The 110912-nt window shown below is 63.2% G+C and carries 107 protein-coding genes, 1 tRNA gene and 1 riboswitch (2 of these 109 running past the window's edge); of the genes, 61 read left to right on the top strand and 47 right to left on the bottom strand.

Features of this window, described 5'->3' with window-relative positions:
* Nucleotides 1-1076 carry the 5' portion of an efflux RND transporter periplasmic adaptor subunit gene (locus ACZ5WT_RS02995; RefSeq protein ID WP_464285910.1) on the bottom strand. Its footprint begins 127 nt before the window's first position, so 1076 of the gene's 1203 nt are visible here — the first part of the coding sequence; it begins with the start codon at nt 1074-1076; its stop codon lies beyond the left edge, outside the window.
* Nucleotides 1066-1578, bottom strand: coding sequence for a GbsR/MarR family transcriptional regulator (locus ACZ5WT_RS02990; protein WP_464285909.1), 513 nt, complete (start codon nt 1576-1578; stop codon nt 1066-1068). Before ACZ5WT_RS02990 ends, ACZ5WT_RS02995 begins: the two co-directional genes overlap by 11 nt.
* A gap of 219 nt (nt 1579-1797) precedes the next feature.
* On the opposite strand from ACZ5WT_RS02990, the gene ACZ5WT_RS02985 reads away from it, so the two are divergent.
* Nucleotides 1798-2973 carry an aminotransferase class V-fold PLP-dependent enzyme gene (locus ACZ5WT_RS02985; RefSeq protein WP_464285908.1) on the top strand — a complete coding sequence of 392 codons (1176 nt, stop codon included), beginning with the start codon at nt 1798-1800 and terminating at the stop codon, nt 2971-2973.
* A gap of 103 nt (nt 2974-3076) precedes the next feature.
* Here ACZ5WT_RS02985 and ACZ5WT_RS02980 read toward each other — a convergent pair whose 3' ends face one another.
* Nucleotides 3077-4027, bottom strand: a complete 951-nt coding sequence (locus tag ACZ5WT_RS02980) for a nucleoside hydrolase (RefSeq protein WP_464285907.1) — start codon at nt 4025-4027, stop codon at nt 3077-3079.
* A 310-nt stretch (nt 4028-4337) separates the two neighbouring features.
* Here ACZ5WT_RS02980 and ACZ5WT_RS02975 point away from each other — a divergent pair, with 310 nt between their 5' ends.
* Nucleotides 4338-5195 (top strand): division plane positioning ATPase MipZ, encoded by an 858-nt coding sequence (locus tag ACZ5WT_RS02975; RefSeq protein WP_464285906.1) that lies wholly within the window; start codon nt 4338-4340, stop codon nt 5193-5195.
* Nucleotides 5196-5198: 3 nt separating this feature from the next.
* On the opposite strand, the gene ACZ5WT_RS02970 is transcribed toward ACZ5WT_RS02975, so the two are convergent.
* The 4 genes from ACZ5WT_RS02970 to ACZ5WT_RS02955 are packed head-to-tail and all read right to left on the bottom strand — an operon-like array spanning nt 5199 to nt 9170.
* Nucleotides 5199-5972 carry an ABC transporter ATP-binding protein gene (locus ACZ5WT_RS02970; protein ID WP_464285905.1) on the bottom strand — a complete coding sequence of 258 codons (774 nt, stop codon included), beginning with the start codon at nt 5970-5972 and terminating at the stop codon, nt 5199-5201.
* Nucleotides 5969-7138, bottom strand: coding sequence for a FecCD family ABC transporter permease (locus tag ACZ5WT_RS02965; protein WP_464285904.1), 1170 nt, complete (start codon nt 7136-7138; stop codon nt 5969-5971). Before ACZ5WT_RS02965 ends, ACZ5WT_RS02970 begins: the two co-directional genes overlap by 4 nt.
* A gap of 11 nt (nt 7139-7149) precedes the next feature.
* The gene (locus ACZ5WT_RS02960; RefSeq protein ID WP_464285903.1) at nt 7150-8145 is read right to left on the bottom strand and encodes an ABC transporter substrate-binding protein; all 996 of its coding nucleotides are present in this window, start codon (nt 8143-8145) and stop codon (nt 7150-7152) included.
* Nucleotides 8142-9170, bottom strand: a complete 1029-nt coding sequence (locus ACZ5WT_RS02955; protein WP_464285902.1) for an LLM class flavin-dependent oxidoreductase — start codon at nt 9168-9170, stop codon at nt 8142-8144. The genes ACZ5WT_RS02960 and ACZ5WT_RS02955 overlap by 4 nt, the downstream gene beginning before the upstream one ends.
* Before the next feature lie 157 nt (nt 9171-9327).
* Nucleotides 9328-9538, bottom strand: a riboswitch (cobalamin riboswitch).
* A gap of 76 nt (nt 9539-9614) precedes the next feature.
* Between ACZ5WT_RS02955 and ACZ5WT_RS02950 the strand changes: the two genes are divergently transcribed.
* From ACZ5WT_RS02950 to ACZ5WT_RS02905, 10 genes are all read left to right on the top strand, one after another.
* Nucleotides 9615-10424: a metalloregulator ArsR/SmtB family transcription factor gene (locus ACZ5WT_RS02950; protein ID WP_464285901.1), complete on the top strand. Its 810-nt coding sequence runs from the start codon at nt 9615-9617 to the stop codon at nt 10422-10424.
* A complete protein-coding gene (locus tag ACZ5WT_RS02945; protein WP_464285900.1) occupies nt 10421-11020 on the top strand; it encodes a dihydrofolate reductase family protein in 600 nt (199 codons plus the stop codon). Before ACZ5WT_RS02950 ends, ACZ5WT_RS02945 begins: the two co-directional genes overlap by 4 nt.
* Nucleotides 11021-11143: 123 nt before the next feature.
* Nucleotides 11144-11944 carry a PhzF family phenazine biosynthesis protein gene (locus tag ACZ5WT_RS02940; RefSeq protein ID WP_464285899.1) on the top strand — a complete coding sequence of 267 codons (801 nt, stop codon included), beginning with the start codon at nt 11144-11146 and terminating at the stop codon, nt 11942-11944.
* Between the two features lie 277 nt (nt 11945-12221).
* Nucleotides 12222-13655: a caspase family protein gene (locus ACZ5WT_RS02935; protein WP_464285898.1), complete on the top strand. Its 1434-nt coding sequence runs from the start codon at nt 12222-12224 to the stop codon at nt 13653-13655.
* A 405-nt stretch (nt 13656-14060) separates the two neighbouring features.
* Nucleotides 14061-14432: a hypothetical protein gene (locus ACZ5WT_RS02930; RefSeq protein ID WP_464285897.1), complete on the top strand. Its 372-nt coding sequence runs from the start codon at nt 14061-14063 to the stop codon at nt 14430-14432.
* Nucleotides 14429-14620 carry a hypothetical protein gene (locus ACZ5WT_RS02925; protein ID WP_464285896.1) on the top strand — a complete coding sequence of 64 codons (192 nt, stop codon included), beginning with the start codon at nt 14429-14431 and terminating at the stop codon, nt 14618-14620. The genes ACZ5WT_RS02930 and ACZ5WT_RS02925 overlap by 4 nt, the downstream gene beginning before the upstream one ends.
* Entirely contained in the window at nt 14617-14808 is a 192-nt protein-coding gene (locus tag ACZ5WT_RS02920; protein WP_464285895.1) for a hypothetical protein, read from the top strand. The genes ACZ5WT_RS02925 and ACZ5WT_RS02920 overlap by 4 nt, the downstream gene beginning before the upstream one ends.
* Nucleotides 14809-15200: 392 nt before the next feature.
* A complete protein-coding gene (locus tag ACZ5WT_RS02915) occupies nt 15201-15800 on the top strand; it encodes a transcription termination/antitermination NusG family protein (protein ID WP_464285894.1) in 600 nt (199 codons plus the stop codon).
* Nucleotides 15801-15992: 192 nt separating this feature from the next.
* Nucleotides 15993-16304, top strand: a complete 312-nt coding sequence (locus tag ACZ5WT_RS02910) for a hypothetical protein (RefSeq protein WP_464285893.1) — start codon at nt 15993-15995, stop codon at nt 16302-16304.
* Nucleotides 16305-16735: 431 nt separating this feature from the next.
* The gene (locus tag ACZ5WT_RS02905; protein WP_464285892.1) at nt 16736-17389 is read left to right on the top strand and encodes an NYN domain-containing protein; all 654 of its coding nucleotides are present in this window, start codon (nt 16736-16738) and stop codon (nt 17387-17389) included.
* 469 nt (nt 17390-17858) lie between these two features.
* On the opposite strand, the gene ACZ5WT_RS02900 is transcribed toward ACZ5WT_RS02905, so the two are convergent.
* A complete protein-coding gene (locus ACZ5WT_RS02900; RefSeq protein ID WP_464285891.1) occupies nt 17859-18119 on the bottom strand; it encodes a hypothetical protein in 261 nt (86 codons plus the stop codon).
* Between the two features lie 243 nt (nt 18120-18362).
* Between ACZ5WT_RS02900 and ACZ5WT_RS02895 the strand changes: the two genes are divergently transcribed.
* The 15 genes from ACZ5WT_RS02895 to ACZ5WT_RS02825 all read left to right on the top strand — a co-directional run bounded on the left by ACZ5WT_RS02895 (nt 18363) and on the right by ACZ5WT_RS02825 (nt 34258).
* Nucleotides 18363-18782, top strand: a complete 420-nt coding sequence (locus ACZ5WT_RS02895) for a hypothetical protein (RefSeq protein WP_464285890.1) — start codon at nt 18363-18365, stop codon at nt 18780-18782.
* The gene (locus tag ACZ5WT_RS02890) at nt 18757-20337 is read left to right on the top strand and encodes a hypothetical protein (RefSeq protein WP_464285889.1); all 1581 of its coding nucleotides are present in this window, start codon (nt 18757-18759) and stop codon (nt 20335-20337) included. The genes ACZ5WT_RS02895 and ACZ5WT_RS02890 overlap by 26 nt, the downstream gene beginning before the upstream one ends.
* On the top strand, nt 20334-22325 hold the full coding sequence (locus tag ACZ5WT_RS02885) for a portal protein (protein WP_464285888.1): 1992 nt from the start codon (nt 20334-20336) through the stop codon (nt 22323-22325). The genes ACZ5WT_RS02890 and ACZ5WT_RS02885 overlap by 4 nt, the downstream gene beginning before the upstream one ends.
* Before the next feature lie 75 nt (nt 22326-22400).
* Complete coding sequence (locus tag ACZ5WT_RS02880) at nt 22401-23210, top strand: hypothetical protein (RefSeq protein ID WP_464285887.1); 810 nt, start codon at nt 22401-22403, stop codon at nt 23208-23210.
* 12 nt (nt 23211-23222) lie between these two features.
* Entirely contained in the window at nt 23223-24455 is a 1233-nt protein-coding gene (locus tag ACZ5WT_RS02875; protein ID WP_464285886.1) for a P22 phage major capsid protein family protein, read from the top strand.
* Nucleotides 24456-24525: 70 nt separating this feature from the next.
* Complete coding sequence (locus ACZ5WT_RS02870; RefSeq protein ID WP_464285885.1) at nt 24526-24954, top strand: hypothetical protein; 429 nt, start codon at nt 24526-24528, stop codon at nt 24952-24954.
* Nucleotides 24948-26321 carry a hypothetical protein gene (locus tag ACZ5WT_RS02865; protein ID WP_464285884.1) on the top strand — a complete coding sequence of 458 codons (1374 nt, stop codon included), beginning with the start codon at nt 24948-24950 and terminating at the stop codon, nt 26319-26321. Before ACZ5WT_RS02870 ends, ACZ5WT_RS02865 begins: the two co-directional genes overlap by 7 nt.
* Complete coding sequence (locus ACZ5WT_RS02860) at nt 26314-26961, top strand: hypothetical protein (RefSeq protein WP_464285883.1); 648 nt, start codon at nt 26314-26316, stop codon at nt 26959-26961. The genes ACZ5WT_RS02865 and ACZ5WT_RS02860 overlap by 8 nt, the downstream gene beginning before the upstream one ends.
* Before the next feature lie 400 nt (nt 26962-27361).
* The gene (locus ACZ5WT_RS02855) at nt 27362-27787 is read left to right on the top strand and encodes a GNAT family N-acetyltransferase (RefSeq protein ID WP_464285882.1); all 426 of its coding nucleotides are present in this window, start codon (nt 27362-27364) and stop codon (nt 27785-27787) included.
* The gene (locus ACZ5WT_RS02850; protein WP_464285881.1) at nt 27787-28464 is read left to right on the top strand and encodes a hypothetical protein; all 678 of its coding nucleotides are present in this window, start codon (nt 27787-27789) and stop codon (nt 28462-28464) included. The genes ACZ5WT_RS02855 and ACZ5WT_RS02850 overlap by 1 nt, the downstream gene beginning before the upstream one ends.
* On the top strand, nt 28464-29573 hold the full coding sequence (locus ACZ5WT_RS02845; RefSeq protein ID WP_464285880.1) for a hypothetical protein: 1110 nt from the start codon (nt 28464-28466) through the stop codon (nt 29571-29573). The genes ACZ5WT_RS02850 and ACZ5WT_RS02845 overlap by 1 nt, the downstream gene beginning before the upstream one ends.
* Nucleotides 29570-31411 (top strand): hypothetical protein, encoded by a 1842-nt coding sequence (locus ACZ5WT_RS02840; RefSeq protein ID WP_464285879.1) that lies wholly within the window; start codon nt 29570-29572, stop codon nt 31409-31411. The genes ACZ5WT_RS02845 and ACZ5WT_RS02840 overlap by 4 nt, the downstream gene beginning before the upstream one ends.
* Nucleotides 31412-31422: 11 nt before the next feature.
* Complete coding sequence (locus tag ACZ5WT_RS02835; RefSeq protein WP_464285878.1) at nt 31423-31617, top strand: hypothetical protein; 195 nt, start codon at nt 31423-31425, stop codon at nt 31615-31617.
* Between the two features lie 68 nt (nt 31618-31685).
* Entirely contained in the window at nt 31686-32285 is a 600-nt protein-coding gene (locus ACZ5WT_RS02830; protein WP_464285877.1) for a hypothetical protein, read from the top strand.
* 176 nt (nt 32286-32461) lie between these two features.
* Nucleotides 32462-34258, top strand: coding sequence for a hypothetical protein (locus tag ACZ5WT_RS02825; protein ID WP_464285876.1), 1797 nt, complete (start codon nt 32462-32464; stop codon nt 34256-34258).
* Between the two features lie 9 nt (nt 34259-34267).
* Here ACZ5WT_RS02825 and ACZ5WT_RS02820 read toward each other — a convergent pair whose 3' ends face one another.
* Nucleotides 34268-34945, bottom strand: coding sequence for an acetyltransferase (locus ACZ5WT_RS02820; protein WP_464285875.1), 678 nt, complete (start codon nt 34943-34945; stop codon nt 34268-34270).
* 46 nt (nt 34946-34991) lie between these two features.
* Here ACZ5WT_RS02820 and ACZ5WT_RS02815 point away from each other — a divergent pair, with 46 nt between their 5' ends.
* Nucleotides 34992-35435 carry a MaoC family dehydratase gene (locus ACZ5WT_RS02815; RefSeq protein WP_464285874.1) on the top strand — a complete coding sequence of 148 codons (444 nt, stop codon included), beginning with the start codon at nt 34992-34994 and terminating at the stop codon, nt 35433-35435.
* Nucleotides 35436-35535: 100 nt separating this feature from the next.
* Nucleotides 35536-36789 carry a hypothetical protein gene (locus ACZ5WT_RS02810; RefSeq protein WP_464285873.1) on the top strand — a complete coding sequence of 418 codons (1254 nt, stop codon included), beginning with the start codon at nt 35536-35538 and terminating at the stop codon, nt 36787-36789.
* A 229-nt stretch (nt 36790-37018) separates the two neighbouring features.
* On the opposite strand, the gene ACZ5WT_RS02805 is transcribed toward ACZ5WT_RS02810, so the two are convergent.
* Complete coding sequence (locus ACZ5WT_RS02805; RefSeq protein WP_464285872.1) at nt 37019-37282, bottom strand: hypothetical protein; 264 nt, start codon at nt 37280-37282, stop codon at nt 37019-37021.
* 40 nt (nt 37283-37322) lie between these two features.
* Nucleotides 37323-37502, bottom strand: a complete 180-nt coding sequence (locus tag ACZ5WT_RS02800) for a hypothetical protein (protein WP_464285871.1) — start codon at nt 37500-37502, stop codon at nt 37323-37325.
* A gap of 56 nt (nt 37503-37558) precedes the next feature.
* On the opposite strand from ACZ5WT_RS02800, the gene ACZ5WT_RS02795 reads away from it, so the two are divergent.
* From ACZ5WT_RS02795 to ACZ5WT_RS02785, 3 genes are read left to right on the top strand one after another with little or no spacing between them, the layout of a single operon-like run.
* Nucleotides 37559-38227 carry a lysozyme gene (locus tag ACZ5WT_RS02795; RefSeq protein ID WP_464287142.1) on the top strand — a complete coding sequence of 223 codons (669 nt, stop codon included), beginning with the start codon at nt 37559-37561 and terminating at the stop codon, nt 38225-38227.
* Complete coding sequence (locus ACZ5WT_RS02790) at nt 38224-38508, top strand: hypothetical protein (protein ID WP_464285870.1); 285 nt, start codon at nt 38224-38226, stop codon at nt 38506-38508. Before ACZ5WT_RS02795 ends, ACZ5WT_RS02790 begins: the two co-directional genes overlap by 4 nt.
* A gap of 4 nt (nt 38509-38512) precedes the next feature.
* Complete coding sequence (locus tag ACZ5WT_RS02785) at nt 38513-38902, top strand: hypothetical protein (RefSeq protein ID WP_464285869.1); 390 nt, start codon at nt 38513-38515, stop codon at nt 38900-38902.
* A 424-nt stretch (nt 38903-39326) separates the two neighbouring features.
* Here ACZ5WT_RS02785 and ACZ5WT_RS02780 read toward each other — a convergent pair whose 3' ends face one another.
* The 3 genes from ACZ5WT_RS02780 to ACZ5WT_RS02770 are packed head-to-tail and all read right to left on the bottom strand — an operon-like array spanning nt 39327 to nt 40112.
* Nucleotides 39327-39542 (bottom strand): hypothetical protein, encoded by a 216-nt coding sequence (locus tag ACZ5WT_RS02780; protein WP_464285868.1) that lies wholly within the window; start codon nt 39540-39542, stop codon nt 39327-39329.
* 2 nt (nt 39543-39544) lie between these two features.
* Nucleotides 39545-39829, bottom strand: coding sequence for a hypothetical protein (locus ACZ5WT_RS02775; RefSeq protein ID WP_464285867.1), 285 nt, complete (start codon nt 39827-39829; stop codon nt 39545-39547).
* Nucleotides 39830-39839: 10 nt separating this feature from the next.
* On the bottom strand, nt 39840-40112 hold the full coding sequence (locus tag ACZ5WT_RS02770; protein WP_464285866.1) for a hypothetical protein: 273 nt from the start codon (nt 40110-40112) through the stop codon (nt 39840-39842).
* Nucleotides 40113-40334: 222 nt separating this feature from the next.
* Between ACZ5WT_RS02770 and ACZ5WT_RS02765 the strand changes: the two genes are divergently transcribed.
* From ACZ5WT_RS02765 to ACZ5WT_RS02755, 3 genes are all read left to right on the top strand, one after another.
* Nucleotides 40335-41516, top strand: coding sequence for a phosphoserine transaminase (locus ACZ5WT_RS02765; RefSeq protein ID WP_464285865.1), 1182 nt, complete (start codon nt 40335-40337; stop codon nt 41514-41516).
* Between the two features lie 123 nt (nt 41517-41639).
* On the top strand, nt 41640-43223 hold the full coding sequence (gene serA / locus ACZ5WT_RS02760; RefSeq protein ID WP_464285864.1) for a phosphoglycerate dehydrogenase: 1584 nt from the start codon (nt 41640-41642) through the stop codon (nt 43221-43223).
* Nucleotides 43224-43332: 109 nt separating this feature from the next.
* Nucleotides 43333-44514, top strand: a complete 1182-nt coding sequence (locus ACZ5WT_RS02755; protein ID WP_464285863.1) for a chloride channel protein — start codon at nt 43333-43335, stop codon at nt 44512-44514.
* 8 nt (nt 44515-44522) lie between these two features.
* On the opposite strand, the gene ACZ5WT_RS02750 is transcribed toward ACZ5WT_RS02755, so the two are convergent.
* Nucleotides 44523-45485 (bottom strand): DMT family transporter, encoded by a 963-nt coding sequence (locus tag ACZ5WT_RS02750; RefSeq protein WP_464285862.1) that lies wholly within the window; start codon nt 45483-45485, stop codon nt 44523-44525.
* Nucleotides 45486-45642: 157 nt separating this feature from the next.
* On the opposite strand from ACZ5WT_RS02750, the gene ACZ5WT_RS02745 reads away from it, so the two are divergent.
* Nucleotides 45643-46932: an adenylosuccinate synthase gene (locus tag ACZ5WT_RS02745; protein ID WP_464285861.1), complete on the top strand. Its 1290-nt coding sequence runs from the start codon at nt 45643-45645 to the stop codon at nt 46930-46932.
* 48 nt (nt 46933-46980) lie between these two features.
* Nucleotides 46981-49032 (top strand): DNA polymerase III subunit gamma/tau domain-containing protein, encoded by a 2052-nt coding sequence (locus ACZ5WT_RS02740; protein ID WP_464285860.1) that lies wholly within the window; start codon nt 46981-46983, stop codon nt 49030-49032.
* A gap of 1 nt (nt 49033) precedes the next feature.
* Here the strand turns inward: ACZ5WT_RS02740 and ACZ5WT_RS02735 are convergent, their stop codons facing one another.
* The 6 genes from ACZ5WT_RS02735 to ACZ5WT_RS02710 form a co-directional block, all read right to left on the bottom strand.
* Entirely contained in the window at nt 49034-49672 is a 639-nt protein-coding gene (locus ACZ5WT_RS02735; RefSeq protein WP_464285859.1) for an ATP-binding cassette domain-containing protein, read from the bottom strand.
* Entirely contained in the window at nt 49659-51251 is a 1593-nt protein-coding gene (locus ACZ5WT_RS02730; protein ID WP_464285858.1) for an ABC transporter permease family protein, read from the bottom strand. Before ACZ5WT_RS02730 ends, ACZ5WT_RS02735 begins: the two co-directional genes overlap by 14 nt.
* 169 nt (nt 51252-51420) lie before the next feature.
* The gene (locus tag ACZ5WT_RS02725; RefSeq protein WP_464285857.1) at nt 51421-52428 is read right to left on the bottom strand and encodes a thiamine ABC transporter substrate-binding protein; all 1008 of its coding nucleotides are present in this window, start codon (nt 52426-52428) and stop codon (nt 51421-51423) included.
* A gap of 229 nt (nt 52429-52657) precedes the next feature.
* Nucleotides 52658-53509, bottom strand: coding sequence for an ABC transporter ATP-binding protein (locus ACZ5WT_RS02720; protein WP_464285856.1), 852 nt, complete (start codon nt 53507-53509; stop codon nt 52658-52660).
* Nucleotides 53506-54522, bottom strand: a complete 1017-nt coding sequence (locus ACZ5WT_RS02715) for an ABC transporter substrate-binding protein (protein ID WP_464285855.1) — start codon at nt 54520-54522, stop codon at nt 53506-53508. Before ACZ5WT_RS02715 ends, ACZ5WT_RS02720 begins: the two co-directional genes overlap by 4 nt.
* A gap of 35 nt (nt 54523-54557) precedes the next feature.
* Nucleotides 54558-55298 carry an ABC transporter permease gene (locus tag ACZ5WT_RS02710; protein WP_464285854.1) on the bottom strand — a complete coding sequence of 247 codons (741 nt, stop codon included), beginning with the start codon at nt 55296-55298 and terminating at the stop codon, nt 54558-54560.
* 817 nt (nt 55299-56115) lie between these two features.
* Here ACZ5WT_RS02710 and ACZ5WT_RS02705 point away from each other — a divergent pair.
* The 3 genes from ACZ5WT_RS02705 to ACZ5WT_RS02695 are packed head-to-tail and all read left to right on the top strand — an operon-like array spanning nt 56116 to nt 59282.
* Nucleotides 56116-57918 carry an outer membrane protein assembly factor BamB family protein gene (locus ACZ5WT_RS02705; protein WP_464285853.1) on the top strand — a complete coding sequence of 601 codons (1803 nt, stop codon included), beginning with the start codon at nt 56116-56118 and terminating at the stop codon, nt 57916-57918.
* A 57-nt stretch (nt 57919-57975) separates the two neighbouring features.
* A complete protein-coding gene (locus tag ACZ5WT_RS02700; RefSeq protein ID WP_464285852.1) occupies nt 57976-58824 on the top strand; it encodes a hypothetical protein in 849 nt (282 codons plus the stop codon).
* 35 nt (nt 58825-58859) lie between these two features.
* Nucleotides 58860-59282 carry a c-type cytochrome gene (locus tag ACZ5WT_RS02695; RefSeq protein WP_464285851.1) on the top strand — a complete coding sequence of 141 codons (423 nt, stop codon included), beginning with the start codon at nt 58860-58862 and terminating at the stop codon, nt 59280-59282.
* A gap of 16 nt (nt 59283-59298) precedes the next feature.
* Here the strand turns inward: ACZ5WT_RS02695 and ACZ5WT_RS02690 are convergent, their stop codons facing one another.
* The gene (locus ACZ5WT_RS02690; protein WP_464285850.1) at nt 59299-59916 is read right to left on the bottom strand and encodes a zinc metalloprotease; all 618 of its coding nucleotides are present in this window, start codon (nt 59914-59916) and stop codon (nt 59299-59301) included.
* Nucleotides 59917-60218: 302 nt separating this feature from the next.
* On the opposite strand from ACZ5WT_RS02690, the gene ACZ5WT_RS02685 reads away from it, so the two are divergent.
* The 8 genes from ACZ5WT_RS02685 to ACZ5WT_RS02650 all read left to right on the top strand — a co-directional run bounded on the left by ACZ5WT_RS02685 (nt 60219) and on the right by ACZ5WT_RS02650 (nt 71259).
* Nucleotides 60219-61607 (top strand): hypothetical protein, encoded by a 1389-nt coding sequence (locus ACZ5WT_RS02685; RefSeq protein ID WP_464285849.1) that lies wholly within the window; start codon nt 60219-60221, stop codon nt 61605-61607.
* A complete protein-coding gene (locus ACZ5WT_RS02680) occupies nt 61604-65878 on the top strand; it encodes a VWA domain-containing protein (protein WP_464285848.1) in 4275 nt (1424 codons plus the stop codon). Before ACZ5WT_RS02685 ends, ACZ5WT_RS02680 begins: the two co-directional genes overlap by 4 nt.
* Before the next feature lie 14 nt (nt 65879-65892).
* Nucleotides 65893-66903, top strand: a complete 1011-nt coding sequence (locus tag ACZ5WT_RS02675) for an ABC transporter ATP-binding protein (protein WP_464285847.1) — start codon at nt 65893-65895, stop codon at nt 66901-66903.
* 8 nt (nt 66904-66911) lie between these two features.
* Nucleotides 66912-67724, top strand: a complete 813-nt coding sequence (locus ACZ5WT_RS02670; protein WP_464285846.1) for an ABC transporter permease — start codon at nt 66912-66914, stop codon at nt 67722-67724.
* Entirely contained in the window at nt 67717-68598 is an 882-nt protein-coding gene (locus tag ACZ5WT_RS02665; RefSeq protein ID WP_464285845.1) for a substrate-binding periplasmic protein, read from the top strand. The genes ACZ5WT_RS02670 and ACZ5WT_RS02665 overlap by 8 nt, the downstream gene beginning before the upstream one ends.
* A gap of 36 nt (nt 68599-68634) precedes the next feature.
* On the top strand, nt 68635-69630 hold the full coding sequence (locus tag ACZ5WT_RS02660) for an AAA family ATPase (protein WP_464285844.1): 996 nt from the start codon (nt 68635-68637) through the stop codon (nt 69628-69630).
* Nucleotides 69627-70508 (top strand): DUF58 domain-containing protein, encoded by an 882-nt coding sequence (locus ACZ5WT_RS02655; RefSeq protein WP_464285843.1) that lies wholly within the window; start codon nt 69627-69629, stop codon nt 70506-70508. Before ACZ5WT_RS02660 ends, ACZ5WT_RS02655 begins: the two co-directional genes overlap by 4 nt.
* Before the next feature lie 61 nt (nt 70509-70569).
* Entirely contained in the window at nt 70570-71259 is a 690-nt protein-coding gene (locus tag ACZ5WT_RS02650; protein WP_464285842.1) for a thiamine diphosphokinase, read from the top strand.
* A 61-nt stretch (nt 71260-71320) separates the two neighbouring features.
* Here ACZ5WT_RS02650 and rpoH read toward each other — a convergent pair whose 3' ends face one another.
* Complete coding sequence (gene rpoH, locus ACZ5WT_RS02645) at nt 71321-72193, bottom strand: RNA polymerase sigma factor RpoH (RefSeq protein WP_464285841.1); 873 nt, start codon at nt 72191-72193, stop codon at nt 71321-71323.
* Nucleotides 72194-72426: 233 nt separating this feature from the next.
* Nucleotides 72427-73455: an RluA family pseudouridine synthase gene (locus tag ACZ5WT_RS02640; RefSeq protein WP_464285840.1), complete on the bottom strand. Its 1029-nt coding sequence runs from the start codon at nt 73453-73455 to the stop codon at nt 72427-72429.
* Between ACZ5WT_RS02640 and ACZ5WT_RS02635 the strand changes: the two genes are divergently transcribed.
* A complete protein-coding gene (locus ACZ5WT_RS02635) occupies nt 73454-73807 on the top strand; it encodes a DUF6476 family protein (RefSeq protein WP_464285839.1) in 354 nt (117 codons plus the stop codon). The two genes, ACZ5WT_RS02640 and ACZ5WT_RS02635, sit on opposite strands and share 2 nt — an antisense overlap.
* 179 nt (nt 73808-73986) lie before the next feature.
* Here the strand turns inward: ACZ5WT_RS02635 and ACZ5WT_RS02630 are convergent, their stop codons facing one another.
* Both ACZ5WT_RS02630 and ACZ5WT_RS02625 read right to left on the bottom strand, forming a co-directional pair.
* Nucleotides 73987-75147, bottom strand: coding sequence for a hypothetical protein (locus ACZ5WT_RS02630; protein ID WP_464285838.1), 1161 nt, complete (start codon nt 75145-75147; stop codon nt 73987-73989).
* Between the two features lie 269 nt (nt 75148-75416).
* Nucleotides 75417-75986 (bottom strand): DUF1134 domain-containing protein, encoded by a 570-nt coding sequence (locus ACZ5WT_RS02625; RefSeq protein WP_464285837.1) that lies wholly within the window; start codon nt 75984-75986, stop codon nt 75417-75419.
* Nucleotides 75987-76111: 125 nt separating this feature from the next.
* Here ACZ5WT_RS02625 and ACZ5WT_RS02620 point away from each other — a divergent pair, with 125 nt between their 5' ends.
* The 3 genes from ACZ5WT_RS02620 (at nt 76112) to ACZ5WT_RS02610 (ending at nt 77788) form a co-directional block, all read left to right on the top strand.
* Nucleotides 76112-76567 (top strand): YHS domain-containing (seleno)protein, encoded by a 456-nt coding sequence (locus ACZ5WT_RS02620; protein WP_464285836.1) that lies wholly within the window; start codon nt 76112-76114, stop codon nt 76565-76567.
* Nucleotides 76568-76661: 94 nt separating this feature from the next.
* The gene (locus tag ACZ5WT_RS02615; protein WP_464285835.1) at nt 76662-77345 is read left to right on the top strand and encodes a histidine phosphotransferase family protein; all 684 of its coding nucleotides are present in this window, start codon (nt 76662-76664) and stop codon (nt 77343-77345) included.
* Nucleotides 77346-77419: 74 nt separating this feature from the next.
* A complete protein-coding gene (locus ACZ5WT_RS02610) occupies nt 77420-77788 on the top strand; it encodes a response regulator (RefSeq protein WP_464285834.1) in 369 nt (122 codons plus the stop codon).
* A 28-nt stretch (nt 77789-77816) separates the two neighbouring features.
* Here the strand turns inward: ACZ5WT_RS02610 and ACZ5WT_RS02605 are convergent, their stop codons facing one another.
* The 3 genes from ACZ5WT_RS02605 to ctrA form a co-directional block, all read right to left on the bottom strand.
* A complete protein-coding gene (locus ACZ5WT_RS02605; protein ID WP_464287141.1) occupies nt 77817-79079 on the bottom strand; it encodes an RNA polymerase sigma factor in 1263 nt (420 codons plus the stop codon).
* Between the two features lie 154 nt (nt 79080-79233).
* Nucleotides 79234-80091: an alpha/beta fold hydrolase gene (locus ACZ5WT_RS02600; RefSeq protein ID WP_464285833.1), complete on the bottom strand. Its 858-nt coding sequence runs from the start codon at nt 80089-80091 to the stop codon at nt 79234-79236.
* A 246-nt stretch (nt 80092-80337) separates the two neighbouring features.
* A complete protein-coding gene (ctrA, locus tag ACZ5WT_RS02595) occupies nt 80338-81045 on the bottom strand; it encodes a response regulator transcription factor CtrA (protein WP_464285832.1) in 708 nt (235 codons plus the stop codon).
* A 438-nt stretch (nt 81046-81483) separates the two neighbouring features.
* Between ctrA and fliI the strand changes: the two genes are divergently transcribed.
* Together fliI and fliJ are read left to right on the top strand one after the other, a co-directional pair.
* Nucleotides 81484-82812 (top strand): flagellar protein export ATPase FliI, encoded by a 1329-nt coding sequence (fliI, locus tag ACZ5WT_RS02590; protein ID WP_464285831.1) that lies wholly within the window; start codon nt 81484-81486, stop codon nt 82810-82812.
* A gap of 52 nt (nt 82813-82864) precedes the next feature.
* Nucleotides 82865-83278 (top strand): flagellar export protein FliJ, encoded by a 414-nt coding sequence (gene fliJ / locus ACZ5WT_RS02585; RefSeq protein ID WP_464285830.1) that lies wholly within the window; start codon nt 82865-82867, stop codon nt 83276-83278.
* A 65-nt stretch (nt 83279-83343) separates the two neighbouring features.
* Here fliJ and ACZ5WT_RS02580 read toward each other — a convergent pair whose 3' ends face one another.
* The 4 genes from ACZ5WT_RS02580 to ACZ5WT_RS02565 form a co-directional block, all read right to left on the bottom strand.
* On the bottom strand, nt 83344-84261 hold the full coding sequence (locus tag ACZ5WT_RS02580; RefSeq protein ID WP_464285829.1) for a PRC-barrel domain-containing protein: 918 nt from the start codon (nt 84259-84261) through the stop codon (nt 83344-83346).
* Nucleotides 84262-84335: 74 nt separating this feature from the next.
* The gene (locus tag ACZ5WT_RS02575; protein ID WP_464285828.1) at nt 84336-85013 is read right to left on the bottom strand and encodes a PRC-barrel domain-containing protein; all 678 of its coding nucleotides are present in this window, start codon (nt 85011-85013) and stop codon (nt 84336-84338) included.
* Nucleotides 85014-85324: 311 nt separating this feature from the next.
* Nucleotides 85325-85780: a GNAT family N-acetyltransferase gene (locus ACZ5WT_RS02570; RefSeq protein WP_464285827.1), complete on the bottom strand. Its 456-nt coding sequence runs from the start codon at nt 85778-85780 to the stop codon at nt 85325-85327.
* Between the two features lie 37 nt (nt 85781-85817).
* Nucleotides 85818-86099, bottom strand: coding sequence for a zinc-ribbon domain-containing protein (locus tag ACZ5WT_RS02565; protein ID WP_464285826.1), 282 nt, complete (start codon nt 86097-86099; stop codon nt 85818-85820).
* A gap of 178 nt (nt 86100-86277) precedes the next feature.
* Between ACZ5WT_RS02565 and ACZ5WT_RS02560 the strand changes: the two genes are divergently transcribed.
* The gene (locus ACZ5WT_RS02560) at nt 86278-86889 is read left to right on the top strand and encodes a LysE family translocator (RefSeq protein ID WP_464285825.1); all 612 of its coding nucleotides are present in this window, start codon (nt 86278-86280) and stop codon (nt 86887-86889) included.
* Here the strand turns inward: ACZ5WT_RS02560 and ACZ5WT_RS02555 are convergent.
* From ACZ5WT_RS02555 to fliF, 7 genes are all read right to left on the bottom strand, one after another.
* Complete coding sequence (locus ACZ5WT_RS02555) at nt 86886-87167, bottom strand: putative quinol monooxygenase (RefSeq protein ID WP_464285824.1); 282 nt, start codon at nt 87165-87167, stop codon at nt 86886-86888. The two genes, ACZ5WT_RS02560 and ACZ5WT_RS02555, sit on opposite strands and share 4 nt — an antisense overlap.
* Nucleotides 87168-87169: 2 nt before the next feature.
* Complete coding sequence (gene flhA / locus ACZ5WT_RS02550; protein WP_464285823.1) at nt 87170-89308, bottom strand: flagellar biosynthesis protein FlhA; 2139 nt, start codon at nt 89306-89308, stop codon at nt 87170-87172.
* A 90-nt stretch (nt 89309-89398) separates the two neighbouring features.
* Complete coding sequence (gene flbD / locus ACZ5WT_RS02545; RefSeq protein WP_464285822.1) at nt 89399-90766, bottom strand: sigma-54-dependent transcriptional regulator FlbD; 1368 nt, start codon at nt 90764-90766, stop codon at nt 89399-89401.
* Nucleotides 90767-90777: 11 nt separating this feature from the next.
* Nucleotides 90778-91068 (bottom strand): flagellar motor switch protein FliN, encoded by a 291-nt coding sequence (fliN, locus tag ACZ5WT_RS02540; RefSeq protein ID WP_464287140.1) that lies wholly within the window; start codon nt 91066-91068, stop codon nt 90778-90780.
* 56 nt (nt 91069-91124) lie between these two features.
* On the bottom strand, nt 91125-91790 hold the full coding sequence (locus ACZ5WT_RS02535) for a FliH/SctL family protein (protein WP_464285821.1): 666 nt from the start codon (nt 91788-91790) through the stop codon (nt 91125-91127).
* A 3-nt stretch (nt 91791-91793) separates the two neighbouring features.
* Nucleotides 91794-92870, bottom strand: a complete 1077-nt coding sequence (fliG, locus tag ACZ5WT_RS02530) for a flagellar motor switch protein FliG (protein ID WP_464285820.1) — start codon at nt 92868-92870, stop codon at nt 91794-91796.
* A gap of 4 nt (nt 92871-92874) precedes the next feature.
* A complete protein-coding gene (gene fliF, locus ACZ5WT_RS02525) occupies nt 92875-94509 on the bottom strand; it encodes a flagellar basal-body MS-ring/collar protein FliF (protein WP_464285819.1) in 1635 nt (544 codons plus the stop codon).
* Between the two features lie 158 nt (nt 94510-94667).
* Between fliF and ACZ5WT_RS02520 the strand changes: the two genes are divergently transcribed.
* On the top strand, nt 94668-95291 hold the full coding sequence (locus ACZ5WT_RS02520; protein ID WP_464285818.1) for a glutathione S-transferase family protein: 624 nt from the start codon (nt 94668-94670) through the stop codon (nt 95289-95291).
* A 75-nt stretch (nt 95292-95366) separates the two neighbouring features.
* Here ACZ5WT_RS02520 and sciP read toward each other — a convergent pair whose 3' ends face one another.
* The 3 genes from sciP to ACZ5WT_RS02505 form a co-directional block, all read right to left on the bottom strand.
* On the bottom strand, nt 95367-95645 hold the full coding sequence (sciP, locus tag ACZ5WT_RS02515) for a CtrA inhibitor SciP (protein ID WP_035102845.1): 279 nt from the start codon (nt 95643-95645) through the stop codon (nt 95367-95369).
* 203 nt (nt 95646-95848) lie between these two features.
* The gene (locus ACZ5WT_RS02510) at nt 95849-96574 is read right to left on the bottom strand and encodes a flagellar hook assembly protein FlgD (protein ID WP_464285817.1); all 726 of its coding nucleotides are present in this window, start codon (nt 96572-96574) and stop codon (nt 95849-95851) included.
* Nucleotides 96575-96586: 12 nt separating this feature from the next.
* A complete protein-coding gene (locus ACZ5WT_RS02505; protein ID WP_464285816.1) occupies nt 96587-98029 on the bottom strand; it encodes a flagellar hook-length control protein FliK in 1443 nt (480 codons plus the stop codon).
* 320 nt (nt 98030-98349) lie between these two features.
* Here ACZ5WT_RS02505 and mnmA point away from each other — a divergent pair, with 320 nt between their 5' ends.
* Complete coding sequence (gene mnmA, locus ACZ5WT_RS02500; RefSeq protein ID WP_464285815.1) at nt 98350-99501, top strand: tRNA 2-thiouridine(34) synthase MnmA; 1152 nt, start codon at nt 98350-98352, stop codon at nt 99499-99501.
* A 12-nt stretch (nt 99502-99513) separates the two neighbouring features.
* Here mnmA and ACZ5WT_RS02495 read toward each other — a convergent pair whose 3' ends face one another.
* The gene (locus ACZ5WT_RS02495) at nt 99514-99717 is read right to left on the bottom strand and encodes a hypothetical protein (RefSeq protein WP_464285814.1); all 204 of its coding nucleotides are present in this window, start codon (nt 99715-99717) and stop codon (nt 99514-99516) included.
* Between the two features lie 155 nt (nt 99718-99872).
* On the opposite strand from ACZ5WT_RS02495, the gene ACZ5WT_RS02490 reads away from it, so the two are divergent.
* Nucleotides 99873-100433, top strand: coding sequence for an RNA polymerase sigma factor (locus ACZ5WT_RS02490; RefSeq protein WP_464285813.1), 561 nt, complete (start codon nt 99873-99875; stop codon nt 100431-100433).
* A complete protein-coding gene (locus ACZ5WT_RS02485) occupies nt 100430-102442 on the top strand; it encodes a vWA domain-containing protein (protein WP_464285812.1) in 2013 nt (670 codons plus the stop codon). The genes ACZ5WT_RS02490 and ACZ5WT_RS02485 overlap by 4 nt, the downstream gene beginning before the upstream one ends.
* Before the next feature lie 39 nt (nt 102443-102481).
* On the opposite strand, the gene ACZ5WT_RS02480 is transcribed toward ACZ5WT_RS02485, so the two are convergent.
* Together ACZ5WT_RS02480 and ACZ5WT_RS02475 are read right to left on the bottom strand one after the other, a co-directional pair.
* A complete protein-coding gene (locus ACZ5WT_RS02480; protein WP_464285811.1) occupies nt 102482-103414 on the bottom strand; it encodes a diguanylate cyclase domain-containing protein in 933 nt (310 codons plus the stop codon).
* Between the two features lie 258 nt (nt 103415-103672).
* Nucleotides 103673-104623, bottom strand: a complete 951-nt coding sequence (locus ACZ5WT_RS02475; protein ID WP_464285810.1) for a ring-cleaving dioxygenase — start codon at nt 104621-104623, stop codon at nt 103673-103675.
* A gap of 249 nt (nt 104624-104872) precedes the next feature.
* On the opposite strand from ACZ5WT_RS02475, the gene ACZ5WT_RS02470 reads away from it, so the two are divergent.
* Nucleotides 104873-104949, top strand: a tRNA-Met gene (locus tag ACZ5WT_RS02470).
* Nucleotides 104950-105080: 131 nt separating this feature from the next.
* Here the strand turns inward: ACZ5WT_RS02470 and ACZ5WT_RS02465 are convergent.
* Nucleotides 105081-105794: a LuxR C-terminal-related transcriptional regulator gene (locus tag ACZ5WT_RS02465; protein ID WP_464285809.1), complete on the bottom strand. Its 714-nt coding sequence runs from the start codon at nt 105792-105794 to the stop codon at nt 105081-105083.
* Nucleotides 105795-106230: 436 nt separating this feature from the next.
* Here ACZ5WT_RS02465 and ACZ5WT_RS02460 point away from each other — a divergent pair, with 436 nt between their 5' ends.
* Nucleotides 106231-110912 carry the 5' portion of a DUF7507 domain-containing protein gene (locus ACZ5WT_RS02460; protein WP_464285808.1) on the top strand. 3445 nt of this gene lie beyond the right edge of the window, so the window shows 4682 of its 8127 coding nt (coding positions 1-4682); the start codon lies at nt 106231-106233; its stop codon lies beyond the right edge, outside the window.

The raw sequence follows: 110912 nt of genomic DNA, 5'->3' as shown, positions 1-110912 counted from the left end.
TGCTCGATGGCCTGGCGTTCCACTTTGCCGTCGACCAGCTTGAGCACGAAGAAGCCTTCGGCATCCTCATGCAGCGCCGTCTTGGGCACGGCCAAGGCATTGGGACGCTCGGCCACGACGATCTGGCCGGTGGCGAACATGCCGCCGCGCAGCAGGTTGTCGGTATTCTGCAGCGCGACATAGACCGGAATGCTGCGCGTGCCGCTCAGCGCGATCGGGTTGATGCGGTCGACCACGCCCTTGAAGGCCTGGTCGGGCAGGCCTTCGACCGTCACGGCCACTTCCTGGCCCTTGGCGAACAGTGCGCTCGAGGCGACGGGAGCTGAAGCGTTGAGTTCGACTTCGCTGAGGTCGACGATGGTGAACAGAACGGCGCCCTGCTGCACGGTCTGGCCCGGGCTGACATTGCGTTCGGAGATGATGCCGTCCATCGGCGCCTTGAGGGTGGCGTTCTGCAGCGCAATGGTTGCCGCTTCGACCTGCCCCTCGAGGGCTGCCAGGTTGGCGCGCAGGGCCTCGGCGCTGGACTGCGCCTGCTCGATGCCCGAGGAGGCGGCCAGGCCGCGCTCGATCAGGTCGGTGGTGCGGTTCAGCTGGCTTTCGGCCAGCTGAAGCTGGGCGCGGGTGGCGTTGGCGGTATTGGTCTGCTGGTTGAGTTGGATGCGCAGGCTTTCGGTGTCGAGCTGCAGCAGCACATCGCCTTCGCGAACCGCATCACCGGGGCGCACCATGACGGCCACGACCTTGCCGGACACCTGAGAGGCGAGCTGCGTCTGCTGCTTGGGCGCGAGCGATCCCGTCACCTTGACCGTGCGCTGCAGGGTCTGCGCCGCGATGGTCGAAATCTCAGACGGGTTGATCTGCATGACGGGCGCGGCCACCGGCTCTTCCACGGCCGGAACCTCAGCCTGCTGGTTGCTGGCGTAAATGGCGGCAGCGCCGCCTACCACCACCAGGCCCAGCACAAGCCAGGGCCAGCGGCGGCGCTTCGGCTTGAGGCCTGCGGCGATGCGCTCGACGTTTTCCTTGTCCCGCTTCGATTGGGCCCATTCGGGTTTGGGGTTTTCAGTTGTCATTGTGTTCTACCGTGCTGGGCCCGGCCTCTGCGGATGCCGGAGGAAGGGGAAAGTTCTGTTTGGTCCATTCCGCCAGAAATTCGGCGGATTGGGTATAGAATTGGGCGAGTTCGTGGACCCGGCTGCGCGGTCCATCGTCATCGCCAGCGGCAGGGAAACGTGATTCGGCTTCTCTCACCATTGCGGCGACCGCGCTCATTCGCGCCGTGACGGCCTCCATCATGCGCGGATAGGGATTATCACCGACTTCATAATAATCCTGACGGTCACCGGCGCGGCTGGTCTGGTGGATGGTGCCGATCTTGGCCAAGAGGCGCGCATTGGTGCTGGCACTGGCCTTGCTGATCTTGAGCCGCTCGGCCATTTCGGCCAGCGAGAAGGGGCGCCCTTCTACGATCAGCAGGCCCATGATGCGGCCGGCAATGCGCGGCCCGCCATCGGCCTGAGTGATCAGGCCCATCTGCTCGATGAAATATTCCGTTGCGGACAGGGTTTGCGTCATGCCTCTCGCTAATGCACCGGGTATCGTTCAGTCAATACTGAACGAATTTAACACTTTGTTGTCATGCAGCGCTGAGGCCATGCCCAAAGGGCCGGTTAGAGATAGGTGCCGTTGTCCGAATTTCAATTTCTGCACTTGGCAGATGGCGCGGTTCCCGCCAGCTTTACCGGGCATCGCCGTTCCGCGGTGTTTCCGACTCACCGCAGGAAGCGCGTAGAAATGACTGGAAATCTGGCCTCCCAGTTCCTCATCCGCGAGGATGTGACTTTCCTTAACCATGGTTCGTACGGAGCCTGCCCGCGTCCGGTCTTCGCGGATTATCAGCAGATCCAGTTGGAGCTGGAGAGCCAGCCGGTGGCCTTTCTGGGGCGCGAACGGGCCGCGCGCATGACCGTGGCCCGCGAGGCGCTCAGCGCCGAACTGGGCACTGCCTCGACCAATATCGCGGCGGTGATCAATGCGACCTCCGGCCTCAATGTGGTGGCGCAGTCGCTTGACCTGCGCGAGGGCGACGAAATCCTGACCTGCGACCACGAATATGCGGCGCTCGACAAGACCTGGGCCTATGTGGCGCGGCGCAGCGGCGCCAAGGTAGTCTTCGTAACGATCCCGCTCCCGCTGGTCGACGAGGGGGCGTTCTATGACGCCATGGTCGCCGGGATGACGTCGCGTACGCGGGTGCTGTTTCTCAGCCATATCACTTCGCCGACGGCGTTGCTGTTTCCCATCGAGCGGCTAGTGGCCGAGGCGCGGCGGCGCGGCATCATCACCATCATCGATGGAGCGCATGCGCCGGGTCATGTCCCGCTCGATCTCGATGCGCTTGGCGCCGACTTCTATTCGGGCAATTGCCACAAGTGGCTGATGGCGCCCAAGGGGTCGGCGTTTCTCTATGCGCGCCCAGAAATGCAGAGCCTGCTCAATCCCTTAGTCATCAGTCATGGCTGGACGCTTGACGCCAAGGAGCCGGGCGTTTCCGGCCCGCTCGGCAGCACGCCTTTCATCGACGGGGTGGAATTCTATGGCACGCGAGACCCTTCGGCCTGGCTGGCGGTGCCGTCGGCGCTGGCGTTCCGCCGCCAGCATGACTGGACCAGCGTGATGGCCGATTGTGCCGATCTGGCCTGGGAAACCGCGACCCGTATGGCCAGGCTGACCGGCCTGCCGCCGCTGTCGAGCCGGGAATTCACGGCGCCGCAGATGGTGGCGATGCCGGTGCCGCCGATTGCAGATACCGTCGCATTTCATGATGAATTGCTTGAACGCTACGGGATCGAAATTCCCGTGCTGCACTGGGGTGGCCGGTCCATCGTTCGGGTGTCGATCCAGGGCTATAACACCAGCGCACAGGCCGATTTGCTGGTGCGCGCCTTGAGCGAACAGTTCGGGCTGTGAGTGCCGAGGCATGCCAGCACAGACGTGCAGCATGCTGACGGATTTCTTGCAGATTTCTTCGAGGGAAAGGCGATCCGGCCGGTGGTGGCCGGATCGCGAGAGGTCAGGCCGCGACGGTACGGCGGTAGTGGTCGAGCGCCGCGACGCTGTCGACCGTGGTGCAGACGACATGGGAGGGCCGGCCAGCCCAGTGCGGGTGACCACCGGTGCGGGTGTCGGGCATCTGGATGGTCTGGCCGACGGCGATGCCATCGCGGACCACGCAGATCGGACCGCTGCGGGTTTCGAACCATTCGGGCTTGAGCACATAGGTCACGGCCAGCAGGTCATGACCGACGACGCCCTCGATGCCCATCACGGCATTGTAGAACAGGGCATAGTGATCCGACATCTGGCGGAGCAATTCGCCATTCTCGCCGACTTCGGCGGCGAGGGTTGCGAGGTAGTCGGTGTCGAGGACCACGTCATGGGTGACGTCCAGCCCGACGACGACGACTTTCCAGTCGGCGGCGAAGATTTCGTCGGCGGCAACCGGGTCGCCATGGATGTTGGCTTCGGCAGCCGGGGTGATGTTGCCGCTGCGGCCCTGATAGCCGAAAGCGCCGCCCATGATCACGACCTGCTTGGCCAGGCTGGCCACTTCAGGGTCCTGCCGCAGGGCCAGCGCCAGGTTGGTCATGCGGCCGACGGCGATAATGGTCACCTCGCCCGGATGGGCGCGCAGCGTATCGATGATGAACTGGCTGGCTTCGCCTTCCAGCAGACCGGTCTCGTCGACATGGGGAATGTCGATATCGCCAAGGCCATTGTGGCCGTGTACGGCAACGGGTTCGTCCTTGGCGACGCCATCGAGCGTGACGCCGGCGCCACGAATGACGGGCGCGGTCAGGCCGAACTGCTGGCGCAGGAACAGGGCGTTGCGGGTGGTGGTTTCAATATTGGCATTGCCCACGACGGTGGTGATGCCAAGCAGATCGATCTCCGGCAGCTTGCTCAGGTAAAGCAGCGCCATGGCATCGTCGATGCCCGGATCGGTGTCAAAGATGACCTTCATCGGATTTCTTTCAATTCGCGGCGCGGCATGTGCTGTCTCCTTCACGGAAGCACGGCACAGGTGCCTTTAGAGGGGTCTATGATGGGAAGTTCGCGCCTTGGCGCGGTGGCAGGCAGCAACCACAGATGAGCGCGGCCCGTCAAGCCACGGCGCGGGGCCGGGCGGGCACAAGAGCGTGTGGCGGAGTGGGCCTGGCGCTGTGCCGCAAGGCGGGGGATAGGGCGGGCGCGTTGGCCGGTCTTAGGGCTTTGTTAACCATGTCGTCACTTGATGGATCTTAGGGATCGAACCCTGATTTGGAGAGACGGACATGGTGCAAACCGGCGCGCACATCATTGCTGTGGGCAATGAAAAGGGTGGCTCGGGCAAGTCGACCACGGCCCTGCACCTTGCCGTCTACCTGCTGCATCAGGGCTACCGGGTGGCGACGGTGGACGTCGATAGCCGCCAGCAGACGTTGACGCGCTATGTCCGCAACCGCCGCAGCACGGTGGACACCACCGGGCGGCAGGTGCCGATGCCTAAGCATGTCCACCTGCCGACGGCCTGGGGGGACTCGATCAGCGAGAACCAGCGCGCCGAACTCGATATCTTCACCAAGGCCATGCGCGAGCTGCGCGACGAGGTGGACTATATCGTCATCGATACGCCCGGCTTTGACGGCAACCTGGCGCGGCTGGCCCATTCGGTCGCCGATACGCTGGTGACCCCGATCAATGACAGCATGATCGATCTGGACGTGCTGGCGCGGGTCGATCCGGTGAGCGGGGAGCCGATCGCCACCAGCCCCTATTCGCGCAATGTGCAGCGCGCGCGGGCTGACCGGCAGGCGAGCACCGGGCAGGGCATCGACTGGGTGCTGGTGCGCAACCGTATTTCCAATCTCGGCTCGCGCAATGCCAGCCAGGTGCAAAGCACGATCGAGCGGGTAGCCGCGCGGCTAGGCTGCCGGGTGGCCGATGGCATTGCGGAGCGCGTGATCTTCCGCTCGCTGTTCCCGGTGGGGATGACGGTGTTCGACCCGCTGGAAGCCGATCTACTTGGCGGGGCGCCCTCGATGTCGCACATCAATGCGCGGCAGGAATATCGAAGCCTGGTCGCCGCGCTGGCGCTGCCGCCGCGCAGCGCGCCGGGCGATGCGGCCGAGCCGATGCTGGCTTCGGCCTAGCCGTCAGGCGGGCATGACCCAGATCGTATCGGTGGCCGGGTTGCGCGTCAGCGTGGCGGTGATGCGGAAGATGCTGGCGAGGTTGTGCTCGGTCAGCACCTGCTCGGGCGTTCCCAGCGCCGCCATCTCGCCCTGATCGAGCAGGCAGAGCCGGTCGCAGAACATGGCTGCGAGGTTGAGATCGTGCAGGGCCGCGATCACGGTGATGCCGAGGCCCCGCACGAAGCGCAGCAGCTGCAGCTGATGGTGGATATCGAGGTGGTTGGTCGGCTCGTCGAGCACCAGCACGGCCGGCTGCTGTACGAGTGCCCGCGCCACCAGCACGCGCTGGCGCTCGCCGCCCGACAGGGTGCGGAACAGGCGGTCGCGGAACGGGACCAGCTGCAGCAGCTCGATTGCCGCTTCGATCAGGGCCCGGTCGTGGGCGGTGTCGGGCTCGAGCAGGCGCTTGTGTGCCGCGCGGCCCATGGCGACGACGTCCTGCACCGTCAGCGGAAAATCGGCCGGCATGTCCTGCAGGACCGCGCCGACATGACGGGCCGCCCAGTTGGCCGATTGCTGCCAGACATCCTTGCCATTGACCAGCACCTGCCCGGACGAGGGGCGGTTGGTGCGATAGATGGTGCGCAGCAGCGATGACTTGCCGGCGCCATTGGGGCCGAGCAGGCCGACCATCTCGCCGGGCTTCACGTCGAGGGAAATGTCGCGAACCAGCGTCCGGCCGCCGGCGGCAAAGCTGACATTGTTGAGGCTGAGACTGCCCGGTTCGATGCTCATGAGCGGCGCTCCCCGGTTTTGGCATCGCGGCGCAGCAGCCAGATGAAGAAGGGGCCGCCCACCAGCGCAGTGATGATGCCAACCGGCAGCTCGAGCGGGGAAATGACGCTGCGCGCCACAAGGTCCGCACCGATGGTGAAGCTGGCGCCCACCAGCGCCACGGCGGGCAGGGCGCGGCGGTGGTCGGCGCCGATCAGGAAGCGCACGATATGGGGCACGATGAGCCCGACAAAGCCGATTACGCCCGAGACCGCGACCATGACCCCAGTCAGCGCGGCGGTGAGCACGAACATGGCCTGCCGGAAGCGGTGGATGTTGAGCCCGAGGGCGGCGGCGCTTTCGTCGCCCGCCATCAGCAGGTTGAGCCGGCGGGCCTGCACCAGCATGATGCCCAGCCCGATCACCAGCGCGGCGACAGGCAGAGGCAGCAGCTTCCACTGCGCCGAGCCGAAACCGCCCAGGGTCCAGAACAGCACGCGAGCGGCCAGTTGCGGATCGGGCGAGGTCAGGACCAGAAGGCTGGTGGCGGCACTCAGAACCGAGCTCATGGCGATGCCGGCGAGGACCAGCCGGGTCGGCGTCATCTGGCCGCCGGTTCGGGCCACCCAGAAGACAATGATCAGCGTGACCAGCGCGCCGGCAAAGGCCGAGAAATAGAGCGTGAAGGCCCCAAGGCTGAGCAGGCCCCAGCGCATGACGATGACCGCGCCGGTGGCCGCGCCGGATGAGACGCCCAATATGCTGGGACCGGCGAGGGGATTGCGCACGATGGCCTGGATGGTCATGCCGGTCGCGGCCAGGGTGGCTCCGACAATGCCGGCGAGGATGACCCGCGGCATGCGGGTTTCGAGAATGATCGTGTCATAGACGCCGCGCCAGGTGGCGGGCACGATTTCGGCGCCGGAGAGGCCGTTGACCAGCACCCCGAGCGCGGTGGGCGCGGGCACATGCACCGAGCCGAACATCAGCCCGGCCATTGCCAGAACGAGCAGGATTGCGACCAGCATCACCATCGCCGCGCCATAGGACAGGCGCGAGGCCTGCCGCAATGGCGGCACCGGGCCTGCGGCGGGCTGGGCCGCCGCATGGTCGGCCCTGCTCGACCGCAGCACGGCGAGCAGCCGGCTTTGGTCGATGGGCGGGGTGAGGTCTGATCGCAGGTTCATGGGGTCGGGCTCTATTCGGCGAAGGCTTGCGGGTGGAAGGCGCGGGCCAGGCGCTCGACCGCATCGACGGTGCTGGGGCCGGGCTGGCCCTGCACGGAATCGATGAGGATGAAGCGGTCGTTGAGAATGGCGGGGACGTTGGCGATGGCCGGGGTGGCCTTGAGCGTCGCAATGCGGGCCTGGCCGAGTTCGGTATCGGGATCGGCAACGACCTGGCCGCCGGCGGTGCCGGAATAGAAGACCACGATGAAGTCGGGCTCCCGCTCGGCCACCTGCTCCCAGCTCACTTCGCCATAGCGCTTGGCCACATCGGCAAAGATGTTGTCGCCACCGGCAGCGGCCACGGCCTGCGAGAGCAGGGTATTGCCCAGCACGCCATTGGGTGCGGACTCGCCGCCATTGTAGATGAAGACCGAGAGTGGCTCGGTGCCTTCGAGCGCCGTCTTGACTGCATCGAGGCGGGCGGAAAGGCTCTCGACAACCGTCTCGCCGCGCTCGGCGACGCCGAAGATCGTGGCGACCGAGCGGATTTCGGCGAAGAGTTCATTGAAGCCGAAGCTGCCGAGATTGCAGCCCTCGACATTGAGGCGCGTCTGCATGCCCAGATCGTGCAGCTGGTCGCGGGTGTGGCGGGACTCGCTGAAGCCGTCGGGATAGCCGGCATAGACAAAGTCCGCCTCGGCATCGAGCAGTTCCTCGGTGGTGGCGACCAGCGGGGAGAGGACCGGAATGGTCGCATAGGCATCGGCATAGGCCGGGCTGATCTTGAGATTGGCCATGTAGGAGGTGCCAGCCATCTGCCCTTCGAGGCCCAGCGCCAGCATCAGTTCGGTGGCGTTGTTGGAAAGCGTCACGGCGCGCTGCGGGGCGGCGTCATAAACGGTGGCGACGCCGCAATTGTCGTCGGTGACCGGGAAGGTCTGCGCCGAGGTGGGCGCGGCCAGCAGGAGCGCGCCGAGCGCCAGTGCGCTGCCGAGCCTGATACTGCGTGAGAGAATAGTGGTCATGGCGTGTCCTTTGGTTCGCTTGAGATCGGGGGAAGGGCTTGGAGGGCGGGCAGCACTTCGTGCCCGAACAGGGTCGACATGGCTTCCGCCTCGTCGTCGGCAATTTCGCCGTTGCAGTTGAAGATCAGGCGGATGCTGTCGATGCCGGTCGCGGCGCGCAGGGCGAGGAGCTGCTCCAGGCAATCGCCGGGGCTGCCGGCGATCATCTGCTGGGTGAGGAAAACAGCGGGGTCGATGGGCTTGATGGTGTCGAGCGGCCGGTTCTGGGCAATGGCGTAGCGCCGCCGCCGTTCATAAAGCCGGGGCAGCAGGGCATCGACAGCAGCAAGCGCCACCTGCCGCGTGGGTGCGATGGTGACGTAGCGCGAGATCGAAAAGTCGGCGGGGTAACGGCCGCTCGTATTGCCGGTCAGGTCGTCATAGACGCCAAGCTGGCGCTGCTCGGAGGGTTCAAGGCTGAGCAGCAGGGGCAGCCGGTGGCTGACGCTGAGGCGGATGGTTTCGGGCGTGGATCCGGCCAGGTAGACCGGCACGGTTTCGCCCGGCGCCAGCAGCGGGCCGACGGCATGGCTGGAAGGGGGCCAGACGCTGTTTTCGGGCACAAGGGTTGGCCCGTGCCAGGCCGATTGCATCAGGGCGAAGGATTGCTCGAAGAGGTCTCGCGACTGTGCAGCGTCGATCCCCAGCGCCTGCAACGTGGCAGGGAAGGTGCCCCGGCCAATGCCGAAATCAAACCGTCCGCTGCTCTGCCAATGCAGTTGCGCGACCTGCTCGGCCAGCAGGAACGGATGATAGAGCGGCAGCACCACAATCGAGGTGCCGACCCGCATCCGCTCGGTGCGCGCAAAAATGCTTGCCGCCAAAAGGAGCGTCGAGGGATAGGGATCGGGCGGCTGCTGGAAGTGGAACTCGTTGAACCAGATGCCGTCATAGCCCAGCGCGTCCATGCGGGCGCAATAGGCAAGGACGGCCCGGTGATCGAGCGACTTCGCGCCGCGGGTAAACCCGGCGATATCGACCCTCATGACGAGAGCCCGATCAGATCGTGTGTCGAAAGAGAAAAGTCCTGGGCGTCAAACCGCATCCGGCCGTGCATCCCTGTTCGTGGATGCAGTGACTCGTGTTCGCGCGCAGCATTCTGGCGTGTTCATTGCCTGCCCCCTGCCGGGACACCTCGCCCGACTTCATGGTGTTGCCTGGGCAGGTCTCCTGGCTCGCGGCTCAAACGCCCTTCGCTACCTTCCCGGATCCCGGGGGATCCAGTGGCTTGCTGCGAAAGGCTTGCCGCTTACAGTTGCGAGGGCAGCCACGGTATTGGCCCCTGATGGGTAGTCCGCACCGTGTTCCCTTTTAATCCGCGCGTCATGGCGGAACCAAAGCACTGGTCTCTTCGCATGATGGGGCGGGGAGGGCAAGATGGGTGAATTATATTCATTGACAGGAATATTCTGTTTTGTGAATATATATGAATGAAACAGATAGCGACTGCCTTTGGTGACGACGCACGATGGCGCATTCTCGAGCTGCTGGCCGAGCGGCCGCGCTCGGTTGGAGAAATCGTCGAGATCACAGGACTGCGGCAGCCGCAGGCGACAAAGCACCTGCAGACCCTCGCGCAGGCGGGGCTGGCAACGGTGTTTCCGCTCGGCCAGCGCCGGGTCTATGCCATCGAAACCGGACCCCTGTTGGCAGTGCGCGGCGGGCTGGACGAGCTGCTGGCAACGGCGGAAACGCATCGTGGGGCGCGGGACATCGTCGAACGCTATTGGGCGGCCATCCAGGCCGACGCCACAGAGGCCGACAGGGACCGCTGGGCCGATGGGCGCAGCTTTGTCTTCGAACGCACCATGCCGCACGCGGCTGATCGCGTGTGGCAGCATTGGATCGATCCTGACCTGTTGGCAGGCTGGTGGGCGCCGCCATCGCTCAAGGCTATCCGCTGCCTGATCGAGCCCCGGCCGGAGGGGCGCGTCGTGCTCGACTATGAAGGGGCAGGGGAACACCATCGCTCCGAAGGGCAGGTCGTGCTGGCCGAAGCGCCCAACCGGCTGGTGTTTGACCTCACCGTGCTTGACGCGGCGGGCGGGGCGGCGTTCACGGCGCATTACGACCTGTCGTTGAGCGAAGTCGCCCCCGGCCAAAGTCTGATGCAGCTGGGCATGACCATCACCGAGACGACGGTGGAGGCACTGCCTTTCATCGCCGGCATAGAAACAGGCTGGAACCAGGTCCTTGACCAGTTGCAGGCCGCAGTCGCAGGAACAGGAGCATCGAAATGACCAAGCTGAATGGCCGCCGCGTGACCGCCAATCTGAGCCTCACCCTCGATGGGCGCTATAACGGCCCGGGTGGCGCCACCGACCTCAGCCAGATCGTGCCCTATGCGATCACGGACACGGCGCGGGATCACATGACCCGCATCTGGGAGAATGCCACGACGGCGGTGCTGGGACGGACCAATGCCGAAGGGTTTTTGGGCTTTTGGCCAACCATAGCCGATAATGAACAGGCCGACCCGCGCGATCGCAACTTTGCCAAGTGGCTGGTGGGCGTCGACAAGGTGGTGTTCTCGTCGACGCTGAAAACCAGCCCCTGGGCGCGGACCAGACTGGTCAATGCCCCGGCCGCCGAGGTGATTGCGGACCTCAAGCAGCAGGGCGAGGGCGATATTCTGGTCAATAGCAGCGCCAGCATTATCAAGGCGCTGCTCGCCGCCGATATGATGGACCGGCTCTACCTCATGATCTGCCCCGAAATCGCCGGAAGCGGCGAACGGCTATTCGAAGACGGGCTCCCCGGCGGCAAATGGGCCCTGACGCGCAGCGATGCCGGCAAACAGGGGGAACTCGCCCTGATTTATGATCGGGTCAGGTAAGGCCGGGTCAGGGGTTGGTGTTCGTGCCGAACATAAGCGGTTTCCTCTGCTGGCGGTCCATGGCCGCCGGTCGCTGTTTCTCGCTATAAGGTGTGGAGACGCAGTCCAGGGTGAGGTTTTTCCATGCGCATGTACCAGGTCGATGCCTTTACCGATCAACTTTTTGGGGGCAATCCCGCCGCCGTTCTCGTGCTCGAGAAATGGCTGCCGGACGATCTGATGCTGGCGATTTCGCAGGAGAACAACCTTGCCGAGACTGCCTTTGCCAAACGACGCCCGGACGGAGCGTGGGATTTGCGCTGGTTCGCCCCTGCTCATGAGGTTGATTTCTGCGGTCATGCCACACTGGCAACGGCGCATATACTTTTCACCCAACACAAAGCGGATTCCGATCTTGTCTTTCATACCCGTGTCGGTGAGCTGAGGGTATCAAAAGCAGAGAGGGGCTACCGCCTCGACATTCCCCGGCTGGACCCTGAGCCCATCGAGCGTCTGCCGCCGGAAATAGCGGACATTTTTTCTGAGCCACCCGTCAGTATTTTCCGAAATTTCGAGAACATATTTGCGGACCTCGGCAGTGCAGAGGCCGTCCGCACCTTCGTGCCTGACCTAAACGCAATCGGGAAGCTTGGTTCGGTCGGTCTCGTGGTGACGGGAGTGGAGGCCAGCGGGGAACCGGCAGATTTCGTCTCGCGCTATTTTGCACCCGGAGCCGGTATTCCGGAAGATCAGGTTACAGGGTCCATACATGCAACGCTGGTGCCCTATTGGGGTACGAAGTTGGGCCGTGACAGGCTGATGGCCTTTCAAGCTTCTGCGCGCGGCGGGTGGCTGGACTGCGAGTTGATGAACGAGAGCGTCCAGCTGGCGGGCAATGCCGTGACCTTCATGACAGCGACCATTTCCCTGCCGGACGCCCGCTGACCAGAAGCCGCTTCGTCCGCATTGTGGGCAAGGACCGGGTGAGCAATGAGGCCGCTTCCGACCCCATTGCGGGCGTTTTCCCTAGAGACACCAGCGCCTAAGAGCGGACCTGCTTCATCCACTTGCATATCAGGGCAGATCCGCGACACGTTGTTTCACGCCTCTCAAAGAAGCATTCAGGAGAGTTCGTCGCTTCTGCTCGGCCATACAAGCTTGCGCTCTCGTGTGCCGGCAGGTTGAAGTACTTCTTCGACCTTGTCGGCGTCCGGAGAGTAATTTGACATCGATAGCCATTCTGATTGGAAATGCGGCTTATGAACAAGAGGACGATCTGGCGTGCTGTGCCGAAGACGTGAAGGCCATGACCGCCCTTGTCGAGGCCACTGGGCGTTTCGACAATGTCTACGCGCGGACAGACGTCGATTCAGACGCCATGCGTGACCTACTGCGCACCACTCTTTTGCCTACTGGCGAGTATGAGGAGATATTCTTCTACTTCTCTGGACACGGAGCTCAGATCGGCGGCGACCTCTTCTATTGCGGCACTACTTTTGACGGGGGGAGGCCCAACGAGACTGGAGTGTCACATACCGAGGTGCTGAACTTGCTACGACCTGCCGCGCCCAAGCTGCTCGTGAAGGTGATCGACGCCTGTTATTCTGGTGCGTTGCTTGTTAAGACCCAAAGAACTACGCATCCCGTCGTCAAGGAGGGCTTGCGCAACATTCTGCAATTCTCCTCTTCGAAGGATGATCAGACTTCTTGGGGCGGCGAGCAGTTAAGTGCTTTTACGAGGGCTTTTCTGGAGGCGAGCGTACGAAAGACCGAAGGGACGGTTTACTACTCCGACATTGCCAATACGCTCCGTGACGATTTCCTGGAGAATGACGATCAGACGCCATTTTTCTTCAATCAAGGCACCGGGCGAGAGGCCTTGGTATCGGATGCAGCTATTTTGGCAGGTTTCAAAGAACGCCTTGCGAAGGAATGGGGCAGTTCGACTTCGATAGCTATTGATCACGCATCGCCGGTACCTATCGAACCCCCAGCTACACCGACATTTGAGGAGCTGCTGGAAAGGGCCGAAGAACGGATGACATCGCCAGAGGGCGCAAATGCGTTGGTTGGCCAGATATTTGACGGGGTGCTCGCCACGTTCGATGCGAGCAGCTTCTCCGGACTATTCGAAAAGGATGTTTCCGAGCACAGTTACTACGACGAACCGACTGCGGAGGAGTTCATGATCCGCGTTTTAGCTCGGGAGAGCCGTCCTGATCGACTTGTGACCGCCGAGATTGATCGCGTCAAGAAAAGGGCATCGCCATGGGACTTAGGTTTGTCTGCCCTTACGATGGCGATAAACCCCGAATGGACCGAGGAATACACCCTTTCTTTGAACTGTTCGCTAGACCGTGCACAGCTATGTGTCTCGTTGACGCCTAAGTATCGCTCCCTCCAGCAACTGAAGCTTGTCCTAAGTTGCGCGCCCAGCCTCGATCATTGCTATTTGTTCGAACTTGTTACGCTTCATCCAAGAACGGATTGGGAGAAATTCAGCACATCCGGAACTGAGGCTGTTCGGCGATGGTATAAGCTGGAGTGGAACCAATCCGTGGATCACGTGGTCAAGAAAATCTGCGACGGGTTGACTAAGTCGATCCAAGATCACGTCAACGCGATAGCCAAGCGCCTATCGGACGATAAGGATTAATTGGCAACGGGGGATCCGTCGATCTGAGGCATCGTTTGCTCGGCTGGATGAGCATTTTTGTCGTTGGGCAGCTGGTTGGGTGCACCAAATGACCGAGCACTTTCGTTGTGACTAGGCAAGCACCTCTTATGTCTCCTAGGGCTCCGTTTCATCCAGGAGCGGACAGTCCGCTTCCCACCCCATTTCGGCCATGTCTTACTGCCGCCTCACGGGCTCGCGCAAAAAGACCAGCAAAATCAACAGAAGCCAGAACCGGCCGGTTCTTCCGCTGAAAAACTAACCACTAACCATCAACCAGCAACAGAAGTAGATATCGCTACCGCTCGTCCGAAGCCGCAGAAGAAGCGGCATTCGTACACCGAGGCCTTTGAAAGTTTTTGGGCAGGCTACCCAACCGATAGCCTGATGTCGAAGCTCGACGCGTCAAAAGCGTTCGAAGCGCTGTCTCCCGACGAGCAGGGGCAAGCCACAGCGTCCTTGCCGGCGTTCAAAGCCTACTGCGCCGGGCACCCAGATTATCGACCAGTCCACGCCAACCGCTACATCACCCAGCGCCGGTTTGAGGGCTTCCTGAAGACCCAGACAGCGGTCGATAGCCGCCAGTTCGTCGCCGCGGGTTCGCCCGCCTGGAATGCGATCCTGAGGCTTCGCCGGGTAGACACATTGCCTGCGAGTGATCGCAACGGCTCGCGCGGCTGGTACTTCGACCGCGCAGAGGTGAAGCGGGCCATGGAGCTGGCTGAGCAGCCAGACTGGCGGACGGCGGGTGCAGCATGAGCAAGGACCGCTCCCAGTACCTCGCAGCCGAACGCCACAAGACGAAGGTGGGCAAGCAGCGCAAGGCAGACGCCGAGCTAGCAGCAGTTGCCCGGCGCGTGGTGCGCGAAAGCCTGATCGAGCGCCGCCCATCAGTCCTTCGCTTCCACGACCTTTGCGAAGCCGTCGCAGCAGAGCACACCAAATGAAAGTCCCGCTCTCCCACCAGATCGCCGCCGCCACCCGGCACCGGGACCAGCTCGAGCGGCAGGTTCAAACCGAACCAGAGCTGATGCCAGACCTTCACGCAGCCGAGGCCACCATTCTCACGCTGGCCTTGCTGCAAACCACAGAAACCGAGTTCCGCCAGTTCATGGCGCAGAGGAGATCAGTATGAATTCCAAAGGTGTATTCCGACTTTCGGACATGATCGGGAAGCCGGACACCCAAGCCGGACTGCCCGATGGCTCGTGGGTGCGCGCAGTGCCGGAGCCATACAGTTTCGGGCTGCGCGTCCGACTGCGCTCTGCGTGGGACGTAGTGACGGGCAGGGCTGTCGCCATCGAATGGCCTCGGCACGGTGAACTAGAGCGCGCCCTCCGTTCCCCACTCCCCACCCAAGAAGGATAGGGCAGGACAATGAGCGCAACGATCAAATGGGCGGCCATAGCAGTTGGGATCGGCGCAGCCGCCTTCCTTGCTTATTCGGGCGTGGATGGGTGGGGCTGGTTCCTGCTCGTTGCCGTTCTCGCCATCTGACCACCACCAACTAGACCAAGGGGCAACACAATGGGCAATGACAACTGGTACATCGTGCAGTGCAATCCGAATTGCGAACGCAAGGCGGTTGCCGAGATCCGGCGCGCAGGCTTCCGGGCCCACATGCCGCGCCTCGCCCGGGTGCGCCGCCACCACCGTACAGGCGAGCCGCTGGTGAAACGCCGGCCGCTGCTCGTGGGCTATGTGTTCATGCGCTTCCCGGGTCCGGTGAACTGGTATGCTCTGCGCAAGTGCCAGGGCGTGAAGGGCGTGCTCTACATCGACGGCCACGCCTACAAGATGCCGCGGGAGAATGTCGCCGCGATCATGCGGGCGCAGCGCTCCATGCGGCACGAGGACCAGGACACCAAGGCGGTGCGCCGCGAGATGCGCAAGGGCAGGCTGGACGTGCGGCAGGCGCAGCACCGGGCCAAGATCGGGGGAATGCAGCCGGGCCGCTACATCACCGCGCCCATCAGCGGCGCCGAGCGCATCCTTGCCCGCATTCTATCGGTGACGAAGAAGGGGACCATCAAGGCCGTGGTGCAGATGGAAGACCGCGAAATGCCTGTGGAGTTCACCGACATCGATAACTTGGAATTGGTTGACGCTCCGCGCAAAGCAGCGTAGATTCTGCGTTGGATGATCCGATGTTCTGTAGCGGTTCTCGCCGGTCGGACCCAGCCAACCCACCAGTTCGGCGCTTTCTTTTTTGCGCCCAGAATTCAGAAGCCGCCCAGGAGACTGGAGCGGCTTTTTTTATGCGCGCCGGTACGCATCCACGGAAAAGCCGGCAACCATCAACCCCCTCATGAGGTCCACATGCGTATCCGCTCCTTCATTGGCGCGGCGCTGCTCTGTCTGGCCGCGCTGGCGTTCGCGCCCGTCGCCATGGCTGACCCCGCGCCCGATATCTGTATGCTCGCCCCTGCCCAGACCGCTTCCGTCACCTACGACGTCGCTCCGGCCGCTCCGGCCTGTGCGATCGACGTCCTGGCCGTCCAGTCGCTTGCCGCGCCTAGTCCCGGCGGCGACGAGGGCGAAGCCGCTGGCCCCTGTGCTATCCCCGCGCTGAAAGCGCCCGACTTTGCCAGCTCGCGTCTGCATTTCGACCCGGGCCGCTGTCTGGCCTGACACTGACGGTCGGGCGCATCGGCGCTCGGCCTGTTTCTCCGGTTACGGGAAAACCCCGCAACTCGACAAACAGGCATCCCCCAATTGGGGTATCCAGTTTGAGGCGTCGGAGCAGCTTGCCGGAAGGCCGCGAAGCTCTGAGCTATGGTCCGGATAATGCTCGGCACGCCTCAATCTCTCCCAGCAGGTCGCCCATTCGTGGCTGTCATCGCTGCCCAAACAATGAGCGGGGCAAAAAAATTACCACATTTGAAACCACTAGGGCGCAAGGTGGTTAAGACTCGATAGGGAGGCGCGGCCTTGCGCATCACCGATCAGAATCGTTGACATGCCGGTCTAGTCGTCCTACGAGACACGCACGCTGACAGTGTCAGCAAAGATATAAACGGCGAGCCAGCTCATCCTATAAGTACTGCGATCGTGGTGCTTGGATGGGCTGGTTCCGTTTTTATAGAATGATACAAGCTCGATATGCCATCCTGCTAGACGGTGGGTTTGTCACCAGAAAGCTCCAAGAGAAGCTCGGTCAGCCGCCCACGGCTGATGATATTGTCGCGCTATGTGATGAGATTGCAGCCTTCGATGTCTTTAAGAACTACGAGCTGCTTCGTATTTACTATTACGATGCGCCTCCTTCACTAGAGACCGTGCAACTGCCCGTCTCCGGTGGAGAGTATGCGCTTGCCACAACAGACAGAGCGCGGCATGCTCAAAGCTTGTACGATCAACTCGAATTGAAACATCGCTTCGCGTTGCGGATGGGCGAAACGCGCCTTACGCCATTCCATTGGAAAATAAAGCCTAAAAAGGCGAAACAACTGATGAACGCTCCAAGGGAGCTAACCGACGGCGACTTCGCTCTGGATATCAATCAGAAGGGCGTCGACATTCGTATTGGTTTGGACATGGCGCGCCTGGCGCTCCGGGACACAGTTAGGGCGGTAGCGGTAGTGACTGGCGACAGCGATTTCGTTCCTGCGTTCAAGTTCGTTCGCCGCGAGGGTGTTAAAGTGATGCTGTGCACCATGGGACATCGAGGTGCTCGGCGAGAGCTCAAGGCTCACGCAGACTTCGTGCTTTCGTAGCAACAAAAAATTAAGGATTGATCAGCTAATCAATCCGTGCACTGTAGATTGTGGACGCCCATCATCTAGTTGCTATCCGCTAAGCCGGCCAGGGCATTACGACGGATACGAGCGGCAGTGTTCGCGAACGAACTCCAAGCGCCCCAAGCGGTAGCGCGTGTAACAAGACACGTGCACCGACTTAGGCCAGTGACAAACGACCATAGTCATCTCCTTGAGTAGGGCAGGTTTAAGCCTGCCCGCTCGCGGGTTCGCACCATTACGACCCGCATATAGGATTGTGCGGGTGCGATGATGATAGGCGACAATGGGCGTCCTAAATCCTCCATACACGCTGCGTCGCGATGCCGCAAGGCCCACTCCTCCATCCCGCCAAGCAGGCGTGAATGAAGCAGTTTTTGTTTTTTTGGGCTCGCAGTTCTGGCCTTCAGGCAACCCCATTCCCCAGCCCTTGGCATAACAACCAGGGTTAGAGCGAATGAACGATCGGCATCATTTGAGTGACGTGGCTATCTGGGCCACCCGCCACGTGGAGCCAGCGGGCTTCGACGCCAACGCCGGGTTTAACAGCTACCCCGATCAACTCTAAGTTGTCGCTCACCGAACGCAGCAGCCTTTGGACGAACAAGTGGATGTCCTCCACGGCCATGCTTGCGCAGGGTGCAAGTTTGTCCGGGTCGCTAAGCAGGCGTTTGGCAAGTCTGATGTCAGCCTCGATCTTGTTGATCATGCTAGGGCCCCCCATTTGGCCCGCACTAGAACAAACATATCGCCAAGTGCCAAGCCTCCACCGGCTGGCAGGAATGGATTTGCCAATGACCCGCATTCTTCGCCGCCTCGCAGCGCTGGTGCTGCCAACCGTCACCCATCCAGACGGGCAGACCTTCGTCCGCATCCGTGATCATTGGATGCCCGTGTAATGGCCGAGCTTCCAGTTCCCGGCCCCGGTCGGGATAGCGAGTACGATCCCAGCATGAATGACCAAGCGCGCAAGCTCGCGCTACTGGGCATGACCAATGAGGAAATGGCCGAGTTCTTCGGCGTCCATGTCAGCACGTTTTATCGCTGGCAGGCCGACAACTCCGCTTTTCGCGAGGCAGTGAATGCCGGCAAGGTCGCAGCGGACGCCAACGTTGCTGACAGCTTCTACAAGCGGGCAACCGGCGAACACGTCCAGATCGAAAAGGTGGTGAAGCGCCCCAATGGCGAGCACGAGGTTATCAAGCTGATGACCTTCATCCCCGGCGATGCCAGCGCTGCCCTCAATTGGCTCAAAAACCGTCAGCCGGGTCGCTGGCGCGACATGAAGGCGGTTGAGTTGAGCGGTTCACTCACCCTGTCTCATGAGGATGCGCTCGACGCACTCGATGATGCCCCCGCAGCAACTGAGTGAACGCGAGAAGGCTATTCGGCGCCGGCTGCGCGACGACTATCCGCACTACAGCGGCAAGGCCCTCAAAATTAGATCCAAGAGCGGCGCAATCGAGCCGTTCATGCTTAATCAGGCGCAGCTCTACTTGCACGGCAGGCTGGAGGCGCAGCGCGAGGCGACCGGCAAGGTTCGGGCGCTCGTGCTTAAAGGGCGGCAGCAGGGGATCTCGACTTACATCGGCGGGCGCTTCTATCACCGCACCTCGCACAACAAGGGTCTGCGTTGCTTCATTCTCACACATGAGGCCGAGGCGACTGACAACCTATTCGGGATGGTGGAGCGCTACCACGAGCATTGCCCGGCACTGGTCAAGCCATCGACCGGCGCGGCGAATGCCAAGGAGCTGTTCTTTGACCGCCTCGAAAGCGGATACAAGGTTGGCACGGCAGGCTCAAAGGCAGTAGGGCGCTCCCAAACCGTCCAGCTCTTCCACGGCTCTGAGGTGGCATTCTGGCCGAACGCACCAACGCATTTCGCCGGCGTCGTCCAGGCCATACCGGATTTGCCCGGAACCGAGATCATCCTAGAGAGCACCGCCAACGGTGTAGGGGGCGAGTTCCACGAGCGCTGGCAGCAGGCAGAGGCGGGCATTGGCGACTATATTGCCGTGTTCATCCCCTGGTTCTGGCAGGACGAGTACCGACGCCCGGCCGCTGGCTTCGTAGCTGACGCCGAGGAGGCCGAATACCAAGCCGCCTACGGCCTCGATGATGAACAAATGGCATGGCGCCGCGCCAAACTGGCGGAACTCAAGGACCCGCTACTGTTCAAGCAGGAATACCCTGCGACCGCGGCCGAAGCCTTCCAGATGACCGGCCATGACAGCTTCATCAAGCCAGAGGGCGTCATGGCCGCTCGCAAGGCCGAGCTGGACGCCATCGGGCCGCTGATCATCGGCGCAGACCCGGCGCGCTTCGGCAATGACCGGTTCTCGCTGGCTTGGCGCAAGGGCCGAAAGGTCCAGAAGCTTCAGAGCAAGGGCAAGATCGATGTGGTGGCCGGTGCGAACTGGCTAAAGCAGGTGATCGATAACGACAAACCCGCCCGCGTCTTTATCGACGTTGGCGGCGTCGGCGCTGGTGTCTATGACCTCTTGAAGTCGTGGGGCTATGCTTGGGAGTACGGCGCGACTGACCCTCGCAAGGTGGTGGTGCCCATCGACTTCTCTGGCACCCCGCAGCAGTCCATCATGATCCTGCCGAGCGGCGAGGAACGTCCAGGACCCTTTAACCGCCGGGCAGAAATGTGGATGCGGTCGCGCGACTGGCTCGGTGAGCCGGGCGGCGCAGACATCCCCGACAATGACAGCCTGCAGGCCGACGCCTGCGCACCCGGCTACCACTACAATTCGAACAGCTATCTCCTGATCGAAAGCAAAGAATCCATGCGCAAGCGCGGCATGCGTTCCCCAGACGAGTGGGACGCCGTTGCACTGACCTTTGCGGAGCCGGTGAACGAAAACACCCCAGCTCTCGATCTGAATGCAGGACTAGGCGGAGGCTCAGCTTGGGCATGACCAAACTAGAACACGCCGAAATCCTCGAGCTATTCAACGAGGACTGGAAGGCCGACGAGGCCAACCGAGACGCGAGCTACGACGATCTCCGCTTCCTCGCTGGCGACCAGTGGGACGAGCGCGCCCGCGCCGAACGAGAGGCTGCTCGCCGGCCAATGGTTACGATTAACCGCGTGGGCCAGTTCGTCCGTCAGGTGACCGGCGACATGCGCCTCAACCCCACCTCGATCAACGTGCTGCCGGTCGATGATGAGGGCGACATCGAGAAGGCCGAAATCTTCGAAGGCCTGATCCGCCAGATCGAATACGCCTCCGGCGCCACGCAGGCCTATGCCCACGCGTTTGAGTGCTCGGCTGGCATCGGTATCGGCCATTTCCGCATCAACACCCGCTATGCGCAAGACAGCGTGAGCGACCAGGAGATTGTCGTCGAGCGCATCATCAACCCGCTGGCCGTGGTCTGGGACAGTGCCGCGGTCACGATCGACCGCTCGGATGCCCTGCATTGCTTCGTCACCGAGCTGATGCCGCGCCGCGTGTTCAAGAAGCGCTATCCCAAGGCCAGCGAAACGGACTTCCCGCACTTCGATCAGGGCTCATCGCTGTTCTGGCGCACGGATGACAGTATTCGCGTGGCCGAGTTTTGGCATAAGGAGCCGTACGACCGCACGCTCGCCCTGATGCTGGATGGCTCGACCGTCGATATCACCGATGTTCGCAAGGCTGACCGCAAGTTCCTGCCCATCCAGCAGGAGCGCACCTTCACCGACTACCGGATCAAGCAGTACATCGTATCGGGCTCTGAGATCCTGTCGGGCCCGAACGACTGGGCCGGGAAGCACATTCCCATCGTCCCCGCCATCGGCACCGAAATTCCGTTGGATGAGAGCATCGTTCGCCATGGGCTCATTCGCTGGCTCAAGGATCCGCAGCGGATGTACAACTACTACCGCTCCAGCCAGTCGGAGCTTATCGGGCAGCAGCCGCGCGCTCCATTCTTCGCCACCCCAACGATGGTCAAGGGCTGGGAAAAAGAATGGAACACCATGAACACAAGCCCGCGTCAGTGGGTTCCGTTCAACCCGGATCCGTTGGTCCCAGGTGGCCCGAAACGAGAGCCTCCTCCCCAAGCCAGCACTGCGCTTTGGCAGGAAGCCCAGATCGCCAACGAAGACATGAAGGCCACCACGGGCATTTACGACGCCTCGCTCGGCGCCAAGTCGAACGAAACCAGCGGCCGCGCCATACTTGCTCGCCAGCGTGAAGGCGACGTCGGCTCGTTCCACTACTTCGACAACTTCAAAGCGGCCATCAAGCGGGCAGGGGACATCATGGTCGACCTGATCCCGCGCATTTACGACGCGCCGCGCACCGTGCGCATTATCGGCAAGGAAGAAGCCGAGCCTGAATATGCGCAGGTCAACCAGCCGGCGTTCGATACCGAGCAGTATGTCGAGACAGTCCTCAATGACCTGTCGGTCGGCCGCTTCGATGTCCGTGTCACGGCCGGGCCATCGTTCTCCACCCAGCGCGAAGAAGCCCGCGAGAGCATGATGGCCGCCACTCAGGCGAACCCCGCTCTGTGGCAGGTTGCTGGCGATCTCATCGTCAAGGCAATGGACTGGCCCGGTGCCAAGGAAATCGCGGAACGTCTCAAGCGCACCATCCCGCCGCAGATCACTGGCGACGAGGAAGCGCTCCAAGCGCAGCAGCCGCAGCCCGATCCGATGCAGGAAGCCATGGCCCGCCTGGCAACCGAGGCCGAGGAAGCCAAGATCGAGAAGGACAAGTCGGCCGCCATGCTCAACGTCGCCAAGGCCGAGCAGATTGGCGTCGAAACCCAACTTGCACCAGTCAAGGTCGAGATCGAGGCCGACAACGCGGCCCATGCTCACCAGCACCAGGACAACACCTTGCTTCTGAGCGCGGCCAAGACCGCCACAGACGCCGAGTTTAGAGCCGCGCAGCCACAACAGCCGCAGTTCTAGCCCCCCATCGTCGCAGCATTCCGCTGTTGATGCGCCGCTATCCGCAAGGGTGGCGGCTCTTTGTTGGAGCCTACCATGACCACCGAGCCGAACGCCCTTGCCGCCGCAGCGGTCGAGGATACGACGCCTGTTGCCGTCGAAAATGCAGCAGCTACGCCAGCGCCCGAAGGCGAAATTCCGGGCGATGAAGTCGACCCCGCCGCCCTTGATACGGCGAAAGCCGATGATCAGGGCGAAAAGGACGGCGAAGGCGAGAAGGGCAAGAAGCCCAATCGCAAACCGGCCAGCGAGCGCATCGCTGAGCTGACCCGCGCCCGCAATGATGCGGAACGGCGCGCCCAGGCTGCTGAAAAGCGGCTTGCATCCCTTGAAGCCCCGGCGCCCAAGCGTGCCGACTACAAGGACCCCGACGAATTCGAAGCCGACCGCGCGAAATGGGCAGCGAAAGCAGCCCGTGGAGACGAGGCCAAACACGAGGCAACCACTGCCCGCGCCGAAGCCGAAACGGCCGCCGCCGAGAAGTGGAATGCCTCCCGTGAAGATGCCGAAACCCGCTATCCCGACTTCGGTCAGGTCATCAGCGCAGTTCCGGGCGACGTCTTCACCCCCGCCGTCGCCAATGCCCTGCTCGAATCCGACATGGCGGCAGACGTGGCCTATGTGCTCGCCAAAGACCTCCCGCGCGCTCGTCAGTTCGCGGCAATGACGCCGCACCAGCAGGGACGTGAAATCGGCCGTATCGAGGCCGAACTCGCGCCCAAACCCCGCAAAATCAGTTCAGCACCGCCCCCGGTGGAAACTCTTGGGACGAAGGGCGCAGGCGCGAAGCCTGATCCCTCGAAGATGTCCTACGACGAATACCGGGCCGCGATGGTGGACAAGTAAGGAACAGCCAACATGGCAAACGTCCACGTAACTACCAGTCTGGTGCTGCGAGACACGCTCGCGCACCTTGAGAACGATCTCGTTCTCGGCAACCTCGTCTCGACTGACTATTCGAAGGAATTCGCCAAGGTCGGCGATACGGTCATGGCCCGCAAGCCCGTCCGGTTCCAGGGCCAGTCCGATAACCTCGATGTCACGAACTACAACGAGGACATCATCGAAGGCAAAACCCCCGTCACGCTGAAGAAGACCGAGACCATCAAGTTCTCGATCGATCCGAAGGACCGGGTTCTGTCCGTCGAAAAGATGCGCGAGCGCTATATTGAGCCCGCTGTCATCAAGCTCAAGGATCGCATCGAATCCGCCATCGCGAGCCTCTACTCCGACGTCTACTGGTTCGAAGGGACCCCCGGCACTCTGCCGGCGACCTTCAAGTCTCTCGGCGCGCCGGGTGCGACGATGACCTACGCGGCCATCCCGCAGAGCGGCCGCAAGGCCGTCCACAACCCTGATACCTCGCTTGAGCTGGCTGATGGTCTCAAGAACGTCTACGTCCAGGGCACGGCCAAGACGGCCTTTGAAGAAGCCAAGATCGGCCGTTATGCCGGTTTCGACAACTTCACCAGCGTGCATATTCCCCGCCACACCACTGGCAACTGGGGCGGCACGCCGAAGGTGAACGGCGCGAACCAGAACGTCACGTATCTGTCCGTCAAGGACACCTGGCAGCAGAGCCTGATCACTGACGGCTGGACGGCCAGCACCACTGGCGTTCTCAAGAAGGGCGACATCTTCACGATTGCCGGCGTCTACGCGGTCAACCCGATCTCGAAGGAAAGCACCGGTCGCCTGCAGACGTTCGTCGTGAAGGCCGACGCCAACTCCGGCGCCACCACCGGACCGGCAACGCTCACCATCAGCCCGCCGATCATCGCTGATGGTGCGTACCAGACTGTCACCGCGGTCCCGGCCGACGACGCCGATATCACGGTGAAGAGCGGCACCAAGCAGACCGCTTACCCGCAGTCCCTGCTGTTCCATCCGAGCGCCTTCACTCTGGTGACCCGCCCGCTGGAAATCCCTTCTGGCGAAGGCCTGGCCACCGAGACCATGAGCGGCAACAAGGTGTCTCTGTCGATCTCCAAGTGGGTGGATGGCAATACCCTCAAGGAAAACTGCCGCCTCGATATGCTGTTCGATGTGGTCGCGGTCTACCCGCACATGGCGATGCGCCTCACCGGCTAATCCGCAACCTCAGCGTTACCAGACATGTGCCGGGAGCCTCGCGCCCCCGGCATTTTCATGTGAGGGCAGCATGGCCACAGTCCAAGAGATCATTGTCCAGGCGCGCGAGCGGGCAGGCATCAATGCCGCCGAGGAGCCGCTTGAAGCTGCCGACGCAGGCACCATGCACGGCGCCCTCAAGGCCATGCTCGGCCAGTGGGTGCTTGAGCGCTCGATCCAGAGCTATGCGGCTGACGATCTGGCCCAGCCGCTCACCATCACCATTTTCAGCGGAACGGTGCTTGAGGGCGAAATCGTCTCGGCAGTTTCGGCAAATCTTGCGCTCCGCATGCCGTCTCTGTTCGGCACCGAATTGAGCCCAGACGTGGCGATTGATGCCGCCGCGGGCAAGACAGCCATCGTCAACCTGCACGTCCAGGCGCAGCAGGAGCCCAGCGGCTATGATCTGGCGCTGACCAGGCTTCCCGGTCGCCGTCGCTTCGGAGCTATCGGATGGTAATCCGGCGCGGGCTCGAAATCCCGTTCTCCATGCAGTCCGGCGAAAGCGCGGTACTGCAAAACAGCCGAGAAAACCTGATCAACATGTTCGTTGAGGCGGAGACCTCCGGCCGCCGCCGTGTCATCCGCCGGCAGCGCCGCGCCGTCGACAACTACCGCGACTTTGTCGGCGTAAAGCGCTGCATCGAGAAGAACGGCACCACCTATTACCTGGTCATCGGCAACAAGTTCTACACGATGGTGGGCACCGCTATGACCGAGCGCGGCACGCTGGATACGTCTGTGACCCGCTGCACGATGGTGTTTGACGACAATGGCGAAGTGGCGATCTCGGACGGCACCAAACTCTACCATTGGGACGGCACGACCTTCACCAGGCCGACAACCGAAAGCACGGTTGGGCACCTGACTTTCCTCGGGGGCAGGGCGGTCTATTCCGAGCCCGGCACTGGTCGGTTCTGGTGGTCTGGCCCCAACGATATGCAGTCGTGGGATGGGCTCGATTTCGCGACTGCCGAGGGCAAGCCGGATGTGCTGGTGCGGGTCTATGAGAACCTGAAAGAGCTTTGGCTGTTCGGGTCTGAAACCACCGAGATTTGGGTACTGAGCGGCAGCGTCGATAGCGCGTTCGTGCCCAACACGGTCATGCAGCGCGGGTGCGCCGCCCCTCTCTCTGTGGTGTCCGAGGACAATAGCCTGATCTGGCTGGGCGACGATCTGATCGTCTATCGCGCCGACGGGTATCGCCCCATGCGGATTTCTACCCATAGCGTCGAACGCAAGATTGCGACGTTGCCCCGGGACGCCGTGAAGGCCTGCGAGGCGTTCTCCTACACCGACGAGGGGCACAAGTTCGTTACGCTGCGCTTCCCCGGATATCTGTCGCTGCAATGCAACCTGTCAACCGGCCTGTGGAACGAGGCCCGCACCTTCGGGCTGGACGATTGGGACTTACTCGGTTCGCAGTATTCCACCTGCGACCTCTATCTGACCATCTGGGGCGTGGCACAGCTTGTGCGCGGCCTCAACACCGACAACGGCGATATTCTGGAGCGCGTGGCCATATCTGCGCCGATCACCGAGGGCTCTCGGAAGGTCAACCTGCGCAAGTTCTTCCTCGACTGTGAGGTGGGTCGCGCCGCAGTCGATCAGCCCGATCCAATGGTCATGTTGCGACTGGCGCCGGATGGTGAAACCTTCGGCAATGAGCGCGCCCGGTCGCTAGGAAAGATTGGCGAATTCGGCCGGCGCGCGACGTGGCGCAACCTCGGCTTGGGGCGCAAGCCTGCGGTCATGGTGTCGTGCACCGATGACGTCGACTTCTCGATCCTGGGCGCCGATGTCGACGGGGATCTGGTCAATGGCTGAGGTCAAGAAGAAGAAGTACCACGTCAGCCCCACCATGCGATGGGCGGACGGCGACGGCCGGCTGACTGGCGAAGGCTTCCGGCTCATGAAGGCGATTGCCGAGCTGGTCGAGGCCGTCACAATCGAAGACGGCGAGGTCACTGCAGACAAGATCCAGGTGGACAGCTTGGAGGCCATCTCGGCCGTGCTGGGCAACGTCATCATCGACGGCAATCTTGTGGTGAACGGAACCATCACCACCGGCAAGGTGGCGCTGAATGCCATTTCGGAGATCACTGTTGGCGTTCAGGCTGGCAGCGGGGCGCCCAACGGGGCACCTCTCATAACCATAGCTGTCCCCGTCACGGCGACGAGCACAACCGGCGTCATTCTGACCTTCACGGCGGTCCAGGGGCTTCCTTCGGTCAACGCCGCAAACTTTGGTAGCTACGACCTCCGGCTCACCAGAAACGGCATCGTCATCGCAACTTCTGGCGCCATCTACTACGACGACAATTTCGCATCCAACATGGCCATCCAGTTTGTCGACCCGACGCCTGGGACAAACCCCACTTACGCCATCCTTGCCACGACGCTGGTGGGGCCGGGCGTCTTCTCGATCTATGGCGGGGTTCTCAACGGAGCATTGTTCAAGCGATGATGCACCATTTCGCAATATACGATGCAGCCACGGGGGCAGTGCGGCGCACGGGCAGCAGCACCAACCGCCGACAGCGGGTGCTTGAGCGGCGCGCGTTGCGGCCTGGGGAGGCAATCTACTGCCTCGGGCCAATCGATGCTGAGACGACATATCTTCCGGGCGGCGTTGCCACTCCGAAGCCTGTCGAGATTCCCGTCATCGACCCGCGCGAGGTCAAACAGTGGGCTGGGCGCATCCTGGCCTACACTGATTGGGTCGATATCAGGTCTATCAACGGGGAACCGCCATCTCCCGAGATGGCAGCGTATCGGCAGGCGGTCCGTGACCGTTCCGGGGAGATCGAGGGGATGGACCCGATACCGGCGGATTTCCGCGATCCGAAGTATTGGCCCGTCGAGCCATGACGGTTCGCACAGCTACGGTCGAGGACATCCCCGCTCTGGTTGAGATGGGGGCGAAGTTCCACGCCATGAGTCCGCACAGCTTCATGGGCGAATACGATCCGGCCGGCATCGCCCGGATGCTGCGGTTCATGATCGACAGCCCGCAGGCGGTGCTGCTCACGAATGGCGAAGGGCTGATCGGCGGGACATACGCACCGGTCTACTTCGCGCCGTCCACCTGGATGGTCGAAGAAAACTTCTGGTGGGCAGGGCGCGACGGGTTCGCATTGCTCGATGCCATGCTCGAGCACGCCAAGGGCTTCGGCGCGTCGTTCTGCCTCCTCTCCACCCTCGAAAATGACCGCTCCAAGGCCATCGGCCGCCTGCTCAAGGGCAAGGGCTTCCGCCTCATGGAGAGCCGCTACATCAAGGAGCTCGTATAATGGCAATCGGCACGACAATGGCCATTCTCGGCGCCGCGGCGATCGGTGGCGCAGCCTCGCTTGCCGCCGGGGCGATGGGCGCAAACGCTGCCAACCAGGCGGCCCAGACGCAGGCGCAGGCGGCCGACAAGGCGCTGTCCCTGCAGGAGCAGCAGTACAACCAGTCCCGCCAAGACAGCATGCCATGGATGACGGCCGGCAAGACTGCGCTCGATGCCTACATGGGCGAGCTGGGGCTGTCCGATGCAGCTAAGGCTGGGACCTTCCAATCCGGGTTCAAGGAAACCCCCGGCTACCAGTTCCAGATGGATCAGGGCCGCGAGGGCGTCCAGAACTCGCTGGCCGCGCTCGGCATGAAAAACAGCGGGGCAGGGCTCAAGGCCATCACCAAATACAGCCAGGGCGTGGCTGACCAGACCTACAACAACTATCTCGACCGCCTTTCGGCAGCTTCGACCGGCGGGCAAGCAACCGTCGCCAACCAGAATGCGCTTGGTCAGAACGCCGTCGCGCAGATGGGCCAGACCATTCAGGACAAGGGCGCGGCCACGGCCTCCGGCTATGTTGGCGGGGCCAATGCTTGGGGCAATGCCCTTTCGAACCTCTCAAAGCAGGCCGGTTTCGGCCTTGGCATGGCGTCCAACAATTTCGGTAACGGCTGGAGCTTCGCACGGTAATGGCAATTCAACCGATGGCCCTTGCGGTCCAGAACCCCGAAATCAACGCCGTACAGGCCATGTCCGAGGGCGTGAACGCTCGCCAGCAAATGGAGAGCAACAACCTCACCCTCGCCAAGCAGAGCCTGCAGAATATCGGCTCCATGGCGTTCGGCGTGATGGGCGGCAAGATCGACGGTCAGGCCGACCCGCAGATGTGGGAGCAGTCGCTCGACATGCTGGCCGGGTCGGGCATGAACGTCGATGCATTCCGTGGGCGGCCTGACCTAGCGCCTATCGTAGCTCGGGCCTCAGTGGATACGCTGGGGCAGCTCAACCTTGCGCAGAACGAGCGGGAGCTTGAACAGCGTCTGCAGGAATTCGCGTTCAAGGTCAGCGAGGCGGCCAAGGGGCCGAAAACGTCGCTTAATCTGTCGTACGGGCAAGATGCGCAGGGCAACGTTGTGCCGCTTCAAACCCGCGACGACGGTACCATGGTGCAGAGCCAGTTGCCCGAGGGCGTCACCCTGGCCACGAAGTCGGACAAGATCGACCTCGGCACGCATTGGGGCATCCTCGACCCACTCACACGGCAAGTTGTGGATCGCGTTCCCAAGGAGAATTTCCAGGAGGCGTACGATACCGCTTCTGGCACCGCCAGGGGTAAGGCCGATGTCGAAAACACTATGGGCGCTCCGGCGGCTGTCGCCTCGGCCGAAAATTCCCTGGCGATGATCGACGCCGTGATTAACGATCCCAATCTTGAGCAGGCCATCGGGCTTGGCGGCATTCTGCCGGCCATCCCCGGCACGCCACAGGCGGGCGTTGTGGCTCGCATTGAGCAGCTGCAAGGTTCGGCCTTCCTGCAGGCGTTCGAAAGCCTCAAGGGGGGCGGCCAGATCACCGAGGTGGAAGGCAAGAAGGCCACCGACGCAATTGCGCGCCTCAGCCGCGTTCAGAACAAGGCCGATTTCGTGGCCGCGCTAAACGACCTAAAATCCGTCATCGCACTTGGGCTAGAGCGGGCGCGGTCCCAACAGTCGGCGCCCGCATCAGCGGCGCCTGCGCAGGCCGCCCCTGCATCCCCGACACGACTTGTCTGGAACCCCGACACAGGTGAACTCGAATGATCGAAGTCCAGCTTCCTGATGGTTCGATCGCTGAATTCCCTGACGGCACTGCGCCTGACGTGATGAAGGCGGCAATCCAGAAGCGGTTCCCGGTTCAAGCGCCGGCCGATGCCGCGCCGATGGGGGCCGCCACTGCGCCGGCAGCGCAAGACCCATACCTTGCGGATCTGCCGGTCCCCGGCGGCGGGCCGGGGTATGTCGAGCCCGGCCCGATGGCTGTCCCAACGCCTACGCCATTCAACGAGACCGCATTCGCGCAGGGGACGTCCGGCGTAAATGAGGGCATCGCTTCGGTGCTGGGCCTGCCCGTTGATCTTGCGCAAGGCGCGCTTCGTCTTGGCGCCGCAGGTATTAACGCGGCGACGGGCGGCGACATTCAATTACCTGTAAACGCCATCGGCGGAAGTCAGTCCATCAAGGACCTTATGGCACCCTCGATCCGGCCGACGAGCGAGGACCCGGGAAACCAGGTCATTCGCCGCATTGGGCAAGAGGTGGGGGCCACGCTTGTCCCCGGGGCAAGTATTGTCGCCAAATCGGCCACCCCAATCCGCTCGGCAGTCGGGCAGGCAGCAACCGCGCTCGGCTCGGGTGCGGCGGCTGGCGCCGTGCAGCAGGTCACGGACAACCCATACGCCGAAATCGCTGCCCAGATCTTGGGAGGCCTTTCGGTCGCTGGCGCAGCTCAGGCGGGGAAGAAGGCCATTACGCCAAACCCGATTTCGGCAGAAAAGCAGGCGGTGAATGACGTGCTTGCTCGCGAAGGCGTGGAGTTGTCGCCCGGGCAAATGACGGGTAGTCCAACGCTCCGCAACATGGAGAGCGAGCTGGGCGGCCCCCGCCTATCTGATTTGACCGAAAGGCAGGCGGATCAATTCACCCAGGCCGCCTTGAGCCGTGCAGGCATCAGCGCGCCGCGCGCCACACCCGAAGTCATGGACAATGCCTTCACGTCCATCGGCAAGCAGTTTGATGACTTGGCGGTCCGCAACACGTTGCGCGCCGATCAAACTCTTGGCCAGGAGCTGGGTGGCGTGGTTCGCGACTATTTCTCGATGGTCAACGAGAGTGCTCGGGCGCCTGTTATCGAAAGCACACTGCGCGATATCGCTGCTGCCGTACGGAAGAACGGCGGCACTATCAGCGGTGACGCCTATCAGGCGATGCGCAGCCGTCTGAATGCCCAGGCACGCAAAGCGACCGATGCCTCACTCGGTGACGCCCTGTTTGGCATCCAGCGCTCGCTGGATGACGCTATGGAGCGCTCGATCGCAGCAGCCAACCCAGCCGATCTTGGGGCTTGGCAGCAGGCGCGCAGTGACTACCGCAATTTGCTGGTTTTGGAGCAAGCGGCATCCCGCGCGGGCGAAGCGACAGCAATGGGCGTCATTACCCCCGCGAACCTTCGAAGCGCAGTCTCTCAACAGAACAAGCGCGCCTATGTTCGAGGGCAAGGCGACTTTGCAGAGTTGGCACGCGCTGGCGTGGCTGGGATGTCTCCACTTCCCAACTCTGGGACGGCAGCTCGCCTCGCCGTCCGCGGGATGACATCCGGCCTGCCGGCTACGCTTGGGGCGTTGGCGGGGAACAGCGTGGCCGACACAGCAGGCGCCGTCGCGGGCTTCGCGCTCGGCTCGCAGGCCCCCAATGCGCTCGCGGCTTTGGCGCTGTCTGGCCCAGGTAAGGCCTATCTCACCAATCAGCTGCTGGCGGGGAAAACCAACCTAGCAGAAATGCTGGGTGGCCCAACAGTTGGTGCGGCGTCGAATGCTGTTGCAGCGATGAATAATCGCCCCCCGAATGCTCTTGCTGCATTGCGTGCGAACGCCCTCAACTGATACAAGAGGGTATGGAGAAAAAAGAAGCGAACGCCCTGATCTGGGGTGCATGGGGCGGCATCGTGTGTGCCGTCATCGCCTTTGGCGCGCAAGCGGCAGGGGAGCCGCTGCCGCAGTCGGTATGGGGCGCCGGTATGGGCGGCTTCTTTTGGCTCTGGGTTGTGGCCAATGTGCGCAACTGGTTGGCTAATAGACCGCTCCGCTAAAGACTGAACATCATCGCTGGAAATATCCAAGGCTCGCTTCGGCGGGCCTTTTTCTATGGGAACCCCACATGGCCACAACTATCCCACCCGCCGCGCGGTCGTTTCTTGACGCTCTGGCGGGCCCTGAAAGCGCTGGCGCCTATGACGTGATCTATGGCGGCTCGAAATTCTCGGACTTTGCTGACCACCCGCGCCGGGCAGTGACCATCACCAGCGGGCCGAACAAAGGACAGACGTCGAGCGCAGCCGGGAAATATCAGTTTCTCGGATCGACTTGGGACGATCAGGCAGCGCGCCTCGGGCTCACGGATTTCTCCCCCGCCAACCAGGATGCAGCGGCGTGGAACCTCGCCAGCGAAACCTACAAGGCCAAGACGGGCAGGGAACTTCTTGCGGACCTCGAAGCCGGAGATACCTCCCGCGTGGCGTCGGCGCTGAACGATCAATGGACCTCGCTGCCCGGCGGAATCGAGCAGAGCGGGGCGAGCAAGTTTGCCTCTGGCGCGCCTGCCGCCCCCACCGGCAACGCTCTGGCGCCTGTAAACGCCCTGAGCGCGCTTTCCGCGCCCGCCAGCGCCCAGCCAAACGCCTTGGCCCGCATTCCCTTCATGGCCCCGCCCGAAGTCACCTTCGAGCCCCTGACGCTCCCCACGCGCCGCCGCGCCTGACCAACCCCGTACCGTAGGAGGCTGTCATAGCCATTCTCTTTGATCCCCGTTTTCAGGCTCTGGACGCGAACGGAAACCCTTATGCCGGCGCGCAGCTCTTTTTCTATAGGGCCGGCACTTCGAGCCTTATCCCGATCTATAAGAACTCTAACGCCTCGACGCCGCACACCAATCCGGTGATTGCGAACGCGGCAGGCGCTTTTGCGGCAATCTTCATCGCCAGTGCCAATCCCTTTAAGATCATCCTCAAGACGGCGGCCGGCGTCACGATCGACACTATTGATCAAATCCCGGTGGGTGAGGTGATCGACCTCGAAACGCTGGGGCAGATTGTTGATCAGGCCGAGAGTTCGGCCATGGCCGCAGCCGGCAGCGCAGCCGAGGCGGCAGGCTACGCGGCCGGGCTCAATCTGCCAGCGATTGCGCCAGGTGACGCCGGGAAGCAGCTTGTCGTCAACCCGGCCGAGGCCGGGTACGAACTAGTAGGCCAGCCCGTAGGCGGCATTCCGAGCCGCGCATGGGCGATCGCTAACCTCCATCCAGCCACGGCGCCAGACGGTTTGCGCACGGACGGCTATGCCTCGGCCGGCGACGGCGGTGGGGCCCTTTACAAGAAGGTCGCCAGCGAACCGGCGCACGCCGGCAAGCTCTCGATCACCCTTGCCGATGCTGTGACTGTGGTTTGGTATGAGCTGGCTGAGGCTGAGGCGCGGCCTGAGATGTTCGGCGCTGTCCGCGATGGGGCGACCGATGATGGTCCTGAGATCATCCAGTCCATCGCATACTGCGTTGCCAAGAACGCAACTCTCAGGCTCCTACGCGGGGTCTACAGCACGTCGCTCCAGCTTAATTTTTCGGGCATTGGCCTCGTTTTGGCCGATAACACGACGATCAGCCCGACCTTTGATGAAGGCTCTGCCGTCCAGTACTTGGCGACAGCCGGGAATATCCTATTCGCGCCGAAACTCTTGGGTGGGCTCCTTGTCCACTGGCCTTCTGCTGACTACTCCAAGGAGCGTTGGAGTTTTCTGTTCCAGAACGTCTACCAGGGGGAGTTCCACATCGGCAGTCGCAACGCGACGATTGGAATGTTCCTGTATGGGAACCAGCGCGGCACGGTCTACAACGACTTCCATCTTGGGTTCATGACGGACAACTGCGTTGGCATCTACGGCGCCAGCGCCGATGCGAGTGGCTGGGTCAACATGAACCGCTTCTATGGCGGTTTCTTCACGGGCAATCAGGCGAGCGTGGCCGGTATATACTCTGCCGTGGCGAGCCACATTTACATCAAGAGCACGCCATACGCCAATAACGGGAACATTTTTCTGAACCCATCGCTTGAGTGGATCGGCCCGGATTTCAAGTTGGCGCGCCTGGGCGGCCTGCGGAACACGCTGATCCCGCGTTATTCCGAAATGGACAACCCAGCGGGTACGGCTGCTACGGGGTCTTGGTATGTCGATACAGGACAGCAGAACACGATCGACTGCACCAGCGTCCCGTACGTTGAGGGCTACGACCCAGTGCTAGGGACGGCTAGTCGTGTCGACGCCACGGCCGCAGTCGAGCCCAATGTTGTAGGCCGTCTAGGTTACCACGATATGGGCGCCAGTGGGACGCAGCGTGCTAAGAATAACCACGCGACGCAGGCCGTCTATGATTTGACAAACAAGGGAGCAGGCCCGGCGTTGCGCCTGCGGAACGAAGCATCCGGCGGCAACGCTTCCCTTGAAATTGTGAACACGATCGGCGGCGACGGGGTGAAGATCCCAGCTGCCGGGGCGTGGATCGTCTACAACGGCGCGATGAAGGTGTATTGGTCCAGAGGGATTGCACCAACTACGGGCGCTCACGCCGTTGGGGATCTTGTCTTCAACAGCGCAGCAGCCCCCGGCGGCAATGTGGGTTGGGTTTGCACAACCGCCGGAACGCCGGGAACGTGGAAAACCTTTGGCACCATCAGTGCCTGAAGTGCATGGCTACTCAAGCGTCCTTATCGCGCGAGCTGGGTTTCCTGCGACTAAGGTCTTCGGCGGGACAGGTTTGGTGACGACAGCGCCCATCCCAATGATGGCACCCTCCCCAATCGTCAGGGGGTCGTCGGACGTCCCCTGAATGATGCTTGCATTGGTGCCGACGTAGACATTGTTGCCGATATGGACATTACCATTGCAGTTCACGCGTGGCGCGAAAGTCACGTAGTCGCCTATGACGCAGTCGTGCCCGACGTAGCTATTTAGGTTTGCCTGGAATGAACGGCCGACCTTGATGTTGGATGTAAGGATAACCTGATCGCAGATCACGGAGCCAGGGCCCAACTCTACCTCATCCAAGATGATCGCTGACGGGGCGATCGCTGTGTAAATCGCGAGCCCAGCTTGCGCACATTTAGCTTCCAACTTCGCGCGCACTTCCCCGCTGCCGATACCGATCACAACCTTCCGCGAATGGTGTTCAGAGGAGCAGAGCTCATCAAAGCGGATTACGCCGTAGCCGTTTACCACTTGCTTTCGGTCGGGGCTGTCGTCCACAAACACAATATCCGCCGCCCCTTCCATGGTGTCGGGGAGCATAGCGTCACCGGACAGCCAAATCCTCCGCAAGAGCGGTGCTATTTCTCTGGCAAATCCGCCGGCGCCATAGACTGCATAGGCCATGGATTGTGTTCCTTCACGGTGTTCGAAGCGAGTTCGAGGAAATAGCATGGAAAAGCCGCGCGCATGCAAGACCATTTCGGAAATGGCTGTTGGCGATCGGGTCGAACGAGACTACCGCGTCACTGACGAAGACGTGACGGCATTCGGGAAGATTTCAGGTGACTTCAACCCTGTGCATTTCGACGATGAATACGCGGCTACCACCATTTTTGGGCGCAGAATTGCGCACGGGGTGATCTCACTCGCGAAATTCTCAGGGATTTTCGGCATGGATATGCCCGGGCTAGGGACGCTTTGGCTATCGCAGACGGTGTCGTTCATCAAACCCGTTTTCATCGGGGAGCCCTATAAAGCAATTGCGGAAGTGGTCGCGCTCGACCGGAGACGCGCCACCATCGCCACTTGGGTGGAGGATGCGTCGGGATCGAGAGTCCTGGAAGGGCAGGGAATAGTAATACCGATCACTCCGCAGGCCAAAGCGCGAGTTTAGCGCGGTCTAGAAAGCGGTCCCTGCGCGTAGCGGCTGGTGACAACTGAATGGGCGCGTGCCATTTGGTGGGCCGTGTCGGGCGAGCGGAATCAACGTCAGTATGAAGTTATTTGGTGATTGGCATCAGCCGGAACGCGTGGTGGCAGCCTGCCTGTTCGTCCCCTTTGTCTTGCTTAACCCGCTTCTGTTGTTGCTGCACGGGTACATCTGGACATCTGAAGGAGGCCTCTCAAGCGCTGTCCTCGTGTATGCCATGAAGCTAGCCCCTTTAGCGTATCTCATGGGGGCCAGCCTTTTCTTGGGGCCTAAGCGCGTACTCAAGGCTCTCCGATCCAGGATCGCTATTGTCGGTGTCGTCTTTCTTCTGCTGGGTCTGGCGAGCCCCTTTGTATACCAATCCCAGCCAAGTCTATTTTATTATGCTGCTGACGCTGCCGGTATGGGCGCAACCTTCGCGTACTTCCTTGTAACGAAGGAGCTTTTTAGAACCGCAGACACCAATCGGCTGCGGTCTGTGATCTTTCGCGTAATGGTGGCCGGGGCGGCCGCGACTTCGGCAGTCATCCTTGGACTGTATTTTTGGTCTGGCGGGAACAAGGTAAGCATCCCGCCTGACATTCACTACGGGATAGCGCTCGCCATCGTCCTATATCTTACTGCTGCGCGCGCTAGCGTTGTTTTGGCGCCCCTCGTGATCATTGCGGGCGTGGGCGCTTCCCAGTTCCGGATGAACATCATAGTGGCCGTGCTTGCGACCGGAGCAGCCTGGTTCTGGACCCTCATATTCGACAGAAGCCAAATGAGGTGGGGGACCATCGGGAAGACAGCGTTGCTGGTCTTGGTGTTGGCAGGCTTGTTCTCACAGCCGCTTCTGAGCACATTTGGCCGTTTCGGGAGCTTCGTTTGGAGCCCCTCGCAAGCGATTGTGGAAATCGAGACCGAAGGCGGGTTGCCGGTAGACCAGCGCTATTTGGAATCCTACTTGGTGTTCCAAGAAATGAAGCAACAGCCTGCGTCCTTCCTCACTGGCAAGGGTTTTGGAGCGACTTTCGATACGGCAGAGGTCCTCAAGGGGCACGGTGCCAGAGAGCACTCGATACACAACTCCATCGCCGCGCTTTTCCTGCGTAACGGTATTTTCGGGGTGCTGCTCTTTTTGCTCCCCGCCATCTTGGCGGTTAGAACGATATTCTGTGGGGATCGGGGGCTTTATGTCGCGTCCATCGGACTGCTTGTAATCTACGCAGCCTGCATGACTGACCAATATGTGTATTGGGGTGGTTACTACGGCATTGCGTTGGCCGTCTGGTACTGCTCATGGAGAGCCAAGCCTGAGGAGCAATCCGCGACGTAAGGCCTAAGATCAGGGTGTTTCAGCCTTCGCCGTTGAGGTTCGTCACTACGTGAAGAACCATACAAGGGCGAGGGCTACAGCCAACACAACCAGGCCGAGTTCGACTGTTCGAATTAGTTTCAATATTGCAATGCCTAATTTGTAAAAGCGTCGGTTCCTCGCGCGCCTACCGCAACTGAACCAGACTTAAACTCGGATAAAGGCAAAACCCGTTAGCGGCAATAGTGCTCTATCGCCCCAGCCAGATGTGGCGCTCGTTCGGGAGAATGTACCAATCATCATCCGCCCAGGTGCCGGGGCGGATGGCCGCGCGACGAATGCGGACGGCGGCACGCGCGATTGCGTTCTCTTCTGGGCTCAGATCGTCGCACGCGATGGCTTCGTTCTCTTCCAGGTAGTTCAAAAACTCATCCACAGACGAAAATCGCGGAGGTTTGGGCTTCCTCTCAGGGAAGAACGAACCAATCAGAAAAGCAATTCCGGAAAGCAGCATATTTGATCAATACTGTCGTAGCGGAAGTATTGCAACCGTGTCACCCCGGCCAGTTGTTCCCCTTCTCGTGCTTCTCAAACGGCATGTACTCAATGGCTCCGGTAATGTGCTGGCCCCACACCTGGATAGTCACCTGATCCCCATCCGGTGACACGCGCGTGACCTTCGCCCTGATGATCAGGGTGTCATCGTCGCGCACCTCGATTTTCTTCCTCGGCATTTGCCCCTCCCGCTTTCGCCCGAGGGTAACGACCACCCACACATAGAGGTTCAATGATGACCCGATCCGTTAACGCGGAGACGCTTTCGCTCGTCAAACAGTGGGAGGGCTTTCGCGCGGAAGCCTATCCGGATCCCGGCTCTCGCGACGGCACGCCGTGGACGATCGGCTATGGCACCACCAAGATTGGCGGCCAGCCGGTGCGCAAGGGCCAGACCATCACCGAGCCTGAGGCGGGGCGGCTTCTGTCGATCGAGCTGGCCCGAGTTGCGGCCGTGGTCGAAGGCCTCGTTAAGGTCGCGCTGACGGACAATCAGTTCGGCGCCCTGGTCAGCTTCACCTACAACATCGGGGATGATGCCTTCCGACGCTCCACCCTGCTCAATAAGCTGAATGCCGGGGACTATGCAGCCGTGCCGGGCCAGATGGCCCGATGGGTCCACAACGACGGCAGCAAGATGGATGGCCTTGTGAACCGGCGGGCCGCCGAGGCCGGGCTGTGGGCGCGCGGCGCGCACGTCTCGTCCAACAATGTCGGCGCGAAGCCCGGCGGCGAGCCCATCGTGACCAAAGAGAACGTGGCCTGGGCCTCGGGCATCCTCGCCACCCTCGGCGCGCTCTTTGCCGGCACCGGCCCAGTCCAGTGGGCGCTGGCCTTTGTCATCGTCGGCGGCTTCGGCATCGGCGCATTCCTGTTCATTCAGTCCCGTGTGAGGCCGTCATGATCGATTGGGTTTGGTCGTTTCTGTGGGGCATGATCCCCACTTGGGTATGGGTGGTGATCGCTGGGGTCCTCCTCGGTGCGGCCTGGCGCACGTTCGGCTGGCAAGGCGTCATCGGTGGCCTACTGGCGCTCCTGACGCTCGGCGCCTACCGGCAGGGCTGGCGCGACAGGGACGCCAGCAAGCCGCCTCTGGTGCCGTTCGAGGACTATGAGCGCGGCATAGTGGAGGAAGCCCCGCGAAAGCGCCGACGCACCCTCATGGACATCATCAACGGGAAGTAGCCCAGTGGCCGGTGACAGCACCCTCTTGCTCAAAATGATGGAGCAGCTTCGTGACGATTTCCAAGAGGAGAGGGAAGCATCCCGACAAAGCCGGGCGCGGCTCCATGAGCGCATGGACGCCATGGCCGATGACGTCGGCGCCATCAAAGGCGATATCCGGATCCTCGGTGAGGTAGACGGACAGGTGAGGGGTGAAGTGCAGGGGCTCAAGGATAGCCTGGGCGCCCATCAGTCGGACGTCGAGCCAACGATTGAGGCTTGGCGCGACCTGCTCAAGACCGGCAAGCGGATCTCGTGGGTGTTCGGCATTGCCGGCATATCCACCATTGGCGGCCTGATCGCCGCGGTGACCGGGGCTTGGGAATGGCTCGCCAAGTTGGTGCTTCGGCAATGAGCGATCACGTCGTCTGCCCGCACCACGCCGTGCCGCCGAACTGGGACTGGGCACCGTTTCGCGTGGCTGGCCGCCTCACTATCGTGTACCGGTTCCCCTGCTGCGACTTCACGATACAGGTGAACGGCTTGCCAGTGCCGGGAATCCATCTACCCTTGCCGGAATGCAGTCGTTCACAGTCAACACCCTCCAAGCCCTTATCGACGATGGCTACACGGTAAGGGCCTATTGCAACTCCACCGAGTGCTTACATGGCTCGGAGCTGGACCTTGTGGCGCTGGCCGCGAAGCTTGGGCCGGACTTTGTGCACGTCGGCGATCCCAACCCGCTGGCGGCGCGCCTGCGCTGCGCCAAGTGCGGTGCGAAGGGCGTCGGGCTGATTCTGTCACCATCGTCGACGCCATCGCCTGGGGCGAGCTATCGGTCAGAGGCCTACTAGGGCGCGTCCTGCCGGCGCCAGCTCATAGGCCGGGCCATCGTCCCCGCTGCCATCCTCGATCAGGAATCGCCACTTGGCGAGCTGCCGCAGCTCCGCAGCAATCGGAGCCCATTCCGCATCCACCGGGAGCCCGATGCAGATTCGGCCGTGCTTGTTCACGACGGTGAGGATGTGGAGCTGGTGGTCAGAGAGGCGGCGCATGGTCAGGACTTCATCAAATGTTGGCGGGCGCGACGCTCCCAGTCTGCAAGGTCGCGCTCATATTGATCCTGCACCCATAAAGGAATGGTGGCCGAGCGGCTTTCCATAGGCTGGAAGGGGAAGCGCTCATTGTGTCTAGCGGCAAGCCTTGGCAGCAGATCGCGCATGGCGTCAGGATCCGCCGACGCGGAGACAGCGGCGTTGGCTCGGCCCTGGGCATCCAGCTTTCTCGCGCGGACGCAGAGGTCAAGGGCTTCAGACAACAGTTCGCGGTCAGCCTCGCTCATCTGTCTCTTCCTATCGTGAAGGGGAGGGGGAAAGGCTGAAGGATACAAGCGAGCCGTCAATAGCGAACGCGGTTTCCCCCACCATCTCAATCTGGGTCTTTGTCTTTCCGGATAAGAAGCGCCGCACCTGCACCGGACGCCAGCCGATACGGCTCGCCACTTGATCAATCGAGAGCCCGGAACATGCGAACGCTCGGTTCAACTCTGCCAAGATTGTGAAGCGCGTATATCGACCCACGGCGTCAAGCGTGTCGCGCGGTATCGGTTTCGTTTCGTCTGCCATCGCCTATCTCCTTGCCGGAACGGGTCGTGAATCTCGTATGCCGCTGGTGTGCCAATTCTTCCTGTTCGTTCTCGGCATGTTCCTGTTTGAGCCTACACGAACCTGCATGGCTGATTTTCCAAATCACTTTGTCTCTTGCGGTTTTCCGCGCCTTCCCGTAGTTCTGAAAACAGGACATCTCGCCCTAACGCGAGACGCATAGACCTGGGAGGGTCGCTGAAGATGGCTGATACGCCCCAAACCGCACCGGCGGTAAAACCGGCTAATCCAAATTTTTCGTCGGGCCCATGCTCAAAGCGTCCTGGTTGGACCCTTGAGGTGCTTGCCGACGCGCTGACCGGCCGTTCGCACCGCGCCAAGCCCGCCAAGGCCCGCATCCAGCAGGCCATCGACCTGACGCGCGAGCTGCTCGAAGTTCCGGCAGACTACCGCATCGGCATCGTGCCCGCTTCGGACACCGGCGCTGTCGAAATGTTCCTGTGGAGCGCCCTGGGCGCCCGCGGCGTCGACATGCTCGCCTGGGAATCGTTCGGCGCCGGCTGGGTCACCGACGTGCAGAAGCAGCTCAAGCTCGATGACGTGCGCGTTCTCGATGCGCCCTATGGCGAACTGCCCGACCTGACCCAGGTCGACTTCAAGCGCGACGTGGTCTTCACCTGGAACGGCACCACTTCGGGTGTGCGCGTGCCCAATGCTGACTGGATCCCGGCCGACCGCGAAGGCCTGACCATCTGCGACGCCACTTCGGCCGCCTTTGCGCAGAACCTCGATTTCGCCAAGCTCGACGTGGTGACCTTCTCCTGGCAGAAGGCGCTCGGTGGTGAAGCTGCCCACGGCATCCTGATCCTGTCGCCGCGCGCCGTCGAACGCCTCGAGACCTACAAGTCCGAGCGTCCGCTGCCCAAGATCTTCCGCATGACCAAGGGCGGCAAGCTGATCGAAGGCATCTTCAAGGCCGAGACCATCAATACCGTTTCGATGCTGTGCATCGAAGACGCAGTGGACGCCATGAAGTGGGGCCTCGAAATCGGCGGTCTCAAGGCGATGCAGGCCCGTGCCGACGCCAACTTCAAGGTGCTGAACGACTGGGTCGCCAAGACCGATTGGGTCGATTTCCTCGCCAAGAATGCCGATCAGCGCTCGAACACCTCGGTGTGCCTGTCGATCGTCGATGCCGACATCGCTGCACTGGATGCCGACGGCCAGGCCGCGTTCGCCAAGGCCATCGTGTCCCGCCTCGACAAGCTCGGCGTCGGCTATGACTTCGGCTCCTACAAGGATGCCCCGGCGGGCCTGCGCATCTGGGCCGGTTCGACCATCGAAGCGTCCGATCTCGAAGCGCTGACCCCGTGGCTGGACTGGGCTTTCGCCCAGGAAAAGGCCGCTCTCAAGGCTGCTGCCTAACTTCTGATACCCCCTCCCAACCTCCCCCTCTACAAGGGGGAGGCGCTGATCGAGTAAGCGGCGACACCATGCCAAAGCTCGGAGCAGAGAGGGGAATTTCACTCAAATTTCAGGGAAATTCCCATGCCAAAAGTTCTCGTTTCAGACAAGCTGAGCCCGACCGCCGTCCAGATCTTCAAGGACAATGGTGTCGAGGTCGACTACCTGCCCGATCTGGGGAAGGACAAGGAAAAGCTGCTCGAAGTCATCGGCCAGTATGATGGTCTGGCGATCCGTTCGGCCACCAAGGTGACCGAGAAGATCATCGCTGCCGCGACCAATCTCAAGGTCATCGGCCGCGCCGGTATCGGTGTCGACAATGTCGACATCCCGGCTGCGACCAAGAAGGGCATCATCGTGATGAACACGCCCTTCGGCAACTCGATCACCACGGCCGAGCACGCCATTGCCATGATGATGGCGCTGGCCCGCCAGCTGCCGGAAGCCGACGCCTCGACCCGCGCTTCGAAGTGGGAAAAGAACCGCTTCATGGGTGTGGAAGTCACCAACAAGACCCTCGGCCTGATCGGCGCCGGCAATATCGGCTCGATCGTCGCTGACCGTGCCATCGGCCTGCGCATGAAGGTCGTGGCGTTCGACCCGTTCCTGACCCCGGAACGCGCCCAGGCGCTGGGCGTCGAAAAGGTGACGCTGGACGAACTGCTGGCCCGCGCCGACTTCATCACGCTGCACACGCCGCTGATCGATGCGACCCGCAACATCCTCAATGCCGAAGCGCTGGCCAAGACCAAGAAGGGCGTTCGCATCATCAACTGCGCCCGTGGCGGCCTGATCGATGAAGCTGCGCTCTATGATGCGCTGAAGTCGGGCCAGGTTGCTGGCGCGGCGCTCGACGTGTTCCTGCAGGAGCCGGCCGAGAACAACCCGCTGTTCGAACTGCCCAACGTCATCTGCACCCCGCACCTTGGCGCATCGACCACCGAAGCCCAGGAAAATGTGGCGCTGCAGGTTGCCGAGCAGATTTCGGCCTACCTGATGAGCGGCGAAATCACCAATGCGCTCAACTTCCCGTCGATCTCGGCCGAAGAAGCGCCGATCCTGACCCCGTGGGTCAAGCTGGCCGAGACGCTCGGTTCCTTCGCCGGTCAGCTGACCGAAACGGCGATCAAGGGCATCAAGATCGAGTTCGAAGGCACCGTTGGCGAGCTCAACGTCAAGCCGATGATCGCAGCGGCCATCAACGGCGTGCTGAAGCCCTCGCTGGGTGACGTCAACATGGTCTCGGCACCCCAGGTGGCCAAGGATCGTGGCATCACCGTCGAGACCACCACGCGTGACCGCCAGGGCGCCTATGAAGGCTATATCCGCCTGACCGTGACCACCGAACGCCAGGAACGCGGCGTTGCCGGTACGCTGTTTGCCAATGGCAAGCCGCGCATCATCCAGGTCAAGGAAATCAACATGGAAGCGGAACTGTCGCCGTCCATGCTGTATGTGACCAACGAAGACAAGCCGGGCCATATCGGCCGCCTCGGCACGCTGCTGGGCACGCTCGGCATCAATATCGCCAACTTCAACCTTGGCCGTGTCGATGTCGGTTCGGACGCCATTGCGCTGGTCTCGATCGACGGCACGCTGACCGAGGCGCAGCTGGCAGAAATTGCCGCGCTCGAAGGCGTCAAGCAGGCCAAGACCCTCAAGTTCTAAGGCTTGCTGCAAACGAGAATTGGAAAGGCCGGTGGTTCGCCACCGGCCTTTTTGCTGCTTGACGCTGCCCAGGCGCGGGGCGCTACTACTCCCGACAGGGGAGAGGGCCGTGGTCAGACTGATCGCGATTGCCAGCGTGCATGGAGCCGCCAGCGGGCTGGCTGCGGGGCTGCTTCTGGTCGGCATGCAGATGCTCAGCGCCCTGATCTGGCGCGACGACTATGGCCCGCTCACCATTGCCGCCATCATCATGGCCGGGGGGCTGCTGATCGCGGTGTTGCGCCGTTTCGGCGACGAACACCGCATCGATGCCCAGATCGCAGCGCTGCGCGATCCGATCTCGATCCATCCGCGCCGGGCGCTGGTGGTGGGGGTTTCGGCGATCGTGGCGGTGGCGTTTGGCGGCGCCGTCGGCCCGGAAGCCGGGCTTATCGCGGTGGTGAGCGAACTGTCGGTGTTTGTCACCAAGGTGATTGCCCGCAGCAAGGCCGAACAGCAACTGGTCGGGCAGTCCGGTGCGGCGGGCGGGTTGGCCGGGCTCTATGCCTCGCCGCCCGGCGCGGCGGTCTACGCCGAGGAACGCGAGCCCGGAATCAGCGGCCTGCTGTTGCTCGCCGGATTGTGCGGCTTGGCCGGGTTCTGGCTGATCCTGCATCTGCTGGGGCAGGGCGCGGGGCTGCGCCTCCATATGCCGGCGGTGCAATCGGGGCAGCCGGGTCTGGACGTGATTTCTGCGGTGATCCCGGCACCATTCGGCGTGCTGATGGGCGTGGTCTTCATCGCCGTTCGGGCGGGCGCGACGGGCCTGCTGGCGCGGGTAACGCCGGCGACCTGGGCTCAGACGCTGATCGGCACCGTGGTGTTTGCGCTGCTCGCAGCGCTGCTGCCATTGCTGCGGTTTTCCGGCCATGACGAGTTTGGTGCCATCGCCGACTGGGCCGGCCGCGAGGGGGCGCATGGCCTGCTGGCGCTGGGACTGCTCAAGGCGCTGGCCTGCGCCATCTGCATTGCCAGCGGCTGGCGGGGCGGGGCGATATTTCCGCTGATGTTTGCGGGCGCTGCTGCTGGTGCATCGATAAGCGTGCTGTTCCCCGGCGTGCCCCTGGCCGTGACCATGGCGTCGGGCATGGGCGCGGCGGCGGCCATCGGGCTCGGGCGGCCGCTGGTCGCCGGGCTGATCGTGATCCTCCTGGCGGGTGGCGACACGGCCTTGCCGGTGTTGGTCGGGGTGCTCATCGCGCATGGCTGCCTGCAGCTGTTCCCGCAACTGCGGCAGAGCGGGCACCACTAAGGACTGGGTTATTCTGCGGGGCGGGAGGCCTGCCTGCTGCGCGCGGCCCATTCGGCCAGCACAATGCCACAGATGATGATGGCGGCAGCGAGGAAGTGATAGGGCTGCAGGCTCTCCCCAAGGATGATCACCGAGCCGAGCGTGCCGAAAACCGGGATCAGGTTGTGGCTGGGCGCTGCGCGGTTGGCGCCGACCAGTTCGACGCCGCGGGCATAGGCGACCTGGCTGAACATGGAGGGGAAGATGGCGACATAGGCGATCACCGCCCAGACGGTGGGTGAGGCCTGCGCCAGTGTAGCGATCTGACCGAGGCCGCCGCCGAACAGCGCCAGCATGATCAGTCCGGTGATCGCGGCGCCGGCGAAGGAGACGCCCATGAAGCTCATGATGTGCATCTTTGGGCGGAAGCGCAGGGCGAGCGTGTAGCCGGTATAGGCCAGGCAAGCCAGGATGACGAAGCCGTCGCCGACATTGAGGTCGAGTGTCAGGATGCGGGTGGGATCGCCATAGGTGGCGGTGAGGAGAACGCCCGATATGGCCAGCAGCACGCCCAGAATCTGCAGCGGGCGGGCGCGCACGCGGAAGAAAATGAAGTTCGCCCCCAGGATGAGCATGGGGAGCGAGGCCTGCTCGATGGCCGAATTGACGCCGGTGGTGGTCTGCAGGCCGACATAGAGGAAGACGTTGAACAGCGCATAGCCGACGGCGCCATAGGCCATCAGCAGCGGCCAGGTGCGCTGGATGGTGGGCCAATCCTGTTTCAGAAACCGCCAGGCAAAGGGCAGGATGACCAGCGTCGCGAGCACGCAGCGTGCCGCCAGCAGCAGGAACGGGTCGATTTCGCCGACTACCAGCTTCGCCGCAACCACATTGCCACCCCAGAATAGTGGGGCCAAAAGCAAGAGCAGATAGGGCTGATCGAGCATTCGGGCGGATATGCCGCGATTTTGGTGATTCAGCGGCTTTGTCATCGACGCTCTGGTGATGTAAGGACAATCGGACTTAGCAGTTATTCGGCCATGTTCAAACTGTTACGCAAGTGGCCGGGAGACAGTCGTCCGAGTTGAAAGAAGGGGCGGTCCCAGCGACCGGACCCTTTGTGTTGCGCCTATCCTGGAGATGGTATTCATGGCTAATGTGGTTGTCGTCGGCTCTCAGTGGGGCGACGAGGGCAAGGGCAAGATCGTTGACTGGCTCTCGGAGCGCGCCGATGTGGTGGTGCGCTATCACGGCGGCCACAATGCCGGCCACACGCTGGTGATCGATGGGGTGAGCTACAAGCTGGCGCTGCTGCCTTCGGGCCTGGTGCAGGGCAAGCTCTCGGTTATCGGCAATGGTGTGGTGGTTGATCCGCACCACTTCGTGCAGGAAATGGCCAAGCTGCGCGCCCAGGGCGTGGAGATCACCCCTGAGATCCTGCGCATCGCCGACAATGCGCCGCTGATTCTCTCGCTGCACCGCGAACTCGATGCCATCCGCGAAGATTCGACCACTGGTCTCAAGATCGGTACCACCAAGCGCGGTATCGGTCCGGCCTATGAAGACAAGGTTGGCCGCCGCGCCATCCGCCTGATCGATCTCAGCGAGCCAGAAACGCTCATGGTCAAGATCGAGCGCCTGCTGACCCACCACAATGCGCTGCGTCGCGGCATGGGCCTGCCCGAGATCGAAGCGCAGAAGATCTATGACGAGCTGACCTCGGTCGCCGCCGAAATCCTGCCCTTCATGGACCAGGTCTGGCAGGTGCTGGACGACAAGCGCCGCGCCGGCGCGCGCATCCTGTTCGAGGGCGCGCAGGGCGCCCTGCTCGACAACGACCACGGCACCTATCCGTTCGTGACCTCGTCCAACACCGTCGCCGGGCAGGCTGCTGCCGGTTCGGGCCTTGGCCCGACGGCGATCGGCTATGTGCTGGGCATCACCAAGGCCTATACGACCCGCGTCGGCGAAGGTCCGTTCCCGTGCGAACTCGATGACGAGATCGGCCAGCACCTGGCAACCGTCGGTCGCGAAGTGGGCGTCAATACCGGCCGTCCGCGCCGCTGCGGCTGGTTCGACGCCGTGCTGGTCCGCCAGACGGTCAAGACTTCGGGTATTTCCGGCATTGCGCTGACCAAGCTCGACGTTCTTGATGGCCTCAAGGAGATCAAGGTCTGCGTCGGCTACGAGCTCGATGGATCACGAATTGATTATTTGCCTGCCTCAATGGGGGCACAAGCACGCGTTAAGCCGATCTACGAAACCCTTGAGGGATGGTCGGAAACTACTGCTGGGGCAAGAAGCTGGGCCGAATTGCCTGCTCAGGCTGTCAAATATGTCCGGTATATCGAAGAGCAGATCGGCGCGCCCGTCGCCATGCTTTCGACGAGCCCGGAACGTCTGGACACGATCCTTGTCGTTGACCCATTCCAAGATTGATAATTTTTGTTACAACACGTCGCTGCAATTGTGAGTACCAACTAACCAATGGCGGACTACAAGGAGTTGTTGCGCCGGGCGATCTCGGCGCTTCCGGAGAATAATGGGGCTGCCCGGCGGGCGGTTTACGAGAAGGCGCGTTCGGCTCTCGTCGGACAATTGCGCGCCATCACGCCCCCATTGCCCGCACGCGACATTACCCAACACCGCCTGCAGCTCGAAGATTGCATCCGACAGGTTGAGCAGGAAGCCAGCGAGGCGGTGATCACGCTGGGGCGCGACAGCGCCTTCAGCGCCCGCCCGGTGGCGCCCCCGGCAGCCGCGCGGCCGCCAGAACCGGTGCCGGCCCCGGCCCCGGCCCCCGTGGCGGAAGCCCCCAGGGTGGTTCCGGTGGAACAGCCGCGCCCGGCTCCCGTCGTGGAAGCCGAAGCGCCCAAGGCCGTCACTCCGGCGGCCCCGGAAGAGGTAACGGTCCAGGCTCCGGCCGAACCCGAGCCCGAGGCACCTGTTGAGGCGCCCAAGCCGGCAGCAGCCGGTCCGATGTCGATCGAGGACATCATTTCGGAGGCGGCCTCTACATCAGGCGCTCCGGTTCACCTCGTCAGCGAGGAAGAGCCAGCCAAGCCCGAGCCGACGCCTGACGCGCGGCCCGTGCCATCGATCGTGGCGCGCGCCGAGGCCAACAAGACCGGCCCGACCTCGCCCCTGCCCATTTCCAATGTCCGGCCGCTCGAAACGCCGCTCAAGGCACCGAGCTTTGAGCCGCGCCGCGATGCCATGCCGCTGGCCGCCAATTCGACGGTCGAACCGGTTCGCGTGACCTCGCGGATCGAGCCCTCGCTGGGCAACCAGGCGGTGATGCGCCAGCAGGCGACCGCACAGGTTGCCGTGGTGGAAACGCCGCCGGTTGAAACCGCCCTGTCCAACGTCCGCGAAGTCGAGGTCGAACCCGATCCGAGCGAAGCACAGGGCGCCATCGAGCGCGCCATTGAAACACTCGACCGCGAAGCGCGCGGCGAAACCACTCCGACCCTTCAGGACGCCCGGCCGTTCCGGGCCGAGGACGCGGCTGAAATCAGCGATGACGCGGGCTTTGCCAGCGCGCCGATCCAGCAGCGCGGCGGCGCGGGGCTGACGATTTTCCTCGTGGTCTTTGCCATCCTGCTGGCTGGTGTCGGCGGCGCGGGCTTCTGGGCCTGGCGCGAGGGCTATGTCGATCTCGACCAGATGTTCGGCCGGGCTGAGGCGCCCGTCACCGAAGTCGCGGCTCCGGCAACGCCGACGCCAACGCTCGATCCGGCAACGCCGACCGAAACGGCCGACAGCACCGCTGCCGGCCCCGGCAATACGGCGCCGACCGCCACCGACCAGCCCAGCGCCGAGCTGAGCGGGCTGGAAATCGACAACGATCGTCTGGAGCCCACGCCGGAGCCGGTTCAGGCCACGGGCAATGAATCGGTGCTGCCGAGCATTGGCCTGGGTGACGACAAGAGCGAAGAGCGCCTGCCGGGCGCCGATGCCACGGCTGTTGCTGCCAATGATCCGGCGGCTTCGGTTGATCCTGCGGTTCTGGCTGGCAGCCAGTCGCTGCTGCTTGAAGCCAGTGCCGATGGTTCGACGGGTGCAGTGCCATTCTCGGGCACGGTGGAGTGGAGCGAAGGGGCCGATGAGCTGGGCTTGCCGACGCTTAAAGCCTCCGCCAGCATCCCGGCGCGCAACCTGGGCGTGGATATCACCATCCGCAAGAACTCGGATCCGAGCCTGCCGGCCAGCCACCTGATGGAAGTCGACTTCAAGGTCAACGACACCTTCATCGGCGGCACGATCGCCAACCTGCCGGGCATTCTGCTCAAGGATCAGGAACTGGTGCCGGGTACGGCGCTGGTGGGTGCTTCGGCGCGCGTCGTGGGCAACTCGTTCCTGTTCGCGCTTAGCGCGGCGCCGAACGATGCGGCCACCAATGCCAATCTGCTGAAGGACCGTCGCTGGATGGATCTGGCGGTGGTTTATGGCACCGGCCGCAACGCCATCATCACGCTGGAGAAGGACGACGCCGCACAGACGCTGTTCTCCAAGGTGTTCACGGCCTGGGGCAACTAGTTCAGGCCGCCACGAGACGGCGGTCGACAATCTGGTAACGGCGCTGCGCAAGCGCCGTTACGTCATCCACATGATGGCTGACCAGGATCGTGTGCCAGCCATGGCGGATGGTCAGCGTGCGGACGAGGTCCCGCACCGCGAGGCGCGTTTCGTCATCGAGCGCAGAAAACGGCTCATCCAGCAGCAGCACCGGGCGGGCGCGCAACAGGGTTCGTGCCAAGGCGACGCGCTGCTTCTGTCCGCCTGAGAGCGTGCTCGCCGTCTGTCCGGCAATTCCCTCAAGACCAACTTCGGCCAAAGCCGCAGCCACCTGCGCGGCAATGTCCTGCCTTGCCGTGCGCGGGGGCAGGCCGAGCGCCACATTGCGCGCGGCGGTCAGGTGCTCGAACAGGCTCTCGGACTGCAGCAGCAGCGAGACCGGACGGGCTTCGGGCGGTAGCGGCACGAGATCGCGGCCATCGAGATCGATCCGCCCGGCGCTGGGCGTGAGAAAGCCGGCCAGCAGGTCGAGCAAGGTGGACTTGCCGGACCCGCTGGCGCCCGAAATGGCGGTGATTTCGCCGGGCTCGGCGGCAAAGCTGAACAGGTAGCGTTCGGCCTGACCGGGATGGGCGAAGGTCACATTGTCAACGCGCAGCACGGGCAATCCTTTCGATGAGTTTGGGCAGTCCGACAAAGGCAATGATGGTGCCGATCAGCAGGATGGCGGCGATGGAGGCCGCATCATTGTTGCGATAGGCCCCCAGGGCCCGGAACATCATCAGCGGCAGGGTCTGGAAATCCTGCGTGCCGAACAGGGCGATGACGCCGAGATCGCCGAGCGAAAAACAGAAGGCCAGCGCCAGCATGACGCCGATATCGCGGCCGAGCAGGGGATATTCCACCAGCGCAAACTGCCTCCAGCCGGACAGGCCCAGCGAGCGGATCAGCTTGCCGCGGGTGCGGGCAATGGCCTCGAGTGGGGGACCGAGCGTCGCCATGGCAAAGGGCAAAGCGAGCAGGCTGTTGCCCAGGATGACGACGAAGGGCGCCGCGGCGACTGGGGCGATGCCCAGCTGCAGGACCAGCAGGAAAAAGCCGAGCGAGAGAACCACGGCGGGCACGGCGAGATAGGCATAGGCGGGCACACCGAGCAGGGTGCGCAGACCGCTGCTGGCCGTGGCACCGCGCCCCATGGCGAGGATCAGCGCCAGCGCCAGCGTGAGGGCTGCGGAAGCCGCGCCGATGGTGACGCTGCTCAGTGCCGCCCACCAGAAGGTCGGCTTGGCCAGCAGGTTCATCAGGCCGGGGCGGAAGCCATCGACCAGCACCGAAACCAGCGGGAGCACGAAGCCGATGGTGGCGAGCAGCAGCACGAGGATCTGCAGCAGGCGCGCCGCACCGGCATCGCGCCAGCGGGGCGGCGACGATGCGCCAAAGCTGGTGGGCACGGGGGCGAGCATCGAAGCGGCCAGGATCACCGCCGAACAGACGGCAATCTGCGTCGCGGCGAGGCGAACGGCGCCCACGAGGTCAAAATCCTGGCGCACGGCGGCATAGATCGCCACTTCGAGGGTCTGGTTGGCGGGGCCGCCGCCGAGCAGCAGCACGATGGGGAAGCTGGTGAAAGCCAGCAGGAAAATGATGGCGGCGAGCCCGGGCAGGGTGCCGCGCAAGGCGGGCCAGTCGATCAGCGAAAAGCGCTGCCAGGCGCCGAGGCCCAGCGACTGGCCGGTCTTGAGCCGGCTCTGCGGGGTGGCATCGAGGCGGGCCAGCATGATGCGGGCGGCGAAGGCGCCATCGAGAATCACATGAGCAAAGAGGATGCCCGAGAGGCCGAAGGCCGGGTTGCCGAGGGTGAGGCCGAACAGGGCTTCGCTGGCCTGATTGATCCAGCCATTGCGGCCCCAGATCGACAGCAATCCGAAGGCAACGACCATGCCGGGGGTGACGATGGCCGAGGCAAAGAGGCCCACGACGAGGTCGCGGCCGGGGAAGCGCAGCCGGTTGAGCGCCCAGGCCAGCGCCATGCCGACGGCCAGCGACAAAATGGTGGTCAGGCCCGCCTGAATGGAGGTCATCCGCAGCAGGTGGGGGATATCGACGCGCGAACTGGTGCTGGCCGCGCCGGTGGCGGCTTCGAGGATGGCCCAGAGCACGAGGCCGATCATGGCGGCAATCGTCGCGGCGAGCAGGGTGGCCGCGGCGATGCGTTGCGGGCGATGGGGCAGGGTCAGCATGGCCAATCCGAAATTGGTGCGTGTGAAGAACCCCCACCCTTGGTCCCTCCACACAAGGGGGAGGGAGACGCTGGGCCTGCGATCGGAACTCTAAGCGGGCACTGCGCGAGCTTCCCTCCCCCTTGTGGGGAGGGAATGAGGGTGGGGGTGTTCATCACCGGGCCTGGGGCTACTGCACGGCCTTCAGCATTTCATCGATCCAGGCCTGTCCGTTGGCCGCGATCTCTTCGTCGGTGAAGGTCAGGGTCTTTTCCGGCTCGGGCAGGTTGGCGAAGGCCGGGTTGAGGTCGGCGCCGAGGTCGATCACCGGGAACATCCAGTTGGCTTCGGCGATGATCTTCTGGGCTTCGGGCGTCAGCAGATAGGCGAGGAACTGCTTGGCCAGCTCCTGCTGGTCGGAGGATTTTAGCACGCCGGCGACTTCGATCTGCGGGTAGTGCCCCTCTTCGAACAGCGCCGCCTTGATGGTGTCATCGCCGTCTTCGATGATGTGATAGGCCGGCGAGGTGGTGTAGCTCAGCGCCATATCGGCTTCCCCGCTGAGGAACAGGTTGTAGCTGTCGCTCCAGTCGCGGGTGATGGCCAGGATATGGGGCTTGAGGCCGGTCCAGATTTCGCTGGCGCGGTCGCCATAGGCGGCCTTGACCCAGAGCACGAGTCCGAAGCCGGGGGTGGAAGAGCGCGGATCCTGGATGGCGATCTTGACCGTATCGGGCAGGGCGATCAGCTCTTCGAACGACTTCGGCGGCACCGGCATGGTGTCGGTGTCGTGCATGAAGGCGAAGTGCGAATAGTCGAAGGGCACAAATTGCTGGTCGGTCCAGCCCCCAGGCAGAACGAGGTTGTCGAGCGTCAGGCCGTGATCAGAGAAGAGGCCAGTGGCGCGGGCTTCGCCAGCGATGGCGGTATCGAGGCCCACGATGATGTCGGCGGGCGTGGTGGGGCCTTCCAGCTGCACGCGACGCAGTGTCCCGATGGAGCTGTCGGCCGCGACCCAATCAACCGTGCAGCCGCCGCAGATGGCCTCAAAGCCGCTCTTGAGAGCGGGAGCGGGGCCCCATTCGGCGGCGAAGCCGTCATAGGTGTAGATGGTGAGCTTGGGCGCATCCTGAGCGAATGCGGGTGAAGCGAACAGTCCAACGAGGACCGCAAGCGCCAGACGAGTGGATTTGACCATGGGTCTTTCCCTTCAATGGTGTGCGGCCATGAGTGAAGGGATGTGTCAATGGCATAGGCGTCGAGCGGCCCCGGCCATCTCGAACTTCCTCCGCCAGCATGACCTGGTTCAGGTTCAATGGGTAACTCTCAGCCCCGGACATAATCCGGAACACCCCAGCGAGACACCACACACTTAGTCAGACCGCCGGGCGGTTGCAAGCCACTTCCTTGCGGCGGGCGCGGGAGCGCTAGCGATCCGCCGATGAACCGAGGTCGCGGCCGTAGAAATCGGAGTGGGGATCGTTCATCACCAGATCGAACAGGCGCTGGGACAGGTGCTGGCGCAGCTCGATATAGCGCGGCAGGGCGCGGGCATCATATTCCCAGCGGGGCCGGGGCAGGTCGACCTCGACAGTCTCCATGATGCGGCCGGGGCGCGGGCCCATCAGCACGATGCGATCGGACAGCAGCAGCGCCTCGTCGACGCTATGAGTGACAAAGACCACGGCCGATTTCTGCCGGTTCCATAGGCGCATCAGCTCGATCTGCATCAGTTCGCGCGTCTGTGCATCGATGCTGGCGAAGGGTTCGTCCATCAGCATCAGCTCGGGCTCGCAGCAGAAGGCGCGCGCCAGGGCAACGCGTTGCTTCATGCCGCCCGACAGCTCATGCGGATAGGCCTTGGCGAAGCGCCCGAGCCCCACCAGTTCAATATAGTGCATGGCGCGCTCGCGGCGTTCGGCAGCGGCGATGGGCAGGCTGCGCAGCGCGAACTCGACATTGCCCAGTACCGTCGCCCAGGGAATGAGCCGGAACGACTGGAACACGAAGCCGATGCGCGGCGAGGGTTTTGGCGGCGCGCCGAAGGCGGTGATCACGCCGGTATCGGGGGTGATCAGGCCATCGAGCAGGCGCAGCAGGGTGGTCTTGCCGCAGCCAGATGGTCCGAGCAACGTCACGAACGCCCCCGCTTCCACGTCGAGCGAAATATTGCTGAGGGCGAGAACGGTCGCGTCGGGTCGCGAGGCAAAGGCCTTGTTGACCCCGGAGACTGAAATGGCGAGCGAGGTCCCGCTCGCCACAGATTGCGTTTTGGTCATCGAGCGGGCGTATCACCACTGTCATCGACGCCGATGGCGGCAAGCACCTCGTCCATCACCGTGAAGTCGGTCCACTGGTCGAGCGTGACCGGCGCCACGCCGGCAAAGTCTTCGGTGGTGTAGAGATAGTCCTGCGTGGCCTGCAGCTCGGGGACCGAGAAGCCGCCATTGACGCTCCAGCTGCCCTTGAAGCTGTCGGCCAGGTAGGCCAGATCGGCATCGCTGAGGTTACCCTTATAGGCCTGCATGGCATCAACCCACTTGGCGGGATCGGCATTGAAGTCACGCGAGAGCTTGGTCAGTGCGGTGATCACGGCGATCACATCGGCGCGGCGCTCTTCGAGCACCTTGGCGGGCACCACGTTGACCTTGTTCACCACCGAAGCGGCGGCGTAATAGTCGGCCTGGTCGACCAGTACGGAGAGGCCGTCGCGCTCGGGCAGCGAGAGCCAGACGCCCACCGACATGGTGGTGGCATCGACCTGGCCGGCGGCAAGGGCCTGGCCGCGCACATTGGGCTGGCCCAGGGTCAGGATTTCGAGTGTGCTGGTATCGAGACCGGCCGCCTCGAAGACTTTCATGCTCAGCGAATAGTCGAGGCTGCCGACGCGGCCGACGCCGAAGCTGCGGCCCTTCATGTCGGCAACGGTGGCGATCTCGCTCTTGGCGGCGATCAGGTAGGGCAGGGATTTGTTGGGCGAGGTGACGGCGATGAGGTCGCTCGCGCCCTGCGCGGTCAGCTGCAGCAGCGCATCGACGCCGATATTGGCCATTTCGCCTTCACCGGCCTGGAGGGCGGCAATGGCCGACGGCGTCTGCTGCACGCGCACCAGTTCGACATCGACGCCTTCACGCTCGAAATAGCCAAGCTCCTTGGCCAGATCCATGACGGAATTGGGCACCAGGGGCGGCTCAAGGTGGGTCAGGATCAGGCGGAACGGATCGGCCATGGCGGTGCTCGACATCAGCGCGAGCACGGACAGGCTGGCAAGGGTCAGCGATTTGATATGCATGATTGTCTCCCTCTCAAAGTCTTTGTTCTTGTTCGTCAGTCGGCCCGCCGCCAGCGCGAGAGGCGGGATTCGAGCAGACGCAGCATTTCGGTCACCGCCACGCCGATGAGGGCGAGGGTGATGACCACCACGAAATATTCGGCCATGCGGAACGTGTTGCCATAGACCGCGAGCAGGCCCCCAAGGCCGCTGACAGCGGTATAGAGCTCGGCGACCACCGTATTGATCAGCCCGATCGTGGCGCCGATCCGCAGGCCGACCACGACGAAGGGCAGCGAGCCGGGCAGGGTGATGCGCCAGAAGATGCGGCGGCGCGGCGCGCCCACGGCGCGGGCCATCTCGACCAGTTCCTGATCGACGGCGAGCACACCGGCATAGGTGTTGAGCAGGATGGGCATGACCGCGCCCAGAAACACCACAAAGACTTTTGCCTGCAGGCCGAGGCCGAGCAGCACGATGATCAGCGGAATGAAGGCGACGCGTGGCGTCGCAGCGAGCGCGTTGACGAAAATGTCGAGCGTGCGCCCAAGCGGGCGAACCGTGCCCATGATAACGCCGAGCGGAATGGCGACGGCGACGGCAGCGGTAAAGCCGGTGAGGTAGACGGTGAGGCTGGCGCCGAGCGCGCTCACCAGGCGGCCTTCACTCAACAGGCGCTGTGCGGCTTCGAGCGTCGCAAGGGGCGTCGGAATGGCGGCACGGCCCACGAACTCAGACGCAACATACCACAGCGCGATCAGCGCAATCAGGAACAGGACACGGAACAGGGCGATCATAATGGCTCGGCGCACCGCTTGTGCGCGGTCGGTACGATGGCGATGTAAGTGTCTGATGATGTGGACATATCTGCCAGCGTCTGGAGCAACGGCGTACTGTTTTTGACTGCGGAATTCGTCAATCTGGGAGGTGGAACCCACCCCTCGGCGCATTGTTGGCCGAAAAGCCAATTGCGTGCGATAGCGAAACGGACCGGCAGTTTGCTACTTTGGTATTATGCTCTCGCGGCGGCATAAAAGACAGCCGAACATTTCAGACTGCATCTGTCCGAATAGGCCGTCGCGATTTGAAAAAATGCCAAGTAGTGTCAGGTTGCCGCGAGGCTGACTGGCGCTTCACCAGTGAATGGTGTCAGTATATTTTTAATACTGATCGGCCATTTTTGCTTGGTAATAACTCTATCTGTTCTTCAATCTTGTATGCAAGTAATTCATATGAAATTTGATAGGTGTTATATTCTCATTGAATCTTGAGAAATGGCGATAAGTGCTTTGAATCAAGCGGGCGCGGCATGCGATGTCGCGTCGGCATGCTGAAGAGTGCGCATCGGCTGCGGCGCTATACCTCTGCGACACTTTGTGCTTGTTAGACCCCGTTGATGACACGTGTTGGAAGACATGTGGGTCCGGTGACTGTGGGCTTTGCCTCGTCATTTCACGGGTCTGGGTGGCGGCGTTTGGCCGCGGCTGCAGCGCGTGGGGTGATTCTAGGTAGGAGAGGAGCCAGCAAGGGCAGGTACCGGGGGGAGTTGTCTGTGGTCGCCAAGCTGATCCTAGAAAACAGCAGTGCACCGACTTTGGTACGAGGAAATCGTCAATGAAGATGAAAACGACGCTGATGCTGCTGGCAGCTGGCATGCTTGCCAGCACTTCGCTGCCGGCCGTTGCGCAGCACGATGCAGTGGCCGATAGCGGGCAGAATGTATCGATCGAGAACTACACGCCCGTCACCACGGAAATGCTGGCCAACCCAAGCGCTTCCGACTGGCTGATGTGGCGCGGTACGCTGAACCACCAGGGCTATAGCCCGCTGGACAAGATCAACAAGGAAAACGTGGGCGATCTCTCGATCGCGTGGGCACGTGGCCTTGAATCCGGCGACATGGAAGCAACGCCGCTCGTCCATGACGGCATCATGTTCATGCCGCAGGGTCGCGGTGTGGTGCAGGCGCTCAATGCCACCAATGGTGACCTGATCTGGGAATACCGCCGCAGCATGCCGTCCGATCTGGCGCAGTATGTCCAGCTCAACGGCATCACGCGTAACATCGCGCTGCACGAGAACCTCGTGGTCATGGCGACCCCGGACAGCTACATGGTCGCGCTCAATGCCAAGACCGGCGCTGTCGAGTGGGAAACCCAGATTTCCGACTACAAGACCGATCCGAACTGGCAGACTTCGGGCCCGATCATTGCCAATGGCAAGGCCATTTCCGGCCGTTCCTGCGCCCCGCAGGGTGGTCCTGACGCTTGCTTCATCGCGGCGCACGACCTGTCGACCGGTGAAGAAATCTGGCGCACGCACACGATTCCGCGTCCCGGTGAAGCCGGCGACGAGACCTGGGGCAACATCCCCTATGAAAGCCGCTGGCACGTCGGCAGCTGGATCACCCCCAGCTACGATCCCGAGCTGAACATGATCTTCGCGGGTACCTCGGTTACCTCGCCCTATACCAAGTTCATCATGGGCTCGGAAGATCCCGATGCCGAGCACCTCTACCAGACCTCGACCCTGGCGCTGAACGCCGATACCGGCGAGATGGTGTGGTACCAGCAGCACATTCGCGACCAGTGGGACCTCGACCATCCGTTCGAGCGTATCCTGGTGGATACCGTGATTGCGCCGAGCGCCGACGAAGTGAAGTGGATCAACCCGAACGTCGTTCCGGGTGAAGAGCGCAAGGTTCTGACCGGCATTCCGGGCAAGACCGGCATCTTCTACTCGATCGACCGTGCGACCGGCGAGTTCCTCTGGGCTCGTGAAACCACCTACCAGAACGTCATCCTCGATATCGACACGTCCAATGGTCGTGCGACGATGAACAAGGACCTGTTCTTCACCGAAGCTGGTCAGGAACACCTGGTTTGCCCGGCTGCCATCGGCGGCAAAGACTGGCCGGCTGGCGCTTATAGCCCGCTGACTAACGCGATCTACTACCCGCTGCAGAACCTGTGCATGAACGCCATGGCACTGGGTGATGAGCCGGTCGTGGAAGAACTCGGCCAGGTTGACCTTGCAGCGACCGCCGCACCCGGCACCGACCAGCTCGGCACCGTGCGTGGCATCAACGTCGAGACCGGCAAGGAACTCTGGAAGTACGAGCAGCGCGCCAACACCCTGTCGCTGGTTGCGACCGGCGGTGGCCTGCTGTTCGGTGGCGACATGAACCGTCGCTTCCGCGCCTTCGACCAGGAAACCGGTGACATCCTCTGGGAAACCATCCTTGGTGGTCCGGTCGGTGGCTTCCCGATGACCTACGAAGTCGATGGCCGTCAGTATGTGGCTGTTGCGTCCGGTGGCTTCCTGATCGCCGGCAGCTATCTCGGCCTGACCCCTGAACTGCGCTCGAACACCTCGGCCAACCAGCTGTTCGTGTTCGCCCTTCCTGAAAAGAAGTAAGGCTTTCAAGCTGAACCGCGGCGGCATCGCCGCCGCGGTTCAACAAGGAATATCGTCATGATCCGTCGTTTCGTCATCGCGATTGCCGCAAGCGTGCTGTCGACTGCCGTCGCAGTGGCGCAGCCTTCGAGCGTGCCATGGGTGCCGACGGATATGGCTGAGCAGAGGCGCAGCCTCAACGACGACGAAATTACCATCTGCCTCAACAAGACCAGCGCCCTGGTCGAGCTGGACCGGCAGGTCGCCCAGGCGGTCGGCGACACGTTGCTGCTCAACGTCAAATTCGTTGAACTCTCGTCGCACTTTCCGCCCTACAAGTATGATTTCCGGCTGCCATTTGCCGAGCGCGACCTCTATGTGGAGGTCACCAACAAGTGCCAGGCGCTGATGGGGATGCGGCTGAGCACGGGCGGCATTCCCGCCTGGCTCACGGTCAGCGCGCCTTATTATCGTTCCCGTTCGGTGTTCGCGGTTGCCGACGCAGCGCAGGCAGATTTCGCCGCGCTCGCAGCCGGACAGGCCATCGGCAGCCGTCTCGGCGCGCCCGGCGATACGCAGTTCACCGCCTATCTACGCTCGATGGACGCCAACACCCGTCCGCAGCGCGTGCCTTACCCTAACAATGAAGTGTTGCTGGACAAGATCGAGACGGGTTCGGTCTCCGCGGCCTTCCTGTGGGAGCCGGCGCTGTTTCTGGCAGCAGACGGCAATCCCGAGAACCTGGGCATCACCCACACCTTTGAGGCGCCGTTTGCCTCGCCAGTCGTTGAATTCGGCATCGCCTTTCCGGTGCAGGACACCTTCCTGCGCGGACTGTTCGACGAGGCCCTCAGTGTCTTGATCGCAGACGGCGAGATCGACTCGATCATCTCCGGTTTCCCAATTCCCCCCAGCCTGGCGCCATAACAGCATCAGGCCAAAACAAGCAGCAGGACTAAGTGATGAACACTCTTCTCAAATTGGGCGCCATTGCCGCTTTTGCGGCTCTCTCGGCCGTGCCGGCTTCGGCGCAGGACGCCACCTCGGCAGCGGGCATCTTCTCCGCCGATCAGGCCACGCGTGGCATGGACGCCTTTGAAATGAACTGCGCGGCTTGCCACGCCAGCAATCTCAACGGCACCCCCGGCGGCCCGGGCATTGCCGGCTCGCGCTTCAAGGTGAAGTGGGCCAAGAAGACCGTCGGCGATCTCTACACCAAGATCCACGACACCATGCCGGCCGGCATGGGCGGTTCGCTGACCGAGTCCGAATACATCGACATCGTCGCCTACATTCTCTCGGTCAACAAGTTCGCGCCCGGCGAGGCTGAGCTGGCTGTCGACATGGACAAGCTCAACGCCATCACCATCGGTTCGGCAGAGTAATCGCGATTGGGCCGCGTCAGGCGCGGCCCAATGACACCATGCTGAACACCGCCTGGAATACCGGCCGCAGGGCAAGTCCAGCGGCCAAGGCTGCCAGAGCGATCAGGGCCAGGCGGACGACCAGCCCGTAGCGGGTGGCCAGGGCGAAGGCGCGGGGTGCGATCGAGCCCAGCGCCATGCCCATGGTCAGCGGCGGGATGGGCAGGATGTTGATGATCACGAACCAGGTGGTCATCTCCAGCAGCACCCGGATGGCGGTGGTGGCAGCGCTGGCGGCGGCGACATTGGGGATGACGGTGGCGAGCCAGGGGCGGGCCAGCCAGATCAGCATGATGGCGGCCAGCGTCAGCAGCAGCGAGAGCATGGCGACGGCCCAAAGCGATGCCTTGCCGCCGCGCAATTCGGCGGCGTCGATGGCAACGGGGCGGATCCAGCCGATCTGGAACAGAATGAAGGGGATGGTGGCCAGCAGGTCGAGGTGAACGAGCGGGTTGGGAGTGAGGCGGCCGTCATATTGCGGACCCTTGGCGCCGAACAGACGCGCGACCAGGGCGATGGACAGCCCGTGAATACCCACCAGCACCGCCATGGCCACGAGGCGGTACAGGACGGTTTGCAGGCTCAAGTCCAACATCAAAAAACTCCGCGAACAGGTTCCTATTGTTAGGTGCTGATGCGCGGAAAAAATCAAGCGCCGATCCAGACGAGATCAAAAACAGAGCGCAATTCGCGAAGTTTCCGGTAGAAAAACATGCTACCGGCGGCGTGATTCGGAGGATGGCGATGCAAATCGCCAGTAGAACAAAGTAGAAAATGGCGCGTTTGGAGGGGAATATAGATCCGCTTGATCAGCGGTTGAGAGCAATCCAGTTGCGTATGCGCAGGCTGGTCTTGGCGCATTCACTATCGTGGGTTCTCTGCGCTGGCCTTGCGAGCATGCTCTTGCTCGCGGTTCTCAATTACCTGATGCCGGCGCAGCTTGGCGCGCTCGGCTCGGGCTTGCCCCTTTTTGCCATTGGTGCGGTGATTGGGCTGATCGCCGGACTGATCGTGCTCGCGACTTCGCGCATGCCGACCACTCATGATGCCGCGCGCCTTTCCGACCGCCTGATGCAGTCTGGCGAGCGCTTCAGCACGGCCCATGACGTGACGGCGCGCGGGCAATCGGGCGTGGTGGCGCAGGCGCTGCTCGACGATGTGGTTGTCGCTGCCGAGACCATCGAGCCGCGTGGGCTCGTGCCCATTCCGGTGGTGCGTTTCGCCCTGCCGGTCGTGGCGCTGGCGGGGCTGCTGGCGCTAGGCCTCACGCTGCTGCCGCAGGCCGCTCCCGTGGCGGTTGTTGCCGAAGCGCCGGCTGCGCCCCCGGCCGAGCTGGTCGATGACGAGCGCACCGCCCTTGCAGTCGATATTGCCCGCGTGGCCTCGTTCATGGCCGGGCAGGCCGATGACCGGCGCGACGATTATGCGCGTGCCGTCGCGCGCACGCTGGAAAATCTGGCCAGCCGCCTTGAGGCTGGTGGCGAGATTTCGCGGGATGAACTGGCGGGCGAACTCGCCAATCTCGGCGACTATGCCACGGCGGCGACGAGTCAGTGGCGCGGCACGGCGGGCCTGCGCATTCCCGAATTGCTGGCCGCGCTGGCCGATCGCGTGCAGCAGCCGCCAGTTTCGCCCGAGGCCGAGATGCAGCCTTCGCCCGAAACCGGCATGCCGGCGGGTGAACCGGCGGGTGACATTCCTGCGGGCGGTGACCAGCAACAGCAGCAGGTTGCCTCGAGCAAGGGTCCCTCCACCCAGCCGGCCGACGATTTCAATTCCATGATGGACCAGGCCGAAGCCTCGGTAAAAGGCACCGCTGATGCCCCCGCCGCCGAACCCGGCCTTGAATCACCGCGTGTTTCCGCCAGTTACCTCGATATCGCCAAGGCCCAAAACGAGGCCGAAATGGCGGCTTCCGGCGCGCAGGCGGGTATGGAATCCGAGATCATCGGGCCATCCTCCAATGCACAGGCGGGCGACAGCCTGCTGGCGGGCGAGGGCACCGACGCATTGGGCAATGTGCCCATGGCAGACCTGGAACTGCATTTCGATGTGGGCGAGCAGGTGACGCTTGAGGCGACCGACACCGGGGAGGGGCAGCGCATCGAGAAGTCGGTGACGCCGCCGACCCAGCGCAGCATGGTGGCCGATCCGGCCGACCTTTCGACCATGGCGGCCTGGACCAGGACGCCGGAAGCCGAAGTCGGCCGCAGCCAGGTTGCTCCCAGCGATCGTGATTTTGTGAGCGCCTATCGTATGGGCCTGAAGGCGCAGGCCGAACAATGAGTTTTTATGCCCCCCTCTGGCTGCTTGCGGGCGGCGCCGCGATCCTCGTCATCCTGCTGCACACGTTGCGGCGCACGCAGGTGGAAGTGCCCAGCGTATTGCTGTGGCGCAAGCTTGCCGGGGTCGCGCAGGCAAGGCCGGTTCCAAGGCCGCCGCAGCTGAGCTGGCTGCTGCTATTGCAGGTGCTGGCCGTGGTTTTGCTCGCGCTGGCTTTGGCCCGGCCCCATTGGGGTGGCGAGCCGCCCGCTCCCGCTCATCGCATCTATGTGCTCGATGCCTCCGGCAGCATGTCGACGCGCGACGCGGCGGCGGGGCAGAGCCGGTTTGAGGCGGCCGTTGCCGGCATCGGTGCCGACATTGCGGCGATCGATGCGACGGCGGATGTACGGTTTTCCCTGATCACCACGGGTGCCGGGACGCGTCCGGTGGCGGCGCGGTTCGATGATCGGGCGGCGTTTGCCGCGGCTTTGGGCGCGGTACCGGTCAGCGATGGGGCGGCCGATTGGGCCGCCGTCACGCCGATGTTGGAGGGCGTGACCAATACTTCGGAGGTCACAAGCCTTTGGATCTACACGGATAATGCCGACTCCGTGTCCGGTCTCGTCGACGCGCAGGCGGCGCTGCAGCCGCAGGTGTGGACTGCCGGGGCCAGCGACACCGCCAATTCGGGGCTGACCGCAACGCTCGAAGCGGGGGATCGGCCGGGCGAGTGGACGGTCAGCGGCAATATCATGCTGGCCGGTGGCGCGACCGCCGAGGCGTTTGACATGTCGTTCCGCCCGGCAGGGGGATCGGGCTTCCTCGACATGGGCCGGGCGCGGCTGCGCGGCACCAGCCAGGTGTCGCCGGACCTCGCCATGGCGCGCTTTTCGTCGACGCTGAAACTGCCGGGGCCGGGGACGCTGAAGCTGGCGCTGCCCGACGATGCGGCGCTGTTCGACAACATCTATCTGCTCGAGGTTGACGCGGCGGCGACGCCGATGCGGGTACTCTATATCGGCACCGGCAACCGTCCGGTGGAGCTGGCGCTCACGGTCAATCCTGGGGTTAACCTGTTCAGCAGCCAGATTTTTCCGGGCGACGTGGACAGTTATGACCTGGTGCTGATCGACAATGTGGCGGTCCCCCGCGTGCCCCGCACCAATGTGGTCTGGCTGGGTTCGGCGCGTGGCCCCGACATGGCGGCGCCGGAGCTGACGCCGGCCAGCGCGGTGCTGGCCTGGAACAGCGAGCATGTGCTGGCGCGGGGCATTTCCTGGCAATCCGCAACGACATTGCCGGCCTATGGTGTGGCACCGATGCCCGGTGCGACGCGCCTGCTGGAGACGGCGGCCGGGCCAAATATCGAAGCGCGAACAATGCCTTGGGGGCGCGAGGTTCGCATTGCGCTGGCCATTGATGGTACGACCTGGGTCGATGGCCCGCAGCTGCCGCAGCTGATCAACCGCATCCTGGACTGGACCGGCGGCATGCCGTCGGCGCGTGGGGAGTGCGTGGTGGGAACGGCCTGCACCATTCCGGCGCGGCTGCTGTCAGAGACGGTGCGCGATGCTGCGGGGCAGGTGGTGTGGTCGGCCCCGATGGGCGGTGGCGATACCATTCCCGATGGGCTGAGCGAGAGCTTCGTGCCGCAGCGCGCGGGGAGCTATGTGCTTGGGAAAGATCACAGTTTTGTGGTCAACGCGCCCGCTTCGGAAAGCGCCATCGCGGCAACGCCGATGTCTGAAGTGACCGCGGAAACCCCGTCTCAGGTGGATTTGTGGCGGTGGGTTCTGGTCGCGGCGCTGGCGCTGCTGGTGCTCGAAGCGGTGCTGGCCGGGCGCGGCGGGGAGCGGTTTTTGTATCCTGCGGCGCTGGCGAAAAACGTGCTGGGGGCCCGACGGCGGCGCTGGTTGCTCGCGGTGCGGAGCCTGGCAATCGGTGCCGGGGTGATCGCATTGTTTGCGGTTGCCGTGCCGGTTTTCACAAGAAATGCTGACATTGTGCTTGTTGCGCAGAACCCAGTTCCAGCGGCTTGCGGCTGGGTCGGGCAGCAGGGTTCGGGGCAGGTGACGGCTGCTGCCGCGGCGCATGTCATGGCTGATATCGGCTGTGCCGAAGGAGTACCCGAGACGGCTTCGGCCGAGACCATCAATCTCGAAGCGGCCGTGCAATTGGCCGCCGCGATGGTGCGTCCCGATAGCGATGGCCGGGTCATCCTGGCGGGCTATGATACTGAAACTGCTGGCAATGTGGCCGCTTCGCTGGCCCTGCTCAATGCCCGCCAGCTGCCGCTCGACCTGCGGGCGCCGGGGGGCGAAGCCGACCCGGTTGCCGTCACCGCCCTGCACGCTCCCGCGCCGATTTTCGGCGGCGACAAGGTGCCGGTCACTGCGACGCTGTTCAGTGCGGCAGAGGCGACACTGGACCTGCAAATGCTGGTCGATGGTGCTGTCGTCGAAACACGCAACGTCTTGCTGCATGCTGGCAGAAATCCTGTGAATTTCGTGCTGCCCGAGATGAGTGCCGGGGATCACCTGTTCGAAGTGGCCGTAATCGGCGGTTCGGGCGACGCCGGCAACGACCGGTTCGGGGTAGCGGCGAGCATTCTCGAAGCGCCGATGGTGGCCATCGTGACGCCGGAAGCGCAGTGGGGTGATTACTTCGCCCAGGCGCTCGCGGTGCATGGCTTGCGGACGACGGTGCTGCGGCCCGACCGTGCGCCTTTCGCGATCGAGGGGTGGCTCGACTATGACAGCGTCGTGCTGCTCAACACGCCGGCCATCGACCTCAGCACGCAGCAGCAGGAGCAACTGGAAGAATATGCCCGGGTGCACGGCAAGGGTTTGCTGATCCTGGGGGGCGAGAACAGCTTTGGTCCGGGCGGGTATTTCCGGACGCCGCTGGAAGATGTGTCGCCACTCTCGGCGCGGGTGCCCAATGACATGCCGGTGGCGGCGCTGAGCTTTGTGCTCGACCGTTCGGGCAGCATGCAGGCGCTGGTCGAGGGCGTCACCCGGCTGGACATTGCCAAGCAGGCGACGCTGAGTGCCATCGAACTGCTCAATGACGAAAGCCAGGTCTCGGTCGTGGTGTTCGATACCGAGTCCCATGTGCTGACGCCGATGGAGCAGAAGAACATGCCGCGTATCGAGGCGGCGCTGGCGCCACTACAGCCGGGCGGCGGGACCTTCTTCATGCCGGCGCTGGAACAGGCGCTGGTGGAGATGGACAAGGCCGATGCGCCGGTGCGCCATATCGTGCTGATGTCCGACGGGCTGTCGCAGCCGGGTGATTATGACACCTTCGCCACGCAGGCCAATGAGGCCGGCATTACCCTTTCGGTGGTGGCGATTGGCGCTGGCGCCAATGTGGGACGGCTCGAGAGCATTGCGCGCAGCGGCGGCGGCTCGTTCCACAGCACCAACGACTTCCGGGCGCTGCCCAGCATCCTGTCGCAAGAAGCCATGATGCTGGCGGGCGAGCCGATGCAGGCGGGCGTGCAACCCTCGATCTGGGCGGACCGCGCGGCCGGGTTCCTGCGGGCGCTGCCCGAGGAGCTGCCGCCGATCCAGGGCTTTGTCGAAACGACGCCCAAGCCCGATGCGACCGTGCATATGGAAACCATCAACGACAAGGGCGACCGTGTGCCTCTTCTGGCATCGTGGACCTATGGCAATGGCAATGTGCTGGCCTTCGCCACGCATGGCGCGGGGCAGGGCACGGCACAGTGGCTGGCGATGGAATCCTATCCCCTGCTGTGGTCCCAAGCGATCCGGCACTTCGCGTCAGGCGGCACCAAGGGGCCGCAGGTGGCGATGTCACGGCATGGCGACATGGTGCGGATCGACGTCGCTGAGACCGATGCTGCGACGGTGCGGATCACCCGCGACGACGCGCCCTTTGCGGAAGTGGCGCTAGACCTGCGGGCCGATGGCAGCCGCAGCGCGCAGTTCCTTGCCCAGCCGGGTCTCTACCGGGCCGAACTGGGTGCGGGCGACGGCGTCGTGACCGGCCAGCTGGCAGTCAGCTATCCCGCGCGGCTCAATCCCGACCGGGCCATGCCGAATCTGGCCGCCATGGCGGCGGCGACAGGCGGCACCGTGCTGGCGGCCGATGCGGCTCTGCCGCAGGCAGGCCTGACCGTGGCGATGGAGCGGGCGTGGCGGCCCTGGGTGGTGCTGGCGCTGGTGCTGTTCCTGCTCGACCTGACCATGCGCTATGCGCCGGGCTATTTCGGGTTCCTGCGCGACCGGCGCGGCCCCAGCAAACCTGTTTTCGACAAGGCATAGAGATGGAACGAGCGATGACAGAGCCTGTTGAAGCCGTGCCGGGCGATGGCGAATTCGCCGTGCGCATCGACAAGGTGAGCAAGCGCTTCGGCCGCACGCTGGCGCTCGACGCGGTGAGCCTCGACATTCCGCAGAAGGAACTGATCGCCATTCTGGGGCCGAACGGGGCCGGCAAGTCGACCCTGATCATGATCCTCTGCACGCTGCTGCAGGCCGATTCCGGCAGCGCCACGATTGCCGGTTTCGATATCGGCAAGCGGCCGAGGCAGGCGCGGCGGAAGCTGGGCGTGGTGTTTCAGGAACCGAGCCTCGATACGCGGCTGACGGTGCAGGAAAACCTCGATTTCCATGCCCGCGTCTATCAGGTGCCGGCGCATCTGCGGCAGAAGCGGATCGACGAGATGCTCGAAATGGTCGAGCTTTCGGATGTGCGGGACCGGCTGGTGCGCACCCTCTCGGCTGGCATGAAGCGGCGGGTGGAAATCGCCCGGTCGCTGATCCACGATTCCAGCGTCGTCATCCTTGACGAACCGACGGTTGGCCTCGATGCCCAGTCGCGCGCCCGGATCTGGGACTATCTGCACCGGCTGCGGCGCGAGCGCGATATCACGCTGATCGTCACCACCCACTATATCGAGGAAGTCGAGCGGTGCGATCGGGTCTGCGTGATCGACAAGGGCAAGGTGCTGGCGCTCGATACGCCGACCGCGCTCAAGCAGACCTATGGCGAAAAGATCATCCGGGTGACCCCGCTCGATGCCGAAACCGGCCTCGCCATCCAGGCGCGCTTCCCCCAGACGCTGACCAGCCCGGACGGCGACATCATCGTCACGGACAGCACGGGCCAGGTGTCCGAACAGCTGCTGGCCGAGTTCGGGCAGCATTTGCGCTCGGTCAATGTCGAGCGGTCCAGCCTTGAAAGCGTGTTCCTGAACCTGACGGGGCACGCCATTCGCGACAAGGCGGACGAGCGCAGGGCAGGGGGCGTCGAAGGACGCCAGCCGGGCCAGGAACCAAGGATGTGAGCGCGGCGATGCGGGACTTTTTCGGATTGATCGACGGCGTCTTTGCCATCTGGCTGCGCGAGGTCAAACGCGCCATGCGCGACCGCGGCCAGCTGATCGGCGGCGTCAGCCGCCCGCTGCTGTGGGTGCTCATTCTGGGCATAGGGCTCAACCCGTATTTCCGGGCCGAGGTGTATGGCGAAGTGCGCTTCGTCGTTCCCTATACCTATCTGCAGTTCATCTTCCCGGCGGTGATCGTGCTCAACATCACCTACACTTCGGTGCAGTCGGCGGTGTCGCTGATCTGGGATCGCGAATTCGGCTTCCTGCGAGAAGTGCTGGTCTCGCCGATGCCGCGCACACTGGTGCTGCTGGGCAAGATTTTGGGCGGGGCGACGGTCGCGATGTTCCACGGGTGCCTCGTTCTGGTGCTGGCCCAGTTTGCGGATGTGCAGATGCCCTGGGGCAACATGGCCCAGACGCTGCTGCTGATGTTCCTGCTGGCCTTCGCGCTGACCTCGCTAGGCGTGGTGATTGCCAATCGCATCACCAGCTTTGAAGGGTTCGGTGTGTTCTCCAATGCGGTGATCCTGCCGCTCTATTTCACCTCGAGCTCGATCTTTCCGCTCGACCCAGCGCTGACCAGTGCGCAGACGCGGGTGCTCTACCCTGAATGGCTGGTGTTCCTGGTCACCTATAATCCGCTGACCTATGCGGTGGATGCCCTGCGCGGGGTGCTGATCGGATTCAACCAGTTCGATCCCTCGCTGGGGCCGATCATCATGGTGACGGGGGCAGTGGTGCTGTTTGCCATCGCGGTATGGGACTTCCGCCGTGCCTGACGCCAGCAAGGTCCGCAAGGCGCCATGGCGGGCGCGCCTAAAGCTCTGGCGACCGGTTGCGGTCGTGCTGGTGCTGCTGGCGGGCGTCAACCTGCTGCCGCCCGATACGGCGCTGGCCGAGGTGCGGCGCACCGGCACGCTGCGGGCCTGCCTGCCGACGGAATATCCGCCGCTGGTGACGACCGACGCGGCGCGGCCGGGGCTGGAAGTGGAAATGCTGCAGGAAATGGCGCGGCGCATGGAGCTGCGGCTGGCGCTCAATGCCAATTCCTCGATGGGGCGGGACATCAATCCGCGCAACTGGCGGCTGACGCGAGCGCAGTGCCAGATCATCGCGGGGGGAATTCTCGCCACCAATGCGACGCGCTCCTATCTCGACACCACGGTGCCGCATCTGGAAGTGGGCTGGGCGGTGATCAATCCGCAGGGGCAGGCCAAGGGGCTCGAAGGCACCAAAGTGGGGTTCTTCGCGGGCTTTTCGGGCTTCGACCGGATTGCGCTGGGACGCTATCTGCGCGCGGCGGGGGCCACCGTCACGGTGATCAATTCGCGGGCCGCGTTCGAACAGGGTCTCAAGGATGGCGCCTTCGACATCGGCATCACGGAATCGCTGGGCGCGCGGCAGATCGCGGGGGTCCATGGCTGGCCGGTGCAGTGGCTTTCGCCCTCGCTGGGCAATGTGCCGCTGGCGCTGGGCCTGTGGAAGGGTGACCTGACGCTGAAGCGGGCGTTCCAGAAGGCGCTCGATGGCATGCAGGCCGACGGCACGCTCGACGCCCTGCGCGCAAAGTATGAGCTGGATCAGGATATTTCCGGATTTTTCAGCAACGAACCCGGCGCGGCGGCAACGGCCGACGCCACCACGCAACAATAAGCGGCGACCAGGCCGAACGACAACGAGGTAGGATCAGTGACTGTTAAGGATACGGCGGAGCTCGATAGGCTGGTAGGCGCGATGCGGTCCGTGCGGGCCGAAGTGGCCAAATCGGTGGTGGGGCAGGGCGAGGTGGTCGACCAGCTGCTGATCGGCCTGCTGTGCGGCGGGCACGTGCTGCTCGAAGGCACGCCGGGCGTGGGCAAGACGCTGATGGTTCGCACGCTGGGCGCCGTCACCGGCCTGAGCTTTGGCCGCGTGCAGTTCACCCCCGACCTGATGCCGGCCGACGTGACCGGCGGGCTGATGCTGGTGCCCGACGATGCCGGGCATATGTCGGCCAAGTTCCAGCCGGGCCCGATCTTCTCGGAAATCCTGCTGGCCGACGAAATCAACCGCGCGCCGCCCAAGACGCAGTCCTCGCTGCTCGAAGCGATGCAGGAGGGCACGGTGACTGTCGGTGGCGTCAGCAGGACGCTGCCCAAGCCCTTCTTCGTGCTGGCCACGCAGAACCCAGTGGAAATGGACGGCACCTATGAACTGCCGGAAGCCCAGATCGACCGCTTCCTGTTCAAGTCGGTGGTGCGCTACCCCAGCGAGGCCGAACTCGACACCATTCTCGACCTGACCACGGGCACGGCGAGCACCAAGCTCAACCAGATCCTGTCGGCCGGGGAAATCCGCGAGTTGCAGCAGCTGGTGCGCGACGTGCCGGTGGCCGACCATGTGCGCCGGGCCATTGCCCGCATCGCCATCGCCACCCAGCCCGACAGCCCGCAGTCGTCCGAAGTGGTGCGCAAGTATCTGCGGTTCGGGCTCAGCCCGCGCGGCGCGCAGGCGCTGCTGCTGGCGGCAAAGGGCCATGCCCTGCTCAACGGGCGCTACAATGTGGGCTTTGACGATATCCGTGCGATCATGCTGCCGGTGATGCGTCACCGCGTGCAGCTCAACTTCCACGGCGAGGCGGCCCGGCTCGACCTGGGCAAGCTGTTTGGCGACCTGCTCGACGCCGAGATCAAGGTGGCGGCGTGAAGCCCAGCGCGCATATCCTGCAGGCCCTGCAGCGGTCCAAACTGCTGGTGCGGGGCGCTGTCGCCTCGACCGGCATTGGCGAACGCAAGTCGCGCAAGGTCGGCTCGGGCATGGACTTCGCCGATTTCCGTGAATATGCGCCGGGCGATGAAACGCGGCACCTTGATGCACGGCTCTATGCGCGGTTCGGCAGCTTCTATGTGCGCCAATATGACGTGGACATGCAGCTGCCCATCACCATCGTGGTCGATGGCAGCCGTTCCATGCTCGGGGGCGGCGGCGACAAGCTGACCATGGCGCTGTGGCTGGCCAATGTGCTGGGCTATACGGCACTGCGCAGCAGCGACCAGGTGCAGCTGGCCTTCTGGTCGGGCGCGGGGCTCGACGTGTCGCGGCGGCTGGCCGGGACCAACAAGTATCGCGAACTCAGCGAGTGGCTGGAGCGGCAGCAATCGGAAGGGAATGCGCCGTTCGAGACCTGTTTTGCCGGGCTTGGCGATGCGCTGCCGGAGCGTGGGCTGGTCATCCTGATCAGCGACTTCTGGATGGGGGCGCTCGAAGACAATCTGGGCCTGCTGGCGGCCAAGGGGGCGGAATTGTGGGCGATGCAGCTGCTGTCGCGCGGGGAAATCGACCCCACCACCATGCCGGAAGGCGAGGTGACGGTGACCGATGCCGAGAGCGGCGAAACAGTGGCCATCGCCATCGACCAGACGGCGCTGGACGGCTACCAGGCGCTGCTCGAGGAGCACCAGAGCGCGCTGCATCATGCCTTCACGGCGCTGGGCGGACGGCACAATCTCATCGCGACCGATGCCGATTTCGAGGCCTTCGTGCTGCACGAAATGGGCGCGGCGGGCATGCTGAGCCGGGTCTGAGTAGCGGGCAGGCGCAAGGTGCTGTACTGCGGTGGCAGGTTTTCCGACACGTGAGAGCGTTGTGACAGTGCAGGACAGTGCGGCGGCTGCGCCGGTGATGACGTTTCCCGGTCCGATGGCCATTGTTGGCGGCGGGGCGGTCGATCCGGCGCTGCTGGTGGAACTGGCCGGGCGGGGCGTGGCGCTGGTGGGCGCCGATGGCGGGGCCGACGCGATCGGGGCGGCGGGGCTGGTGCCGGCAGCGATTATCGGCGACCTCGATTCCGTGACCGACCGAGCCGGCTGGGAGGCGCGCACCCGGGTCATCCACGTCCCCGAGCAGATCACCACCGACTTTCAGAAATGCCTCTATTCGACCAGTGCCCCGCTGACTCTGGCGCTGGGCATGACGGGCAAGCGCCTCGACCACACGCTGGCGGCGCTGAGCGCGGTGCTGCAATACGCCCCGATGCGCCGGCTGATGCTGGTCGATGAGGTGGATGTGGCGCTGGCCGTAGTGGGGCCGATCGGCTTCGAGGCGGGGCCGGGCGAGCGCGTGTCGATCCATCCGCTGCTGCCGATCAGCTTCGTGAGCTCGACCGGCCTGCTCTATCCGATGGATGGGCTGACGCTGCAGCCGGGCGGGCTGCTCGGGACGTCCAATGAGGGGACGGGCGGCAGGGTCGAGGTGGTGCCCGAGGATACGACGCCGTGGCTGCTGATCCTGGGCCGGGAGCGGCTGTGGGATTTGATGGGGCAGTATCCCAACTAGGGGTATCGGCCACAAAAAAAAGGCGGGCACCGGGCCCGCCTTTTTGTTTTCTGTCGTGTGTTTAGTGCGCGGCCTGGGCGGCTTCCTTGACGGCGTCCTGCACCTTTTCGAAGGCACGGACTTCGATCTGGCGGATGCGCTCGCGGCTGACGTCGTATTGCTGGGCCAGTTCCTCGAGGGTCGAGGGATTGTCCTGCAGGCGGCGCGCCTGGAAGATGGCGCGTTCGCGTTCGTTGAGCACGTCCATCGCGTTGTTGAGCAAGCTCATGCGCTCGGAAAATTCCTGGCTTTCGCCGAGGCTGGTTTCCTGGCTCGGGGTATCGTCCACCAGCCAGTCCTGCCATTCCGAAGAGCCTTCGTCAGCCCGCATCGGCGAGTTGAGCGAGGCATCGCCCGACAGGCGCGCATTCATCGAGACGACGTCGTCTTCGGTGACCTTGAGCGTGGTGGCGATATGCTTGATCTGGTCGGGATGGAGCGAACCATCATCGAGCGCGGCAATCTGGCCCTTCACCTTGCGCAGGTTGAAGAACAGACGCTTCTGCGCGGCGGTGGTGCCGATCTTGACCAGGCTCCAGCTGCGCAGCACGTATTCCTGAATGGCGGCACGAATCCACCACATGGCATAGGTCGCGAGGCGGAACCCCTTTTCGGGCTCGAAACGCTTCACGGCGTGCATCAGACCAACGTTGCCTTCCGAAATCACTTCGGAAATGGGCAAGCCATAGCCGCGATACCCCATGGCGATCTTGGCCACGAGGCGCAGGTGACTGGTAATGAGCTTCTGGGCCGCGCCGGGATCGGCGTGTTCCTTGTAGCGCTTGGCCAGCATGTATTCTTCATCCGGTTCCAGCATGGGGAACTTGCGGATTTCCTGAAGATAGCGGCTCAAGCCCCCTTCGGCGGAGAGGACGGGCAAATTGGTCTGGGCCATGTATGCACCCCTTTCTGGTTCCCCCGCATTCCACGGGCGGACATCAGTTTGCGACGGCCTGGCTGGCCCATCGGCAAACTACGATGGATATATAGGCGGCATTCCGGCAATTGTAAGGTCCGCAAGCAATACGGAACGTTACATTTTTGCAATGGTTGCGCCTGACATTGAAGCTAGTTCGCAACCATTACGCGAAAGTTGCCCGGCCGGTTCAATCACCATGAGGTGATGGCCTAGCGGGCGAAGGCCTTGTCGTAATCCTGCAGGGCATCGTCGAGCGCCTGCAGATCGGGCGGAAGATCGGCCTCGAAGAACATTTCCTCGCCCGTTACCGGATGCTCGAAACCAAGCTCTGCCGCATGCAGGGCCTGGCGGCCAAGCGCCCTGATGGGCTCGGCAACCTCGGGCGGCAGGCGGTTGATCTTGGTGGCATAGCCCGTCGCATAGACGGCATCGGCCACCAGCGGGTGGCCGATATGGGCCATGTGCACGCGGATCTGGTGGGTGCGGCCGGTTTCGAGATGGCACTGCACGCGCGTGATATCCCAGCCCTCGTCGCCAAAGCGCGCTTCGACGAAATAGTGGGTGATGGCCTCGCGGCCATCCTTGCGTACGGCCTGCTTGAGGCGATTGTTCTGGTCGCGGCCGAGGGGCGCCTCCACCGTGCCCTTGGCGGTTTCCGTCAGGCCCCAGACATAGGCGATATAGGCGCGGTGCAGCGGGCCGGTGCGGCCATGGTCAGCGAACTGCTCGGAGAGATGCTTGTGCGCGGTCTCGGTCTTGGCAGCGACCATGACGCCGGACGTGTCGCGATCGAGGCGATGCACGATCCCTGGGCGCTTGACGCCGCCAATGCCCTGCAGGCTATCGCCGCAATGGAACAGCAGCGCATTGACCAGCGTGCCATCGGGCGAGCCGGGGGCAGGATGGACCACCATGCCGACGGGCTTATTGACCACGATCAGCTGATCATCCTCATAGAGGATGTCGAGCGGAATATCCTGCGGCTCGGGGTCGGCATCTTCGGGCGGCGGGGCAATAAGAACGATTGTCTCCCCAGCCGTAAGCCGGTATTTGGGCTCGCTGACGGTCGCACCGTTGATGCTGACGGCGCCGGCAAGGATCAGATCCTTGATCCGGTTGCGGCTCAGCACGGTATGTACCTTGGCAAGCGTGGCATCAAGCCGTCCGCCAGCCATCTCGGCTTCAACGACGACTTCGACTTCGTCGCCCTCAAACTCTTCAGCGGTATTTTCGGCCATGAACGATCCTAATCAGACTGGGCCAGCCGGCCCCAAAGCGGACGAGCCACTGTCCCCCGAGGCGCTGGCCATGTTCGCAAAGGCGCGCCGCTCATTCGGGATATCGATCGGCATCCTGTTGCTGGGCTTTATGGCGATTGGTGTCGCCCTTGTCTATCGCGTGATGCGCGATGCTCCTCCGCCGGCCGTTGCCGAGCAGGTAGTGCTGCCCGCCGGCGCGCAGGTTGTGTCGGCCATGGTCAACGAGGGCGCGATCAACGTGACCTATGTGGTCAATGGCGTGACGACGCTGGCGCTGTTCGATCAAGCGACGGGCGAATTGACGCGGTCGGTGGTGATCGCGGCGGAGTAGGGTGGCTTCTTCCCCTTATCACCGGCGCTGCCCGCGGACTTGATCCGCGGGCCTCTGGTATATTGCCCTACCGATAGTGGCCCCCGGACCAAGTCCGGGGGCAGCGACTGTGGTTGGGAAGGTTTTGCGGCACGCCTCCTTCGCGCGCTTAGCACCACGAGGGCGTGCAAACGGCGCCCTTAGCGGCCCTGGATTTCGCGGAGGGCGGCCATGCGGTCGGAGATGGAGCCGCGGCGTTCGGGCTTTTCCGGGGGGACGGAGACGTCTTCGTCGGCGAAGCGCTGCACGCGGTCGAAGAGGCTTTCTTCTTCCTGACGCGGCGGCGTGGCTTCGGTATCGGCGGCGTAGACCAGGCGGCTGACGCTTGAGGCGATGTCGATGAGCCGGTTGCGCAGGGCGGGCTCGTCGAGCCGGTCGGTGTCCCAATCGGCAATCAGCGTGCCCTCGACGCCCGCTACCTTCTGGCGCAGACTTTCGATTTCGGCTTCGAGACCCAGCCGGTCGGCGAGCAACTGTTCGGATCGGCCGGTGCTCTTTTCTACCAGCTGGCCGGTTTCGGCGAGCAGGGAATTGAGCCGGTTTTCGGCATCGGCGATGCGCGCTTCTGCCACAACCAGGTTTTCGGCATCGGCCCAGCTCCGGCCATCCTGCCCGGCCAGTGCTTCGCGCATCTGGGCGATGGCGGCCGTGGCTTCGGCGCTGCGGCGGTCGGAGTTTTCCAGGCGGCCGATCAGGCTCTTGGCCTGATCCTCGAGGAAGCTGGCGCGCTTGCGCTCGATGGCGAGCGCCGCAGTCAGGCGGCTGACATCCTCGTCATAGCTGCCGCTGAGCTCGCGCTTATCGATCTCGGTGCCGCGCGGCATGTTGGCCCGTATGGTGTCGCGCAGCTCTTCGAGCTCCTCGCCACGGACGTCGAATTCGCGGTCGCGCATGCGCAGGCGCTGCGCCAGATCGGTGCCGTCGCGCTCGAGTTCGAGTACGCGGGCGCGCAGTTCGGTCTCGCGGTTCTCCAGATCCTGCACGATGGCCAGGTGCTGGTCGCGCTCGGCCTGCAGGGCCCCGAGGTCGCTGCGCTTCTGGTTGACGTCGCCCAGCTGCTCGGCAAGCCGCTTGCGCAGCGTTTCGACATTCATTTCAAGACGGCGCGTGGACAGGGCGAATTCGGCGCGCAGCTGATCCTTGTCGGCGCGGAACTCGGCCATGGTAATGGGGGTGGCGGCTTCGATGCGGCGCTTGGTAAGGCGGACGGCGCGCTTCCAAACGGCGGGCAGAATGACCAGTGCCACCAGACCGGCTACAAGCAGGCCTAGCGCGAAGTACATGATGTTCTCAATGACCATCGGTCGAACTCCGGAGACGCATCGGCACGCAAGTGGGCAAATCTTGTCTGACAGCTGTCGGGCGTGGCCGCCATCTTTGCCAGTATTTAACCCTAACGGTTTTGGGGCCTTCCGTCATCGGAAAGCAAGCGGAACAAACCAATAGTGATCCGGGCCTCTATTGGGGGCCATTGGAAGGGCCATCATTCAAAACAATACTGCCGCTGCGGCGCCCGATGGGCCGGAGCGGCAGTTGAGGATGGCGTCGCCGGGTTTTGGCAAACGCGAGATCAGAACGGGTTCCAGGTCGGCTCGTTGGTGAACTTGAGGTAGCCCACATTGATGCCGAGGCGGGCGCCGACGCCGGAGCGGATGGGCACCATCACCACGTCGGCGCGCTTGATCACGGTCATGCCGAAGCCTCCCATGACATAAGCCGAGCCATCGACACCGGCAAAGCGGCCCAGTGCATCGGGGACCTGGTTGAGGTTGTAGACCAGCATCATGACCTTGGAGCCGTCGCCACCGATGTCAAAGCCGATGGAGGGGCCCTGCCAGTAGATGTTGTATTCGCCCACATTGCGGGTGTGCAGGATGCCTTCGCCATAACGGGCGCCGGCAAACAGGGCCCCCCCGGCGTCCTCGCCGAGAATGTAGCCATTGGGCAGGCCGAACTGGCTGACCGCCCGCTCGACCAGCGAGGCCAGGCCCTGGGAGGCCGAGCCAAAGAATTCCTTGCCGCTCGCGACCAGATCTTCGCCGGAATAGCTGTCGCTCAAGGAACCCTGAGCAAAGGCGGCGGGCATGGGCGCTGCCATGGCGGCCACGAGGGCAATGAGGAGGGCAAAGCGCTTGAACATCGAAATCTCCGGGTCATCGGCCAGCAGTTACGACGACCTTAAGTTTTAGTGGGGCATTCTTGAGGTCACCGGCGTGCCGATCATTTGGGCCAATGATGAAGCAAACCTCTAAACAAATCTTAACCATGCTTGCCTTTGTTTTGCCGCTTTTGGGCGGCGTTCCGGGCATTCAGGCACAGTCCGTGGTGACGCTGATCGTGACCGATCCGCTGACCGGAATCGGCATCTACGGCATGGATCCGGTGAGCTATTTCACCGAGCCCGAGCCGCTGCCGGGGCGCGCCGATTTCGAATTCATCTGGCAGAACGTGCCGTGGCATTTCGCAACGGCGGCCAATCGCGACATCTTCAGCCGGTCGCCGGACATCTATGCGCCCCAGTTCGGCGGGCATGGGGCGATGGCGGTGGCGCGCGGCTATATCTCCGACAGCGATCCCAAAATTTACACCGTGTTCAAGCAGCGGCTGTATCTCTTCTATTCAGCGGCCAATCGCGAGGCGTTCCTGATGGCGCCCGATACGGCCGCAACCGAAGCCGAAGCGCGCTGGCCGCTGCTCTCGCGCAACCTTTCGATCAACTAGGCAGGCCGCGCCTGTCTGGAATGCAATTCATCTGTCCACTCCTGCCGATGACACTCTAATGTCGGCAAAACTGATTCTTACGGAGACTGCCCCGATGACCGATATCATCGAGCTCAAGGCGACCGATCTGGCGGCCATGCTGTGCAGCCGGGTCTGCCACGATTTGATCAACCCGATCGGGGCGATCGGCAACGGGCTGGAAGTGCTGGGCGATCCCGGTCAGACCGAAATGGCCGAAGGCGCGCGCGATCTCATCGCCAGCGCTGCCAAGCAGAGCCGCGCCAAGCTGGAATTTGCGCGCCTGGCCTATGGCGCCTCCTCGACCGCCGGCACCGATATCGATACGCGCGAATGCGAGCGCGTGGCCCGCATCCTGTTCGAGATCGAAAAGGCCGACCTCGAATGGAACGTGCCGCTGATCCTGATGCCCAAGCACAAGGCCAAGCTGTTCATGAACATGCTGCTGATCGCAGCCATGTCGGTGCCGCGCGGCGGGCTGGTCACGGCCTCGATCACCGGTGAGCCGGGCAACGAGAAGTTCGAATTCTCGTCCAAGAGCGATCCCGAAAAGCGCCAGAAAACGCTGATCCCGGCCGGTGCCGCGGGTCTGCTGGCGGGCACGCCGGAAGAGGGCTTTGTCGACGCGCGGGGCATCCAACCATTCTACACCGGCCTGCTTGGCCGCATGACCGACATGGAAATCGCCATCGGCCTGGCAGACGACAAGTTCTTCCTCACCGCAACGCCCAAAGTTGTCGAGCCGGTCGCAGCAGAATAGCGCTGGTGCTGCTAACCAATCCGTAGGAGGTACTGCTCATAATTGAGCAGTACATCTGCGCGCGGAGTCCGAGGATGAAGTCTTGCCTGATCGTCGATGACTCCAGTGTGGTGCGCAAGGTTGCGCGTCGCATCCTCGAAGACATGGACTTCATCGTCGAGGAAGCCGAAGACGGCCAGGACGCGTTCGACAAGTGCCGCCAGGAAATGCCTGACGCCATTCTGCTCGACTGGAACATGCCCATCATGAGCGGGCTGGAATTCCTCAAGCTGCTGCGCGCCTTTGTCGGCGGCGAAAAGCCCTATGTGGTCTATTGCACCGTCGACAATGATATCGGCGCCATCGCCCTGGCGCTCAAGGCCGGGGCCAGTGACTACATGATGAAGCCCTTCGACCGGGCAATCCTTGAATCCAAGTTCGAGACTGTGGCGGAGGCGGCTTAGGCTGCCCAACACGCGCGATGTGGCGGGATTATCCCGTTTCTTCGGCCCGGCCCAGCAGGTAAGCGCGTTCGCGTTCGTTGCGGGTGAGGTCGGCGGCGCGACGGAATTCGAGCATGGCTTCGGTGTGGCGTCCCAGCTTGCTGAGCAGGTCACCGCGCACGCCATAGAGCAGATGGTAGTTCTTGAGCGCGGGATCGTCGCGGATGGCGTCGATCAGCCTGAGCCCGGCAGCGGGCCCCTCGGCCATCGAGACCGCCACGGCCCGGTTGAGTTCGATCACCGGGGAAGGCGTCACCACATTCAGGCGGCTATAGAGCGCGGCGATCGCCGACCAGTCGGTGTCGACGGCCTTGCGGGCGCGGGCATGGCAGGCGGCGATGGCGGCCTGCAGCGCATAGGGCCGGTCGGCGCCGCCCAGCGCGATGGCGCGATCCAATCCAGCCAGACCCCGGCGGATCAGCAACTGGTCCCAGCGGCCACGATCCTGCTCCAGCAGCAGCACCGGCTCGCCATGGCGATTGGTGCGGGCATTGTTCCGCGAGGCCTGGATTTCCATCAGGGCGAGCAGGGCGTGGACTTCGGAATCGTCGGGGGACAGCCCGGCCAGGATGCGGCCGAGCCGCATGGCTTCGTCGCTGAGCTGGGGGCGCAGCAGGTTGTCGCCGGCGGTGGCTGAGTAGCCCTCGTTGAAGATCAGGTAGAGCACGCCGAGCACCGAGCCGAGGCGCTCCTGACGCTCTTCGCCGCGCGGCACTTCAAAGGGAATGCCGGCATCGGAAATGGCCTTCTTGGCGCGCACGATGCGCTGGCCGATGGTGGGTTCGGCGGCGAGAAAGGCGCGGGCGATTTCCTCGGTGGTGAGGCCCCCGATCAGCCGCAGGGTGAGGGCGACACGGGATTCGGGCGGCAGGATCGGGTGGCAGGAAGTGAAGATCAGGCGCAGGAGGTCGTCGCCGACCTCGTCGTCGAGCGCCGCAACGATGGTTTCCTCGTGGTCGGGTGCGTCGTCCTCGATGATGCGGCCGACCTCTTCGAGTTTGGTGGCGGCCATCTTGCGGTGGCGGAAATAGTCGATCGCCCGGCGCTTGGCGGTCTGCATCAACCACGCCCCGGGATTGCGGGGCACGCCCGATTCCGGCCAGGTCTTGAGCGCGGCGACCAGAGCGTCCTGGGCCAGCTCCTCGGCGAGGGAAATGTCGCGCACCATGCGGGTCAGCCCCGCAATGAGGCGGGGCTGCTCGATCTTCCAGACCGAATTGATCGCGCTATGGGTTTCGGCATGGGAGGTCATGGCGCGCGATGAAAGCAGGATGACGGGATGGCGGCAAGGGGTAGGTCTCAATCTGCATCCACGTGTCACCCCGGGCTCGACCCGGGATCCATCCCGAGATCTCAGGATGGATCCCGGGTCAAGGCCGGGATGACACCGTGTTCGTTGAGGACGCTTACATGCCCATGAAGCCTTCAGGGGTCTGGTCCTGCAGGAAGGGCTCGATGAAGCCGTAGAGCAGGTCGGCCTGGTTGATCACCGCGGTGTGGGAGGTGGCGGGCAGGACGCCGAGACGCGAGGCGGAGAGGGGCACGCCCATGTCGCCCATCTCGCCGCCGCCCAGCAGGCGGAACAGCGCCACATTGTGTTCGAGGGTCGAGACGTCGGCGTCGCCGGCAATGATCAGCACCGGGGACTTGATGGTTTTGACTTCGGCTTCCCAGGCCATCGGTTCATGTTCGAGGGCGATGAGCTTTTCGACGAGGGTCCGGAAGCCGTCGGGATTGGGGGCGAGCTTTTTCCATTCGTCCTCCATCGGGGTTCCCACGAACATGTCGGGCGTCATGGTGGGCAGGAAGGCGGTGAAGGCCGGCTGCCAGCCCGTTGCGTCATAGGCGGCCGAGGCGGCGACCAGATGATCAACCTTTTCGGGGTGGCGGATGGCCAGTTGCAGCCCGGTGGCCGCGCCCATGGAATAGCCGAAGATATCGGCCTTCTCGACGCCAACGGCATCCATGAAGGCGGCAACGTCGTCGGCGAGGTTGGGATAGGTGATCGGCCGGTCGATATCGGCGGTGCGCCCGTGGCCCTGGAATTCGATGGCGTAGACCTTGTGGGTTTGGGCGAGCTTGGGGACGATGGCCCCCATGGTGGGGATGTTCATATAGGCGCCGTGCAGAACGATGAGCGGCTCGCCCTCGCCGGATACCTCGTAATACATGTCCATGCCGTTGACCGGGACGGTCTGGCCGGACTGGGCGAAGGCGGATGTGGTCATCAGCAGGGCGCCGATGGTGGCGAGCGTGCGGATCATTGGGTGTCTCCTCGTTGGTCTGTGACAAGACGACGAGGGAGGGGTGCCGGTTTCGACAGGGGGGAGGGATTTTTGGTGGGAGCGGTGGCTGGCCCCCACTCCACCCTCGTTCCCTCCCCATCGAGGGGAGGGAGGCGATGGCTGATGGATCAGTGGAGTTTGGGGGAGAGAATGACGGCGCGGGCAAACAAAAAACCCGCGTGACGGGGTCACGCGGGGCTCGAAATTGCGGAGATTGTCAGCCGATCAGGCGACGTTCTCGTTGTAGCCATCGGCCTCATCGGGCTCGCGCAGCACGTAGCCACGGCCCCAGACGGTTTCGATGTAGTTCTTGCCACCGGTGGCCACCGACAGCTTCTTGCGCAGCTTGCAGATGAACACGTCGATGATCTTGAGCTCAGGTTCGTCCATGCCGCCATAGAGGTGGTTGAGGAACATTTCCTTGGTGAGCGTGGTCCCCTTGCGGAGGGAGAGCAGCTCGAGCATCTGATATTCCTTGCCGGTGAGGTGGACGCGCTGCGTCTGCACTTCAACGGTTTTGGTGTCGAGGTTGACCGTGAGGTCGCCGGTCTGGATGACCGACTGGGCGTGGCCCTTCGAACGCCGAACGATGGCGTGGATGCGGGCCACGAGTTCGTCCTTGTGGAAGGGCTTGGTCATGTAGTCGTCGGCGCCGAAGCCGAGACCGCGCACCTTATCCTCGATGCCGGCCAGGCCGGACAGAATGAGAATCGGCGTCTGAACCTTGGCGACGCGGAGAGTGCGCAGCACTTCGTATCCGCTCATGTCGGGCAGGTTCAGGTCCAGAAGGATGATGTCGTAATCGTAGAGCTTGCCAAGATCGACGCCTTCCTCACCGAGGTCGGTCGTATAGACGTTGAAGCTCTCTGACTTGAGCATCAGTTCGATGCTCTGCGCTGTCGCGCTGTCGTCCTCAATAAGGAGTACCCGCATTATATTCCCCTTGTCATTCGTTCCTGCTGGAACCCGTGCGACGCAGCAACCAAGATGCTCGCCCCAACTCCAACCCTACTGGATATGACTGAACCCTAAGCTCAAGTAGTTAACAAAGTTTAATTCGGTTCGGCAATACGCAAACGCTGTTAGGGTGTATTTAGTTTAAGTCATTGAAATTTAAGGGTTAATCTTATCAATTTTTCTTAAGAAAATGGTTTAAGAAGCCGTTGCAAGCGACTCAGGTGACTCATCGATCGAGGCTGTGCACGGGGTTTGGCCAGGGGTCTGCGCTTAGCGCTTGACGGACTGATCCACCGTCTGAAATAGCGCCTTTTGCTTAACGATCGGTTACTCTCTGATTCGTAGCCGGGCTCGATTCGCCGGGCGCGGAAACCATAATTCAGAAATCCAGCCGATGAACGGACACTGGCCATCATGAAGGCGCTGATCTCGGCCATCGAGGCAATCGACGACATTGAAGTGTTCGGCCGGGTGAAATCGGTGCAGGGCCTGCTGGTGGAAATCGTCGGCCCGGTGCGCGAATTGCGCGTCGGCGGGCGCGTGCATATCGAAACCGTCAACGAGGAAATGCTGGCAGCCGAAATCATCGGCTTCAAGGACGGGCATGCCCTGTGCCTGCCGTTTGGCCAGCTGTCGGGCGTGCGGCTTGGCTGCAAGGCAGTGTTCCTGCGCAATGACGGTTCGGCCTTTCCCTCGGAGGGGTGGCTGGGCCGGGTGGTCAATGCCAATTGCGAGCCGATCGATGGCAAGGGGCCGCTGCCGCGCGGCGCCTCGGCCTATCCGCTGCGGCAGGACCCGTTGCTGGCCCATGACCGCGTGCGGGTGGGCGAGCCGGTCAATCTGGGCGTGCGGTGCCTCAATACCTTTACGACGCTCTGCGAAGGCCAGCGCATGGGCATCTTTGCCGGCTCGGGCGTCGGCAAGTCGGTGCTGATGTCGATGCTGGCGCGCAATACCGACGTGGACGTCTCGGTGATCGGGCTGATCGGCGAGCGCGGGCGCGAAGTGCACGAATTCGTCCAGGAATATCTGGGTGAGGAAGGGCTGGCGCGGGCCGTGGTGGTGGTGGCCACCAGCGACGAGGCGGCGCTGATGCGGCGGCAGGCGGCCTATATGACGCTGGCGCTGAGCGAGTATTTCCGCGACCAGGGCAAGCGCGTGCTCTGCATGATGGACAGTTTGACGCGCTTTGCCATGGCGCAGCGCGAAATCGGCCTCGCCATCGGGGAGCCGCCGACCGCCAAGGGCTATCCGCCCACGGTGTTCACCGAATTGCCGCGGCTGCTGGAGCGGGCAGGGCCGGGAACACCGACGACGGGTTCCATTACCGGTCTATTTACCGTTTTGGTGGAAGGTGATGATCACAATGAGCCCATTGCGGATGCCGTGCGCGGTATTCTTGATGGGCACATCGTGATGGAGCGCGGAATCGCCGAGCGGGGAAGATACCCTGCCGTCAACGTGCTCCGGTCCATCTCGCGCACCATGCCAGGGTGTGTTCCGGCCGATGTTCGGCCGGTCCTGCAGAAGGCGCGAGAACTCATGTCCATCTATTCGGACATGGAGGAACTGATCCGGCTGGGGGCTTACCGGAAAGGGTCAGATCCGAAAGTGGACCGCGCGATTGCCATGAATCCCGCATTCGAGGCCTTTCTGGGCCAGGAGCGGGAAGAAACGACCGGTATTGCCGAGGGCTATAAAATGCTCGAGGCAATCGTGGGCGCGGCGGGCGCGGCAGGCTGAAGGGACTAGCTTCTGGTCCCGGAACTGACTTGTTGTGTAAGGAGTACAGGTCTTGAAATCGCGCAGCGAGAGCCTCATACGGCTCAAGAAATTTCAGGTGGACGAAAAGCGTCGTCAGGTCGCGCAGATCGAGATGATGGTCAGCGATTTCGAGCGCATGGCAGGCGAACTGGACCAGCAGATCGAAATCGAGCAGACCAAAACCGGCATTTCGGATGTGGCTCATTTCGCCTATTCGACCTTTGCCAAGGCGGCCCTCACCCGGCGCGACAATCTGCTGAATTCCGCCAATGACATGCGGGGCAAGCTCGAAGCTGCCCAGGATGCACTGGCCGAGGCCCTCGAAGACCTCAAGAAGGTTGAACTGCTGGATCAGCGCGAGCATCAGCGCGAAGCGGCGGAACAGCTCAAGGTCGAGCAGGCCGAATATGACGAAATCGGCCGCCTGCGCTTTCGCGGGCAGTAGCCGCCGTCAAAACTGAATTTGAAAGAGCCCGCCTCGTGCGGGCTTTTTTGTGTTTGGTGAGCAGCCTAGGGATTGATCACCATGCGTTGAGTGTCGCGGTTGTCGGCATAGGTGGCGGGGTCGTAGGGGGGCTGGGCTTCGAGTTGCTCGCGGGTGGTGTTGAGGAACAGGTAGCGCGTGCCGGCGGTGTCGACCGAAAACACCAGGTTGTCAAAACCCACGGCGACCGGCTTGCCGCCAATGCCGAGGAAGCCCCCTACATCCACGATCACCGCGTCGAAGGTGCCGTCGACATTGGTGACGATGTCGCCGATGGTGCCGATCTGCTCGTCGTCGATGCCGAACACGCCAATGCCGCGCAGTTGGTCGGCGGTGAGGCTGGACTTGTCGAATTCGGAAAGCCCGCTGCGATCGGCAGGCGTGGTGATGTGCGTGCGCTCGGGCTGGTCGGTGGTGAGATTGGGGTCGACCGGCGCGGCATTGGGGTCGCCCTTGACGAGCTGGTCCTGCTCCTGCTGGGGAGTGAGCGCCGGGGTGCCGGTGGTCTGTTCGCTCTCGCCCCAGATGAAGGCGGGCGCTTCCGAGAGGGCTTCCACTGTAGTGGGAAGCACCCAGCGCCGGGAGCCGTCCTCGCGGGTCGCCCATTCTAGCTGGGTGAAATCGACTGCTACGTCCTTCTGGCCGATTCCCAGCACGCCGCCGACGCTGATGACCACGGCGGAAATCCCCAGGCCCGAGGTGACGACGAGGTTGGAGATCTTGCCGATCTCCTCGGCATCATTGGCCACCGAGGAGTAGACGGTCTGGCCCAGCAGCTTGGTGACCAGCACATCGGTTCCGCTGGTGGTGTAGCCCTCCGACATGATGGTCGGGGCAGTGAGACCGCTGCGGCCCAATTCACTCGACGAGGAGGCCTCCTGCGCCAGGACGGGGTGGGCGAGCAACACTGCCAGTGCGGAGGCGGCGGGTAGATGACGAAGCATGGATACTCCTCGTTAGAAGACGCAATGAGGGGCCGGCCATAGGCCAGCCCCAGGGATCGTGCGTGCCGCGTCGACTAGTTGGTGACGGGCGCGGCCGGTGCCGCAGGGGCCATGGTATCGACGGGAGCTGCCGGCTCGTCCTCAATCCAGACGAAGTCCGGCGCCGCCTTCAGGGCATCGGCGGTGGTGGGCAGCACCCAGCGTTCGGTATTGTCGGCAGCGACGGTGAACTCGAGCGAGCGGAAATCGACCGCAACCGACTTTTCACCAATGCCCAGGAATCCACCAACGCCGATGACGGCGGCCGTGATCTGGCCGTTGTGGTCAAAGACGATGTCGGTGACCTTGCCGATCTCTTCGGCATCACCGCCGGTGGAGGAATAGACCGACTGGCCAATCAGGCGCGTGCCCAGATTGTCGGTATCGGCGGCGCTATAGCCGGCCGAGAGTTCGAAGATGGGGCGGGTGGCGCTGTCCAGGGCAACAGCCGCGTTATTGGCGGCATTGTTGGCGGCAGCGGCGGCGTTGTTGGCCGCGTTGGATGCCGCATCAGCGGCGGCGGCGGCAGCATCCTTGGTGGCTGCGGCAGCGTCCTTGGCGGCCTCAGCGGCGGCATCTGCTGCGTTGTCGACCCCTTCGACGACCGTCTGGGCGGCATTGTCGGCAGGTGTCGTAGGGGCGGTGGCCTGGGCCATGGCACCAGTGGTCAGCAGGGCAGCGAGGGCTGTAGTGGCCAAAAGCGTGCGGATCATTGTAGGCTCCATAGGTTCATCGTCGAAGGTGAACGGGCCGTACGGTGCAAAACTTGCCGGTAGCGCATCGTGCGGCCCTTTATGCCCACGACAACGCCGGGACGCGCGAGGCGTTCCGAAAGAATACTGATTGCTGGCTTGGCTTTGGATTGAAAAGGCCGGCTCGCGAAGTCGCTGCCGGCCTCCTCCGCCTCCCTGGCGGTTATTGTTGGGGGGCGCATCTTGCGGTGCGCAACATCCCTGACATCGCAGACAATATCGCAAAAAGCGGGGCCGCCAACCTGCCGTCGAACGGCAGGCTTAAGAGGTTCCTAATTGGTTAACACGGCCGTGTCGCGGTCATAGCTGCGCATGGCGCGGTGGGGCATGCCGCCGTCCTGGAATTCGGGGCCGAAGGCGGCAAAGCCCAGCCGCTCGTAAAAGCCCAGCTTGTCCGATTGCGCCGTGAGGTAGAAGCGATCCCGGCCTGCTGCGCGGGCATGATCCATGGCTGCCAGGATCATCGTCCTGGCGATGCCATGGCCGCGGAAGGCCTGGCGCACCGCGACGCGGCCGATCTTGATATGCTCGGGCTTGTCGATGAGGCGCAGCGTGCCAACCACCTCGCCCGCGACCACGGCGACGAAATGGGTGGCCGTCATGTCGTCGGCGTCGTGCTCCTCCTCCTCGGGGACTTTCTGCTCCCAGACGAAGACTTCACGGCGCAGGCCAAAGGCGGCATTGCAGAGGGTGGAAAAGGGCGGAACGATCAGGATGGTGGTTTGCATGGCCCGAGATTATCCAGTCCCGGGCGGACTGTCATCGTCAGTTGGGGCGGCGGTTCATCTTCTGCCGACAGGCCGGGCAAAAGCTGTCGCTGGCCGGGTCGGCGCGGATCAGCCAATTGCAAAGGCCCCGATGGGCATTTTCGCAAAACACGTAGGCGTCGTCCGGGAAGGCCGGGCTGGACCACAACCCGCCGTCTTCAATCACCGAAACCAGGGCATGCTTTTCGGGGAGATAGCCCAGCTTGCGGCCGCATTGCCCGCAGCGGGCGGCGTCGAAGTTGATGAGATTGCCGCAATGGTCGCAGGCAAAACGCTTCATAGAATAGGCCCCTGACGTCTCCAGAACAAATGAGGGGCGGGCGCGGCGGGTTCCTAAGCCATTGGACTAAATGACCGCCCGTAGTGAATGACGGCGCCTGTGGACGGCGCGCGCAGATCGACTGGCGGGCGGGGCCGGGACGATTTATCGTCTCGGCAACTGAACGAAGGCGGGCAGCATGAGCATTGAATTTCTGATCACCACGCTGATCGTCGTCGTCTCTCCGGGCGCTGGTGCGCTCTACACCATTGCCGCTGGCCTTGGCCGCGGCAGCAAGGCGAGCCTGTGGGCCGCGCTCTTCTGCACCATCGGCATCGTGCCGCACATGATCGCGGCCATCACCGGTCTTGCCGCCATTCTCCATGCCAGCGCGCTCGCCTTCGAGATCATCAAGTATCTCGGCGTCGCCTATCTCCTCTACATGGCCTGGGCGACGTTGCGCGAAACCGGCTCGCTTTCGGTCGCCGCCAATGCCGAGCCCAAGAGCCTGAAAGACATGGCCGTCGAGGTCGTTCTCATCAACCTCCTCAATCCCAAGCTCTCGATCTTCTTCTTTGCCTTCCTGCCGCAATTCGTGCCGGCGACGGCACCCAATGGGGTGTTGCGCATGCTGGAGCTGAGCGGCGTGTTCATGGCGATGACCTTCGTTGTCTTCGCGCTCTATGGGCTGTTTGCTGCCGCCATTCGTGGCCACGTGATCTCGCGGCCGGCCATCATGGTGTGGATGCGGCGCACCTTTGCCGGAGCCTTCGTGCTGCTCGGCGCCAAGCTGGCCCTGACCGAGCGCTAGGCTTCGTCGCGGATGGTGTAGTGGCGGGGCATGCCTGCCGTCACGATGGCCCAGTCAGAGGCGCCGGCGCGGCTCTGGTGGCCTTCGAACGCCGCGCGGTCGGCAAAGACTTCCGACACGCGGAAATGCGTGGGCTCGTCCGGGTCCTGCGTTACCTCGAAGCTGAGGCAACCGGGTTCTGTGCGGGTGAGGCGGATATGCTCGGGCAGCGCGGCGCGGACGGCGTCGATGCGATCGGCGGGAACTTCGAGATACCCATCAAGCAATACGCGGGACATGGCTAGACGCTGCCGACCGTCTTGAGGCGGATGCGGGGGTGGACCTCGTTCTGGCTCATCACCACGGTCTGCGGGCGGAAGCGCTCGATGATGGAGCGGACATGCGGGCGGATGGCGGGCGAGGTGATCAGCACCGGCAGCTCGCCCTGCTGGGCGGCGCGTTCAAAGGCCTGCTGAATGGCGGCGATGAACTGCTGCAGGCGGCTGGGCGCCATGGCCAGGTGCCGGTTGTCGCCTTCGCCAACCATGGCCTCGGCGAAATCGCGCTCCCATTGCGGGCCCAGGGTCAGCAGCGGCAGGTTGCCGTCGGGGCCCATATTGGCGGCGCAGAGCTGGCGGGCGAGGCGGCTGCGGACATGCTCGGCAATGACCTGCACCGACCGGCCGGGGCCGGCGATCTCGGCAATGCCTTCGAGAATGGTCGAGAGGTCGCGGATCGAAATGCGCTCGTTGAGCAAAGCCTGCAGTACGCGCTGCACGCCTGATACCGTGATAAGGCCGGGGACGATATCTTCCACCAGCTTCTGCTGGTCCTTGGGCAGGCCTGCTAGCAGGGACTGCACGTTGGAATAGCTCAACAGGTCCGCGACATTGGCCTTGAGCACTTCGGTGAGGTGGGTCGAGATCACGGTCGAAGGATCGATGATCGAGAGGCCGCGCAGCTCGGCTTCGTCGCGCAGCGCCGGTTCGATCCAGGTGGCGGGCAGGCCAAAGGTCGGCTCGGTGGTGTGCGTGCCCGGCAGGTCGATCTGGTTGCCATAGGGATCCATGACCATCAGTTGATTGGCATAGATCTCGCCGGCGCCTGCTTCGACTTCCTTGATGCGAACCTTGTAGACGTTGGGCTCGAGCTGCATGTTGTCGAGGATGCGGACGGGCGGCATGATGAAGCCCAGTTCCACCGCCAGCTGGCGGCGTAGCGCCTTGATCTGCTCGGTCAGGCGGTCGCTGCCGTTCTCGTCTTCCTTGACCAGCGCCAGCAGCCCATAGCCGAGCTCGAGCTTGAGCTCGTCGATCTTGAGGCTGTCGGCGATTGGTGGCTCGGCACTGGCGGCAGCGGCCCCGGCGGGGCTGTTGGCGGCCTCGAGCGCGGTCTTGGTCGCAGCTTCAGCCTTGGCGACGTCCTTGTTGCGAGCGGCGCGCCAGGCGACATAGCCGACGCCACCGGACAGCGCGAGGAAGGGCAGGATGGGCATGCCCGGCAGGAAGGCCAGCATGCCCATGACGGCCGAGGACATGCCCAAAGCGCGGGGATAGCCGGTGAACTGGGCCGAGAGGGCCTTGTCGGCGGAGCCGGAAACGCCGGACTTGGAAACCAGGATACCGGCCGCAGTCGAAACGATCAGCGCGGGAATCTGGCTGACGAGGCCGTCGCCGATGGTGAGCAGGGTGTAGACATTGCCCGCTTCCTGGAAGCTGAGGCCTTCCTGCATCATGCCGATCAGGATGCCAGCCGACACGTTGATGAAGGTGATGATGAGGCCGGCAATAGCGTCGCCGCGCACGAACTTGCTGGCGCCGTCCATGTTACCGAAGAAGGCGCTTTCGCCTTCCAGCTCGGCGCGGCGCTTCTTGGCGGTGTCTTCGTCGATCAGGCCGGCGGAGAGGTCGGCGTCGATAGCCATCTGCTTGCCGGGCATGGCATCGAGGCTGAAGCGGGCGGCCACTTCGGCGATACGGCCCGAGCCCTTGGTGATGACGATGAAGTTCACGATCACCAGGATGATGAAGACCACCGTTCCGATGACGAAATTGCCACGCGTCACGAAGTTGCCGAAGGCCTCGATGACGTGGCCGGCCGAGGCGGTGCCGTTGTGGCCCTCGCTGAGGATCAGGCGCGTTGTCGCCAGGTTGAGACCCAGCCGCAGCATGGTGGCGATCAGCAGGACTGTCGGAAAGGCCGAGAATTCCAGCGGCTTCTGAATGAACAGCGCCGTCATCAGGATCATCACCGAGAAGACGATGGAGATCGCCAGCAGCATGTCCACCAGCAGTGGCGGCAGCGGCACGATGAGGATGACGATGAGGCCCATCACACCGGCGGCAAGGGCGATATCGCCCGAGCGCAGCAGGTCGACGACAGACGTGACCGAAGGAACCTTGAACGAAGACTGTGGGCGGCCGGCCGGCATCTCGCTCATGCGGCCACCCTAGATTTGGTCAAGCCGGCCCCTGCCGTCCCCATTTGGGGGCGGTTTGCAGCGCAGGAGGGGGCGGCCAGGTGTTTCAAGCTATGCGACGCTCCGCCGTTCGCCCGGTTCGGGCACGTTGGTCCCCTCATCAGCATATTGGTTGAGCTTGTTGCGCAATGTCCGGATGGATATCCCCAGAATATTGGCGGCGTGGGTGCGGTTGCCCAGCGTGTGATCGAGGGTATCGAGGATCAGGTCCCGCTCTACATCGGCCACGGTGCGGCCCACCAGGGCCCGCGACATGGTCTCGGCGGTCTGGGCGAGCTGGGACGACAGCGAATTGGCGCTGGCGGCCTCGGTCAGCCCCATGCCGTCCGGCAGCACGATGGCTTCGGGGCCGATAATGTCGCCCGAAGACAGCAGAACGGCGCGGTGCAGGGTGTTTTCGAGTTCGCGCACGTTGCCGGGCCAGGGCGCCTGGAGCAGCGCGCCACGAGCTTCTGCGGAAAGCTGGCGGGGCGGCAGACCATTGGCCTTGGCATATTTGGCAACGAAGTGTTCGGACAGCGCCGCGATATCGCCGGGGCGATCGCGCAGGGCCGGGAGCTTGAGGTTGACCACGTTGAGGCGGAACAGCAGGTCCTCGCGGAAGTTGCCTTCGCGCACCGCCTCGCTGAGATTGCGGTTCGAGGTGGCCAGGATGCGGATGTCGACGGGCACGGGTTTGCCGCCGCCAACGCGGTCGATCAGGCGTTCCTGGATGGCGCGCAGCAGCTTGGCCTGCAGGCGGACATCCATTTCGCTGATTTCGTCGAGCAGGAGCGTCCCGCCCGAAGCTTCCTCGAACTTGCCGATACGGCGAGCAATGGCGCCGGTAAAGGCACCCTTCTCGTGGCCGAACAGCTCGGACTCCAGCAGCGCCTCGGGGATGGCGGCGCAGTTGACCGAGATGAACGGCTTGCTCGCGCGCTTGGATCGCGCGTGCACGTATTTGGCGATGACTTCCTTGCCGGTGCCGCTCTCGCCGGTGATCAGGATCGAGGCGTCGGAGCCGGCGATCTGGTCGGCCATCTTGACGACGCGTTCCATGGCGGGGTCGCGGAACAGGAATTCGGAGCTGTCCCGGGCGACAGCGGCGATGACGGCAGAGATCAGCTCGGCATCGGGGGGAAGGGGGATGTATTCCTTGGCGCCGGCGCGGATGGCGTTGACGGCGGCGGCGGCATTGGCTTCGACGCCGCAGGCCACCACCGGAATGGCAATGCGCTCGGCTTCGAGGCCGGCAATCAGCCCGGCAATGTCCATCACCACATCAACCAGCAGCAGGTCGGCGCCGCGTCCGGCGCGCAGGGCGGCCAGGGCGATCTCGACCGAAGGCGCATGGGCGACCTTGGCACCGCCATTCATGGCCATCTTGGTGGCTTCGCTGAGTTGGCCTTCGAGGGCCCCGATGATGAGCAGGCGCATCGCGGTCTCCCTTACTGTGGTTTGATAATTTCGGTCATGGTGACGCCGAGCTTGCTCTCGACCAGCACGATTTCACCACGTGCCACGAGGCGCTCGTTGATGAAGATCTCGACCGCCTCGCCGACCTGACGGTCGAGTTCGATGACAGTGCCTGTATCGAGGCGCAGCAGGTCGCTGACGGGCATCTTGGTGCGGCCCAGCACGACCGAGACGCGCACCGGCACGTCGAACACGGCTTCGAGGTCGGCGGCGTTGCGCTCGACATAGACTTCAGGGCCACCGGGGCGGCCGGGGGGCAGCATCTCTTCGAGCGAGAGGCCTTCCTGGGTGGTGATGTCGTCGCCGGGATCGGAAGCGCTCATGGGCGGCTCTCCTGCTGTTGCGTTGCCCCAGATTTGCGTGCGGCAAGGTAGGCTGAAATCTTGGTGTCGATGTCCTTGGCGGTCGTCGCGATATCGCGCACGAGGCCGCCTTCGACCCATTCGAGGCGTCCGTCACCCAGGCGGATGTCGGGATCGCCCATGACGACGAGACGGCCGGAGAAGCCGGATGTCTGCATGTGGTTGGTCGCGATGTCGCGAATGGCGTCGGCAATCGCGGGATTGCAGCGCACCACCAGGTGCGGCACGCCGCCCAGGCTCTGCATGCATTCCCCGATCAGTGCGTCGAGCTCGACGGTGGGGTAACGGGCGAGCAGGTGCAGCGCCAGCTTGCGGCCGATGCTGGCAGCCAGCTCGACGGCCTCGCGGCGGGTATTGGCGCTGGCATCGTCAAGCGCTGCCGCCATTTCGGCAGTCTGCATGGCCAGCGTGCCGGCTGCGGCGGCCAGCGTCTGCGCGGCGACCGAGGCGGCATTGCGTTCGCCGGCGGCCACGCCTTCGGCATAGGCCTCCTCTCGCGCCTGCGCGACCAGCTGGGCCACGAGGAATTCGGGGATGCTCGGCTCGGGCTGGGCCGCGATGTGGCCGTGGCCGGGGCGTTCGGCGAGGTCGAGATCGAAGGTGTAGCGGGCAGGGGATGCCATGGGTTACGCCACCATCTGATCGTCGGCCTTGGACTTCAGGATCAGGATTTCGCCCTTGGCGGCGAGATCCTTGGCCGTGGAGACCATGCGGCCCTGTGCTTCGTCGACATCCTTGAGGCGCACGGGGCCCATGACTTCCATATCTTCCTTGAGCAGCTTGGCGGTGCGACCCGACATATTCTTGAAGAAGGATTCCTTGACCGTCTCGTTGGCGCCCTTGAGCGCCAGAGCGAGGTCCTTCTTGTCCATCTTGGTGAGCAGGGTCTGGATCGCCGAGGATTCGAGCTTTGCCAGGTCTTCGAAGGTGAACATGAGCGCCTTGATGCGTTCGGCATCGTCGCGGCTGTGTTCCTCGAGCGTGGTGATGAAGCGGGCTTCGGTCTGACGATCGAAGCTGTTGAAGATTTCGGCCATCTGCTCGTGGCTGTCGCGGCGCTTGGTGTGGTTGAGCGTCGACATGAATTCGGTGCGCAGGGTGTTCTCGATCTTTTCAAGAATTTCCTTCTGCACGGGGTCGAGGCCGAGCATGCGCTGCACCACGTCCATCGCCAGTTCCTCGGGCAGAACGGCGAGCACCTTGGAGGCGTGATCGGTGGCGATCTTGGACAGCACCACGGCGATGGTCTGGGGATATTCGTTCTTGAGGTAGGCGGCCAGCACGTCGGCCTGCACGTTGGAGAGCTTTTCCCACATGTTGCGGCCGGCCGGGCCGCGGATTTCTTCCATGATGGAATCCACCTTGTCCTGCGGCAGGAAGCTAAGCAGCAGGCGTTCGGTGGAATCGGTGTTGCCCGACAGCGAACCGTTGGTCGAGATCGTGGTGACGAACTCGATCATCAGATCATCCAGCATTTCCTGGGTGATCGGGCCAAGGCGCACCATGGCGCGGCTGAGCTGCTTGACCTCAAGGTCGTCCAGCTCATCGAAAATCGGCTTACCATAGGCGGGGCCGAGGGCCAGCAGCAGGGCAGCGGCCTTTTCGTCGCCGGTCAGGACGCGCTGGCTGGCGGCATCGCCAACGATGAGCTGCTTGGGGCCGTTAGTATCGATGAGATCGGTGGATTGGGGCATGCTGGCCATGGAACTACGCTGCGCTACCCAGCCAGTCGCGCACGATCAGTGCTGCCTGGCGGGGGTTTTCTTCAACTAGGGTGCCGACGGTTTTGAGGGTCTGAAGCTGGGTCTCGCCCATGGACTTGGCGTTGGCGACCCAAGCCGGGGTCTTGTCGCGGGGCTCTTCTTCTTCCAGCTGATCGGCGATGAGTGTGCCATCGGCGCCCAGCAGGCCGTGCTGGCCCACTTCGGCGGCGGTCGGCAGGGCCAGGGGGGCGGTCTCGGGGGTCAGCACCTTCTTGAGCAGCGGGCGCATCACGAAGAAGACCAGCGCCAGGGCGATGAGCAGGGTGACGGCCATTTCGGCGCCATTCATCAGGTCGTCTCGGGTGAAGTCGAGCAGGCCGCCGGTGGCGTCCGTGCCGGCCGGAGCAATGCCCGGACGTTCGGCAAACTGCATGTTCACCACTTCGACGCTGTCGCCACGGGTTTCCGAATAACCGACGGCCGAGCGGACGAGGGTGAGTATCTGGGAGATTTCGTCGGCCGAACGGGGCGCATAGACCGGATTGCCCGAGGTGTCGGCGGAATAGACGCCATCGACCACCACGGCCACGGACAGGCGCTTGATCGCACCGGCTTCGGTGACGGCGGTCTGGGTGGTCTTGGAAATCTCGTAATTGGTGACTTCTTCGGACGTCGTGCCCTGTTCGGTGGTGCCGTTGCCGGTATTCTGGCTGGCGCCGGGCAGTTCGTTGGCCACGGTCACCTGACCATTGGCGCCGCCCGAGAGGTTCTCGGTTTCGCGCAGCTGGCTGGAGCGGACGACCTGACTGTCGGGGTCGAAGGTTTCCTGGGTGGTGGTCGAGCGGTTGTAGTCGATCTCGGCGGCGACTTCGACGCGGGCGCGGCCCGAACCGACGACATTGGCAAGCATGTCCTCGACGCGGGTGCGGATGCGATTCTCAAAGCTCAGCGTGCGTTCGGCGGCCAGGCCCGACATGGCGCCCTGGTCCTCGTCGCCACTGCCCGACGCGAGCAGGTTGCCCTGGTCGTCAACGATCGACACGCGGGTCGGGGTCAGGCCCTCGATGGCCGAGGCGACCATGTGCTGGACGGCGCGGATTTCGCTGTTGGACAGCTCGCCGCGCACCGACAGCACGATCGATGCGGAGGGAGCGGTGCGCTCGCGGCGGAACAGTTCGCGTTCGGGCAGCACCAGGTGCACGCGGGCGGTCTTGATGCGGGTCAGCGAGGTGATGGTGCGGGCCAGCTCGCCTTCGAGGGCGCGGACATTGTTGATGTTCTGGACGAAGCTGGTGGCACCCAGCGTCGACTGCTGGTCGAAAATCTCGTAGCCGACCTGGCCGCGCTGGGGCAGGCCCGAACCGGCCAGCGTCATGCGGGTGGTGGTGATCTGATCGCGGGGAATCAGGATAGTGTCGCCTTCGCCGCGAAGCTCGAAGGGCACGTTCATGGTCTGAAGTTCAGACACGATGGCCGACGAATCCTCGAGGCTCAGCCCGCTATAGAGCGGCGCCAGGTTTGGCGTCTGCGCCCGCATGATGAGGAAGCCGAAGAAGCCGAGCATCAATACCGCCACAACGGCCATGGCTGCCAAGCGGGGCAGGCCTATGCGATTGATCAGCTGAGTAAAGTTATCCACGCGGCGCTCGATTCGGATGTGGCCACTACGACGCAAACGCGTGAGACGACCGGTCGGCAAAAATTACCTACCAGATGGTAAACATTGTCTTAACCATCAGTATCAGTTTGCGAATTCCGGCAGAAAATGCCCACCTAAGTTGAAAAAGGATGAAGGCGATGATGAAGGTTCTGGGACGGGTCACCTCGATCAATGTCCGCAAGGTGCTGTGGGCGCTCGACGAACTGGGCCTGCCCTATGAACGAGAGGACTGGGGCCTGCCGCTGCGCGATCCCAAAGTGCCCGAGTTTCTCGCGCTGAACCCCAATGGGCAGATCCCCGTGCTGATCGACGGGGACTTTTCGATGTGGGAAAGCAACGCCATCCTGATCTACCTGGCGGAGAAGGCCGCGGATGGCCGCCTGCTGCCCTCCGACCTGCGATTGCGGGCCAAGGCGCTGCAATGGCTGGGCTGGCAGGTATCTGACCTCAATCCGAGCTGGACGTATGCGATCATGGCGCTGATGCGCAAAGTGCCCGGCTATGACGATCCCCACCGCATCGCGGAATCGATAACCCGGTGGACGGCGCGGATGGATATCCTGGAAGCCCAACTCGCCAAGGGGCAGGGCTTCGTGGCGGGCGGGCAGTTCACCATTGCCGATATCGCGATCGCCCTGTCGCTGCATCGCTGGTTCCGCCTGCCGGCCGAGAAGAAGGCCATGCCCGCCGCACAGGCCTATTACGAGCGCATGATGGCCCGCGAGGCTGGTGCACGCTGGATGACGGACGCAATGCCCTAGTTGCAGGGCCAAGACAACACAAAGCCCGCCGGGTGAACCCGGCGGGCTTTGAATAAGTTACCCTGATCGTCGCAACTAACCTTCGCGGTAGTGCTGGATCCAGGTGGTGCGCAAACCAGCGAGGCCATGCTTGTCGATGGCGGCCTGCCAATTCAGAAATTCGTCGACACTCAAGGTGTAGCGGTCACAGGCCTCTTCGAGGCTAAGCAACCCGCCGCGAACGGCAGCGACGACTTCGGCTTTACGGCGGATGACCCACCTCCGCGTGTTGGCGGGGGGAAGGTCTGCAATCGTGAGCGGACTTCCGTCCGGACCGATAACGTACTTTACGCGTGGGCGCATTTGTACGGTCATTTTACTCTCTACTCAACCTGACCATATGAGGAAGAGAGTAGGCCAACGGCCTTAAAAATCGACTAAGGGGAAACTTACAACAGGTTAAGAATGATCTTGGATTTCAAGGCATTGAATCAAGTCTTGGCGGGGCGCCCGGACCATTGAACCAGACCATACTATAAGAGAGTAAATGGCGCCCGGACGCGGGCGCCAGATCGCGGTCAGGCGGGCAGCTGCCCGGCCTCGGGTTCATCCGGCTTGGGCTCTTCCGGCTTGGGCGCTGCCGTGACGTCGGGGATGCGCACGTCGGTGACGTCGACGATGGAAACGCGGCGCGAGCCGACGGTGAGCATCGGCACGTCGCCGGTGAAATCGACCGCCGTAACAATGCCGATCGAGGCGGTGCTGATCTTGACGTCCTTGCCGTTGGCGTCCTTGCCCTTGATGTCGATCGTATAGATGCCGTTCGGCTTCATGTTGCCGTCGCTGCCCTTGCCGTCCCAGCGGAAGGTGCCGGGGCCGGAGCTGATCGGGCCGGTTTCGGTATAGACGATTTGGCCGTTGGCGTCCTTGATGGTCACGGTGGCATTGGCGGCATTGGCATTGGCACTATAGGCCCAGAAGGCGGCATTGCTGCCGCTGAGCTCGCCCGTCTTGCCCGATGAGGTCACTTCCTTGCCGATATAGGAGACCGCCTCGGACTTGGCGGTGTTCTGGCTCGACAGCATCAGGGTTTGCAGGAAGTCGTTGGTCTTGAGCTGCTGCTCGACGCCGGTGAACTGCACCAGCTGCTGGGTGAACTGGTTGGTATCCATCGGATCCAGCGGGTTCTGGTTCTTGAGCTGGGTGGTCAGGATGCCCAGGAAGGTGTCGAAGTTGTCGGCAATGGTCGAACGCGAGTTCGAAATTGCGCCATTGGGGGCTCCGGAAACGCCATTGACGGCCATGACACCTACTCCTTACGCAATGATGTTGACGCCGCTGGCGCTGAGGCTGCCGCGGTAGAGGTTGACGGTTGGCACGGGCGTTTCGTCGGCCTCGGCCGTGTCATCGCCACCGAACAGGGACCCGCGGCCATTGCCGTCCTGGCCCTGCTGGCCGCCACTGAAGGGGTTCTGCTTCAGCGAGAATTCGAGGTTGGTCTTGGCGCCGTCGAGACCGGCCTGCTGCAGGGCGCGTTCCAGCCCGCGCTGGTCGCGCTGCATCAGGTCGAGCGTTTCAGACTTTTCGACGGTGAGGCGCGCATTGACCTGACCGGAGCGGTCGATTTCCAGCCGCACGTCGATCTTGCCCAGTTCGGGGGGATCGAGCCGGATCTGGAAGCGCGTATTGCCCTCGCTGGCCTGGCGGACCACTTCGAAGGCCAGCTGGGGCAGGTTGAGCTGCTGCTGGCTGGTCTGGTAGCCGGCCTGCACGACGCGGGGCGCGGCCACAGCGTCGGCGCGGCCCAATTGGGCCGGCTGGGTGACTGCCTGCGGCTCGGCCTGTTCGACCACGGCCGCTGCGGCGGCAGCAGGCGGGCGAACCTCGGCGGGCTTGCGCTCGTCCGGCTTGGCGGCAGCGGGCTCGATGGCCCGGGGCGCCTCGGAGGCTTTGCCGGTCAGAACCGACTCGGTGATCTTGAGTTCGGGTGTGCCCAGAGCGGGCGGTGCCGCGGCTTCGGATTTGGCGGTCGCACTGGCGAGCCGGGCGACGGCGGCGTCGAGATCGGCGTCTGCGTCGATGCTGAGCTGGAGCGAGGCGCGCTGTTCGGCCGTCATCTCGTCTTCATTGAGCGCGACCAGCAGCGCCGCGAGCTTGTCGCCAATCGACTTGAGCATCTCGGCATTGGCGTCGGCGGGCGTGCCCTTGAGCAGGTTCTCGGCCATCGGGCCCAGCGCCTCGGTGAGGCGAGCCGCAAAGCTGGTATCGCCCGGCTGCGCCTTGGCGAGCAGGGCGGTCAATTCATCGAGCGATGGCAGCTTGTCGAGGTCCAGCCCGAGCGCGTCGGCAATATCGGTCAGCGCAGCGTTGAGCTGCTGCAGCATATCGGGGTCGATCGGCTCGCCTGCATCCAGCTTGGCCTGCAGGTTCGCCAGGCCATTGATCAGATCGGTCAGGGCCGGGCCGGTTTCCACTGGCGCTTCGATGGGCACGATGACGTTCAGCGCCGCTGCGATGGCTTCGGGGTCGTTTGGCTGCTGGCTGCCTTCGCCGCCAAAGCCGAAGGCGAGATCGACCAGCCCGCCAGCGGGCGTTTCGTTTGCGGCCGGGGTGGTTTTTTCAGACTGCGATCCCGCGCCAAGCAGGGCGGCGAAGGCATCGGTTCCCGCGCTGTCATCGCCTGCGCCGCCGGAACCATTGAGGTTCCGGCTGGTGCTGACGCCGGCATTGGTAGTGGTTACGGTCAGATGTGATGCCACGAAGGCGGCCCCGCGGAAAAAGAGACTGGTCCGCAAGAGGCAATGCAAGCGCGGTGCCAAGTTGGCGCGGTGAGGTAATAACCTTGAAAATCATGGGGTTGTGCCGGTCTTGACGCGTTCGGCCTGGTGGTCGCGGCCGGGTAAGAACGGCAAGAAGGACAAGTGAGCGGCACTTTTTGCCGGGCGGCATGAGGAATAGGCGCTCCCGATCTCCTGCCACGCCCCCCATGGCAACGGATGTTGCGGGGCTCCGCTTATGGGGGTAGAAAGCGCCTCACATTCGTCCGCTGGCCCTTGAACCCACCCGGATACAGGAAACTATGTTGAACTCGCTTGATATTGCCAAGCGCCCTGAAGACACGCGCGTTGTCGTCGCGATGTCCGGTGGCGTGGATTCTTCGGTCGTGGCGGGCCTGCTGGCCCGTCAGGGCTATGACGTCGTCGGCGTAACCCTGCAGCTTTACGATCATGGCGAAGCGACGCACCGAAAGGGTGCGTGCTGTGCTGGTCAGGATATCCATGATGCGCGCCGTGTGGCCGCGACGCTGGGCATTCCCCATTACGTGCTCGACTATGAAGAGCGCTTCAAGAAGAGCGTGATCGCCCCCTTCGCCAATGCCTATCAGCAGGGCGAAACTCCGGTGCCGTGCATTGCCTGCAACCAGTCGGTCAAGTTCGTCGACCTGCTGGAAGTGGCGCGCGACCTGGGCGCCGATGTTTTGGCAACGGGCCATTATGTGCAGTCGCGCCTGGGTGAAGATGGCCGCCGCCAGCTGTTCCGCCCGGTCGATGCCGAGCGCGACCAGACCTATTTCCTGTTTGCGACCACGCAGGAGCAGCTCGACTATCTGCGCTTCCCGCTGGGCGGCATGGGCAAGGCCGAGGTGCGGGCGCTGGCGCGCGACATGGGGCTGGAGATTGCCGAAAAGCACGATAGCCAGGACATCTGCTTCGTGCCGCAGGGCAAGTATGCCGACATCATCCGCAAGATGCATCCTGAAGCCCTCGCCACCGGCGAGATCGTCCATCTCGATGGACGGGTGCTGGGAACGCATGAAGGCATCGTCAATTACACGATCGGCCAGCGCAAGGGCCTAGGCGTTGCCGCAGGCGAGCCGCTCTATGTGGTCAAGCTCGAGCACAAGACCGGCCGGGTGATCGTGGGTCCGCGCGAGGCGCTCAAGACCCACACCGTGCGGTTGCGCAATGTGAACTGGCTGGGCGCGCGTCCGCTGGCGGAAGTGAGCCTGGGCAATGGTGCGCCGGTCGAGGTCAAGGTGCGCTCGACGCGCGGCCCGCAACCGGCAGTGATCCAGATGCGGGACGGCGAAGTGTATGTGACGCTGGTGAGCGGGGAATACGGGATTTCGCCCGGCCAGGCCTGCGTTTTCTATGCCGATGACACGGCCACGTCCGAAGTGTGGGGCGGCGGCTTTATCGCCGAGGCCGTGCCGCAGGTCTTTGCAGCCTAAGCTGCTCGCCGCCTAGTTGGCGGCGGGCGCCGGCGCTGGGGTCGTCTCAACAACTGCCGCTTCCTTGGCGGCATTGTTGGCGTCCTTGAGGGCCTGATAGGAGCCCAGACCACCCAGGCTCGTCGAAATGACGATCAGCAGCGCAAGCGCGCCGAACATCAGCAGGATGATGCGCGATCGGGTGAGCGTGAACGGGCTCAGCTTGGGTTCGTCCATGGGAGTGTACCTTTCGTTTCCCGGCAGATAGGCCTTTGGCGCGGCGATGTCACGCTTCTCGGGAAAAAACTTGCCGCCGGACCCAAGGACTTGTGCTGCAGCGCCGTCCTAACCTTAGATGACAGCGTCTTCATGGGCATTGGATGTATGGTGCAGTGAGCCTGGGGTTGGTCGCATCGGAGGGCAGGGAACAGGCGCAGGCGGTGACGCAGGCGCTGGTCGTGCGCGCGCGGAATGGCGACCCCGATGCCTTCGGCGAGCTGATCGAGGGGCATTATGACCTGATCTATCGCACCGCCTGGAAATGGTGCGGCAGCCGGGCGGATGCCGAAGATGTCGCACAGGATGTCTGCGTCAAGCTGGGTGGCGCGATCGCCGGCTTTGACGGCCGCTCGGCGTTTTCGAGCTGGGTCTATCGCATCACGCTCAATGCTGTGCGAGACATGCAGCGGGCGGGCAAGACCCGCGGCAAATATGCCGAGGCCTTTGCCGAAGTGTCGCCCGAGGACCATCCGGCCGAGCAGGAAGATGCGGCGACCAGCCGGCAATTGTGGGATGCGGTCCGGCGCCTGCCCGACAAGCAGCGCGATGCGGTGCTGCTGGTCTATGCGGAAGAATTGAGCCACGCAGCGGCCGCCGAAATCATGGGCGTGCGGGAGGCCACGATTTCCTGGCACGTGCACGAGGCCCGCAAGACCCTGAGGGGGCTGCTATGAGCAGTGACATGCAGAACGACAAGCTGAACCAGCTGGGCAAGGGCCCGGTTCCGGCGCCAGGCGCCGAGGCACGGCAGCGCGCGCTGGCGACTGGCCGGGCGGCTTTTGCGGCAGCGCAGACAAAATCTCAAACCACACCCCAAGGATCGACCTGGGGGCAGCGTCTTACGTCCATCATCACTTCCTTGAAAGGAAACAAGATCATGGACATGCGTCTCCCCATCGGCACGGCTGCCATTGCGCTGTTGATCCTGCCGCTCGGCTACCAGCTTTATACGACGACCTCGATGACCCCGCCGGTGAGCGTGGAGACCCAGCCGGTTGCAACGACGGCAGCTGACGCGGTGGCCGAGGTTGCGGCGCCCGAACCCATGCCAGCCCAGCAGAGCGTCGAGATGGAAAGTCTCGCTGTGCCCGCGGCCGATGCGGCGCAGATGTCCAACCGGGTTGCCGCGGCACCACCGGCGCCGATCGCGCCGTCGCCCATGGCCGTCGGCACCAGTGCCAAGACGCTAAATATGGGCGCGGCGGCCCCCATGGCCGAATCCTACATGATGCCCGCGCCATCGCTGGCCATGCAGGAAGCAAGCGGCGACGAATTCACCAGCTTCGACGAGCAGCGCCTCAAGGTCGCGGCCGAGGAGCCGGTGTCCACGTTCTCGATCGATGTCGATACGGCCAGCTATGCCTATACCCGCCGCATGCTGGAGGATGGCTATGTGCCCGAGCCCGACGCGGTGCGCGTCGAGGAGCTGATCAACTATTTCCCCTATGACTACGCGCCGGCAGACAGCGCCGCCGTGCCGTTCAAGCCAATGGTGGCGGTTTATCCGACGCCGTGGAACCCCAAGACGCAGCTGCTGCATATCGGCATCAAGGGCTATGTGCCCGCGGCCGAAGAGGTCAAACCCGCCAATCTGGTCTTTTTGATCGATACGTCGGGTTCGATGGACGAGCCGGACAAGCTGCCGCTGCTCAAGCGCGCCTTTGCACTGCTGGTCGATCAGCTTTCCGAGCACGACACGGTTGGAATCGTGGCCTATGCGGGCTCGGCCGGGGTGGTGCTGGAGCCGACCGAGGCGGGGCAAAAGGCCAAGATACTGGCCGCGCTCGATGACCTCTCCGCCGGTGGCAGCACTGCCGGGGCCGAAGGCATTGCGCTCGCCTATCGCCTAGCCGAGCAGGCCAAGGTGGCGGGGGGCACCAACCGGGTGATCCTGGCGACCGACGGAGACTTCAATGTCGGGATCGATGATCCCGAGGCGCTCAAGGACTTCATCAAGGTGCAGCGCGAGAGCGGGGTGACGCTGTCAGTGCTCGGCTTCGGCATGGGCAATCTCGATGATGCGACCATGCAGGCGCTGGCCCAGACCGGCAACGGCAATGCCAGCTACATTTCGAGCTTCCGCGAAGCGCAGAAAGTGCTGGTCGAGGAAATCGGCGGCACGCTCGACATGATTGCCAAGGACGTGAAGGTCCAGGTCGAGTTCAATCCGGCGCAGGTCAGCGAGTACCGGCTGATCGGCTACGAGACGCGGGCGCTCAACCGGGAAGACTTCAACAATGACAAGGTCGATGCCGGCGATATCGGGGCGGGCCACACGGTCACGGCGATCTATGAGATCACCCCGGCCGGCTCGGATGGCGAACTGGTCGATCCCTTGCGCTATGGGCAGGCCACGCCAGCACCGGCGGGGGATGGTGAAATTGCCTTCCTCAAGATGCGCTACAAGCTGCCCGAGAGCGATGTCAGCCAGCTCATCGAACAGCCGGTGACACCAAGCGTCGTCTATGGCGACATCGCCGAAGTCAGCGACGACATGCGGTTTGCCGCTGCGGTGGCGGCCTTCGGACAGAAGCTCCGGGGATCGAGCTATATCGGCGACATGAGCTGGGACGCGATCGCGACGCTTGCCAGGTCGGGGCGCGGCGAGGATGAGGGCGGCTATCGTGCCGAGTTCCTGCAGCTTGTCAAAACCGCCTCGCTGCTCAAGCCGGACGCAAAGTAAGTGCTGGCGACGGGGTGGATTTGGCCGCCCCGTTGCCCATCAGGCCCGGCCGCCGTCGAACACCACGCGCAGGCCCGCACCAAAGGACTTGGCCTGGTACATGTTCTGGTCGGCGCGGGTCAGCAGGGATTCCGGCGTATCGGTCTGCGGATCGAAGGTTGCTGTGCCGATGGCGGCACCGATCTCGAGCATGTGGTCGTCGATCCGCATTGGCACGAAAACCTGCTCCATGATGCGCTCGAACGCCGCGAGCGCCGCCGACATGTTCTCCGGCGCGATCCTGAACATGACGATGAATTCATCGCCCCCCAGGCGGGCCACGAAGTCGCCCTGCCGGCAGGCAGAGGTCAGGCGAGCGGCCAGGGTCTGCAAGACCCGATCACCCATGGCGTGACCGAGCCCGTCATTGATCGCCTTGAAGCCGTTGAGGTCGATGAAGGCGAGCATCAGGCACTGTGTGTCGAGATGGGCATCGCGGACGCAGGCACGGATATGGTCATCAAAGGCCGAGCGATTGGGCAGGCCGGTAAGGGCATCGGTGCGCGCGGCCTTGATCAGCGCCTGTTCCATCTGGCGCTGCAGGTTCACCCGCACCGAGATGTCGAGAATGATCTCGACGTCATAGGAGCGGTCGCCCACCTCGGTGCGCTGCGCCGAGATCAGGGTTGGAATTACGGTGCCATCGACGTGGCGCAGCTCGACTTCCTCGAGGCGGTAGCCGCCTTCCTCATCGAGCAGGCGGCGGCGTTCCATGCGGGCGGGATCGGAATAGTCCGTGCCGGACGCGATAACCCTGGTGCCCTTGATCTCATCCCAGGTGAGCCCCGTCAGGCGCAGATAGGCGTCGTTGACTTTGACATAGCTGGAATTGTCGAGGCTGCTGGTGGTGATCGCCATGGCCACCGGAGCGAACTCGAACATGCGCAGGAGCATGGCCGCGAGCGTTTCCTTGGAAATCTGGTCATCACTCATCGTCAACTCGCCCAAGCCGGAATGGCAGCCAACCTTCATCATGGCCGTGGGTGTGTTGACTATGTGCTAACCGGTAGGCAAGTCGTGGCGGTTCTCACCGCCTAAAAAGTCTTTTCTGTGAAGAACTTGCAGAAGAGCAACGCGTTTCCACCCAGTATTCTGATGTCGGGCGGCGTGCATGGCGCCATTTTGATTTCAATTCACTATTCCCGGCAAGAAAAAGGCCCCCCGCCGTGAAGCGGGAGGCCATGTCTGGATTTAGACGAGGGGCTTGAGGCCTGCCTCGATGCTGGCCCGGCGTCCTTCGAGGAACGGGGGCAGAGCGAGGCTTTCGCCCAGGGATTCCATCGGTTCGTCGGCGGTGAAGCCGGGAACGTCTGTGGCAATCTCGAACAGAATGCCATTGGGCTCGCGGAAGTAGAGCGAGGTGAAGTAGTAGCGCTCGACTTCCCTGCTCGAGCGGAGACCAAACTGGCCCACCCGCTCGACCCACTGGCGCAGGCTGTCCTGGTCCGGCGTGCGGAAGGCGACGTGGTGCACGCCACCGGCGCCCGGACGAGCCGCCTTGAGGCTCGGATCGACAACCACGTGCAGTTCGGCACCCGGGCCGCCCGGGCCCATCTCGAAGACATGGGTTTCGGCGGCGCCATTGGCAGCGGGATAGCTGCGAACCTTGCGCATGTTCATCACCTGGGTCAGCACGGCCTCGGTACGATCAAGACGCGGAACCGCCATCGAGATGGGGCCCAGCCCGATGATCTGCCGCTCGGCCGGAACCGGCGACTTGGCCCAGGGAATGACCTTGTTGGCCTCATCGATCACCATGCGGAAGCGCTGGCCTTCAAAATCCTCGAAATCGAGGGAGAGGCGGCCGTTGCGTTCCTTGATCGCACTGGTGCCGACATTCTTGCCCTGCAGATATTCCTTCCACCAGTTCAGGCTGTCCTCGCTATCGACGCGCAGGCCGGTGCGGCTCACCGTGTGGTTGCCGCGCTGTTCGCGTGGGGCGTCAAAATCAAAGAAGGTCAGGTCGGCGCCGGGAGAGGCCACGCCATCGCCATAGAACAGGTGATAGGCGGTGGTATCGTCCTGGTTGACCGTCTTCTTGATCAGCCGCATGCCCAGCGTCTGCGTGTAGAATTCGAGGTTCTTCTTGGCCTCGGCGGTGACCGCCGTGAGGTGATGGATGCCTCCGAGTTCGAGCGTCATTTTCAGTCTCTCCTGATGCGGGGCGGGTGTTCGCGCCGTGTTGAGATGAATGTAGTTCACTCAGCGTGGCTTGGGGAGCGCGCCAATCCCAACAGACTGGTGTCGAATTTTGAACGATCTGCCGTTGATGGACGGAACCTGTTGATGGTATGAAAAACAGCACTGAATCTTGTCGGGGTAGCGACTTGACAGCGCGTCGTGCTAAACTTAGGTAAGGCGCGTCGGCGGGCAACCCCGGCAGCCACTTGTGGCGGAGTAGCTCAGTTGGTTAGAGCGGCGGAATCATAATCCGTGTGTCCCCAGTTCAAATCTGGGCTTCGCTACCATTCAAAAACGCCGGAAATCCTCAGGGTTTCCGGCGTTTTTCTTTTTCACCCGAACGTAGTCTTGCGGCATGAGGCAAGCCTGCGCTGAGGCATGGAAGTCAGTCGGAAATGCGAACGGTCGGGCTGGTGTGCTAGCGGCCCGGGAGCAGGGCGACGGCCTGTGCGCGGGTGGAGACGCCTAGCTTCTGCAGGATTTCGGACATGTGATAGGCGACGGTGCGCGGGGTGCGCCCGGTGATGACAGCGATTTCGCCGTTGGTCTTGCCCTGACGGGCCCAATCGAGAATCTCTGCCTGCGCGTCGGTCAGGGTGGCCAGGGCCGCAGGGGTAGGGGCGGGCGCCGATTCGATCAGTCCGAGGGCGCCGGCGCGCAGCATTCCGGCCTGACCGATCACATAGATGGCGGTGGCGGTGTCGGCTGTAATCGCGCTGACGGTGTAGGAGACGGCGGTAATCGCGCTCATCACGCCCGGCCGTTGCGTCAGTGGCGCCGTGACGCCTCCCTGAATGCCATTACCCACCAGATAGTTGGCATACTCGCCAAACTGCAGCGACTCTTTCCACTCCTTGGGCGACCAGATCTTGGGCTGGCCATAGCCGGAGGCATAGGCGAGCAGGGGATCTTTCTCGAACTGGTAGTGAAGGGCATATTCGGTGATGCTGGGCACTGACCATGTGGTCAGCGTCGGTTCCAGGATCAGTTCCTCGGCACGGCGCTTGTGGCAGGCGAGATTGAAGCTGTCGAAACCGAGCCCGTGCAAGCCGGAATGGACCCGCTCTAGCAGGGATCCGGGGTCGTCCGCTTCGCCAATGTGGCTAACAACGCGAGCTACATAGTCCAGCATGTGCCTACGACTTGAGCAATGTGCTCAATAAAGTAACGAATCCCCCGTCGGGCAACATACCGATCACAGATCAGATTGCAACTGGTCACTCTACCAGTCGGGTCGTCTTATCGATTCTGTCAAAAACTGGGACTCGCGCGTCTCTGTCCTCCCGGCGGCGCGTGCCTGGTTTGGCGTCGCGCGTGGGTGGTCTCTCCCTCACCACCCACGCAGTGATCCAGGAAAATGGCTAGTTCATGGTGCCTGCGCAGTGGGTGGCGGGGCGGTTTTCGCCGTCGCGTCGCTGCGTGTCCTGTCCTGTCTTGTGCCAGGGCAAGAGGCGCCTGCACGGCGCCCCCATTTTGGGGCGCCCGTCAATTTCCCGTTCCCAGACCAGTTTTTTGTGCGGTGCCAATTGGTGCCGCTTGTTTTGTTGTCGATGCCAGAGAGTTTCGCCATGTCCGATCGTCGCAAGAATATCTTCCGGAACTCCGGTCTTGCGGGCGTGATCCTGGCGAGTGCTCTGCTGGCTGTCCCTTCGGTCATGGCGCAGAGTGCCGGTGACTGGACACTCAATATCGACAATACCGGCTACAACCTGATGCCGGCTGGCGGGTTGCTGCCCTATGGCATCCGCATCGACAGCAGCGCCAACGGGGGAACGCCGGCTTCCTCGATCACGTTCACGATTCCGGCCACGGCCACCTATGAGGGCATTTCCGGGCTGGATAATTGTGTGGGTACCCCGGACCTGGTCACCCCGACATCGGTGAAGTGCGATGTCCCGGCCCTTGCGGATGGCGGGTCGCTCAATGCGATCGTGAACCTGCGGCCGATGCAGGAAGGGATCATCAGCCTCACCGGCACGATGCCGCATGGCACGACCTTCACCCGCCCGACCACCGTGCAGAAGGGTGCCGACCTTTCGGTGCTGATGAGCGTCAGCCCCACCACCGTGCAAGCTGGTTCGCGTGCTGGGTTCAAGGCCAAGATCCACAATAACGGGCCCTATCCGTCCCAGAGCGCGCGACTGGTCATTCCGGTGCCGTCGGGGCTGTCGTCCGCCGTCACCATGCCGGCGGGCTGCTCGATCGCGTCCAACACGATTACCTGCGATATCGCCGGCCCGATTGCGGTGGACCAGGATATCGAGCTCGATTTCTCGGCTCAGGTGACCACCGAAAATGCGTCGACCGTGACGGTCGCAGCGACGGTGAGCTCCACCGCCCCACGCGATGGCGTCAGCGACAACGACCACTCCACGGCTGATATCACCGTCACGCCCGGTACCGACGTCTCGGTCGGCAAGCTGCGCTCTCCCTCCGGGCTGATCCTGATCGGCGACACGGTGACGTTCACGCTGTCGCCGCGCTATGTCGGCAATGTACCGACCTCAGCGACGCTGACCGATACCGTGCCGGCGGAATACGAGATCGTCTCGGTCACCCCGACGGCCGCATCGGGCTGGACCTGCCCCGCGCCAGTCGGGCAGGCCATCGACTGCGCCTATACGGCAGCAGCAGGGACCAGCTATCCGGCGGCCATCACCATCGTCACCAAGGCCAAGAGTGCCTCTGCTGCCGGCGGGGTGACCAATACGGCCACCATCGCCTCGGTCGACGAAAATGCCGATGCCAAAGACAACAATAACGGCACCGACGGCGTCGCCCATATCGTGGCGCCAACCGTCGATCTGGTGGCAATGAAGTCCGGTCCGCGTGGCGGTCTGGCTGTTGTTGGCCAGAGCTATGATTTCACGCTGCGCGCCCGCAACGATGGCAATGCGCCCTTCCATGGTCCGCTGACCATCACCGATCACCTGCCGGCCGGGTTGACCCTGACCGCGGCGAACCTGCCAGCCGGCTGGTCGTGTTCGCCCGCGCTGCCGCTGGTCGGCGGCCCCGGCGCCGATTTCAGCTGCACTACCAACAATTACACCCCGGGCGCTCCGCTCGGCTCTACCCAGCAGACGCCGAACCTGGTGCTGACTGCCGATGTGACGGCCGCTGGCAAGTTCACCAATGGCATGACCGTGTCCTATCCCGGCTACGATCAGCCCGGCGGTGATATCGACCTTCCCAACAACACTACCGGCTCGGACGTTGACAGCTCGGAAGGCCCCAACTCGGCCGATGTGAGCGTGGTGAAAACCCGCAAGGGTCCCGTCGTCGCGGTGGATTCGGGCAGTCCGGTGTCGTTCGACATCGAAATTCGCAACGCCGGTCCCGCGTCGTCTCAGAATGTCGTGCTGGACGATCGCCTCAATGACATCGTTAATGGCGCCAATGGCGGTCAGCCCCAGCCGGGTGACGTCGTGGTCACTCACACTCTGGGCAACGCCACCGGCCTGGTTTGCAGCTTCCCCAATAGCAGCGCCTATTCGGCCGACCTGCAGTGCGTCATTGACGATCTGCCCAAGTGCACGACGGGTGTGGATTGCCCGGTCGTTACGGTCACGATGCGGACCGGTAGCCAGGGCACCAAGACCAATACTGCCAACGTCTTCTCGACGAAGACGCCAGACCCCGTCCTGACCAACAACAGCTCAAGCGTCAATTATGACGTGACCTCGCGCACCGACGTGACCGTGCAGAAGTCGAGCCCGGTCTCGGCACTGGGTGCCAAGGCGGGTCAGGAGCTGATCTATGTGCTGACGGCCATCGTGCCGCGCAACGGCCTGTCCGACGCCGACAATGTCACGCTGGTGGATACTTTGCCCGAAGGTCTGGTGTTCAAGAGCGCCGACCCCAGCAGCGGCGTCTGCGCGGTCAAGCCGGCTGCCGGCGCGATCACCACCGCCCTCAACAAGACGCTGAGCTGCAATCTCGGCACCATCGCCAATGGTGCCCAGCAGACCGTGACGGTCACCGTCGTTCCGACGACGGCGATCGTGGACGACATTGCCGTCAATAATGTCCTGGTTTCGACCTCGACCACCGAGCCCGACAAGAGCAACAACTCGGCAATGCTGCCGATCAAGATCCTGCCGCCTGAGCTGGACCTGATCATCAGCAAGACCGACGGTCCCGATCCGCTCGAGATCAACCTGAACACGACCTACACGATCAAGGTGCGCAATAGCGGCCCGTCCGACGCGTTCAATGTGGTGATGGTCGATACGCTGCCCACGACCGGGCTGGCCAATCCCGTGGTTACCGGTTCGGTTGGCGGTTCGTGCGTCCTCGCCGGTACCAGCCCCACCGTGCCGGGCGGTACCGTGACCTGCACGTTCCCGCACCTGGCTGCCAACAAGGATGCGGATGTCACGCTCACCATGAAGGGCGTGGCGCGCGGCCGTCACACCAACAATGTGAGTGTCACGTCCGACGAAACGGTCGGGGGCTATGAATTCCCGCAGACCAACAACACGTCCTACGAAGACACGACCGTGCGCGAGCGCGTCGACCTGTTGGTGACCAAGGTCCCCAGCGTCAGCACCGTGGACCTGCGCAAGGAATTTTCCTGGACCATCACAGTCCTGAACCAGGCCGGGGCAGGCCTTGGCATCGCCGACTCGGTGACGCTGAACGACGTTTTGCCGGCGGGCATGGAATTGACCCGAGTCCCGGTGGCGCCCCCTGGAACCACCTGTACCGGTGTTGTCGGTGGCCGCAATATCTCCTGCGAACTGGGGGATATCGCCAATGGCGCCTCCGTCGAGATCACGCTCTACACCAAGATCACGTCGCTGTCGGCGCAGGCCGCCTCCAACTCGGCAACGGCCACGACCCTCTCATTCGAGCAGACGCCGCCAAACAATACCGGTTCGGGCAGCGTCACCACGGTTCAGGGCGCCAGCATCAGCGGCAAGGTCTACCGTGACTTTAACGCCAACGATTCCAAGGACGGTGTCGATACCGGCATTGCTTCTCTGACCATCAGCCTTGAGGGCACCGCGCTGCACGATGGTGCCGTGATTACGCGGGCAATTCCAACTGATCCGCAGGGCAACTACAGCTTCACCGAACTGCCGCCCGGTACCTATAACGTCTACTACGGGACCATTTCCGAACAGCATCTGCGCGATGGCAAGGCATTGCCTGGCCTCGCCGCCGGCTTGGCGATCGCGAGTGGCGTCAACCGGATCAACAATATCGTCATCACCAACGCCATCAATGGCACGGGGCACGACTTTACCCGTGTCCCCGTGGCGCGTATCGGCCTCGGCAAGGTGGCGGGTACGCCAACGATCCTGGCCGACGGCACCTACACCATCGCCTATTCGCTGACGGTCAAAAATTTCAGCCTTGAACCCGTAACGGGGGTGTCCGTCACGGATATTCTCGATGGGGCATCGCAGAATTTCGGCACCAATAGCGGTATCGCTCTGCCGACAGAAGGACAGTATCGTGTCGAATCCGTCACGAGCACTTTCGGCTCGCTCAATTCGGCTTTCAACGGCGCAACCGTCACCAGCCTCTTGACCAACGGCACGCTGCCTGCGGGGGCGACCGGCACGCTGACGTACACCGTCCTGGTCAATCCGGTCATCCCGCGCGTCGTGCCTGCGCTTGTCCACACCAATCAGGCAAGCGTCAGTGCTATCGGCCAGCATTCGGCCCAGACCCCGAATGACCTCTCGCACAACAATGCCAATCCCGATCCGGATGGGAACGGCATTCCAAACGAACCCAATAACAATACGCCAACCACGGTGACGCCGGCTGCCTCGCCGGCGGTTGACCTGGTCAAGACCGCGACGCCACGCCGTGTTGCCGGCATTCCAGCGGTCGGCGACATCATCGACTACGCGTTCCAGGTCACCAATACCGGCAAGACGCCGCTGCTCAACGTGACCGTGACCGACCCGCTGATCGGCCTGGCCTGGGTGAACAACACCCCGATCGCCCGGCTGAACCCCGGCGTGGTGGATACCACGTCTTACACGGCCACCTATACCCTGACACAGGCCGATCTCGATCGCGGCACGGTGCCCAATACGGCAACCGTCACCGGGCAATGGGGCGTCTCCGGCGTTACGCCGCAGAACGTAACCGATACGTCGAACGCCACCGTTCCGGCGCTCAGCCGGCCCGGCCTGACCATCGTCAAAACTTTGGAATCTGCGGCTGGTATTGGCAATCCGCGCACGGCGGTGGGCGACATTGCGCGCTATCGCTTCGTCGTCACCAATACCGG

The sequence above is a fragment of the Devosia sp. T2-14 genome (assembly GCF_055397495.1).
This window is presented reverse-complemented; position numbering and strand designations above follow the sequence as displayed.

What these genes read in the sequence shown, in the direction of transcription:
- ACZ5WT_RS02990 (WP_464285909.1), bottom strand. Translation starts at nt 1,578, where the DNA reads ATGACGCAAACCCTGTCCGCAACGGAATATTTCATCGAGCAGATGGGC.
- ACZ5WT_RS02985 (WP_464285908.1), top strand. Translation starts at nt 1,798, where the DNA reads ATGACTGGAAATCTGGCCTCCCAGTTCCTCATCCGCGAGGATGTGACT.
- ACZ5WT_RS02980 (WP_464285907.1), bottom strand. Translation starts at nt 4,027, where the DNA reads ATGAAGGTCATCTTTGACACCGATCCGGGCATCGACGATGCCATGGCG.
- ACZ5WT_RS02975 (WP_464285906.1), top strand. Translation starts at nt 4,338, where the DNA reads ATGGTGCAAACCGGCGCGCACATCATTGCTGTGGGCAATGAAAAGGGT.
- ACZ5WT_RS02970 (WP_464285905.1), bottom strand. Translation starts at nt 5,972, where the DNA reads ATGAGCATCGAACCGGGCAGTCTCAGCCTCAACAATGTCAGCTTTGCC.
- ACZ5WT_RS02965 (WP_464285904.1), bottom strand. Translation starts at nt 7,138, where the DNA reads ATGAACCTGCGATCAGACCTCACCCCGCCCATCGACCAAAGCCGGCTG.
- ACZ5WT_RS02960 (WP_464285903.1), bottom strand. Translation starts at nt 8,145, where the DNA reads ATGACCACTATTCTCTCACGCAGTATCAGGCTCGGCAGCGCACTGGCG.
- ACZ5WT_RS02955 (WP_464285902.1), bottom strand. Translation starts at nt 9,170, where the DNA reads ATGAGGGTCGATATCGCCGGGTTTACCCGCGGCGCGAAGTCGCTCGAT.
- ACZ5WT_RS02950 (WP_464285901.1), top strand. Translation starts at nt 9,615, where the DNA reads ATGAAACAGATAGCGACTGCCTTTGGTGACGACGCACGATGGCGCATT.
- ACZ5WT_RS02945 (WP_464285900.1), top strand. Translation starts at nt 10,421, where the DNA reads ATGACCAAGCTGAATGGCCGCCGCGTGACCGCCAATCTGAGCCTCACC.
- ACZ5WT_RS02940 (WP_464285899.1), top strand. Translation starts at nt 11,144, where the DNA reads ATGCGCATGTACCAGGTCGATGCCTTTACCGATCAACTTTTTGGGGGC.
- ACZ5WT_RS02930 (WP_464285897.1), top strand. Translation starts at nt 14,061, where the DNA reads ATGTCGAAGCTCGACGCGTCAAAAGCGTTCGAAGCGCTGTCTCCCGAC.
- ACZ5WT_RS02925 (WP_464285896.1), top strand. Translation starts at nt 14,429, where the DNA reads ATGAGCAAGGACCGCTCCCAGTACCTCGCAGCCGAACGCCACAAGACG.
- ACZ5WT_RS02920 (WP_464285895.1), top strand. Translation starts at nt 14,617, where the DNA reads ATGAAAGTCCCGCTCTCCCACCAGATCGCCGCCGCCACCCGGCACCGG.
- ACZ5WT_RS02915 (WP_464285894.1), top strand. Translation starts at nt 15,201, where the DNA reads ATGGGCAATGACAACTGGTACATCGTGCAGTGCAATCCGAATTGCGAA.
- ACZ5WT_RS02910 (WP_464285893.1), top strand. Translation starts at nt 15,993, where the DNA reads ATGCGTATCCGCTCCTTCATTGGCGCGGCGCTGCTCTGTCTGGCCGCG.
- ACZ5WT_RS02905 (WP_464285892.1), top strand. Translation starts at nt 16,736, where the DNA reads ATGGGCTGGTTCCGTTTTTATAGAATGATACAAGCTCGATATGCCATC.
- ACZ5WT_RS02900 (WP_464285891.1), bottom strand. Translation starts at nt 18,119, where the DNA reads ATGATCAACAAGATCGAGGCTGACATCAGACTTGCCAAACGCCTGCTT.
- ACZ5WT_RS02895 (WP_464285890.1), top strand. Translation starts at nt 18,363, where the DNA reads ATGAATGACCAAGCGCGCAAGCTCGCGCTACTGGGCATGACCAATGAG.
- ACZ5WT_RS02890 (WP_464285889.1), top strand. Translation starts at nt 18,757, where the DNA reads ATGATGCCCCCGCAGCAACTGAGTGAACGCGAGAAGGCTATTCGGCGC.
- ACZ5WT_RS02885 (WP_464285888.1), top strand. Translation starts at nt 20,334, where the DNA reads ATGACCAAACTAGAACACGCCGAAATCCTCGAGCTATTCAACGAGGAC.
- ACZ5WT_RS02880 (WP_464285887.1), top strand. Translation starts at nt 22,401, where the DNA reads ATGACCACCGAGCCGAACGCCCTTGCCGCCGCAGCGGTCGAGGATACG.
- ACZ5WT_RS02875 (WP_464285886.1), top strand. Translation starts at nt 23,223, where the DNA reads ATGGCAAACGTCCACGTAACTACCAGTCTGGTGCTGCGAGACACGCTC.
- ACZ5WT_RS02870 (WP_464285885.1), top strand. Translation starts at nt 24,526, where the DNA reads ATGGCCACAGTCCAAGAGATCATTGTCCAGGCGCGCGAGCGGGCAGGC.
- ACZ5WT_RS02865 (WP_464285884.1), top strand. Translation starts at nt 24,948, where the DNA reads ATGGTAATCCGGCGCGGGCTCGAAATCCCGTTCTCCATGCAGTCCGGC.
- ACZ5WT_RS02860 (WP_464285883.1), top strand. Translation starts at nt 26,314, where the DNA reads ATGGCTGAGGTCAAGAAGAAGAAGTACCACGTCAGCCCCACCATGCGA.
- ACZ5WT_RS02855 (WP_464285882.1), top strand. Translation starts at nt 27,362, where the DNA reads ATGACGGTTCGCACAGCTACGGTCGAGGACATCCCCGCTCTGGTTGAG.
- ACZ5WT_RS02850 (WP_464285881.1), top strand. Translation starts at nt 27,787, where the DNA reads ATGGCAATCGGCACGACAATGGCCATTCTCGGCGCCGCGGCGATCGGT.
- ACZ5WT_RS02845 (WP_464285880.1), top strand. Translation starts at nt 28,464, where the DNA reads ATGGCAATTCAACCGATGGCCCTTGCGGTCCAGAACCCCGAAATCAAC.
- ACZ5WT_RS02840 (WP_464285879.1), top strand. Translation starts at nt 29,570, where the DNA reads ATGATCGAAGTCCAGCTTCCTGATGGTTCGATCGCTGAATTCCCTGAC.
- ACZ5WT_RS02835 (WP_464285878.1), top strand. Translation starts at nt 31,423, where the DNA reads ATGGAGAAAAAAGAAGCGAACGCCCTGATCTGGGGTGCATGGGGCGGC.
- ACZ5WT_RS02830 (WP_464285877.1), top strand. Translation starts at nt 31,686, where the DNA reads ATGGCCACAACTATCCCACCCGCCGCGCGGTCGTTTCTTGACGCTCTG.
- ACZ5WT_RS02820 (WP_464285875.1), bottom strand. Translation starts at nt 34,945, where the DNA reads ATGGCCTATGCAGTCTATGGCGCCGGCGGATTTGCCAGAGAAATAGCA.
- ACZ5WT_RS02815 (WP_464285874.1), top strand. Translation starts at nt 34,992, where the DNA reads ATGGAAAAGCCGCGCGCATGCAAGACCATTTCGGAAATGGCTGTTGGC.
- ACZ5WT_RS02810 (WP_464285873.1), top strand. Translation starts at nt 35,536, where the DNA reads ATGAAGTTATTTGGTGATTGGCATCAGCCGGAACGCGTGGTGGCAGCC.
- ACZ5WT_RS02805 (WP_464285872.1), bottom strand. Translation starts at nt 37,282, where the DNA reads ATGCTGCTTTCCGGAATTGCTTTTCTGATTGGTTCGTTCTTCCCTGAG.
- ACZ5WT_RS02800 (WP_464285871.1), bottom strand. Translation starts at nt 37,502, where the DNA reads ATGCCGAGGAAGAAAATCGAGGTGCGCGACGATGACACCCTGATCATC.
- ACZ5WT_RS02795 (WP_464287142.1), top strand. Translation starts at nt 37,559, where the DNA reads ATGACCCGATCCGTTAACGCGGAGACGCTTTCGCTCGTCAAACAGTGG.
- ACZ5WT_RS02790 (WP_464285870.1), top strand. Translation starts at nt 38,224, where the DNA reads ATGATCGATTGGGTTTGGTCGTTTCTGTGGGGCATGATCCCCACTTGG.
- ACZ5WT_RS02780 (WP_464285868.1), bottom strand. Translation starts at nt 39,542, where the DNA reads ATGCGCCGCCTCTCTGACCACCAGCTCCACATCCTCACCGTCGTGAAC.
- ACZ5WT_RS02775 (WP_464285867.1), bottom strand. Translation starts at nt 39,829, where the DNA reads ATGAGCGAGGCTGACCGCGAACTGTTGTCTGAAGCCCTTGACCTCTGC.
- ACZ5WT_RS02770 (WP_464285866.1), bottom strand. Translation starts at nt 40,112, where the DNA reads ATGGCAGACGAAACGAAACCGATACCGCGCGACACGCTTGACGCCGTG.
- ACZ5WT_RS02765 (WP_464285865.1), top strand. Translation starts at nt 40,335, where the DNA reads ATGGCTGATACGCCCCAAACCGCACCGGCGGTAAAACCGGCTAATCCA.
- serA (WP_464285864.1), top strand. Translation starts at nt 41,640, where the DNA reads ATGCCAAAAGTTCTCGTTTCAGACAAGCTGAGCCCGACCGCCGTCCAG.
- ACZ5WT_RS02750 (WP_464285862.1), bottom strand. Translation starts at nt 45,485, where the DNA reads ATGACAAAGCCGCTGAATCACCAAAATCGCGGCATATCCGCCCGAATG.
- ACZ5WT_RS02745 (WP_464285861.1), top strand. Translation starts at nt 45,643, where the DNA reads ATGGCTAATGTGGTTGTCGTCGGCTCTCAGTGGGGCGACGAGGGCAAG.
- ACZ5WT_RS02740 (WP_464285860.1), top strand. Translation starts at nt 46,981, where the DNA reads ATGGCGGACTACAAGGAGTTGTTGCGCCGGGCGATCTCGGCGCTTCCG.
- ACZ5WT_RS02730 (WP_464285858.1), bottom strand. Translation starts at nt 51,251, where the DNA reads ATGCTGACCCTGCCCCATCGCCCGCAACGCATCGCCGCGGCCACCCTG.
- ACZ5WT_RS02725 (WP_464285857.1), bottom strand. Translation starts at nt 52,428, where the DNA reads ATGGTCAAATCCACTCGTCTGGCGCTTGCGGTCCTCGTTGGACTGTTC.
- ACZ5WT_RS02720 (WP_464285856.1), bottom strand. Translation starts at nt 53,509, where the DNA reads ATGACCAAAACGCAATCTGTGGCGAGCGGGACCTCGCTCGCCATTTCA.
- ACZ5WT_RS02715 (WP_464285855.1), bottom strand. Translation starts at nt 54,522, where the DNA reads ATGCATATCAAATCGCTGACCCTTGCCAGCCTGTCCGTGCTCGCGCTG.
- ACZ5WT_RS02710 (WP_464285854.1), bottom strand. Translation starts at nt 55,298, where the DNA reads ATGATCGCCCTGTTCCGTGTCCTGTTCCTGATTGCGCTGATCGCGCTG.
- ACZ5WT_RS02705 (WP_464285853.1), top strand. Translation starts at nt 56,116, where the DNA reads ATGAAGATGAAAACGACGCTGATGCTGCTGGCAGCTGGCATGCTTGCC.
- ACZ5WT_RS02700 (WP_464285852.1), top strand. Translation starts at nt 57,976, where the DNA reads ATGATCCGTCGTTTCGTCATCGCGATTGCCGCAAGCGTGCTGTCGACT.
- ACZ5WT_RS02695 (WP_464285851.1), top strand. Translation starts at nt 58,860, where the DNA reads ATGAACACTCTTCTCAAATTGGGCGCCATTGCCGCTTTTGCGGCTCTC.
- ACZ5WT_RS02690 (WP_464285850.1), bottom strand. Translation starts at nt 59,916, where the DNA reads ATGTTGGACTTGAGCCTGCAAACCGTCCTGTACCGCCTCGTGGCCATG.
- ACZ5WT_RS02685 (WP_464285849.1), top strand. Translation starts at nt 60,219, where the DNA reads ATGCTCTTGCTCGCGGTTCTCAATTACCTGATGCCGGCGCAGCTTGGC.
- ACZ5WT_RS02680 (WP_464285848.1), top strand. Translation starts at nt 61,604, where the DNA reads ATGAGTTTTTATGCCCCCCTCTGGCTGCTTGCGGGCGGCGCCGCGATC.
- ACZ5WT_RS02675 (WP_464285847.1), top strand. Translation starts at nt 65,893, where the DNA reads ATGACAGAGCCTGTTGAAGCCGTGCCGGGCGATGGCGAATTCGCCGTG.
- ACZ5WT_RS02670 (WP_464285846.1), top strand. Translation starts at nt 66,912, where the DNA reads ATGCGGGACTTTTTCGGATTGATCGACGGCGTCTTTGCCATCTGGCTG.
- rpoH (WP_464285841.1), bottom strand. Translation starts at nt 72,193, where the DNA reads ATGGCCCAGACCAATTTGCCCGTCCTCTCCGCCGAAGGGGGCTTGAGC.
- ACZ5WT_RS02635 (WP_464285839.1), top strand. Translation starts at nt 73,454, where the DNA reads ATGAACGATCCTAATCAGACTGGGCCAGCCGGCCCCAAAGCGGACGAG.
- ACZ5WT_RS02640 (WP_464285840.1), bottom strand. Translation starts at nt 73,455, where the DNA reads ATGGCCGAAAATACCGCTGAAGAGTTTGAGGGCGACGAAGTCGAAGTC.
- ACZ5WT_RS02630 (WP_464285838.1), bottom strand. Translation starts at nt 75,147, where the DNA reads ATGGTCATTGAGAACATCATGTACTTCGCGCTAGGCCTGCTTGTAGCC.
- ACZ5WT_RS02625 (WP_464285837.1), bottom strand. Translation starts at nt 75,986, where the DNA reads ATGTTCAAGCGCTTTGCCCTCCTCATTGCCCTCGTGGCCGCCATGGCA.
- ACZ5WT_RS02620 (WP_464285836.1), top strand. Translation starts at nt 76,112, where the DNA reads ATGCTTGCCTTTGTTTTGCCGCTTTTGGGCGGCGTTCCGGGCATTCAG.
- ACZ5WT_RS02615 (WP_464285835.1), top strand. Translation starts at nt 76,662, where the DNA reads ATGACCGATATCATCGAGCTCAAGGCGACCGATCTGGCGGCCATGCTG.
- ACZ5WT_RS02610 (WP_464285834.1), top strand. Translation starts at nt 77,420, where the DNA reads ATGAAGTCTTGCCTGATCGTCGATGACTCCAGTGTGGTGCGCAAGGTT.
- ACZ5WT_RS02605 (WP_464287141.1), bottom strand. Translation starts at nt 79,079, where the DNA reads ATGACCTCCCATGCCGAAACCCATAGCGCGATCAATTCGGTCTGGAAG.
- ACZ5WT_RS02600 (WP_464285833.1), bottom strand. Translation starts at nt 80,091, where the DNA reads ATGATCCGCACGCTCGCCACCATCGGCGCCCTGCTGATGACCACATCC.
- ctrA (WP_464285832.1), bottom strand. Translation starts at nt 81,045, where the DNA reads ATGCGGGTACTCCTTATTGAGGACGACAGCGCGACAGCGCAGAGCATC.
- fliI (WP_464285831.1), top strand. Translation starts at nt 81,484, where the DNA reads ATGAAGGCGCTGATCTCGGCCATCGAGGCAATCGACGACATTGAAGTG.
- ACZ5WT_RS02580 (WP_464285829.1), bottom strand. Translation starts at nt 84,261, where the DNA reads ATGCTTCGTCATCTACCCGCCGCCTCCGCACTGGCAGTGTTGCTCGCC.
- ACZ5WT_RS02575 (WP_464285828.1), bottom strand. Translation starts at nt 85,013, where the DNA reads ATGATCCGCACGCTTTTGGCCACTACAGCCCTCGCTGCCCTGCTGACC.
- ACZ5WT_RS02570 (WP_464285827.1), bottom strand. Translation starts at nt 85,780, where the DNA reads ATGCAAACCACCATCCTGATCGTTCCGCCCTTTTCCACCCTCTGCAAT.
- ACZ5WT_RS02565 (WP_464285826.1), bottom strand. Translation starts at nt 86,099, where the DNA reads ATGAAGCGTTTTGCCTGCGACCATTGCGGCAATCTCATCAACTTCGAC.
- ACZ5WT_RS02560 (WP_464285825.1), top strand. Translation starts at nt 86,278, where the DNA reads ATGAGCATTGAATTTCTGATCACCACGCTGATCGTCGTCGTCTCTCCG.
- ACZ5WT_RS02555 (WP_464285824.1), bottom strand. Translation starts at nt 87,167, where the DNA reads ATGTCCCGCGTATTGCTTGATGGGTATCTCGAAGTTCCCGCCGATCGC.
- flhA (WP_464285823.1), bottom strand. Translation starts at nt 89,308, where the DNA reads ATGAGCGAGATGCCGGCCGGCCGCCCACAGTCTTCGTTCAAGGTTCCT.
- flbD (WP_464285822.1), bottom strand. Translation starts at nt 90,766, where the DNA reads ATGCGCCTGCTCATCATCGGGGCCCTCGAAGGCCAACTCAGCGAAGCC.
- fliN (WP_464287140.1), bottom strand. Translation starts at nt 91,068, where the DNA reads ATGCTGCCCCCCGGCCGCCCCGGTGGCCCTGAAGTCTATGTCGAGCGC.
- ACZ5WT_RS02535 (WP_464285821.1), bottom strand. Translation starts at nt 91,790, where the DNA reads ATGGCATCCCCTGCCCGCTACACCTTCGATCTCGACCTCGCCGAACGC.
- fliG (WP_464285820.1), bottom strand. Translation starts at nt 92,870, where the DNA reads ATGGCCAGCATGCCCCAATCCACCGATCTCATCGATACTAACGGCCCC.
- ACZ5WT_RS02520 (WP_464285818.1), top strand. Translation starts at nt 94,668, where the DNA reads ATGATGAAGGTTCTGGGACGGGTCACCTCGATCAATGTCCGCAAGGTG.
- sciP (WP_035102845.1), bottom strand. Translation starts at nt 95,645, where the DNA reads ATGACCGTACAAATGCGCCCACGCGTAAAGTACGTTATCGGTCCGGAC.
- ACZ5WT_RS02510 (WP_464285817.1), bottom strand. Translation starts at nt 96,574, where the DNA reads ATGGCCGTCAATGGCGTTTCCGGAGCCCCCAATGGCGCAATTTCGAAC.
- mnmA (WP_464285815.1), top strand. Translation starts at nt 98,350, where the DNA reads ATGTTGAACTCGCTTGATATTGCCAAGCGCCCTGAAGACACGCGCGTT.
- ACZ5WT_RS02495 (WP_464285814.1), bottom strand. Translation starts at nt 99,717, where the DNA reads ATGGACGAACCCAAGCTGAGCCCGTTCACGCTCACCCGATCGCGCATC.
- ACZ5WT_RS02485 (WP_464285812.1), top strand. Translation starts at nt 100,430, where the DNA reads ATGAGCAGTGACATGCAGAACGACAAGCTGAACCAGCTGGGCAAGGGC.
- ACZ5WT_RS02480 (WP_464285811.1), bottom strand. Translation starts at nt 103,414, where the DNA reads ATGAGTGATGACCAGATTTCCAAGGAAACGCTCGCGGCCATGCTCCTG.
- ACZ5WT_RS02475 (WP_464285810.1), bottom strand. Translation starts at nt 104,623, where the DNA reads ATGACGCTCGAACTCGGAGGCATCCATCACCTCACGGCGGTCACCGCC.
- ACZ5WT_RS02465 (WP_464285809.1), bottom strand. Translation starts at nt 105,794, where the DNA reads ATGCTGGACTATGTAGCTCGCGTTGTTAGCCACATTGGCGAAGCGGAC.